Genomic DNA, 89,293 nt, shown 5'->3' with positions numbered 1-89,293 from the left:
AGTGCCTTAAGCGCTTTATCGAAATCGAAGGGCTGGGACATGTGTCATTCCTTTTTGATTGTATATTACTGGAATGACACAGAATTTCTAACACTCCCCTTTGAAGTGATTCAGAAAATATCTGCATTTATCTATCATGATATGCAGGCTATCAGCTAAGCTACGATAACGTGTTCCTAAATAGTGTGGAATAGCAGATCGCTTTGAGGGAACTCAGCCCGGATTGTGCGATCTGATCAATCACTAAACATCACCAGCCACCAGCTGGGCTGAGCGATGCCAATCATTACACCGATCGCCGAAGTCTGCTATGAACAGTTGAGAATTACTCAGAGTTGTTCATCATCTGTATCCACACCACTAAATTATTAGTTGCGGTTTTTCCCCCCCCAGTCACACATTAAATCCAGAATTGGCATTAATGATTCCCCTCGTTTTGAAAGACTGTATTCAACTTTGGGCGGTATTTGAGGATACTCCACCCTATTGATTATTCCATCTTGTTCGAGTTCTTTCAGAGTATTACTCAGAGTTTTGAAAGAAATCGTACCGATGCGGCGTTTAAGCTCGTTGTATCGCATGACTGGTTTATTTTCATTTAACCAGTACATAACTATCATTTTATATTTCCCGCTAATTAAGGAAAGAGTATAACCAAAATCGGTTTCCTCCAGGTTGATACCAGTCTGTGAGCATGTCTCAGCCATCATTTACACTCTCCTTTTGGTAAGTATATAACCTAAATTTGCGTACTTCACAAACGACAGGGCCAATCATATACTCCAGAGTAACCCAATCGCAAGTCAGTCCTGAATGAGGAAATGATGAAAAAAACGCTTATAGTTGTCGCTCATCCAAATATTGAAAATTCAGTTGTTAATCAGTGTTGGATAAATGAGTTAAAAAAGTATCCTGATCAGTTTACTGTCCATGAGCTTTATAAAGCATATCCTGACGGCAGGATCAATATCGAGACTGAGCAAAGACTGGTTGAGCAACATGAGTCGCTGGTTTTGCAGTTCCCAGTTTACTGGTTCAACTGCCCTCCCATGTTGAAACAATGGCTGGATGAAGTGTTTCTTTATGGATGGGCATACGGCTCTACAGGCGATAAGCTGAAGAATAAAAAAATAGCTTTGGCTGTAACTGCCGGTATTGAACTGGCAGACTATATGGCGAATGGCCGTTATAAATTTACCATGCAAGAAGTACTTCGCCCATTTGAAATTACGATTAAATATGTTGGTGCTGAATATGTTCCACACTTTGCCTTTTATGGTGCAGAATATAACCCTTCCAAAGAAGTGATTAAAGAAAACGCAGTAGACTATGTTAAGTACTTAACTAAATTAACTTACAGTGAGTTAGTAATAAGTAATTAATGTTAATTTGATAGCCCGTTCTCATATATTTTCGCTTATGATGCAGTAAATAATATGGTTCTGCTTGCTGCATCAATTAGTGTCTTGATTGCCTTACTTGTAATTAAGCCAAAAGAACACAGTGAAATTTAACCGAACCATTACAAACCAACTCACAAATTTCGTATTGAGTTGGTTATCGTACTGATATTTTGGCTTTGGCACTCAGGTAATTACATAACCGATGTCCACTTTGACACAAAGCTGTCTGTTATGCCCACTTACGGCCAAAGAGTAATCTAAAACATGACAAATATCACATTTCAGAACAGTTATTGCGTTTGGAGCCTTATTGAGGGCCTCACTCCAATTTTAAAAATAAAATCTTCATAAATTCAATATGATAAATCAATATCAGTATCCAGTCAGAGGAGACAAATTCCTGTTTTCAGGCTTACTTATAAATTCTTATTACCACAGATTTCAATAAGTTAGCGTGAAAATACCTCCCGATGCGCATCTGGTTTTTCCTGCGCATCCGGCGAAACTTTGGGCCATTTCAGTTCGATAATGGCGTGACCATCCTGTGTCTCTAACCAACGCACAAATCCGCAGTATCAAGCCTTCTGATAACCCCTTTAAGCTGATCGATTCTCATGGTCGGTATCTGCTTGTTAATCCGGGCTTGTGGGTCAGGCGCTCAAAGAGCGTGAAGTGCGGCGCAATGTTTTCGCCTTCCGGCGCGTTTCCTGACGTAGACGCGATTATCGGCGACAGATCTCCGGTGATGGTGATGGAGCTCGCGGCACAATAAGGCCTTAGCGGGATGCAAAATCGCCTCCCGCTAAGGCTTCATTCAGCCGCTTTTCATATCACATAAATACGCCTCTTCCACTCCTGTCCAACAGCAGGCGACAGCTCATTTCGTTAGCGAAACGGTGGCTCATTAAACGTGCGTAATTTACGTGAGTGCAAACGATCACCTTCTGCGCGTAGTAAATCAATAGCACGAATACCAATTTGCAAATGTTCTGAAATAGCCCCCTCATAAAACCGGTTTGCCTGCCCGGGCAGTTTAATTTCACCGTGTAAAGGTTTGTCAGAAACACAAAGTAGCGTGCCGTAAGGCACGCGGAAGCGATAGCCCTGGGCTGCAATCGTCGCGCTCTCCATATCAATCGCGACCGCGCGGCTAAGGTTGAATCGCAGCGCCGATGCGGAATAACGAAGCTCCCAGTTACGGTCATCCGTGGTGACGACGGTTCCCGTGCGCAGTCGCTGTTTCACCTCTTCGCCGGGCATTCCGCTAACCGCTTTGGTAGCGTCGTACAGCGCACGCTGTACTTCCGCAATGCTTGGAATCGGAATATCAGGCGGCAGAACGGCATCCAGCACATGATCATCGCGTAAGTAGGCATGGGCCAGCACATAATCGCCAATCGCCTGACTTTCTCGTAACCCTCCACAGTGCCCAATCATAAGCCAGACGTCAGGCCGCAACACGGCCAAATGGTCGCAAATCGTTTTAGCATTTGAAGGGCCGACACCGATATTTACCAGCGTAATCCCCTGCCCATCTGCCGTTACCAGGTGCCAGGCGGGCATCTGATGTTTCTTCCAGGCCAGATCGGAAATAGCCTCTTCCGGCGCTTCCGTTTCTGCCGTGATCCAAATTCCGCCGGCACAGGAAAGCGCGATATAGGGGCTGTCAGGATCAAGAATTTGGCTGCATCCCCAGCGCACAAACTCATCGACATAGCGGGTGTAGTTGGTAAACAAAACGAAGGGCTGAAAATGTTCAACCGGCGTACCGGTATAGTGCCGTAACCGGGCCAACGAGAAGTCAACACGACGCGCGTCGAAGTGCGATAACGGATAGAATTCGCCGGGGTGGAACAGACCGTCTGCTGTCTCATCGCCAATCTGTGCCAGTTCTGTGGTAGGAAAATGGCGCGTTAGCCCAGCGCTCATAGAACGATCCAGCGTCAGAGCCGAGCCATCGATCACGTAAGGATACGGGATCTCATGGTGCGAGGCCTCCACCGCAATATGCGCGCCATAATCATGGTAAACGAGGTTAAGCTGTTCCAGAAGATAAGCGCGAAATAGCGCAGGCCGCGTAACGGTAGTGGTATAACAGCCAGGATGAGTAAAGCGTCCAAAAGCGCGTGTTTTAGGCGGGTTCGGTGTCGCGCCATCCCAGCTTACAGACAGCGAAGGATAAACAAACAGTCCGTTAAGCCTGGCGTGGGGATCGGGCAGCGTGCCGTTATCAACATAGTCAGCGATGGCTTCACGGAGCGCGTTAACCGACTGCTCGTACAGCTCCTCCAGGCGATCCAGCGCCTGCTCGGGCGTCAGGTTTGTGCCTTTATTTTCCATATTATTCTCCTTAGCGTTCACAGGTGAGGCACGTCATTCGATAGTATGACAGCAAAGGAGGAAACTAAAGGGGTTAGCGTAAGGGCGGCGGCAGTAAACATGAACCTTTAAAAAAGAAAAGAGAACTATCTTAGCGCCACCATCATCGCTCAAAAAGAAGGGTACTGGTACAGCTATTTGTTAAGTTCATTACAATTAGTCATATAACCATTTCCCGGCTTTTGCTGACTCGATCAGCATGCTGATAGTGAAATCTGGGACGGGTACAGGCTCCGTTTTCTTGAACGGATGCCATGAAAAAGGGTGATTAGGAAAATAGGTTTCTATTCTGAAGTTACCTCGCTCGACATTGAGTTTCTCGAAGAATTTATTCATGAGATCTTCGGCTTCAAGTTCATCAATGCTCAGATCAGTATCAAGGTCAATCTCTGGTGTTAATTCCACTTGCTTAATGTTGAACAGATATGTGCCAGCATAAGGCCGTACAAGCTCGTAAACTTGCTGTTCAATATTGTCTACCATAACTTATCATTGCCCCGAGCAATGGTATTGTAGTCGCGTATAGTGAGATATGTTATTTGTGACACATCTGCGGCAAGGATAATTTCCCCGATCAAAGGAATGAAACGTCCAACAAACGGCGCAATGTTACGAACCATAACACGTCTGGCTGTCCACGGGGTGTAACCGCCTAACCATGTCGGAAGGAATATTCCAAAGGGAAATTTTGACTTTTTAAACACTGCACGTGCAGTCCTGGACGCGTATGATGTGCCTTTAGTCGCTCCAGCGGGTTTCGCCCTTGTCCAAAGATTATTACGACCTGATGCCAAAGCAACAACAGCCCCGAAATCTGCAACACCAATCCCAAACTGGCTTGCGGTATTCTCACAAAAAATCATAACAGAAGTTCGGCAGCAGTCAGATTGGATTTTCCTGCATAGAAGTATGTTCCATTTAGTTCTTCTACTGTATCCATTAGAAACTCTATAGTTACTATTTTGGTTTACTTATTGTACATCCTTGTTTCGAATGAAAGAAATCAATCTTTTGGGAAAGAACGGATCAAGATCACTGGAAATATCTGAAATCAGATGAAAGAGACAGTCGCGATTCCCACCAGGGGCATCACCTGGCAAGCTTGTGTGATCGCTCCGTTTGAACCGAACACATCTATATGTCAGCATACTGATACGGGTTTGATCTTGCGGATAGCGGTATCGGTTAATGCCATACGTGGGGGCTCCATTTTTCCAACGAACCGTGAAGCCTCCGATTAAGCCCCCAAAAACCATGGATGTCAAAAAACCCGGTAAACCTTCTCAGGTCAACCGGGTAAAGATAAGTTATTGTTTTTTTAAACGTCTCCGGACTCACCAGGATATCCCGAAACTAAAATCTGGCTCCTCTGACTGGACTCGAACCAGTGACATACGGATTAACAGTCCGCCGTTCTACCGACTGAACTACAGAGGAATCGTGTGAACGGGGCGAATATTAACGAGGTGCCCCTGGCTTGTCAAAGCCTGTTTTCACAAAAAAAGTTCGTTTGCTGCTTTATTCCACACTTCGGTTAAAATTCACCGTTTCCTGATGATTTTCACAGCAAAAAGCGCTTACTCCCTCTTTACGCGCGGGTATCTCCACAGCCAGCGCCCGCTTATCAGACGCCAGTAAAACAGTGCGCCACGCACGGCCCAGTCAAGAAACATCCCCAGCCAAACCCCTACAACCCCCATACCCAGCACAATACCAAGCGTATACCCTGCCACAACGCGACAGCCCCACATCCCCAGCATCGATACCCACATCGCAAATCGCACATCGCGCGCGCCTTTAAAACCCGACGGCAACACCCACGCGGCCGCCCAAATTGGCATAAAGGCAGCATTAAGCCAGAGCAGAACTTTCACTACCTCTTTTACGTCCTGCTCCTGGGTATAAAATGAGGCAAACAGACCCGCAAACGGCGCCGTCCCCCAGGCAATTGCCGTAAGTACGATAGTCGACATCCAGAATACATGGCGCAGTTGACGCTCTGCCTGACCAATTTGCCCGGTACCAAGACGCTTACCGGTGATAATAGTCGACGCCGAACCAAGGGCGTTACCCGGCAGGTTGATAAGCGCCGCCACGGAAAAGGCAATAAAGTTACCCGCAATAACGTTAGTGCCCATTCCGGCGACAAACATTTGCGTCAGTAGCTTGCCACCGTTGAACAGCACTGATTCAATGCTCGCCGGAATACCGATACCCATCACTTCCCAGATAATGCCGAAATTCAGCGGCTTCAGATAGCTTTTCAGCGGAATGCGCAGCGCCGGATTAAAACCAATCATCAGCACCCAAATAATCGCTACCGCGCCGATGTAGCGCGAAATGGTTAATCCCAGCCCCGCGCCGGCAAAACCCAGCCCTTGCCAGGAGAAAGCCCCGTAAATCAGGATGCTGCTGATAATAATATTGAGAATGTTCATCCCGCCGTTAATCATCAACGGGATTTTCGTATTCCCTGCCCCACGCAGCGCGCCGCTACCGATTAGCGCAATTGCCGCAGCCGGATAACTCAGCACCGTCAGTTCAAGGTACGTTAACGCCAGCCCCTTTACTTCTGGCGTCGCCTCGCCTGCGACAATATTAATAATTTCACTGCCGAAATAATGAATGACCACTGCCAGCACAACGGCAAATAGCGTCATAATCACCAACGACTGGCGCGCCGCCGCCCTTGCGCGTCGCCTGTCGCGCTTGCCGAGGCTAAAGGCGACCACCACCGTAGTACCAAGATCGATAGCCGCAAAAAAAGCCATAATTACCATATTAAAACTGTCGGCAAGCCCCACGCCCGCCATTGCTTCCTTGCCCAGCCAACTGACGAGAAAAGTACTGAGCACGCCCATTAGCAAAACACAGGTATTTTCCAGAAAAATAGGGATAGCAAGTGGGGTGATTTCACGCCAGAACAACACTTTGTAGCTCTTGCGTTTGGCATACCAGGGCGTACGGACGACAGCCTGGCGTAAGGCAGTGGAGACGTTCAAAATGGACCTTAAAGAAGAGAGTTGAAACCACATTTCAATAATGAGCGAGAAATCGTAAGGCTGCAAAGCTTTTTGCAGAAAAAATGTCTGCAAATGCAACAAAGTGATGAGATAACCCGCAATCGAATCTGTAAGAGGTTAAATGGGGTTTGACAAAAATTTTTCCGCCGCTAATATACGACCCCACACGATTCCTCTGTAGTTCAGTCGGTAGAACGGCGGACTGTTAATCCGTATGTCACTGGTTCGAGTCCAGTCAGAGGAGCCAGATTTTAGTTTCGGGACATCCTGGTGAGTCCGGAGACGTTCAAAAAACAAGAACTTATCTTTACCCGGTTGACCTGATAAGGTTTACCGGGTTTTTTGATACCCATAGTTTTTTGGGACTTAATCGGGGGCCTCACGGTTCGTTGAGAAAATGGAGCCCCTGCCATGACACTCACTACTAATACAGATACTCCAGCCCATGAAAACCAGCAATGTGGCGGGATATTTAAAGGCCAGACCTGCCTGCGCTAATGTTGACCGGCATTCCGGAACGGCGCTCCAGCACCTCATTAACCCGCGAAGTATCAACGTCATCCCCTTTGATAAACGTGCGCAGCACTGGCGTAACGGGCAATGGAACTTTTTTGTCTGACTCAAATTCAGCACGGTTACGAGAAAGCGGTTCGTGTACCTCCAGCCAACGACTACCATCCGGCTCTACCGAAAATTTAACGGGCCTGTCGATAATCTGAACGCGGGTTCCTACAGGAACATGGTCGAATAAATATTTAATATCGTCATTGCGTAAACGGATACAGCCCTGACTGACGCGAAGGCCAATGCCAAAGTTAGCGTTAGTGCCATGGATGGCATATAACCTGCCGATATATATTGCGTATAGCCCCATAGGGTTATCCGGCCCCGCAGGCACCATCGCGGGCAGCGTTTTTCCCTCTTTAGCATATTCCCGACGCGTATTAGCCGTTGGCACCCAAACCGGGCCATCTTGTTTGCGTTCAACCGCAGTTACCCAGTTGCGCGGCGTTTCACGGCCAGCCTGACCAATACCAATGGGTAGCACCTCAACCGTATTCGTGCCTGCGGGATAATAATAAAGGCGCATCTCGGCGACGTTTACCACAATACCTTCACGAACGGTGTCAGGCAGAATCAACTGCTGCGGCACCACCAGTGTGGAACCAGACTGAGGTAAAAACACATCCACGCCGGGATTCGCTTCAAGCATATTACTCAGCCCCTGACCGTAGCGGGCGGCAAATGACTCTAAGGGCTGAGTATTGTTCTGTGGTACGGCGACTGTGACAGGCTGTCCTACCAGACGACTGCCTTCGGGCGGCAACGGATAGCTTATAGCCAGCGAGAAATGGCTTACCAACAAGACGAAAAACGGAAAAAAAGGTGTGATACGACGCATTATATCCCTTCCTTTGTCGCGGCAGGTGTGCGTTAAGTATAGCTTTTTTCTCACATGGCTGGTGTTGTGCGCCCGGGTTATGTTGCGTTTGCGTTCCCCTCCGGCAGGACAATATTACTGGCCGCTAACTCCCCCATATTGTGGAACATGGCGCACGCGGCTTCCACGATCGGCATCGCCAGCGCCGCGCCGCTTCCTTCACCTAACCGCATCGCCATATGCAAATAGGGTTCCATAGACAAATGCGCGAGCGCGATGCGGGCACCCTTTTCCGCCGAAAAGTGCGACGAGATCAGATAAGGTCTCACCGCAGGCGCAATCTGACAGGCCGCCAGCGCTGCCGAGTAGGAAAGAAAGCCATCCAGCAATACGGGTAAGCCACACCTTGCCGCACCAAGCATCACGCCGGTCATCCCGACCAGATCGAAACCACCCACCTTCGACAACACATCAATGCCATCGCGCGGATTGGGCTGATTAATCGCAATCGCCCGCCGCACGACGTCCACTTTATTATCGATGCGGGAAGGCGGAAGATTCGCGCCAATCCCCACCACCTCTTTTGCATCACTTCCTGTAAAAACGCTGACCATCGCGGCGGCTGGCGTGGTGTTCGCCATTCCCAGCTCCCCTACGCCAAATAAGGTCACGCCGCGTTGCGCCAGGTCGCAGGTGTAGCGGGAAACCTCCAGCAAAAGCGCTTCAGCCTGCGAGCGACTCATCGCCGGGCCAACGGCAATATTTCCGCAGCCGCGCGCGACGCGCATATCAACTACGCCAGGAATAGGTTCGGCATCAATACCGACATCAATGACATGCACCTTCGCACCGGCCTGAGCGGCAAGCACACATACGCCGGTTGTTCCCCGCGTCATATTCGCCGCCTGAATCGCCGTCACGATTTTGGGCGAAACCGCTACGCCTTCATCCCAGACGCCATGGTCGGCGCACATCACCAGCACCGCCTTTTCACCTACCTGCGGCGTACCGTTAAGACCCGGCATTCCCGCGAGCTGAACGGCTAAGGTTTCCAGTCTGCCCAGGCTGCCCGGCGGTTTGAGCAGGCCGTCAATATGTTGCTGCGCACGCGCCATCGCCTCGGCGTCCGGCGCAGGAATGTCACGAAGTAAAGCGTGTAGTGTCTGCATAAGATGTCTCGTCCGTAATAATCGGCTCATAATAGAGCCAGCAGAAAGATCAATTCGCCAAGTTCGATCGCCGCGCCCAGCGTATCGCCGGTTTGACCGCCAAGCGTACGTTTAAGCAACTGGCCAAGGATGAAAATCGCCGCGCATGTGACCACCATTGCGGCCAGTCCTTGCATACCAGGCAGTAATACCGTGGCGATGATTATCGCCAATCCCAGAGTAATGCAGGTTTGCCGTCCGCTGACTTTACCGATAAATACATTGCCAAGCCCCTCTTCACGGGCGTAGCGATGACGGTACATCAATAAAACGGCGCTGCCGCGTCCGGCCGCACAGGCCGCCGCCAGCGCCGCCAACATTGGCGTTCCACGTAACGCCAGTTCGCTGACAACCAGAATTTTTGTCAGGAGCACAAAAATAAGCGCCAGCCCGCCATGGGTTCCCAGACGACTATCACGCATAATCTCCAGCATTCGCTCACGGCGGCGCGCGGAAAAAATGCCATCGCAGGTATCGGCCAGCCCATCCAGGTGAAAACCACCTGTCAGCAGCGCCAGCGCCAGAATACAGAGCAACGCCGCTAGCGGAATACCACACCAGGGTTGCAGGAGGATGAAAATCAGGCCGCTTACCCCTCCCAGAATCAACCCGATAAAGGGAAATATCACGATCCCACGCGAATACTGCTCGAAATCCAGTCCCTGCGACCAGCGTGACGGCACGGGCAAGCGGCTAATAAAAGCGAGCATGGCCCAAAACAGCTTACTCATTTAATTTTGACTCCAATACCTGAGACCACCAGCCAGACCTCATCCGCCGCTGCCGCCAGTCGTTGGTTGACCCGACCGGCAATATCACGAAAATGGCGCGCCAGACGGTTTTCCGGGACGATCCCCATTCCCACCTCATTTGTCACCAGTACCACTTTCGCCGGGCAGCGCTGGCAGGCTGCAATTAAAATCTGAATTTCATCGTCAATGGCGCGCTCCATCGCCGCATAATCCCATTGTTCGGGATCGTTTTCGCCTCCCAGCGCAAACAGCAGATTCGTCACCATGGTGGTAATACATTCCAGCAAAATCGCGTCGTCAGGGGCAAGATCCGCGGTAATCAACGTATCAAGATGCCGCCAGCATTCTGCGGTCCGCCAGTGTGCCGGCCTGCCATCTTTATGATGCTGAATTCTCGCCGCCATCTCGTCATCAAGGATCTGCGAGGTGGCGATATACAGTACCTGCGGCGCATCGCCAATTAAGGTTTCAGCATGACGGCTTTTACCACTACGCGCCCCGCCCGTCACCAGAATCATCATACCGGCTCCTGATGTTGTTGCATGATGCTATAAATTTTATCAATATCAATATGTTGCCGCATCGCTTCCGCCAGCAGATCAAATTGCCGCGCTTTATGATCCGCATAACAAAAAGTCGTTTCCCACGGCGCAAACCCTTTTCGCGCCCGTAACCCATTGACCACCGCACGGGTAAACGCATCGCTGTCAAACAGGCCATGAAGGTAAGTGCCAAACGCCAGTCCGTCGGCGGTGACCGCGCCATCCGCCATAGAGCATCCATTTTTCTGTAACGTCATGGCCGTACAGCATCCTTCCTGCAGCACCGTTTCCCCCATGTGAATTTCATAACCGCGTACCGGTAGCCCCGCCGCGGCAGCCAGCCAGCCGGGCAGCTCGCCTGACATTGTCGCGTTAACCTGCGTCGTGGTTTTATCCTGTGCAAAGCGAGTGATCGTATTAAGCAGCCCCAGGCCCGACTGCGTACCCAGCCCCGACTCCACTTCATCCACAATGGTGTCGCCCAGCATCTGGTAGCCGCCGCAAATCCCCATCACCGGCACTCCCTGCCGATGTGTCTGCAATACCGCATCCGCCATCCCGCTTTCGCGCAGCCAGGCGAGGTCGCTCAGCGTATTCTTACTGCCCGGCAGGATCACCAGATCAGCGTCAGTCAACGCTTCCGGGCGGCGAATATAGCGTATGCGCACATCCGGCTGCGCCGCCAGAGCGTTAAAATCCGTAAAGTTAGAAATATGTGGCAGTTGCACAATGGCAATAGTGATATCACGGGGGGCGTTACCGCGATATTTATCGTTTTGCAGCGCGACGCCATCTTCATCTTCCAGATCCACATCCAGCCATGGCATCACTCCCAGGACCGGGACGCCAGTAAGCGATTCGATTTGTTCGATACCGGAATAGAGTAGCGCCACGTCGCCGCGGAATTTGTTGATAATGACGCCCTTTACTCTGTCACGCTCCTGTTTATGCAGCAGCGCCAGCGTGCCATAAATAGCGGCGAATACGCCGCCCCGGTCGATATCCGCCACCAGAATAACCGGACACTGGGCCATTTCCGCCATTCCCATATTGACGATATCGCGATCGCGCAGATTGATTTCCGCCGGGCTTCCGGCGCCTTCCAGCACAATAACGTCATATTCCTGCGCCAGGCTGTTATAGACCGCAAGGATTTGCTCACGCAAACGCGGTTTATAGTCATGGTAACTAACCGCATCCATATTGGTCGCCACTTTCCCCATCAGCACGACCTGCGCCTGGCGATCGCTGGTCGGTTTGAGCAGCACCGGGTTCATACGCACATCTGGCGTGATCCCCGCGGCTTCCGCCTGAAAAATCTGCGCCCGCCCCATCTCTTTACCATCCGGCGTAATACCAGAATTAAGCGCCATATTTTGCGATTTAAACGGCGCGGTACGCAGACCATCCTGATAAAAAATGCGGCATAAACCCGCCGCCAGCACACTTTTGCCGACGTCGGATGCCGTCCCCTGCAACATAACTGCCTGCGTCATGACGCCTCCCTGAATGCGCACTTTTGCATTCGATGAAAAAACTCCGTTTCTGTTTTACACAGCGGCAGTCCCAGTTGAGTATGAAGTTTGACCAGCCAGGGCTGGGTTAGCCCCGCTTGTTCCATCGCTTCCGTACACGCGAAAACCTCGCCAGGCGCGCCATGCATCAGGATCTGGCCCTGGCGTAACACGTATACGGCATCGCTAATTTCATAAATAAGATCGATATCATGGCTGGAGATAATGACATGATTGCCCTGCGCCACAATCCGCCTGATGATAGCAATCATCTGAGTGCGCCCTGCGGGATCGAGACCAGCAGTGGGTTCATCCAGCAATAGATAGCGCGCCTGTAGCACCAGCGCTCCGGCGATAGCCACACGTTTTTTTTGCCCATGACTCAAACACTGAATGGGCTGATGGCGAAAATGTTGGGCGTCAACCAGCGTTAGCGCCTCGTCGACGCGGCGCGTGATTTCCGCCTCCGGCACCCCCAAATTACGTAAACTAAACGCAATGTCGCTATCGATATCAGTATAAAAAATCTGCTGTTCAGGGTCCTGAAAAACCGTCGCAACTTGCTGGCGCAGCGCCAGTAGTCCGCGCTTGCTGTAATCCAGCGGTTTTCCCTGCCACAACACGGCCCCTTTTTGCGGACGCAACAGGCCGCTCAGGTTCATAAAAAGCGTAGACTTCCCACAGCCGTTCGCGCCCACCAAACCGGTAACAGGCGAAAGCGAAAAATCCAGATTTAACCCTTTAAGTACCGGCTCATCCTGATAACGAAACCACAGGTCTGAAGTGGCAAGCATAATAGTCCTTACAGGTGAAAATCACCCTGATACAGTTTGATATCCAGCGTGGTAGTCATTTGCTGATAACGCATTAACACCCGCGTAAACAGGAGTCCAGCCAGCATTGCCAGAGATCGATAGCCGTTCGGCAGGCTGCAATAACCAAAACGCAGCGTTTGCGCGCGACGAATTGCCACCGCCTCATCCAGAAGAATAAAGAGAAAGCGCCACGTTAACAGGATTTGCTCGGTAAGCAGGCGTGGAATATGCGCGCGCTTAAGCAAGCTAATTAACTGCGGAAACGGTAGGTTCATCACCAGCCACAACGTCGCGGACAGCGCCGTCAGGCTACGCCAGAACGTGTCATTCGCCGTGACCACGCCCGCACGGGTAATCCCGATCCAGTACGGCCCGACAGATATGCCAGCCAGCAGCATTTGCGGCTCGCGGCTGATGCTGAAGATAATCGTTATCACGCCGACCAACAAAAATCCAAAAGGTATCGCCATCCATCGACACCAGCGCCAGAGGGATATGCGCAATAGCCAACAGCTCAATCCGGCAATGATCAGCAGCTCAATGCCCTGCCCTACAGGCGGCAGAGCAAACGCCAGTATCATCATCGCCAGCCACAGCAAAAACTTGCGCTGCGGCGCAACGTGTGCCCAGCGGCTTTGATAGCTGAGTCGATCAAGCCCGGTCATCACGGCGTTGTTTACCTTTGCAATACCCCAGGATATAAAAAATCACCGCCGCGCCAAGAGAGCCCTGAAGGGTAAACAGCAGGCTTTCAATTTCACCGCTGGCAGGTTCATATAACGGCTGAAACCAGGGTTTATACTGCGGCGCAATAGCCTGAATCTGGCTTTCCGCTTCGCCGTCTGAACCGCCATATTCACCGCCATGGTTAATAAAAAACGGCAGAATCACCAGCGCCACCACCATCGCTAACAACATCAACGTTTTTTTCATTTTAATGTCCTTGTACGGTAATCACTTGCCGTTTGGTTAACTGGTCATAAATCATGACGGTTAATAAACCCTCGGCAATGGCGACAGGAATCTGTGTGAGGCAGAAAATCCCCATAAACTTCACAACAGACCCTGTCGCTCCGGCATGGGGATCGGGAAACGCAACGCCAAGCTGGACTGAAGTCACAAAATAGGTCGCCAAATCCGCCAGCATCGCGCACAGAAAAACGGCGACATCACGGCGCAGTCCGGCACGGCAGGCCATTTTCCACACCAGATAACCGACAACCGGGCCAATCACCGCCATCGACATTCCATTTGCGCCAAGCGTCGTCAGGCCGCCGTGCGCCAGCAATAGCGCCTGAAACAACAGCACAACCGCGCCGAGAATCGCCACCACCCCGGGCCCGAACAAGATAACCGCCAGACCAACGCCGGTCGGATGTGAACAACTCCCCGTTACCGACGGAATTTTGAGCGCGGACAGGACAAAAATAAACGCGCCGCACAGCGCCAGCAGTACCTTCTGATGATTATCCTCCTGCACAATACGCCGTAAGCGCACCAGCCCATACCACAAGCAGGGTAAAAACAGTAACCACCAGGCCAGCGCCCACACTGGCGGTAAAAAGCCCTCCATGATATGCATCGCAAACGCCTGTTGCGGGACAACCATCAGCAATAGCGCTGCAGCCAGTCCACTGAAAGACAACTGTCGAAGCTGCTGTTCAAGTTTCATTCTGCATACTCCCACTGTTTATTGACCAGAATGGTCGAAAAATAGGGCAACGGTCGATCATCGTTGACCTCGTGGAGATGGCGCCAGCACTGCTCGCCGGGCAGCGTGGCCTCGGACATCATTAAGGCGCATTCCAGCAGGCCAGCCTGCGCCAGCAACGCTTTAATACGAGCGAACCGGCCATACACTTTCATCAGCACCAGGCTATCATGCTGTTGTAGCGCCTGGGCTATTTCCGCTTCCGGCGCGGTACAAGAAATAACCGCCAGCGATTGCCGTTCTATGGCGAGCGGCATTTTCGCGCGGGCGGCTATCGCGGCGAAGGACGTGACGCCGGGGACAATCTCCAGCCACTCCGGGCAGCCGATACGCTGGAGTAAAAAAATCCAGGTACTGAATAGCATCGCATCGCCCAGGGTAATAAAACCGACCTGTTTACCCGCTTTCACCTCTGCGGTAAGCGCGGCGGCAACCTCGTTCCAGACCGCTTCTTTCTCGGCGCCGTCAGCGCTCATAGGGAAATGGCAACAACGTACTTCCGTCTGCTCGCCGAGATAGTCGCGCACAATCGACAGCGCCAGACTATCGCCCCCCTTACGACCGGCGGGCGCATACAGAATGTCCAGCGAGCCAAGAATCCGCGCTGCGCGGACGGTTATCAGGTCGGGCGCGCCTGGCCCGGTGCTTAATGCGTATAATTTACCGTTCATGCCGCCTCCTCTACCGCCATGTTCAGCGCCTGGTGCAAATGCGCGACAAACATCGCCCGGATAGCCGGGTTTTCTCCCAGCCCGCTCAGCCACGGCGTCGCCGGAATGCCCGCCGCGTTAAAGCGCATTTTCCATGAGTCGCCGTCGTCTGAAGCCATATCATTAATGGCGTGATCGCCCGCCACCAGCATTAATGGCATCAAATGTACGCCGGTGACGCCTTCGTCACGCAGGCTGTCGATCAGGATGTCGACCTCCGGGTAGCTTTCTACGGCGCCGACGCGCGCCGGGAAGCGCTGCGCGGTCATCATATGATCGAGACAGGCATAGGCTGCGAATGCGTGATGGCTGGCGCCGTGGCCCATAAAAACGACTTTCTCCGTTTGTCTGAGCGATGGCATCTGTTGTCGCAACGCCTGCATTAGCTGCACATAATCGTTATGGCTGCTCAGCAGCGGCACGCCCAGCGTCAGGCGAGTGAATAACGGACGCAAGAGTTGTACCTCACGGACAATTTTTTCATATTCGTCGCCGTTAATAATGTGCAACGACTGAATCGCCACGTCCTGATATCCCTGTGCGGCAAGCTTTTGCAAAGCCTGTAATGGCGTATCGATGTCGATACCGTCACGCTGGCGAAGCTTGCGAATGATCATTCCGGAAGTGAAGGCGCGAAACAGGTCGCGATCGGGACAGGACGCCGCCAGATCACGTTCGCACGCCACAATGTTTTTTTCACAGGTGTCGTGATAGCTGGTGCCAAAACTGACTACCAGAAGCGCTTTTTTCATTTTTACTCCTTAGCTGCGGCCAGCCAGCGCGATAAACGCTGCGCAAAGGCGGCCTGGCTTTCCAGTAACTCATCACCCGTCACAAGCGGCGTCGGGCGCGCAATAACGATGCAGGGAATGCCCGCATCCAGACAGGGCTGAACTTTTTCCTGATATCCCCCCTCCGCGCCGGACGCTTTGGTAATGACTACGTCGGCCCGGCACTGGTGGTAAAACGCGGCGTTAAAATCAGCGCTGAACGGCCCACACAGTGCGAAAATTTCTCCAACGCCGAACCCCAGTTCGCTGCAGCGTTGAATCACCTCCGCCACGGGCAGTACGCGCGCCAGCAACGTTTTTTCCGCCAGCCCGGCACGCCAGACGGCCAGATCTTTACTGCCGGTCGTCAGTAACACGCGCGGACCAAAACGCCTCGCTATCTCGCAGGCATCGGCAATACTGCGCGCCGTATAGAGAAGCGGATGAGTCAGATTGCTAAGCTGCTCCGGACGCTGATAACGACTTAACAACACGCCTGCCGTTTCACAGGCGCGAAGGAGGTTATGGCTGACCATTTCTGCATAAGGATGCGATGCATCTATTACCCAGCGAGTACGGTTTTCTTTTAGCCAGGCGACCATCTGCCCGTACTCCAGACGACCACAGCGCACCTGTCCTTTAATGTCGCCCGCCAGCGCTTTTCCGGCTGGCGTCGCCACGGATAAGGTGTACGCGACGTTCGCCGCATCCAGTTGTCGGCATAACGCGCGCGCATCGCTGGTTCCGCCCATGACCAGCACTTCCCCGTAGCTCACAGCACATAGCCTCGCGGCGTGATCATCAGGCCATCCTGAACATAGGTCGTTTTATTACCGACGATGACCAGACTGGTCATATCTACCGGTTCAAAATCCATATCGCCGAGCGTAGTCAGCCATTTTTCCTCTTTCTTACGTCCGGCGGATTTCACCACGCCAACCGGCGTTTGCGCGCTTTTACTGGCGGCAAGCAGGTCAAACGCGCGCGCCAGATGCCCTTCGCGCCCGCGGCTGCGCGGGTTGTAAAAACAGATAACAAAGTCTGCCTCTCCGGCGGCAACGATGCGTTTTTCAATTACCGGCCACGGGGTCAGCAGGTCGCTGAGGCTGATATGGCAGAAGTCATGCATTAGCGGCGCGCCCAGTAAAGAGGCGGCGGCGATGCTGGCGGTCATGCCAGGAATGAGCCGCACCTCGACGTCCAGTTTCTGCTTGCTCACCAGTTCCAGCACCAGCCCCGCCATGCCGTAAATACCGGCGTCGCCGCTGCTGATGAGCGCTACGTTATGCCCGGCCTGCGCCAGTTCAATAGCCGCCTGGCAGCGTTCAATTTCCTTACACATGCCAGTCTTGATCACCTGTTTGTCGCCGGTGAATGCTTTAACCAGATGGGTATAGGTTTTGTAACCCACGACGATTTCCGCCGCCTGAAGCGCCTCAATCGCTTCCATCGTCATCATTGCCTGCGAACCAGGGCCAATTCCGATTACGCTTAACATCAGTGTGAAACTCCCAAAGTAATAGTGACGCCCTGTTCGCGCAGGGTCTCGCCTAACAATTGTCCCTGGCTTAATAACCACGCAGCCGGGCCGGATACGCTGCCAACGCCCACCGTTTTTCTGACGAAGCCAGAACCGGGAAAATGGTGTTCGAATTCGCGCAACGCTTCGGCGGTAAAGGTTTTAAAAGGCACGCGGCAGCAGGAGGCGAGCTGAATAAGCCCCGGCTCCCCTTTTTTGAGCGTGACGCTGCCAATCGCTTTTAACGCCAGCGGATCGAGTTTCTGCGCTTCAAGCTGGCGCGCCAGTAATGTCGCCAACAGGGGAAATGGCGTATCGCGGCGACAGCCAATTCCCGCCACCACGCGCTGGGGCACCAGTTTCCAGTGCGGTACGGGAAGCTCAGGGAGGTCATTACGCAAAGAGACGCAGATAAGCGCATCCAGTTCAGGCAACCGCTGCAAATCATCAACAGGGATAAAACCGCGAATATCACACTGGCCGATCTCTTCCGTTAGTTCGGCATCCCACCATAACCCTACACGTTGATGACTGACCAACATCTGGTTAACGGTTTTTACCGCCGTGCGAAGATCGGTCATGCGGGCGTTAAGCTGGAAAGCTAAGGTGTCCAACGCGGACATCTCATTGACATCCGTTGCCGTGGTAATCACCGGATCGGCGCCTAACATTCCTGCCAGGTAGCGCGTCAAGGCATTGGCCCCGCCCGCATGACCGGAAAGCAGGCTAATGACATGCTGACCACGTTCATCAATGACGACCACCGCCGGATCGCTGAACTTGTCGTTCACTAACGGCGCCAGGACACGAACGGCAATGCCGGTCGCGCCGATAAAAATAAGCGCGGTATAAGTGGTAAAAGCCTGCCGGGCGGTATTAGCGAATCCGCCATCGAAGGGAATAAATCCCTCTTCCCGCAGTTTTTCACTGGTAAAGCAGGTTAACGGCAGCATCGCGGCGAGTCTCTTTGCCAGCGCCACGCCGCCGGGCGTCAGGCAAAACAACGCAATAGATTCAGGCTTTACGGTATTCATGGCTAAAGTCCGCTGCATAAAGTCTTGAGTAGTGATACTCCTTACCCAGAAAATTCCCGACCAGGATTAGCGCCGTCTTACGGATGCCAGCATCACGTACTTTGTCGCTAATATCCGCTAACGTGCCGCGAACGGTCTGGCTTTCCGGCCAGGTAGCCTTATAGATGACTGCGACAGGCGTAGTTGCCGGATAACCGCCGGCAATGAGACGTTCCGCCACCCGATGAATACGCTGAACGGAAAGATAAATCGCCATTGACGTCTGGTGACTGGCGAACGCCTCCAGTTGTTCGCGTGCCGGTACTGGCGTGCGCCCTTCCAGACGGGTAATAATGAGACTCTGCGATACCTCCGGTACGGTATACTCCACACCCAGCTCCGCCGCAGCGCCGAGAAACGCGCTGACGCCAGGCACTACCTGCCAGTCGATACCACGGCGGGTTAACTCTTCGCCTTGCTCACGCACGGAGCCGTACAGCGAGACATCGCCCGTTTGCAACCGCACCACCGTTTTTCCCGCTTTCACGCCCGCCGCCATCAGCTCGATAATCTGCTCAAGATGCAGTTCGGCGCTGTCATAGCGTTCTGCCTGCGCGGGGCAGTAATCCAGCAGTTCGGTATTGATCAGCGAACCGGCATAGATAACTATCTGCGCCTGTTGCAGCAGGCGGTAGCCTTTAAGCGTGATCAGCTCGCGATCGCCCGGCCCGGCGCCGACGAACCATACACAGCGTGGATCAAATGTCTCTGACATGGTTTTCTTCCTTCTGACAGGCGATAACAAAAACAGGATTGTTCGGTTTGAAATAGTGTCCCGCCCCCAGCGGCGTTAACGATGAAAGCTGAAGCTGTACACAGTCCATTCGACATGCGCCGATGAGCGCAAGATGCGCCAGCGCACTATGAAGGTTTTCCTGCAAGATAAAGGTCATCACCAGACGGCCACCGGGATGCAGATGACCCATCGCCCAGTCAATCAGCGCCGTCAGATGCCCGCCGCTGCCGCCCATAAACACCGCATCGGCTTTCCCGGTTATGGTCATTGGCGCTTCGCCGGGGAGAATATCGATATTGCCGCAGGCAAAGCGCTGACGATTCTCATCAAGCAGCCGTAGCGCGGCAGGATTACGCTCGATAGCCGTCACCTGCAACGAAGGAAACTGCAGCGCCGCTTCAATTGAGACGCTTCCCGTTCCCGCCCCGACGTCAATCAGGTGACTGGCGCGGTGGAGCTCAAGTTTCGACAGTGCCAGCGCCCGTACTGCCTCTTTGGTCATTGGCACGTTCTCGCCGCGCAGAAAAAGCTCATCTTTCATCCAGGATCACCACTGCATTCATTTCATAGTCGGCGTTGACCGCACTGACGGGTAGCCAGTGGATCCGCTCATTTTCCATCGCCAGATTTTCACCAATCACCATTAAGCGATGCCCTTTACCGCGCGCGACCAGCTCCCGCGCGATTTCTCGCGGCCCGCAGCGGGCATCCGTGACCATCGCCACTTTGCGATGGTTCGCCAACTGCTCGAAGCTGACGCAACGACCGTGGCTACTGGTCAACCACATGTCATTCATATCAATTCCAGCCTGTGCGCACAGATACTGTACGGCGCTGATGCCAGGGATAATGCGAACCTGTTCGATACCAAAATGCGCCACCAGGCGTGTACCGATGCCATAAAACAGCGGATCGCCGGAGGCCAGCACCACGATCCCTTTATCCCAACGGGCGGCAATCCAGGACAACAACGCGCCAATATCCGCGCCCAGCGTAAATCGTTCGCCGCCAAACGCCGGAAACTGCGCCAAATGGCGTTTACCGCCTGCCAGCGCATCGGCGTGGTCTATCGCTTCCAGCGCCGCAGGCGTCATCAAATGCCGTCCAGCGGGCCCCATTCCCACGACCGTTAGCATTGCAGCTCCTTAGCAATCTCGTCGACGGGACGATTACTGCCGAGAATATGGTTATCAAAAGAAAACAGGATGGCGTCGCAGACAGGCGGCGTTTTGGTAAAACGCAGCATCTGCATGACTCGCAAACAAATACGCCTGGCAAGATGGTTATAGATATGCCCGAAGCCATATGCTTCAATGTGCTCCATTGCCGCTTCGGTGGTATCGCAATCGCTGACCAGGGTGAGTAACTCCAGCGGCGCGCCCAGTAAAGCTAAATGCGCGACCAGCGTTTCCATGCGCGCATCGGCAATATGGCTATGGGTATGAAAGATCCCGGCGGCGATTTTGATCAATTTTCCAGGATGACCCACCAGCACTATCTGGCAAAATCCCAGCCGTACCGCCTCTTCAATCATGTAGCCGACAAAATTGCTCATGGTGACGACCGCCTGTGTGTCGACGCCCATTTGTTCGCGAACAAACCGTTCGCCGTGGTTGCCCGGCACGAGTATCACTCGCGTTAATCCTGACGCCCGTTTGATCTCCAGTTCCAGCGATAGCGAGCGTTTCCAGCTTTCTTCCGACATCGGCGTCACAATGCCGGTAGTGCCAATAATGGAAATGCCGCCAAGAATGCCAAGCCGCGAGTTATACGTTTTTTGCGCCCGCACTTCGCCTTCCGGGGCAAAAATCTCCACATCGGCCCCACGCGCCGGGCCTATCGCTTCGCGCACCGCAGACTCAATGGTATGGCGTGGCGTACGATTGATGGCGGCGCTCCCGAGCGGTAGTCCAATCCCTTTACGCGTTACCGTACCAATACCTTCGCCGCCAGTGAGCGTAATCTCACCGCTGTCGTTGAGCGTAACGCGGGCAAAAATCAGCATTCCGTGCGTGGCATCCACGTCATCGCCACCATCTTTACGAATTGCGGCTATCGCCTGCTGGCCTTCAATGTGCGGCGACTCCACGTTCAGGCATAGCGTGACGCCCGACGGCGTGACGATGGAGACCTGATGAATCAGATGTTGACGCAATACCATCAGCGCGGCGACTTTTGCCGCCGCCGTCGCGCAGGAACCGGTGGTATATCCTTTACGTAACGCTTTACCGTGGTGCCAGACCGGCGCGTCAAAAGAAAGCTCGCCCATCAGGCCTCCCGGAGGTGATAGAGCAGCGCATTGACGATAGCGGCAGCCACGTTACTGCCGCCTTTACGCCCTAACGCGGCAACCGCGGGGAAATGGCTATGGGTGAGCGCCTCTTTGGACTCCGCCGCGCCGACAAAGCCTACCGGTACGCCCACCACGCCGCTCACCGTCACGTTATGTTCAAGCAAACGGAACAGGGCCGTCGGCGCATTACCGAAAACAAAGAGCTTGTTTTTCTCCTCCTCGGCGATAGCGATATCGACGGCGGCCATTGAGCGGGTAATCCCCTGCGTTTTTGCGGCGCGCACCACGCGCGGATCGCTGATATAACAGCGACACTCGCCGCCAAACGTCGCCAGTAATCTTTTATTAATGCCGGACAGCGCCATCGTGGTATCGGTATAAATAATGCCAGGTTGACGTAGCGCATCACAAAGCTGTTCCAGCGCATCGGCAGAGAACCACAAAATGTCCAGCCAGTCGAAATCGGCGGTGGTATGAATAACCCGCTTGATAATGGCCTCATGGAGCGGACTGGCGAAACGGTAATCAGGACGCGTTTCGCGAATAATGTCGCTAATAATGGTGAAACTATTGGCCTCAATGGTTTGGGGCTGCTGGATATAATGCATACTGTCGTCCTCAGGCCACGCCAGATAACCCGCACCGCGCCGCAATAAACAGCGCCAGCGCCAGGGTTGAAGCGACCCACATCAATCGAATCGTTCGGGAAATATCGTCCACGGAAATATCGCGCTGCGCGTCGCCGATCCAGGGCTTGTCCACACGCTCGCCAAAGTAGTTATTTGGGCCACCGAGCTGGATACCTAAGGCGCCGGCCACACACGCTTCCGACCAGGCGCAATTTGGGCTACTGTGGTTATAACGGTCACGCCAGCCAATACGCAGCGCCCGCCAACCACTCAGGCGACACAGTCCTGCCGCAATGCCCAGCAACAGCCAGCTCAGTCGGGCAGGAAGATAGTTCGCTACGTCGTCCATACGGGCGCTGACCATACCAATCGCCCGGTATTTTTCATGTTTGTAGCCCACCATTGAATCCAGGGTATTGACGGCTTTGTAGGCCATCGCCAGCGGCGCGCCGCCGAGAAAGAGGAAAAAGAGCGGCGCGATAATGCCGTCAACGGTGTTTTCTGCAACCGTTTCCACCACGGCGCGATTGATCTGCGCTGGCTGAAGTTGCGACGTATCGCGCCCGACGATCCAGGAGAGTTTTATTCGGCTTTCCGCAAGGTCGTTCTCCCGCAACGGTCGTTCAACCTCCTGCGCGGCGCGGGCCAGAGAGCGTCCGGCCAGCGTGGTAAAGATCATCCAGACTTCAACGATCCAGCCAAACCAGGGGTGAATCCGCTGCGCCAGCGCCAGTACGCCCCATGCCACGCCCCAGGTCGCCCCGACAACCACAACCCACATTACGCCGCCGCCAATCCGCAGCGCTTTATCGCCGGGACAATAGCGACGCACAATACGCTGCACAAACGTGATTAAACGACCTATCCAGCGTACCGGATGGGGCCAGTGTTGAGGGTCGCCGATGATAAAATCCAGCACCCAGGCGATACACCAGGCAAGAATCGTCATAATACGCGCCTCGCCGCCGCCAGCCAGTGCTGCAACATTTCCGGACGCTGGGCGAAATGGACGTGCAGATAGCTGGCAAACGTGTTGCCTGTCTGCCAGCCGCCAGTCCATTCCTGTAACACGCGGCCATCGCGAACCTTACGACAGGCCATAACGGCGGGTGTTTCGGGAATAAAATCTGAGTAGTGAAATTCATGGCCGCGCACTATCTCGCCAGGCACCGCCAATAGCGTTGGCTGCATAGCCTGCGCCTCACAGTAACCAAAGCGGGTAAGTCGCTTACCCATTTTGCTGTGACCGGGGATAATATTCGCCATCTGATGAATTTCCCCGCCGCTATCCTCCAGAGTGCTCCCCAAATACATCAGACCGCCACACTCCGCGTAAATCGCCACGCCGCGCTGATGCGCCGCCCGCAAATGTTTTAACATCGCCGTATTTGCCGCCAGATCCGCGGCGTATAATTCAGGATATCCACCGCCCAGCCAGATCATCTGGCAATCAGGCAATGCGCGGTCATGCAGTGGGCTAAAACGCACAATGTTAACGCCGGCACGCTCCAGCAAATCGATGTTATCGGGGTAATAAAAGTTAAAGGCCTCATCATCCGCCAGAGCAAGCGTCAGCCCTGCCCCCGCTGTGTTATCGGGGCGTTCAGGCCACATTCCCGTCGGAAGCGCTGATAACACGCTCAGCGAGAGTAGCGCATCCACATCCACTGTTTGTTCCAGCGAGGCGGCAAAATCATGCCATGATTGCTGATTGACGAGGGATTCTCTGGCGGTAATCAACCCCAGGTGGCGTTCAGGTAATGCGACGCCGTCGCAAGGAGGGACATACCCCAGTACCGGCAGTGAGCAATAATGTTCAATGGCATTTTTGAGGAGCTGATAGTGGGCGTCGCTAGTGACGCGATTCACAATCACGCCCGCGAGGTTGAGGGTCGGGTCGAAGTGCTGAAATCCCATAACGGTAGCCGCAAGCGACGTTGAAACAGCCTTGCCGTCCACCAGTAGGATGACCGGGCAACCAAGCTGTTTGGCCATCGCGGCTGTGCTGCAGTAATTGGGGTCGACGCCATAGCCGTCATACAGCCCCATGACCCCTTCAATGACAGCGATATCCGCCTGCCGCATTTGTTCGCAAAATAAGGCGTTGAGAACAGGAGGAGGAAGCATGAAACTGTCAAGATTACGGGACGCCACGCCACAGATAGCGGTATGCCAGCCGGTATCAAGGTAATCTGGCCCAACTTTAAACGGCTGTACGCGCAGCGCGCGTTTTTGCAGCAGCCTCAACAAACCAAGCGTCACCGTGGTTTTGCCGCAACCGCTTCCTGTGCCTGCAAGAATAAATGCGTGATGCCTTGCCGCCATTACCCTGATCCTGTTCAGGGTGGTAGGGGTATACAGGTACGCGCATGTTCAGTCTTTCGACTGTACGCGTCTTCGCAACCCACTTCCCACCGAAGTTGTTGGTTATCACCGACAGGCAGGTCTTCTGGCTTAGCGTCCTCCTCGCCCGTCCTTCCCAATCTTGCGATCAGTGGTCTTTACGGGGTCGTCAGCATCACAGCAGCGGGGGCTGCGGGGGATTTTCACCCCCTTCCCTACCACAAATGTGGCAAACCTGTTGGTTTACGTTATGGCTGTACGGCACACCCATAACGGCAATTAATAATGTGCTACGTTTTACATTTCTGTGAGCAATAGCCTGAGCGGTTGCTCATCTGACGTTAATCTACTCATCCTTATCGGTATATTGACGATAAAACGTATCGACAAAGCGTAATAAAACTTATCTTTCCTGACACTGTACTTCATCACAAAAATAAAAACTGGTGCAGTTTATGCCCTAAATTTTATTATTTTGTTGCGCTATGACAATTTATTGTTACACCAGATAAATTTTCTTTCTGAAATGATTAAGATACAAAAGACTATCAAAAATCGGCAATAGCAAAATATTGCTATTCATAACGATGGAGGATGAGAATTCTCATTTATCTGCTGGCGATAAGCCTGCGGCGTAACCTGATAGGTCTGGCGGAAGACTTTGCAAAAATAGCTGGTTTGCGAAAAGCCTAAATTACGCGCAATACTGGCAATACTCCAGTCACTATGGCAAAGCAATTCTCTGGCGCTAACCATTCTCTGGCGGTTTACCCACGCATTAAATCCGATTCCCTGATATTTCTTGAATAGTTTACTGAAGTAATAGGGGCTGAGATAGACATGTGAGGCGACATCCTCAAGACGAAGATCGTCGGACAAATGCGCATCAATATAGCGAAGCGCTTTTTTCATTTTACTGTCATGCGGAGTGGGGCCACGAGTGGTTTTATTTGCCTCCGATTGCTGCGGATTGTCTTTGATAACCACGAAATTGAGCTGTTTTTTCAGGCAATTCTCAACAATCAGTTTAAGAAGATCGGCGGAAGCGATAACGCGTGAATAGTCCATCTCTGGCACATTCCGAAATTCATTCAAGAGCTCAGGGTCAGCCTGCCAGCGATCGTCGACATTAAGAATGTTTACCAGCTCCACGTCATTACTTAAACGAACCTGCCCGCATAAAACAAAGCCAACTAAATGCCCTGCGATTACCAGCGGAATAGAAAAATCCGTTAGACCGGCATGACAACGATAAATACAGGGTTGATCGGACTTCGATGCCTCCAGTCCCCCGCAGCGATCGCTCATACGACAACGTGTACTATGCTGGGGATGCTGCCGCATCAACTGACAAAACGGCGTGAAATTGAATAGCTCAGATATTTCATCACCATGAATATTGACAACCACAACCGCCAGACCGGTGGCTTGTGCAAAATCCTGTGCGATTTTATTAATGAGTTCTGAGTTCAGAGCGCTCGCAGAAATCATGATAAAACCCCTCAGTTAATTTATTGTTATAAACAAAACACATTATTTACATTCACTTTTTATTAGCATTATCCTGGCCCTGATAAAAAGTACAATGACAATATCAAAAGTCTCCCATTGCTGGGAGACGTTTTGATCAGTTCGTGAAAGCAGATCACGAAATTATCTCACCTGTTTTTACGATACATCATTGCTGTGAATCTGGTTCGCATTTTCTTACAGTTCACAGCGGTTACAAGGTAAATTCTTACCAATAAAATAGCGATATATGGCTGCTCCGGCACAGGCGCCGATAACAGGCGCGACAATCGGCACGATAAAATAAGGGATCTCTCGCCCACCGCTCATCGCCATGTTCCCCCACCCCGCTAACCATGTGAACAGTTTGGGACCGAAATCACGCGCCGGGTTCATTGCAAAACCGGTAAGGGGTCCAGTAGACGCGCCGATAACGGCAACCAATATCCCAATAAGCAAAGGCGCAAGCGGCCCTTTAGGAATGCCATTGCCATCATCCGTCAATGCCATGATCATGCCCATCAGAATCGACGTAATGACCACTTCCACCAACGCAGCCTGCCATACATTTAGCGCTGCGGCCGGATAGGTACTGAAAATGCTGGCTAATTGCAAACTTTCGACGCTACCGCGCACCATATGATGCGCAGTCTCAAATTCAGTAAAAAGGCTACTATAAAGCACATATGCCAGCAGAGCGCCGCCAAAAGCGCCAGCAAACTGGGCAATAATATAAGGCAATACTTTCTGTTTGGGAAAGCAGGCAAAGAGCCACAGCGCAATCGTCACCGCAGGGTTAAGATGTCCGCCGGAGATTCCGGCCGTAAGGTAAACGGCCAGTGAAATCCCAAGCCCCCAAATAATGCAAATCTCCCATAATCCGAGGCTGGCGCCTGCGACTTTGAGCGCGCTCAAACAACCGATACCAAAAAACAAAAAGAGTCCGGTGCCTAAAAATTCCGCACCACATTGCGCCTTTAGAGAATCATTCATGTGACACCTTCTGAGCAAAGTTCGTGTCCTGGCCAGCGCAAGTTTCGGCTGGCGGTAGTGTACAGCTAACCTCACTATAAAAAGTGCCGCCTGTAAATTGTTGGCAACCTGCGGGCCTGCCTTCCGGAAAAATCGTGTTGCGATAGCAAAATTTTGCTTTTCCGATATTTTTATCAGCCCATCACACGGGAAATTTGAGCTATAAAATACGCCTGTGGAAATAATAAAATATTGCACAAGCCAACTTATCAATTTCGAATAAGCATCACATTTTGCGTCTTTCGCCATATCAAATAAAAATACTCTCGTCACTAACAAAAATGTAAAAATGAAATAATAAAAACAAAATAATCATATAGACAATAATAAATTAAATGTAATTTATCAATAAGTTAAAAAAGCAAAAGACAATTTAGTCATATTGCTTTCCCATTATTTTCTGATGCTCAATAGCAAGTCAGCCATTCTTTTTCCTCGCATCTTCTTATAGTCCCAACTATCGGAACACTCCATGCGAGGTCTTTATGCAACAAGAAGCACTAGGAATGGTAGAAACCAAAGGCTTAACCGCAGCCATAGAGGCCGCTGATGCAATGGTTAAGTCAGCCAATGTGATGTTAGTGGGCTATGAAAAGATTGGCTCCGGGCTGGTAACCGTCATCGTGCGCGGCGATGTTGGCGCGGTCAAAGCGGCCACCGATGCAGGTGCCGCAGCCGCACGCAACGTGGGTGAAGTGAAAGCCGTACACGTCATCCCACGCCCTCACACCGATGTAGAAAAAATCTTACCGAAGGGAATTAGCCAATGAGCAGCAATGAGCTGGTGGAACAGATCATGGCGCAGGTGATTGCCCGTGTGGCAACGCCGGAACAACAGGCCATCCCTGGTCAACCCCAACCTATACGAGAGACGGCTATGGCAGAAAAAAGCTGCAGTTTAACGGAATTTGTCGGGACCGCCATTGGCGATACCCTGGGCCTGGTTATCGCCAACGTCGATACCGCCCTGCTGGACGCGATGAAGCTTGAGAAGCGCTATCGTTCCATCGGCATTCTCGGCGCCCGCACCGGCGCAGGCCCGCACATTATGGCGGCGGACGAAGCGGTGAAAGCCACCAACACCGAAGTGGTCAGCATTGAGCTGCCGCGCGATACCAAAGGCGGAGCGGGCCACGGTTCGCTGATTATTTTAGGCGGTAACGATGTATCCGACGTCAAGCGCGGTATCGAAGTCGCGCTGAAAGAGCTGGACCGCACCTTCGGTGATGTTTACGGCAACGAAGCCGGGCATATCGAGCTGCAGTACACCGCTCGCGCCAGCTACGCGCTGGAAAAAGCGTTCGGCGCGCCGATTGGCCGTGCCTGCGGCGTCATCGTCGGCGCTCCGGCTTCCGTCGGCGTACTGATGGCCGATACCGCCCTGAAGTCAGCCAACGTTGAAGTCGTGGCGTACAGCTCTCCGGCGCACGGCACCAGCTTTAGTAACGAAGCCATTCTGGTGATTTCCGGCGACTCCGGCGCGGTCCGTCAGGCGGTGACCTCCGCCCGCGAAATCGGCAAAACCGTCCTTGCGACCCTCGGTTCTGAACCGAAAAACGATCGCCCGTCCTACATCTGATACCCACGAGGCTGATTCATGAGATCGAAAAGATTTGAAGCACTGGCGAAACGCCCTGTGAATCAGGACGGCTTTGTTAAGGAGTGGATCGAAGAAGGCTTTATCTCAATGGAAAGCCCGAACGACCCAAAACCGTCGATAAAAATCGTTAACGGCGCGGTAACCGAGCTGGACGGAAAACCGGTTAGCGAATTCGACCTGATCGACCACTTTATCGCCCGCTACGGCATCAACCTGAACCGCGCCGAAGAAGTGATGGCGATGGATTCGGTCAAGCTTGCCAATATGCTGTGCGATCCTAACGTCAAGCGCAGCGAAATCGTTCCGCTGACCACCGCCATGACCCCGGCGAAAATTGTTGAAGTGGTTTCGCATATGAACGTGGTTGAGATGATGATGGCGATGCAGAAAATGCGCGCCCGCCGCACGCCATCTCAGCAGGCGCACGTCACCAACGTTAAAGACAACCCGGTGCAAATTGCCGCCGATGCCGCCGAAGGCGCATGGCGCGGGTTTGACGAACAAGAAACCACGGTTGCGGTAGCGCGCTACGCGCCGTTCAACGCCATCGCGCTGTTGGTCGGTTCTCAGGTAGGTCGTCCGGGCGTACTGACGCAGTGCTCCCTGGAAGAAGCCACCGAGCTGAAGCTCGGCATGCTGGGCCACACCTGCTACGCCGAAACCATCTCCGTTTACGGCACCGAGCCGGTCTTCACCGATGGTGACGATACGCCATGGTCGAAAGGCTTCTTAGCCTCTTCCTACGCCTCTCGCGGCCTGAAAATGCGCTTCACCTCCGGTTCCGGCTCCGAAGTGCAGATGGGCTACGCCGAAGGCAAATCCATGCTGTATCTGGAAGCGCGCTGCATCTATATCACCAAAGCCGCGGGCGTTCAGGGGCTGCAAAACGGCTCCGTAAGCTGTATCGGCGTACCGTCTGCCGTGCCGTCAGGCATTCGTGCCGTGCTGGCGGAAAACCTGATCTGCTCGTCGCTGGATCTGGAATGCGCTTCCAGTAACGACCAGACCTTCACCCACTCCGATATGCGTCGTACCGCGCGCCTGCTGATGCAGTTCCTGCCGGGTACCGACTTTATCTCCTCTGGTTATTCCGCGGTGCCGAACTACGACAACATGTTCGCCGGTTCCAACGAAGATGCGGAAGACTTTGACGACTACAACGTTATCCAGCGTGACCTGAAAGTGGACGGTGGTCTGCGCCCGGTTCGCGAAGAGGACGTTATCGCCATCCGTAACAAAGCCGCCCGCGCGCTGCAGGCCGTGTTTGCCGGAATGGGACTACCGCCGATTACCGATGAAGAAGTTGAAGCCGCGACCTATGCCCACGGTTCGAAAGATATGCCGGAGCGTAACATCGTCGAAGACATCAAGTTCGCCCAGGAAATCATCAATAAAAACCGCAACGGTCTGGAAGTCGTTAAAGCGCTGGCGCAGGGCGGGTTTACCGACGTGGCCCAGGACATGCTCAACATCCAGAAAGCCAAGCTAACCGGCGACTATTTGCACACCTCCGCCATTATCGTCGGCGACGGACAAGTGCTCTCTGCGGTTAATGACGTCAATGACTATGCCGGTCCGGCAACAGGTTATCGCCTGCAGGGAGAACGCTGGGAAGAGATTAAAAACATCCCTGGCGCTCTTGATCCCAACGAGATTGATTAAGGGGTGAGAAATGGAAATTAATGAAAAATTGCTGCGCCAGATAATTGAAGACGTGCTCCGCGATATGAAGGGCAGCGATAAACCCGTCTCGTTTAATGCGCCTGCGGCATCCACAGCACCACAGACCGCTGCGCCTGCGGGCGACGGCTTTCTGACCGAAGTGGGCGAAGCGCGCCAGGGCACTCAGCAGGACGAAGTCATTATCGCCGTCGGCCCGGCATTTGGCTTGGCGCAAACCGTCAATATCGTGGGCTTACCGCATAAGAGCATTCTGCGCGAAGTCATTGCCGGTATTGAAGAAGAAGGCATCAAGGCGCGCGTGATTCGCTGCTTTAAATCTTCCGACGTGGCGTTCGTCGCCGTTGAAGGTAACCGCCTGAGCGGATCCGGCATCTCCATCGGCATCCAGTCGAAAGGTACTACGGTTATCCACCAGCAGGGGCTACCGCCGCTCTCCAACCTGGAGCTGTTCCCGCAGGCACCGCTGCTGACGCTGGAAACCTACCGTCAGATTGGTAAAAACGCCGCCCGTTATGCGAAACGCGAATCACCGCAGCCGGTCCCTACGCTGAATGACCAGATGGCACGTCCGAAGTACCAGGCAAAGTCGGCCATTTTGCACATTAAAGAGACCAAGTACGTCGTGACGGGCAAAAACCCGCAGGAACTGCGCGTGGCGCTTTGATAAAGGATAACTCCATGAATACCGACGCAATTGAATCGATGGTTCGGGACGTATTGAGCCGCATGAACAGCCTGCAGGGCGATGCGCCAGCCGCGGCTTCGGCGGCAGGCGGTACGTCCCGCAGCGCAAAGGTCAGCGACTACCCGCTGGCGAACAAACACCCGGAATGGGTGAAAACCGCCACCAATAAAACGCTGGACGACTTTACGCTGGAAAACGTGCTGAGCAATAAAGTCACCGCTCAGGATATGCGTATTACCCCGGAAACCCTGCGCTTACAGGCGTCTATCGCCAAAGATGCGGGCCGCGACCGGCTGGCGATGAACTTCGAACGCGCCGCCGAACTGACCGCGGTACCGGACGATCGCATTCTTGAAATCTACAACGCCCTTCGTCCGTATCGTTCAACGAAAGAAGAGCTGCTCGCTATCGCCGACGATCTCGAAAACCGCTATCAGGCAAAGATTTGCGCAGCTTTCGTTCGTGAAGCGGCAGGGCTGTACGTTGAGCGTAAAAAACTCAAAGGCGACGATTAGCTTTCTCTAAGTAATTCGAGATGCATTGAGGCGGCAAGTGAGTGACAAATTCGTCTGGAACGAATTTGAACAGCCATAGGCTGGCTTTAGTGAGGGACAGGGATGTCCCTCATAACCCCGATGAGCTTACTGTAGTAAGTGATTCGGGTGAAAGAACGCAGCCAACAAAAAGGCAGTTTGAAGTACGACGAGAAAAGGATATACGATGCGATATATAGCTGGCATTGACATCGGGAACTCATCAACGGAAGTCGCCCTGGCGACTCTGAATGAGGCTGGTGCGCTGACAATCACACACAGCGCGCTGGCGGAAACCACCGGGATCAAAGGCACGTTGCGTAACGTGTTCGGCATTCAGGAAGCGCTCGCCCTCGTCGCAAAGCGCGCAGGGATCAATGTCAGCGATATTTCGCTCATCCGCATTAACGAAGCCACGCCGGTGATTGGCGATGTGGCGATGGAAACCATTACCGAAACCATCATCACCGAATCGACAATGATTGGCCATAACCCAAAAACGCCGGGCGGAGTAGGCCTTGGTGTGGGTATCACGATTACGCCGGAGGAGCTGTTAACCCGCCCGGCGGACTCGTCCTATATACTGGTGGTATCGTCAGCCTTTGATTTTGCCGATATCGCCAATGTTATCAACGCCTCAATGCGCGCCGGATACCAGATTACCGGCGTCATTTTGCAGCGCGACGATGGCGTACTGGTCAGCAACCGGCTGGAAAAATCGCTACCGATTGTCGATGAAGTTCTGTACATCGACCGCATTCCGCTGGGGATGCTGGCGGCGATTGAAGTCGCCGTGCCGGGAAAGGTTATCGAAACCCTCTCCAACCCTTACGGCATCGCCACCGTATTTAATCTCAACGCCGATGAGACGAAAAACATCGTCCCGATGGCGCGCGCGCTGATTGGCAACCGTTCCGCCGTGGTGGTTAAAACGCCATCCGGCGACGTCAAAGCGCGCGCAATACCCGCCGGTAACCTGGAGCTGCAGGCTCAGGGTCGTACCGTGCGCGTGGATGTTGCCGCCGGTGCCGAAGCTATCATGAAAGCGGTGGACGGCTGCGGCAAGCTCGACAACGTCACCGGCGAGGCCGGGACCAATATCGGCGGCATGCTGGAGCACGTACGCCAGACCATGGCCGAGCTAACCAATAAGCCCAGCAGCGAGATTTTCATTCAGGATCTTCTGGCCGTTGACACCTCGGTTCCGGTGAGCGTCACCGGCGGTCTGGCCGGGGAGTTCTCGCTGGAGCAGGCCGTCGGCATCGCCTCGATGGTGAAATCAGACCGTCTGCAAATGGCGATGATTGCCCGTGAAATTGAGCAGAAGCTTAATATCGACGTGCAGATCGGCGGCGCTGAGGCTGAAGCCGCCATTCTCGGCGCGCTGACCACGCCGGGTACCACCCGACCGCTGGCGATCCTCGACCTCGGCGCGGGCTCCACCGATGCCTCCATCATCAACCCTAAAGGCGAAATCATCGCCACCCATCTCGCCGGAGCAGGCGACATGGTCACGATGATTATTGCCCGCGAACTGGGGCTGGAAGACCGCTATCTGGCGGAAGAGATCAAAAAATACCCGCTGGCGAAGGTCGAAAGCCTGTTCCACTTACGCCACGAGGACGGCAGCGTCCAGTTCTTCCCGACGCCGCTGCCTCCTGCGGTGTTCGCCCGCGTCTGCGTGGTGAAACCGGACGAACTGGTGCCGCTTCCCGGCGACTTAGCGCTGGAAAAAGTGCGCGCCATTCGCCGCAGCGCTAAAGAACGCGTCTTTGTCACCAACGCCCTGCGCGCGCTGCGTCAGGTCAGTCCAACCGGCAACATTCGCGATATTCCGTTCGTGGTGCTGGTCGGCGGCTCGTCGCTGGATTTCGAAGTTCCGCAGCTGGTTACCGATGCGCTGGCGCACTACCGCCTGGTCGCCGGGCGGGGAAATATTCGCGGCAGCGAAGGCCCAAGAAACGCGGTGGCCACCGGCCTGATTCTCTCCTGGCACAAGGAATTTGCATATGGACAGTAATCACAGCGCCCCGGCCATCGTCATTACCGTTATCAACGACTGCGCCAGCCTCTGGCACGAAGTGCTGCTGGGTATCGAAGAGGAAGGCATCCCTTTCCTGCTTCAGCATCACCCGGCTGGAGATGTCGTTGACAGCGCCTGGCAGGCGGCGCGCAGCTCGCCGCTGCTGGTCGGCATTGCCTGCGATCGACACTCGCTGGTCGTGCATTACAAGAATTTACCCGCATCGGCGCCGCTTTTTACGCTGATGCATCATCAGGACAGTCAGGCCCATCGTAATACCGGTAATAACGCGGCACGGCTGGTCAAAGGGATCCCTTTCCGGGATCTCCATGTTTAATCACAGGAGAACGGCAGTATGAATAACGCACTGGGACTGGTTGAAACAAAAGGGCTGGTCGGCGCCATTGAAGCCGCCGATGCAATGGTTAAATCCGCCAACGTACAGCTGGTGGGCTACGAAAAAATTGGTTCTGGCCTGGTTACCGTCATGGTTCGCGGCGATGTCGGCGCGGTTAAAGCAGCCGTAGATGCCGGCAGCGCGGCGGCAAGCGTCGTGGGTGAAGTGAAATCCTGCCACGTTATCCCGCGTCCGCACAGCGATGTTGAGGCCATTTTACCGAAATCAGCCTAATCGATGGCAAATAAGGAGCACCGCGTGAAGCAATCACTGGGATTACTTGAAGTTTGTGGTCTGGCACTGGCTATCAGCTGCGCCGATATCATGGCGAAATCCGCTTCTATCACGCTGCTCGCCCTCGAAAAGACCAATGGTTCAGGCTGGATGGTGATTAAAATTACCGGTGATGTGGCCTCCGTTCAGGCGGCTATCACCACCGGTGCGCATTTCGCCGAACAGCGGAGTGGCCTGGTGGCCCACAAGGTTATCGCCAGGCCCGGAGAAGGGATCCTGCTCGCAGAGACACCCCCACCCTCCGTCATTGAACCTGAGCCTGAAGAGTCAGAGATAGCTGATGTCGTTTCTGAAGCGACAGCAGAAGAGGCCCCGCAGGAATCAGAACTGGTCAGTTGCAACCTGTGTCTGGATCCAAAATGTCCTCGCCAGAAGGGCGAACCTCGCACGCTTTGCATTCATCCCGGTAAGCGAGGTGAAGCGTAATGGATAAAGAGCTTCTGCAATCAACGGTCAGTAAAGTTCTTGATGAGATGCGCCAGCGGCCTATCCCGCTGGGCGTCTCAAACCGTCATATCCACCTGTCCGCACAGGATTATGAGCGGCTGTTTCCCGGCCATCCCATCAGCGAGAAAAAAGCGCTGCTGCAGCCGGGACAATACGCCGCGGAGCAAACCGTCACCCTGGTGGGACCGAAAGGGCAGCTCAAAAATGTGCGCCTGCTCGGCCCGCTGCGCTCGGTAAGCCAGGTGGAAATTTCGCGTACCGATGCGAGAACGCTGGGGATTGCCGCGCCGCTGAGAATGTCCGGCAACCTGAAGGGGACGCCGGGCATCCGCCTGGTCAGCCCCTTTGCTGAACTGGAGCTGCCTTCCGGGGTTATCGTCGCGCAGCGGCATATCCATATGTCGCCGCTTGATGCGCTGATCCTGCGGGTTTCCCACGGCGATATGGTTTCAGTGGCGATTGAAGGCGACGATCGCGGGCTGATTTTCAACAACGTGGCGATTCGCGTTTCACCGGACATGCGCCTCGAAATGCACATTGATACCGATGAAGCCAACGCCGCTGGTGCCGATAACCCGCAGGCCTTTGCCCGGCTGGTAGGCCCGCGATGAACGGCGAAACTCTGCAGCGCATTGTCGAGGAGATTGTCTCCCGGCTGCAGCGCCGTGTCCAGAGCACGGCGACGCTGAGCGTTACGCAACTTCGCGATGCCGACTGTCCAGCACTGTTCTGTCAGCACGCGTCGCTGCGCATCCTGCTCGTCGACCTGCCGCTGCTGGGTCAGCTTGCGGATGCAGAAACCGACGATGCCGCAGCCCGAAAAATTCACGACGCGCTGGCGTTTGGCATCCGCGTACAGCTCAGCCTGCACAGCCAGTTGCTGCCAGTTATCCCGGTAAAAAAACTGGCTCGTCTGCCGCTGGTATTCACCGACGAGCACGGACTGCCGCTGGTTCTGCATGCGGGTTCGGTGCTGAGCTATCGCGATGTCGCGCTGCTAAGCCGGGGGCGTGTGGTTGTCCACCGCAAATGCATCGTGACCGCCATGGCGCGTGACGCGGCCAATGCGCGGAATATTCAATTAATTAAGCAGGAGTAAATCATGCATCTGGCACGAGTCACGGGCGCGGTTGTCTCCACGCAAAAATCACCTTCTTTGATTGGGAAAAAGCTGCTGCTGGTGCGTCGGGTCAGCGCCGATGGCGAACTCCCCGCATCGCCTACCTCCGGCGATGAAGTGGCCGTGGACTCCGTCGGCGCGGGCGTCGGCGAACTGGTTTTGCTCAGCGGCGGCTCCAGCGCCAGGCACGTTTTTTCCGGGCCAAATGAGGCCATCGACCTCGCCGTTGTCGGCATTGTAGATACGCTTTCGCGTTAAGGGGCGGTTATGGCGATTTATACCCGAACAGGTGACGCTGGCACCACATCACTGTTTACCGGCCAGCGGGTGAGCAAAACCCACCCGCGGGTTGAAGCCTACGGCACGCTGGATGAGCTGAACGCCGCGCTGAGCCTGTGCGCCTGCGCCGCTGCGGATGAAAATCACCGCACCTTACTCGAGGCCATCCAGCAGCAACTTTTTTGGTTTAGCGCAGAGCTGGCCAGCGACAGCGAGCAGCCGTCGCCCAAACAGCGCTACATCAGCAGCGAAGAGATTTCGGCTCTGGAAGCCGCTATCGATCGGGCAATGGCCCGCGTCGAACCGCTGCACAGCTTTATTTTACCCGGACGCTGCGAAGCCGCGAGCCGCTTACATTTTGCCCGCACGCTGGCGCGCCGCGCCGAACGCCGTCTGGTTGAACTGGCAACTGAAGTCAACGTACGCCAGGTGCTGATGCGCTACATCAACCGCTTATCGGACTGCCTGTACGCCCTGGCCCGCGCGGAAGATAGCGATGCGCACCAGGCCAACATCATCCGTGAAGTTAGCAAGCGCTATCTGGCTGCCAGCCAGCCGACCCGCAGCAAGGAGACAACGCCCGTGGCCCTCTCATTCCACGATCTGCACCAGCTCACCCGCGCCGCCGTTGAACGCGCGCAGCAACTGCAGGTTCCGGTAGTCGTCAGCATCGTTGACGCGCACGGCACGGAAACTGTGACCTGGCGGATGCCGGACGCCCTGCTGGTCAGCAGCGAACTGGCGCCGAAAAAGGCATGGACCGCAGTGGCAATGAAAACGGCGACCCATGAGCTGAGCGATGTTGTTCAGCCAGGCGCGGCGCTTTATGGCCTGGAAAGTCATTTACAGGGAAAAGTGGTCACCTTTGGCGGCGGTTACGCCCTGTGGCGCGACGGCATATTAATTGGGGGTCTTGGCATCAGCGGCGGCAGCGTTGAGCAGGACATGGACATAGCACAGACCGCCATCGCGGCTATTAACGTGGGAACTCATCAATGAATACTTCTGAACTCGAAACCCTGATTCGCACCATTCTTAGCGAGCAATTAACCACGCCGGCGCAAACGCCGGCCCAGCCTCAGGGCAAAGGGATTTTCCAGTCTGTGAGCGAGGCCATCGATGCCGCGCACCAGGCGTTCTTACGTTATCAGCAGTGCCCGCTAAAAACCCGCAGCGCCATTATCAGCGCGATGCGTCAGGAGCTGACGCCGCTACTGGCGACCCTGGCGGAAGAGAGTGCCAATGAAACGGGGATGGGCAACAAAGAAGATAAATTCCTCAAAAACAAGGCTGCGCTGGACAACACGCCGGGCGTAGAAGATCTCACCACCACCGCGCTGACCGGCGACGGCGGCATGGTACTCTTTGAATACTCGCCGTTTGGCGTCATCGGTTCAGTCGCCCCAAGCACCAACCCGACGGAAACCATCATCAACAACAGCATCAGCATGCTGGCGGCGGGCAACAGCGTCTACTTTAGCCCGCATCCGGGGGCGAAAAAGGTCTCTCTGAAGCTGATTAGCCTGATTGAAGAGATTGCCTTCCGCTGCTGCGGCATCCGCAATCTGGTGGTGACTGTAGCTGAACCCACCTTCGAAGCGACCCAGCAGATGATGGCCCACCCGCGAATCGCGGTACTGGCTATTACCGGTGGCCCGGGCATTGTGGCAATGGGCATGAAGAGCGGTAAGAAGGTGATTGGCGCTGGCGCGGGTAACCCGCCCTGCATCGTCGATGAAACAGCGGACCTGGTGAAAGCGGCAGAAGATATCATCAACGGCGCGTCATTCGATTATAACCTGCCCTGCATTGCCGAGAAGAGCCTGATCGTAGTGGAGAGCGTCGCCGAGCGTCTGGTGCAGCAAATGCAAACCTTCGGCGCGCTGCTGCTAAGCCCTGCCGATACCGACAAACTCCGCGCCGTCTGCCTGCCTGAAGGCCAGGCGAATAAAAAACTGGTCGGCAAGAGCCCATCGGCCATGCTGGAAGCCGCCGGGATCGCTGTCCCTGCAAAAGCGCCGCGTCTGCTGATTGCGCTGGTTAGCGCTGACGATCCGTGGGTCACCAGCGAACAGCTGATGCCGATGCTGCCGGTGGTAAAAGTCAGCGATTTCGATAGCGCGCTGGCGCTGGCCCTGAAGGTTGAAGAGGGGCTGCATCATACCGCCATTATGCACTCGCAGAACGTGTCGCGCCTGAACCTCGCGGCCCGCACCCTGCAAACCTCGATATTCGTCAAAAACGGCCCCTCTTATGCCGGGATCGGCGTCGGCGGCGAAGGCTTTACCACCTTTACTATTGCCACGCCAACCGGTGAAGGGACCACGTCAGCGCGTACTTTTGCCCGCTCCCGGCGCTGCGTACTGACCAACGGCTTTTCTATTCGCTAACCGAGGTCGCGATGAATACCTTCTCACTACAAACGCGGTTGTACAGCGGTCAGGGCAGCCTGGCGGTGCTCAAGCGCTTTACCAATAAGCACATCTGGATAATCTGCGATGGCTTTCTGGCTCGCTCTCCGCTGCTGGATACCCTGCGTAACGCGCTGCCCGCAGATAACCGCATCAGCGTCTTTAGCGAGATAACGCCGGACCCCACCATCCACACAGTGGTTCAGGGCATTGCGCAAATGCAGGCTCTGCAACCGCAGGTGGTGATCGGTTTTGGCGGCGGCTCGGCAATGGACGCGGCGAAAGCGATTGTCTGGTTTAGCCAGCAGAGCGGGATCAACATCGAAACCTGCGTGGCGATCCCGACCACCAGCGGCACCGGTTCGGAAGTGACCAGCGCCTGCGTAATTAGCGACCCGGATAAAGGCATCAAGTATCCGCTGTTCAACAATGCGCTGTATCCGGATATGGCGATCCTCGACCCGGAGCTGGTGGTCAGCGTACCGCCGCAGATTACCGCCAACACCGGCATGGACGTGCTGACCCACGCCCTGGAAGCGTGGGTTTCACCGCACGCCAGCGACTTTACCGACGCGCTGGCGGAAAAGGCCGCCAAACTGGTGTTCCAGTATCTGCCCACGGCGGTGGAAAAAGGCGACTGCGTAGCGACGCGCGGGAAAATGCACAATGCCTCAACGCTCGCCGGGATGGCATTCAGCCAGGCGGGACTGGGTCTTAACCACGCGATAGCTCACCAGCTCGGCGGACAGTTCCATCTGCCGCACGGGCTGGCCAATGCGCTGCTGCTCACGACGGTGATCCGCTTTAACGCGGGTGACCCGCGCGCCGCCAAACGCTACGCGCGGATGGCCAAAGCCTGCGGCTTTTGCCCGGCAGAAGCCAATGACGTTGCGGCGATCAATGCGCTGATTCAGCAAATCGAACTGCTTAAGCAACGCTGTGCCCTTCCCTCACTGGCCGTTGCGCTTAAAGAAGGAAGATCCGACTTTTCCGCACGCATTCCGGCGATGGTGCAGGCTGCGCTGGCTGACGTTACGCTGCGCACTAACCCGCGCCCGGCCAATGCCGAAGCCATTCGGGAACTGCTGGAGGAACTGCTATGAGTACCACCGTCAACGTCGTTGAAATGTCTTATAGCGCTGATGAAATTCGCGAGCGCGTTCGCGCAGCGGGCGTTGTCGGCGCGGGCGGCGCAGGTTTTCCCGCTCACGTCAAACTACAGGCGCAGGTAGAGATTTTTCTGGTGAACGCCGCCGAGTGTGAACCGATGCTCAAAGTTGACCAGCAACTGATGTGGCAGCAGGCCGCGCGTCTTGTTCGCGGCGTGCAGTACGCGATGACGGCAACCGGCGCGCGCGAAGGGGTGATAGCCCTGAAAGAAAAATACCGCCGGGCCATCGACGCGCTCACCCCGCAGCTGCCAGCCGGTATCCGCCTGCATATCCTGCCGGATGTTTATCCTGCGGGTGATGAGGTGCTGACTATCTGGATGGCAACCGGCCGCCGGGTCGCCCCGGCTGCGCTACCGGCCAGCGTCGGCGTGGTCGTCAATAACGTGCAAACGGTGCTGAATATTGCCCGGGCGGTCGAGCAGCAGTTTCCGGTCACTCGTCGCACGTTGACCGTGAACGGCGCGGTCGCCAGACCGTTGACCGTTACCGTTCCTATCGGCATGTCACTGCATGAAGTGCTGGCGCTGGCGGGCGACGCAACGGTCGACGACCCTGGTTTTATTAACGGCGGCCCGATGATGGGTGGCCTGATTACCTCTCTTGATAACCCGGTGACGAAAACTACCGGCGGCCTGCTGGTGCTCCCAAAAAGCCATCCGCTTATCCAGCGGAGAATGCAGGACGAGCGCACGGTGCTTTCCGTGGCGCGCACCGTCTGCGAACAGTGCCGACTGTGTACCGATCTCTGTCCGCGACACCTGATCGGCCACGAACTCTCTCCGCACCTGCTGGTGCGGGCGGTGAACTTTCACCAGGCCGCCACGCCGCCGCTGCTGCTGAGCGCCCTTACCTGCTCGGAATGCAACGTTTGTGAAAGCGTGGCCTGCCCGGTGGGGATCTCGCCGATGCGCATCAACCGCATGTTAAAACGCGAGCTGCGGGCGCAAAACCAGCGCTACAAAGGGCCGCTGAATCCGTCCGACGAAATGGCGAAATATCGCCTGGTGCCGGTGAAGCGGCTGATCGCCAAACTGGGACTAAGCCCCTGGTACCAGGAAGCACCGCTGGTTGAAGAAGAGCCGTCAGTAGAAAAAGTCACTTTGCAGCTGCGCCAGCATATTGGTGCCAGCGCAGTACCGACTGTTGCCGTCGGCGAGCGCGTGACGCGCGGGCAATGCGTTGCCGATGTCCCGGCAGGTGCATTAGGTGCGCCGATTCACGCCAGCATCGACGGCGTTGTATCGGCCATCAGCGAACAGGCCATCACGGTTGTAAGAGGTTAACCATGTCTCAGGCTATAGGAATTTTAGAACTCACCAGCATCGCCAAAGGCATGGAGCTTGGTGATGCCATGCTGAAAAGCGCCAACGTTAATCTGCTGGTCAGTAAGACCATCTGCCCAGGTAAGTTTTTACTGATGCTGGGCGGCGATATCGGCGCTATCCAGCAGGCCATTGAAACCGGTACGTCGCAGGCCGGCGAGATGCTCGTCGACAGCCTGGTGCTGGCCAATATTCATCCCAGCGTACTTCCGGCCATCAGCGGCCTGAACAGCGTCGATAAGCGCCAGGCGGTAGGTATCGTCGAAACCTGGAGCGTAGCGGCCTGCATTAGCGCCGCAGACCGGGCGGTAAAAGGCTCAAACGTCACCCTGGTGCGGGTGCATATGGCCTTCGGCATCGGCGGTAAATGCTACATGGTGGTGGCGGGCGACGTTTCTGACGTCAATAACGCCGTGACGGTTGCCAGCGAAAGCGCGGGCGAGAAAGGGTTGCTGGTTTACCGCTCGGTGATCCCGCGCCCGCATGAAGCCATGTGGCGACAGATGGTGGAGGGATAATGGAAAGACAACCGACAACGGATCGCATGATTCAGGAATACGTGCCGGGGAAACAGGTCACTCTCGCGCACCTGATTGCTAATCCAGGGAAAGATCTCTTTAAGAAGCTGGGCCTGCCGGATGCAGTGTCCGCCATTGGCATCCTTACCATCACGCCGAGCGAAGCGTCGATTATCGCCTGCGATATCGCCACCAAATCCGGCGCGGTGGAGATTGGGTTTCTTGACCGCTTTACCGGCGCGGTGGTGCTGACCGGCGACGTTTCTGCTGTGGAATATGCCCTCAAGCAGGTAACGCGCACGCTGGGCGAAATGATGCAGTTCACCACCTGCTCGATCACCCGGACGTAACGTCATGAAGCGTTTGATGTTTATCGGCCCCAGCCAGTGCGGGAAAACCTCGCTAACCCAAAGCCTGCGCGGCGAAGCGCTCCATTATAAGAAAACCCAGGCGATTGAATGGTCGCCGATGGCCATCGACACGCCGGGCGAGTACCTGGAGAACCGCTGCCTGTATAGCGCCCTGCTAACCAGCGCCTGCGAGGCCGACGTTATCGCCCTGGTGCTGAACGCCGACGCCCAGTGGTCGCCCTTTTCTCCGGGGTTTACCGCCCCGATGAACCGCCCGACGATTGGCCTGGTCACCAAGGCCAATCTCGCCGAGCCGCAGCGTATTTCGCTGGTTGCGGAATGGCTTACGCAGGCTGGCGCCCGGCAGATTTTTATTACCAGCGCGTTGAATAATTCGGGTCTCGACGCCGTGCTGGATTTTCTGAATTCGAAGGAACCTTTATGTCTTACAAAATAATGGCCATTAACGCCGGCAGCTCATCGTTAAAATTCCAGCTGCTGGAGATGCCGCAGGGCGACATGCTCTGTCAGGGGCTGATTGAGCGTATCGGTATGGCGGATGCGCAGGTGACAATTAAGACGCACAGCCAAAAATGGCTGGAAACCGTCCCCGTTGCCGATCATCGCGATGCGGTAACGCTGCTTCTGGAAAAGCTGCTGGGTTATCAAATCATTAACAGTCTGCGGGACATTGACGGGGTGGGCCATCGTGTGGCGCACGGCGGTGAATTTTTTAAAGACTCGACGCTGGTCACGGATGAAACGTTAGCGCAAATCGAACGTCTTGCTGAACTGGCCCCGCTTCACAACCCGGTAAACGCGTTGGGTATTCACGTTTTTCGTCAACTGTTGCCTGATGCCCCTTCCGTAGCCGTGTTTGATACGGCATTTCACCAGACGCTGGATGAACCCGCCTATATTTACCCGCTTCCCTGGCATTATTACGCGGAACTGGGGATTCGCCGTTATGGCTTTCATGGCACCAGCCATAAGTATGTCAGCGGCGTTCTGGCGGAAAAGCTGGGCGTACCACTCAGCGCATTACGGGTGATTTGTTGTCATCTTGGAAACGGTAGCAGCATCTGCGCCATCAAGAACGGGCGTTCGGTCAATACGTCGATGGGCTTTACGCCGCAGTCAGGCGTGATGATGGGCACCCGTAGCGGAGATATTGATCCCTCTATTCTGCCGTGGATAGCCCAGCGCGAAAGCAAAACGCCGCAACAGTTGAATCAGTTATTAAATAATGAGTCAGGCTTGCTGGGCGTTTCTGGCGTGTCGTCTGATTACCGCGATGTCGAACAGGCAGCCAATACCGGTAACCGGCAGGCTAAACTCGCTCTCACTCTGTTTGCCGAACGCATTCGCGCCACCATTGGCAGCTATATTATGCAAATGGGAGGACTGGATGCGCTGGTATTCACTGGGGGCATTGGCGAGAACTCAGCGCGCGCCAGATCGGCGGTTTGCCATAATTTGCAATTTTTGGGCTTAGCCGTTGATGAAGAGAAAAATCAGCGTAATGCGACATTTATCCAGACGGAGAACGCCCTGGTGAAAGTCGCCGTCATCAACACCAACGAAGAGTTAATGATCGCACAAGACGTTATGCGCATTGCGCTACCGGCCACGGAAGGGCTTTGTGTACCAGCCTGAGAGGGTTAAACGACGCATTGCGGCAAGTCATGGTAATAATGCTTTTACCATGACACTATGCGCGCACACTATTCGTACCTGAAAGGTGATAACGTGGCTGTTGCGCAATGCCCCGCCTCATGCGGGGAACTTATCCAGGGATGGATTCTGGGCAGTGAGAAACTGGTCTCCTGCCCCGTTGACTGGTACAGCACCGTAGCAGTCACGGCTGCGCCGCCGTTGGTAAACGAACGCCCATTGTCGCGGGCGATGGTGGAGCGCGTTCTGGCGCACTGGCAGTATCCTGCGCACTGGAGTAACGAGATTCGCGTCGATGTGCGTTCGTCAATTCCCGTTGCCAAAGGCATGGCCAGCAGCACCGCAGATATTGCCGCTACGGCGGTGGCAACGGCGCATCATCTTGGCCATTCGCTGGATGAAACCACCCTTGCACAGCTTTGCGTCTCAATCGAACCCACCGATAGCACCGTTTTTCATCAGTTAACGCTGTTTGATCATAATAATGCGGCCACGCAAATCGCCTGCGAGCCACCGCCGCCAATCGATTTGCTGGTACTGGAAGGTCCGGTCACACTGCGCACGCAAGATTACCACCGTCTCCCTCGCCAGCAGAAATTAATAGCAAGTTCAGCAACCTTGCAGCAGGCCTGGAATCTGGTGCAGGAAGCCTGTATAACGCAAAATCCGCTCCGACTGGGTGAGGCGGCTACGCTTAGCGCTATCGCCAGCCAGACGCTGTTACCTAAGCCGGGCTTTACCGCCCTGCTGTCGCTGGTCGAAGAGTATGATTTATACGGATTGAACGTGGCGCATAGCGGTAGCGTGGTGGGTCTGATGCTGGACCGGAAACGTCATGACATTGCGCGCCTGAAAGGTAAGCTGGCAGAGAAAAAACTTACCCGACACTGGCCAAAACAACATTTACTCAAGATGGTCACAGGCGGGGTCAAACTGCAGTGAGAGCCTGATATACGCTCCCACTGCCGTAGCGCATTATTCGGCTTTTACATCGGCGTGTTTCATTTCGCCCATCGCTTTCAGCTTTTTGGAAATGTCGCGACGCTCTTTGGAGATTTCGGCATTTTTAATGATGTAGTCATCAACGCGATCTTCATAGTCGCTTTTCATACTGGCGATGATACCCTGAATCGCCTCAACGCTCATACCTGGCTTGATGTAGTCGCTCAGGTTGTCCAGCAGCAGCACACGCTTCTGGTTGTCACGGATCTTCTTCTCAATGTCCTGAATTTCACGCTGCAGTTTATTTTTACGACGGAACAGACGAACAAACTCCAGCACGTCCTGGAAAGAAGGCTTGGTTGTTTCCATTTTTACACCCCTGATAATGTGAGATTCGGATTCGTTAAGCAACTGCTAGTGGATAAACATTACGTTTATCCCCGTCATACTTCAAGCCGCCAGAGGAAACACCGTTACGTCGCCGTCTGGGGAAACCTGAAGGTTCGGGGATAAAATCGTTGCCAGTAGCACTCATTTTATCCTTATATTAGTATCATACTCTTAATCTTTGCTGAATCGAAGCAGCAACAAATTCATTCGCCCCATCTGCTTTTTATTTGCGCAAAGCCCGGCAGATCAAGTGTGAAAGCAGTTCCAACTGTCGGGCCGTTTCCATACTTAGCCAAACATAGCCGTGGATGGGGGTTTCAGCCACCGCGTCGCCCTGCTGCTCGTTCATTAGCTGCCGCAACTCGGCAGCAATATCATTCAGTTTACCGGTGTTTGCCAGTACCGGCTGCGGGTTGCCTTCAAACAACGCGTGGGCGATCGTTAGCAAGGTTTGCTGCGTCATCTGCTGGGTTTCACGCAATGTGTGCGCGTTAAGCATCACAAAATGGCTGGCGCGCGTCGCCCAGTGGGCATTGATTTGTAATTCAAGCATACAAACCAGGTTGCGGTTGATGGTCTGAATGGTCTCGAAAATAGATTTTTGTATCCGGGTTTCTTTACTGGCAGGCGTTATCAGCCCGCGCATTTTGACGACATCGTTCAGCAACCGTTGCAAATGTTTATCCAACCGGGGGCGCTCCAGCAAATTCGGCGACAGCGCTGCCTGATACACCCGATTATACGCCGTGACGCAATGAGCCAGTTGGATGCGCCAGTGCAAAAAGGCGCGCTGGGGCCAGATGCCGGTAAACAACATTGCCAGTAGCGACCCCAAAATCACATCCCCGCCACGCCATAATGCCGTATTCATATCACCAGCGGGAGCGCCGACAACAACGGCGAGCGTTATGCCTATCAGTAGCGCCTGATACGGTTTTTTCCCTAAGGCCAGCCAGCCGCACAAAAACATCGCTATCGCACACCACACCAGCATCAGCGGTAAGGAAAAGAGCTCCAGGCGTAGCGCCACCAGCCCTAACGCCGCGCCCAGGATCGTACCGCCTATGCGCTCAAAAGCACGAGGCACTACATTTCCCCAGAATGAGATGGGCCCCATAATCACCACTAACGTGATGAGCGGCCATGTGCCCTCGGGAATAGAAAACAAACGAACCAGCAGAAAGGTAAGAATGAACGCCAGGGCGATACGTATGCCATGCACGATGCGATAATGACGGTACAACCGTATTTCAAAAGGGCTTAATGACTTATCGGCACGCACGCTTGCGCTCCTTACGGGAATGGCAAAAAATGCATTGTACCTACTTTATAGCAAAAATAGCGCACTGGCGGACGGAACACATTATCCGTCCGCTCTTTTCAGCCAGGAAACCAGTCGATCACTTCCGCTGTACCGGAATATACATTTCAATATCCCAGTATCCATCTTCCATGCCGTTATTCAGATAGGTTTCAAAACAGGGCGCAGAGGCTATCTGATAAGCGCTATCCTGCTCCAGGACGTCAAAAAACCGTTCCCACGGCTTCGCAAAGTCACGGTCTTCCACTCGCGCGACAGCAGTGGCATATTCGCCGCCTTCAATGGCGGTCACGATTACGCCTTCGCTATTGTCCGGCAGGATGAAATTCTCTGCCACGGACACCACGGTATCGCAGCGGAGTTTTTCTGCAGGTACGACATCTGGATTGTCGTAATAGACGGCAATCCATTCAACTGGCACGATCCGCTGTCGATCCACCCACGTCATCAGTTGTTCAAAACCCTGCTTCACGGTGTGTTCCCATGGACCGACCATGTGGAAACCGGCTATCTTGCGTTTTTGTTCCTGCCTGATTTCGTAATCCATGCTGCCTCCGTCACTTTACTATACTGTATTAATGTACAGTATAATTACAGCCTTTTACGGTCACAAGGACAGCGTGATCATTTTGTGAGCAACCTCGCAATCCCGCCCTTTTGACACCTCAGATGACGGTGAACGGTGTGTGACAACGGCTTACGCTTTATGCTGAAAATAGTCGCTCAGACGAGAGAACATACCGCCTTTACCCACCGATTCCAGAGTGACCAGCGGCCACTGAGCGATCAGTTTATCCCGATCGTAGAGCTCTATTTCACCTACCCGTTGATGGGCGGCGATTGGCGCCTCCAGCTCTTTTCTATCCAGCACATATTTTGCTTTGATATGCGGAATTTCCGCTTTGGGCAGCGCCATCCAGAAATCCTGTTCCGTACCCAGCGCAATCTTTTCTTTGTCTCCATACCAGATTCGCTCGCTGCCCACTTTTTTACCGCTGTGCAAAATCTGCACCGTCGCAAAGTTTTGCTGGCCCCACTGCAACAGTTTTCGCGCCTGTTCCTCACGACCTTTCGAACTTTTCGCTCCCATCACGACGGCGATAAGTCGGCGCTGCCCGTCCACCGCCGATGCGATAAGATTAAATCCCGCCCCCGATGTGTGTCCGGTTTTAAGCCCATCGATATGCATGGTCTTATCCCATAACAAGCCGTTGCGGTTCTGCTGCGTGATGCCGTTCCAGGTCAGGCTTTTCTCGCTGTACATGTGATAAAATTCAGGTTCGCCGTGAATAATCGCCCGGGAGAGTACGGCCAGATCATACGCGGAGCTATGTTGTCCCGGCGCATCCAGACCGTGGACGGTTTCAAAATGGGTATCCTGTAAATTGAGTTTTTTCACATAGCTGTTCATCATCGCCACAAACTGCGGCTGCCCGCCCGCGATATAATCCGCCAGCGCCACACAGGCATCGTTACCGGAATCCACAATTAAGCCACGGCTTAAATCGCGTACCGACACGCGATCCCCTTCTTTTAAAAACATCAACGAGGAGCCGACAAACACCGGATTATCCTTCGCCCAGGCGTCGCGCCCAACGGTGACGATATCGTCAGGGCTGATACGATGACTATCGATGGCGCGATCGACGACGTAGCCCGTCATTAGCTTGGTAAGGCTGGCGGGATTACGTTGCTGGTGTTCATTACCGGCGGTAAGAACCTGTCCCGTAGTGTAATCCATCAACACCCAGGCGCCTGCATCAATGGCTGGCGGTTGGGGAGCAAAACTTACGGCATCGGCCGCAAGCGCAGGAGAAAGGTGCATCGCGAATAAAGAAGCGGCAATAAACAAACGGCGTTTCAACAGCATGTCCTCAGGATGGTCTCTATTTGCCGTTCTTTTTACGGAAGTTCAGTTAAACAAACATGGATAAATTGCAAGAAAATGTGACACAAGGCACATTTTCTTGCTGACATTATTTTATGGATACGCTCAGACGGCGGACTTATCCCCGCGCGGCGCGGTACGATGACGATGATAGCCGTCAACCATGCTACGGAAAATTTGTCCCGGCGTGTCGCCAAGAGTACACAGATAGAGATGCGCGCAAATAAACAGTAAGCCGATGATAGCAAGCGCCATATGCAGCACCAGCATCACAGGGCCCAGACCCGCAACCTGCGGATAGAGACACAGCAAACCGGTGATGATTAACAGCGGTACCAGCGCGTACATAATCGCCAGATATGCCAGTTGTTGCAGTGGATTGAACTTATTCTGCTCTGTTGCCGCGAACGGATGCGCTTCCCCTTTCATAATGCCAAAAAGGTAAAAACGCGTCTGGCGTATGCAGCGCGTTACCAGTCCGGAAAAATTTACCCGATAGTGACGCCCGTTACCTGTGGTGAGATTGATCAGCACAAACCCGACCCAGAAAGCCAGTAAGGCAAAACCACACCAGGTATGCACTTGTACCATTAGCGCTACAGGGCCGAGAGAAAAATGACCAAATAAACCGCTTAACAGTAATAAAACAAACAGTAACGCATTTCCCCAATGCCAACGGCGAATCGCCAGCGAGTAGAGATAGTCACGATGCTCTTCACCACCCGCCGTTTTTGGCGCCAGCATCCGGCGCAATAACGCATGGATAACCAGCCCAACAAGCATGAGCAGCACCACGACGCCTGCGTAAATTAACCACAGCGGCCAATAATCTGGCGCATAGTGTAGTTCCGCTCCCCAGATAGTATTCATGCTTTACCCTCCTGATGGACTTCTTTACGACGGTACAGACTGACCGCGCCGCTACGCGCTTCCTGCTGGCGATAGACCTCTTTCTGACCGACCCAGCGCTGGATCTCGCTCTCATCCAGTCTGCCGAATTTCAGCGCGTCCGTTGGGCAAACGGATACGCACGCCGGAGACTGGCCAGCCGCCAACCGCGTATCGGCACAGAAGTTACACTTGTCGGCGACACCGGTTTGCGGATTCAAATAGCGCACATGGAAAGGACACGCGGCAACACAATAATCGCAGCCAATACAGCGCGATTTATCCACCTGCACGATCCCGTTTTCATCACGATATGACGCTCCGGTAGGACAAACGCTGACACATGGCGCATTTTCACAGTGCTGACAGGAGACGCGGACAAATTGAAAATGGGTTAGTGCGTTGGATGACTGTTCAGGGGCGCGAATTTGTACCTGTACGCGGCTAAATCCCTCCGGTACGTCATTAAGCACTTTGCAGGCAACGGTACACGCCTGGCAGCCGATACAACGTTTTTCATCATGCAGCATGACGTACTGATTCGTTAAATGATTCATGGTTCCCTCCTCCCTCATGCCCGGCTCAGCGTCACGCCTGCGGTATGCACTACCGTACCGGATACCGGACTCGTCACGTGCGGCAGTAAATTGCCACAGTGGATACCGTGTGTCGTCGCCGCCGTTTTGGCCCCAGCTTTAGCGCCAAATCCCATATAGACAAAAAGCGTGTCCGGACGGATACCGGGCGTCACCAGCGCCTTACCTTTCTCTTTACCCGTAGCATTTTCCAGCCAGATCTCATCGCCGGTCTTAATACCTTTTTCTTGCGCCGTTTGCGGATGGACCCAGACCGCGTTATCCCACATTAGCTCGCTGAGTAAAGGTACGTACTGCGTCGCGCCATTGGTATGCACGGCCACCTTGCCCTGAATGAAGTAAAGCTCATTCTCTTTTTTAAGCGCAAAGTCACGAACGCGTGGAACGCCGTAGCCTGGGAGCAATTCCTCCAGGGTTGCGGAATAAAGTTCGATTTTGCCGGAGGGCGATTTGAAGCGAAGCTGTTCGCCATAGGTGTTGTCGCTGTCCGTCGCGATAGCGCCGGGGTAACGCGCCGTAAACTGGCGAACGGATTCTGGTTCGCGTAATAGCAGCGGAACGCCCCATTCGAGATACCCTTTCTGTCGCAGTTCCTTCGCTAAGGCATGGTCGCCGTTCAACTGATAGAGTTGGCGCGTCTGCATATCCTGCCACGGATAGTACTGTCCTAATCCCAACTGCTCGCCCAGCTCTTTCCAGATTTGCCAACTTGGACGCGCCTCGCCAATCGGCTCTACGACCTGTTGGCGCAGAGCGTAAGCCGGGTGCAGTCCCGACATATCCGATACCTCTTCGTCCCGTTCGAGATAGGTGCATTCCGGCAGCAGATAGTCGGCATACGCCGCGCTCTCGCTCAAATAGACATCGCAACTGACCACCAGATCCAGTTGCTCAACGGTTTTTACCAGGTCCGAACGACAGGTGACGGTCTGGAAAGGATTATGCCGCGACATAATCCACGCCTTTATCGGGTAAGGCTTCTCGGTTAACACCGCGTCAATAATGCTTTGCACCACGCCACCGCCAGCGGCGATATATTTAAACTGCGGTGCGACCAAATCGATGCGTTGCGCCGTCGGTTTCGGCATATTTTTAATGTTGAGTTTCGCCAGCGTTGGCGCGACCTTTTCTCCGGCCAGTTTATTGTAAACAGACGCGTTTTTTTTCTGATATAGCCCGCCTTCGCGCTCAATATTACCGAGCAGCACATTAAGCGTAAAAATCATACGCCGCATATCGATCTCTTCCTGCGAGAACGTCGCGCGATGACCAGGACTGACAATAGCGTGAGGCGCGCAGGCGGCCAGTTCGCGTGTCACCCGGACAATAACGTCGGCTGGGACATCGGCCTGCGCGGCGGCCCATTCCGGCGTCGTCTCTTTTACCGCCTGTGCTAACTGTTCAAATCCGCTGGTATAACGCTCAACAAAAGACGCATCGTAGAGTTGTTCATCAATCATGACGTGGCACATCGCCAGCAGAACCGCTAAATCCCCCCCGGGACGAATAGCGTGCCACTCATCCGCCTTGCTGGAAAATATCGACAAACGCGGATCGAAGCTCACCATTTTGGCCCCCTTCTCCTGCGCGGTCATTAACTCATGGGTATCGGCAACTTCAATCCCTTCATACAAATTGTGGCCAAACGAAACCAGATAGCGCGTGTTAGCGATATCCATCGCCAGATCGCCGCCCATCATCACTTTTGCCGCAATGGCTTTCCCGGCAGGGCATGTTGAGGCGTGAGTAAAGGTATTAGGCGAACCAAAGGCCGTAGCCAGATGGAAAAGATGGCTGGAGAGCGAGCCCGATTTGGAAGAGAAAGCCACGGTCTCGGGGCCATGCTGCGCTTTGATGGCATTCATTTTCGCCGCGATTTCCTGGTAAGCCTGTTGCCAGCTAATCACCTGCCATTCACCGTCGCCGCGTGGCCCGGTGCGTTTCATAGGTTTTACAATCCGTTGCGGGTCATTGACCAGGCTGACGCCGCTCCCGCCCCTGGCGCATATGCGCGTCCCCTGCTGCGGCGCAGAAGGATTGCCCTGGATAAAAACGGTCTTGTTATTGACTACCTGCGCCTGAATAGGGCAACGAAAGGAACACATTTCGCACAAACTTGGCGTTAGCGTGGTTTTACCGTTAATGCCGGCAATCGGGTTGCGCGCCAGCGCCCCGGGCGGAAAAGCGCCCAGCGCGCAGGCAGAGCAGCCGATGCCTACCCCCTGCAAAAAAGAACGACGACTAATGCTCATATAACCTCCTGTTATTAGATATAGCTGAAGATTATATTTAATTTGTATTATGAAATGTCGGCTTCAATCACAATTTGAAATAGTTGTTAAAATGAGCATGTCAACACGATAAAACCTTTTATTTTATAAATATTTTACATTTCCTGAACACGCACATGGACTGTCATTGAATAATCAGCAGAATTACCAAACAACCCGCTGTTAATTATAAAAATGATACAATTCCAATAACACGTAATAATATTTAAAAGAAAACGATTATTTCCTGAAAAGCGATTTCACGCGCTTTACGCAGTTCTTTCTCATACGCGCCGGAACGTCCGCCGACGATATCCCGAATGCCGGTGAAAAACGCTGGTTGCGCATCGAAGCGGGTTTACTTTTGCGTGCACACGGGCTTCGTTACCCGACCCGCTCCCTTATGCCTTGATTTTTCCGCAGATACGTCAGCGTCCCACAATACGGTGACATGATGACAGGATGGACACTTTCTGAAAGAAACCTGCCAGATAACATGGTGAATTGTGATCTCCATCGCCATACCGACATATGAAGCTTACTTTTAAGGCGTTAAAAATCCAGACCGTTTTTCCATAATGATGTTGATAAGGAATTCTAATGAAGATATCATCAGGCGCAATTAATTTTTCTACTATTCCTAACCAGGTTAAAAAATTAATTACCTCTATTCGTGAGCATACGAAAAACGGGCTCGCCTCAAAAATAACCAGTGTTAAAAACACGCATACATCTTTAAATGAAAAATTTAAAACAGGAAAGGACTCACCGATTGAGTTCGCGTTACCACAAAAAATAAAAGACTTCTTTCAGCCGAAAGATAAAAACACCTTAAACAAAACATTGATTACTGTTAAAAATATTAAAGATACAAATAATGCAGGCAAGAAAAATATTTCAGCAGAAGATGTCTCAAAAATGAATGCAGCATTCATGCGTAAGCATATTGCAAATCAAACATGTGATTATAATTACAGAATGACAGGTGCGGCCCCGCTCCCCGGTGGAGTCTCTGTATCAGCCAATAACAGGCCCACGGTTTCTGAAGGTAGAACACCACCAGTATCCCCCTCCCTCTCACTTCAGGCTACGTCTTCCCCGTCATCACCTGCCGACTGGGCTAAGAAACTCACGGATGCAGTTTTACGACAGAAAGCCGGAGAAACCCTTACGGCCGCAGATCGCGATTTTTCAAACGCAGATTTCCGTAATATTACATTCAGCAAAATATTGCCCCCCAGCTTCATGGAGCGAGACGGCGATATTATTAAGGGGTTCAACTTTTCAAATTCAAAATTTACTTATTCTGATATATCTCATTTACATTTTGACGAATGCCGATTCACTTATTCGACACTGAGTGATGTAGTCTGCAGTAATACGAAATTTAGTAATTCAGACATGAATGAAGTGTTTTTACAGTATTCAATTACTACACAACAACAGCCCTCTTTTATTGATACAACATTAAAAAATACGCTTATACGTCACAAAGCCAACCTCTCTGGCGTTATTTTAAATGAACCGGATAATTCATCACCTCCGTCAGTGTCAGGGGGCGGAAATTTTATTCGTCTAGGTGATATCTGGCTGCAAATGCCACTCCTTTGGACTGAGAACGCTGTGGATGGATTTTTAAATCATGAGCACAATAATGGTAAAAGTATTCTGATGACCATTGACAGCCTGCCCGATAAATACAGTCAGGAAAAAGTCCAGGCAATGGAAGACCTGGTTAAGTCATTGCGGGGTGGCCGCTTAACAGAGGCATGTATCCGGCCAGTTGAAAGTTCGCTGGTAAGCGTACTGGCCCACCCCCCCTATACGCAAAGTGCGCTTATCAGCGAGTGGCTCGGGCCTGTTCAGGAACGTTTTTTTGCCCACCAGTGCCAGACCTATAATGACGTTCCCCTGCCGGCTCCTGACACATATTATCAGCAGCGCATACTGCCTGTGTTGCTGGATTCGTTTGACAGGAACAGCGCCGCCATGACCACTCACAGCGGACTCTTTAATCAGGTGATTTTACACTGTATGACAGGCGTGGACTGCACTGATGGCACCCGCCAGAAAGCTGCAGCGCTTTATGAACAGTATCTTGCTCACCCGGCGGTGTCTCCCCACATCCATAATGGGCTCTTCGGCAATTATGATGGCAGCCCGGACTGGACAACCCGCGCTGCAGATAATTTCCTGCTGCTTTCCTCCCAGGATTCAGACACGGCGATGATGCTCTCCACTGACACGCTGTTAACAATGCTAAACCCCACTCCTGACACTGCATGGGACAACTTTTACCTGCTGCGAGCCGGAGAGAACGTTTCCACCGCGCAAATCTCTCCGGTAGAGTTATTCCGTCATGACTTTCCGGTGTTTCTCGCCGCATTTAATCAGCAGGCCACGCAGCGACGCTTTGGGGAGCTGATTGATATCATCCTCAGCACTGAAGAGCACGGGGAGCTGAACCAGCAGTTTATTGCCGCCACGAACCAGAAACATTCCACCGTGAAGTTGATTGATGATGCCTCAGTGTCGCGTCTGGCCACCATTTTTGACCCCTTGCTTCCTGAAGGCAAACTCAGCCCGCCACACTACCAGCACATCCTCAGTGCTTATCACCTGACGGACGCCACCCCACAGAAGCAGGCGGAAACCCTGTTCTGTCTCAGTACCGCATTCGCACGCTATTCCTCCAGCGCCATTTTCGGCACTGAGCATGACTCTCCGCCGGCCCTGAGAGGCTATGCGGAGGCGCTGATGCAGAAAGCCTGGGAGCTGTCTCCGGCGATATTCCCATCCAGCGAACAGTTTACCGAGTGGTCCGACCGTTTTCACGGCCTCCATGGCGCCTTTACCTGTACCAGCGTTGTGGCGGATAGTATGCAACGTCATGCCAGAAAATATTTCCCGAGTGTTCTGTCATCCATCCTGCCACTGGCCTGGGCCTAGTCCAGCCTCAACCCGCATGGAATTAAGGGACACAGCGTTGTGTCCCTCTGTAAATAGACCCGTTTTAGTCCATGCATTTTTGAGATCCCGGCCAGATTGACCCTGGCCTAAATTCCATACAGTACTAAATCAGAATCAGTAATTTCAGATGGGCCGGAATATGGTTTACCATAGAGGGAGCGTAGCTTAGTGTCGCTGATGGTCATTTTAGTATTTTGTACTCAATGATTTTAATGTTTATGTACTCACCATCGCATGTACGAACATTAGCAACAATATCAATTGGTGTACAAATACAATCAATCAACGACAAAATAAAAGAATAAAATATTTCATATACAGATAACATCAGGCGTGTACATCAAGTGACAGTTAAAAACGACAGCATACAGAGCACATTCCTCTTCCACGATTACGAAACCTTCGGTACGCATCCGGCCCTCGACAGACCTGCGCAATTCGCCGCGCTCCGTACGGATAACGACTTCAACGTTATTGGCGAGCCGGAGGTGTTTTATTGCAAACCCGCCGATGATTATCTACCGCAGCCCGGCGCGGTGCTGATTACCGGCATCACGCCGCAGGAAGCGCGTGAGAAAGGAGAAAACGAAGCCGCCTTCGCCAGACGCATTCATGCGCTGTTTACCGTTCCTAAAACCTGCGTTGTAGGCTACAACAATGTGCGCTTTGATGATGAAGTCACTCGCAATATTTTTTATCGCAACTTTTACGATCCCTACGCCTGGAGCTGGCAGCATGATAATTCACGTTGGGATCTATTGGATGTCATGCGCGCCTGTTATGCGCTGCGCCCGGAGGGAATTAACTGGCCGGAAAACGACGACGGCCTGCCCAGCTTTCGTCTGGAACATTTAACCCAGGCGAACGGGATCGAACACAGCAACGCGCATGATGCGATGGCGGATGTCTACGCCACTATTGCGATGGCGCAACTGGTGAAAACACGCCAGCCGCGGCTGTTTGATTATCTTTATAGCCACCGCAGTAAACATAAACTGGCGGCGCTGATTGACGTCCCGCAAATGAAGCCGCTGGTGCATGTCTCCGGCATGTTTGGCGCGTGGCGCGGTAATACAAGCTGGGTCGCGCCGCTGGCGTGGCATCCTGAAAACCGTAACGCGGTGATCATGGTCGATTTAGCAGGCGATATTTCTCCTCTTCTTGAGCTGGACAGCGACACCCTTCGAGAGCGGCTTTATACGGCCAAAGCCGATCTTGGCGATCACGTCGCAGTGCCGGTAAAGCTGGTGCATATCAATAAATGTCCGGTACTGGCGCAGGCGAATACCTTGCGCCCGGAGGATGCCGACCGGCTGGGAATTAACCGCCAGCACTGCCTGGATAACCTGAAAGTGTTGCGTGAAAACCCGCAGGTCCGCGACAAAGTGGTGGCGATTTTTGCCGAAGCCGAACCTTTTGCCGCCTCGGATAACGTTGATGCCCAGCTCTATGATGGTTTTTTCAGCGATGCCGATCGCGCAGCCATGAAAATCGTACTCGAAACCGAGCCGCGTAACCTGCCCGCGCTGGATATTACCTTTGTCGATAAGCGCATTGAGAAGCTGCTGTTTAATTACCGCGCACGCAATTTTCCCGGTACGCTGGATGACGCAGAGCAGCAGCGCTGGCTGGAGCATCGCCGTCAGGTGCTGACGCCGGAGTTTTTACAACAGTATGCCAATGAATTGCAGATGCTTTCTCAGCAGTATGCGGAAGATAAAACGAAGCTGGGGTTGCTGAAATCACTGTGGCAGTACGCAACTGAGATTGTGTAATTGACCAATGCCTGACGGGCATTGTTAATTCAGAGCGGATAAATAGTGACGCCGCCATCCGGCAAACGTGCTGGATGACAGACAAAAAACCGGAGGCACTGCCTCCGGTTTTACTATTGCCGATAATACGCGCGATTACGCGACGTCCTCGTACTGTGGAACCGGGTTGCGGAAGCTTTTAGTTACGCACGCCAGATAAATCAGCCCGATACCCGCCCAGATCAGGCCCAGTACCATTGAGCTTTCTTCCAGGTTAACCCACAACGCACCAACCGTGAGCGCGCCGCACATCGGCAGGAACAGATACTGGAAGTGATCTTTCAACGTTTTATTACGCTTCTCACGGATCCAGAACTGCGAAATCACCGACAGGTTAACAAAGGTAAACGCGACCAGCGCGCCAAAGTTAATCAGCGCCGTCGCCATCACCAGGTCAAAATTAATCGCCAGCAGCGCGATCGCCCCGACCAGGATGATGTTCATCGCTGGCGTACGCCATTTCGGATGAACGTAACCGAAGAAGCTTTTCGGGAATACGCCGTCGCGCCCCATCACGTACATCAGGCGCGCTACGCCTGCATGCGCCGCCATACCGGAAGCCAGTACGGTGATAGTAGAGAAGATCAGCGCGCCAACCTGGAAGGTTTTACCCGCCACGTACAGCATGATTTCCGGCTGAGACGCATCCGGATCTTTAAAGCGAGAGATATCCGGGAAGTACAATTGCAGGAAATAGGTTGCAAAGATGAAGATCAGGCCGCCAATCAGCGCGGTCAGGAAAATCGCACGCGGGATCACGCGCTCAGCATCTTTGGTCTCTTCCGACAGGTTACTGATGCCGTCAAAGCCGGTAAAGGAGAAGCACAGGATCGTCGCTCCCGTAATCATCGGGATAACGTGCGCATCGCCGGACCAGAACGGACGGGTGCTCGCCAGCGTACCGGCGCCTTCGCCTTCAAATACGCCATAAACCACCATGCCCAGAATGACCGCAATCAGCACCACCTGTAGCACTACAATCACGGTGTTGAAGTTAGCGACCGATTTGAGGCTGCGCAGGTTAAAGGCCGTCATAAAGGCCACCAGCGCCACGACAAACACCCATGACGGAATGGAGGGCACCAGCGCTTCAAAATAAATTTTCGCCAACAGAATGTTGATCATCGGCGCGAACAGATAATCGAGCAGAGAAGACCAACCCACCATAAAGCCAACGGTCGGGCTGATGGATTTCTGGGCATAGGTATACGCCGAACCCGCGGAAGGGTAGCGACGCACCAGTTTCCCGTAGCTCAACGCCGTAAACAGAATCGCGATTAACGCGAATGCATACGCCGTCGGTACGTGACCGTCAGTGAGGCCTGAAACGATACCAAATGTATCGAACAGCGTCATCGGCTGCATATAGGCAAGACCCATCATTACAACCGGAACTAACGTAAGCGTTTTACGTAATTCCACGCGAGAGGTGTTTGGAGTAACGTTATGCGACATGGTCATTCTCCTTTACGGCGAATGCCGTCGCGTAAGCAAAAAATTGCCCCATTTTCTGGATTCCTCAGCGACAACAACTGTCGATTTTTAAGTAAGTATCTATCCGGTACGAAGCCCGGCCTCTTGGTATTGAATGATGTGTTTGAAGCAAAAAAATAACCGACGCGTATTAAAACGTCGGTTAGTGTCATTTTTTGCAAGCGGCGTATTCTGCCCTAAATTGAAGTGAAATGACAAGAGAATGCGAGCGCGTTCAAAAAATTATTTTTCATAAGCGATTGATTTTTAAACCGGCGATTTTGCATACACCCCAGCAATAGCATTATTTGCTAAAATTTCATCCCGCCACCAGCCGCTGGCCAGCCCGGCGGTCTGTTCATTCCAGCCAACCCACACCGGTTCATAGACGATTTGCGCCACAACTTTCTTCTCTATAAGCGCGCCGCTTTCCAAAAATCGCTGCGCCAGATAACGCGGTAAATAGCCGCATCCCAGGCCACTAATTTGCAGCTCCAGCTTGGTTTTAAAATCAAACACGGTAATCGCTTCCTGAGCGTCGAGCAGTTCAGACCCTATTGATCGCGAGGAATGGACACTATCGCCAACCACAATCGCGCGAAAACGTTTGATCGTCTGGCGGCTAAGCGGTTCCTCTTCATGAACCAGCGGATGATGCGGAGCGACAGCAAACACCAGTTCAAGATCGCCCAGTCTTGCAAAGCCAAAGCCGGTGTCAGGCGGCGGCGCGCGCATGGCGCCAACAATAATATCCGCCCTTCCCTGCGTCAGCGTCTCCCATGAACCGCCGAGAACGCCATTGACAAATTTAAGGCGCGTCACGCTGTGGCGTTGATAAAAAGCGTCGATAAGCGGGGCCAGAAGAGAAAAGGGAAAGGTATCATCCACACCGATGACCAGTTCGTTCTCCCAGCCTTCATGCAGTTTAATCGCCTGCTTTTCCAGCTCGCGAACGGTGTGCAGCACTTCACGGCCTTTTTCCAGTAGCATTTTACCGGTTCGCGTAAATCGCGCGCGATGCCCGCTACGGTCGAGCAGTTGGATATTAAGATCGTTTTCCAGCTTATGAACGGTATAACTGAGGGCGGACGGCGTTTTAAATAATTTTGCCGACGCCGCCGCGAAGCTGCCTTCTTTTTCTAACGCATCAAGAATAATCAGAACGTCCAGCAGTGGTTTCATACTCGTCCCCTTGCGCTATATGGCGACCACCTGCTGGACAGCGACTCACTCCATCGGCATCACCAGCGGATCGGGATATTGATATTCAAATCCCAGCTCATTACAAATCCGGCTACCGTCGATAATCTTCCCTTTGCCGTTGTCCGGTGCGTCACGAAAATGCGGCGGCGCCATTCCCAGCAAGCGCGTCATTTGCGGATAAAACACGTTGCGGGCTGGATGCGCCGGCGCACATATATTATAGATGTGCCCCCCTTTTGGCGCCTGTAGCAAGAGGGTAATTGCGCCAACCACGTCTTCAAGATGCACCAGATTGACCCCGTGTTGACCATCCGGCGCGGTTTTTCCGGCAAAGAAACGTCCGGGATGGCGTCCAGGCCCGACCAACCCCGCCAGCCGCAGAATATCTACTGACGTGCCCGGCAGATTATGCAGCCAATCTTCCAGTTCCTTCAGGGTACGCCCGCTGGCCGTGACCGGATTACGCGGCGTATTCTCTTTCACCACGCCTTGCGCATCGCCGTAAACAGACGTCGAACTGGTAAAAATAATACGCGGGATACGATAAGCCAGCGCGCTGTCGACCAGCTCCTGCATCGCCTGCAGATAAAAATCCTCTCCTGGACCGCTACGGCGCGCGGGCAGTGTTATCACCAGCGCATCGACATCCAGCAGAGCGTCAAGATCGTCCGCCTCACAGACCAGCTCCGGCTCCAGACGCAGAGGATAGCTTTCAATTCCACTCATACGGGCCGCTTCCACCCCGTCAAGGGTGGTTTTGCTGCCGGTAACCTGCCAGCCTCTCGCTGCCAGCGACATTGCCAGCGGCATGCCTAACCAACCTAAACCGACAATTGCGACCTTTTTCATCCATTTTCTCCTGACTTTAACGCCTTATACATAAGGCTACGCCAGCCCGCCGTGACTGACAATTCATACTATAAATGCGAAATGAAAAAAGCGCTTGCTTTAAGGCGTAAAAGTGGTTTAGGTTAAAGGTATCAAATGAATAAGCATTCATCGGAATTTTTATGACACGCGTTCAATTTAAACACCACCATCATCACCATCATCCTGACTAGTCTTTCAGGCGATGTGTGCTGGAAGACATTCAGATCTTCCAGTGGTGCATGAACGCATGAGAAAGCCCCCGGAAGATCATCTTCCGGGGGCTTTTTTTTGGCGCGCGATACAGACCGGTTCAGACAGGATAAAGAGGAACGCAGAATGTTAGACAACACCCGCTTACGCATAGCTATTCAGAAATCAGGCCGTTTAAGCGATGATTCACGAGAATTGCTGGCCCGCTGCGGCATAAAAATTAATTTACACACTCAGCGCCTGATTGCGATGGCGGAAAACATGCCGATTGATATCCTGCGCGTGCGTGATGATGACATTCCGGGTCTGGTGATGGATGGCGTGGTCGATCTCGGCATTATCGGCGAGAACGTGCTGGAAGAAGAGCTACTCAATCGCCGCGCGCAGGGCGAAGATCCGCGCTATTTTACCCTGCGCCGTCTTGACTTCGGCGGCTGCCGTTTATCGCTGGCAACGCCGGTTGACGAAGCCTGGGACGGCCCGGCCGCGCTGGACGGTAAACGTATCGCTACCTCTTATCCGCACCTCCTCAAACGCTACCTCGACCAGAAAGGCGTCTCTTTTAAGTCGTGTCTGTTAAATGGTTCTGTCGAAGTCGCGCCGCGCGCGGGGCTGGCCGACGCTATCTGCGATTTGGTCTCTACCGGCGCGACGCTTGAAGCTAACGGCCTGCGTGAAGTCGAAGTTATCTACCGCTCTAAAGCCTGTCTGATTCAGCGCGACGGTGAAATGGCACAGAGCAAGCAACAGCTGATCGATAAATTGCTGACCCGTATTCAGGGCGTGATTCAGGCGCGCGAATCGAAATACATCATGATGCACGCGCCAAGTGAACGCCTGGAAGAGGTTATCGCCCTGCTGCCAGGTGCCGAAAGGCCGACAATTCTGCCGCTGGCGGGCGAGCAACAGCGCGTGGCGATGCACATGGTCAGCAGCGAAACGTTGTTCTGGGAAACCATGGAGAAACTGAAAGCGCTTGGCGCCAGCTCGATTCTGGTACTGCCGATCGAGAAGATGATGGAGTGATCTGACGCCTGATGGCGCTGCGCTTATCAGGCCTACGTAATGCGTTGATATTTTGGGTTCAGTAGGCCGGATAAGGCGGAACCCTGTGATGGAGTAAAGACCATGAGCTTCAATACCCTGATTGACTGGAACAGCTGTAGCCCTGAACAGCAGCGTGCGCTGCTGACGCGTCCGGCGATTTCCGCCTCTGACAGTATTACCCGGACGGTCAGCGATATTCTGGATAATGTAAAAACACGCGGTGACGATGCCCTGCGTGAATACAGCGCTAAATTTGATAAAACAGAAGTGACAGCGCTACGCGTCACCCCTGAAGAGATCGCCGCCGCCGGCGCGCGTCTGAGCGACGAATTAAAACAGGCGATGGCCGCTGCCGTCAAAAATATTGAAACGTTCCATTCCGCGCAGACGCTACCGCCTGTAGATGTGGAAACCCAGCCAGGCGTACGTTGTCAGCAGGTTACGCGTCCCGTCGCGTCTGTCGGTCTGTATATTCCCGGCGGCTCGGCTCCGCTCTTCTCAACGGTGCTGATGCTGGCGACGCCGGCGCGTATTGCGGGATGTCAGAACGTGGTTCTGTGCTCGCCGCCGCCCATCGCTGATGAAATCCTCTATGCGGCACAACTGTGTGGCGTGCAGGAAATCTTTAACGTCGGCGGCGCGCAGGCGATTGCCGCTCTGGCCTTCGGCAGCGAGTCCGTACCGAAAGTGGATAAAATTTTTGGCCCCGGCAACGCCTTTGTAACCGAAGCCAAGCGTCAGGTCAGCCAGCGTCTCGACGGCGCGGCTATCGATATGCCAGCCGGGCCGTCTGAAGTACTGGTGATCGCCGACAGCGGCGCAACACCGGATTTCGTCGCTTCTGACCTGCTCTCCCAGGCTGAGCACGGCCCGGATTCCCAGGTGATCCTGCTGACGCCTGATGCTGACATTGCCCGCAAGGTGGCGGAGGCGGTAGAACGTCAACTGGCGGAACTGCCGCGCGCGGACACCGCCCGGCAGGCCCTGAGCGCCAGTCGTCTGATTGTGACCAAAGATTTAGCGCAGTGCGTCGCCATCTCTAATCAGTATGGGCCGGAACACTTAATCATCCAGACGCGCAATGCGCGCGATTTGGTGGATGCGATTACCAGCGCAGGCTCGGTATTTCTCGGCGACTGGTCGCCGGAATCCGCCGGTGATTACGCTTCCGGAACCAACCATGTTTTACCGACCTATGGCTATACTGCTACCTGTTCCAGCCTTGGGTTAGCGGATTTCCAGAAACGGATGACCGTTCAGGAACTGTCGAAAGCGGGCTTTTCCGCTCTGGCATCAACCATTGAAACATTGGCGGCGGCAGAACGTCTGACCGCCCATAAAAATGCCGTGACCCTGCGCGTAAACGCCCTCAAGGAGCAAGCATGAGCACTGAAAACACTCTCAGCGTCGCTGACTTAGCCCGTGAAAATGTCCGCAACCTGGTACCGTATCAGTCTGCCCGCCGTCTGGGCGGTAACGGCGATGTCTGGCTGAACGCGAATGAATTCCCGACAGCGGTGGAGTTTCAGCTCACCCAACAAACGCTTAACCGTTACCCGGAATGCCAGCCAAAGGCCGTGATTGAAAACTACGCGCAATATGCTGGCGTAAAGCCGGAGCAGGTGCTGGTCAGCCGCGGCGCGGATGAAGGGATCGAGCTGGTGATCCGCGCCTTCTGCGAACCGGGGAAAGACGCCATTCTCTACTGTCCGCCCACTTACGGTATGTACAGCGTCAGCGCCGAAACCATTGGCGTAGAGCGCCGGACGGTTCCCGCGCTTGAAAACTGGCAGCTGGATCTACAGGGGATTTCCGACAACCTTGACGGCACAAAAGTGGTGTTCGTTTGTAGCCCTAATAACCCCACCGGGCAACTTATCAACCCGCAGGATCTGCGCACGCTGCTGGAGTTGACACGCGGTAAAGCGATAGTCGTCGCCGACGAAGCTTATATTGAGTTTTGCCCGCAGGCCACGCTGACAGGCTGGCTGGTTGAATATCCTCATCTGGTTATCCTGCGCACATTGTCGAAAGCTTTTGCGCTGGCGGGTCTGCGCTGCGGCTTTACGCTGGCTAATGAAGAGGTGATCAACCTGCTGTTAAAAGTGATCGCCCCTTATCCGCTTTCTACGCCAGTGGCGGATATCGCCGCCCAGGCGCTGAGTCCGCAGGGAATAAACGCAATGCGCGATCGCGTGGCGCAGACAGTGCAGGAACGTCAGTATCTGGTGAATGCCCTGCAACAGACCGCCTGCGTAGAACACGTCTTTGACTCTGAAACCAACTATATTCTGGCGCGGTTTACCGCCTCCAGCAGCGTGTTTAAATCCTTATGGGATCAGGGCATTATCTTACGCGATCAGAATAAACAACCTTCTTTAAGCGGCTGCCTGCGGATTACGGTCGGCACCCGCCAGGAAAACCAGCGCGTCATTGACGCCTTACGTGCGGAGCCAGTATGAGTCAGAAGTATCTTTTCATCGACCGGGACGGAACCTTAATTTCCGAACCGCCAAGCGATTTTCAGGTAGACCGCTTTGATAAACTGGCCTTTGAGCCAGAGGTGATTCCCGTATTGCTGAAGCTGCAAAAAGCCGGTTTTAAGCTGGTGATGATCACTAACCAGGATGGACTTGGCACGCAAAGCTTCCCGCAGGCGGACTTCGACGGACCGCACAACCTGATGATGCAGATTTTCACCTCTCAGGGCGTACGCTTTGATGAGGTGCTGATCTGCCCTCACCTGCCCGCAGACGATTGCGACTGCCGCAAGCCCAAAGTGAAGCTGGTGGAGCGTTATCTTGCGGAACAAGCGATGGATAGCGCCAACAGCTATGTGATTGGCGATCGTGCGACCGATATCCAGCTCGCTGATAACATGGGCATTACTGGTTTACGCTATCACCGTGAAACGCTGAACTGGACGATGATTGGCGAACAGCTAACGAAACGCGATCGCTATGCGCATGTGGTCCGCAACACCAAAGAGACACAGATTGATGTCAGCGTCTGGCTGGATCGCGAAGGCAACAGCAAGATTAATACCGGCGTCGGCTTCTTTGACCATATGCTCGATCAAATCGCCACCCACGGCGGCTTTCGCATGGAGATTACCGTTAAGGGCGATCTCTATATCGACGATCACCACACGGTAGAAGATACCGGACTGGCGCTCGGTGAGGCATTAAAACTGGCACTCGGCGACAAGCGCGGTATCTGTCGTTTTGGCTTTGTCCTGCCGATGGATGAATGTCTGGCGCGCTGCGCGCTGGATATTTCCGGTCGTCCGCATCTGGAATATAAAGCTGAATTTACCTACCAGCGTGTGGGCGATTTGAGCACAGAGATGATTGAACACTTTTTCCGCTCACTCTCTTACACGATGGGCGTCACTCTGCATCTCAAGACTAAGGGTAAGAACGATCACCACCGTGTCGAAAGTTTGTTTAAAGCCTTTGGTCGGACGCTACGCCAGGCTATTCGCGTGGAGGGCGATACATTACCGTCCTCGAAAGGAGTGCTGTGATGAACGTCGTCATCCTTGACACCGGCTGCGCCAATTTAAGCTCGGTAAAATCCGCCGTGGCGCGCCACGGTTACACCCCGGTGGTCAGCCGCGAAGCGGAAATCGTATTACGCGCTGACAAACTCTTTCTGCCCGGCGTCGGTACGGCGCAGGCCGCTATGGATCAACTGCGCGAACGTGAACTGATCGACTTAATTAAAGCGTGTACTCAGCCGGTACTGGGTATCTGCTTAGGGATGCAACTGCTGGGTCGTCGCAGCGAAGAGACGCGCGGCGTGGATCTGCTGAACATTATCGAACAAGACGTGCCGAAAATGACCGACTTTGGTCTGCCGCTGCCGCACATGGGCTGGAATCGCGTGTATCCGCAGGCGGGCAACCGGCTGTTTCAGGGCATTGAAGATGGCGCCTATTTTTACTTTGTTCACAGCTACGCGATGCCGGTCAACCCGTGGACTATCGCCCAGTGCAATTACGGCGAGCCGTTTACCGCGGCGGTACAGAAAGATAATTTCTTCGGCGTACAGTTCCATCCGGAACGTTCGGGCGCGGCGGGCGCACAGTTGCTGAAAAACTTCCTGGAGATGTAATGATTATTCCGGCATTAGATTTAATTGACGGCACCGTGGTGCGTCTCCACCAGGGCGACTACGCCCGGCAGCGGGATTACGGTAACGATCCCCTGCCCCGTTTGCAGGATTACGCCGCCCAGGGCGCCGGGGTGCTGCATCTGGTAGATCTGACCGGCGCTAAAGATCCGGCTAAGCGACAGATACCGCTGATTAAAACCCTGGTCGCGGGCGTGAACGTGCCTGTTCAGGTCGGCGGCGGCGTGCGTACCGAAGAAGACGTTGCGGCATTACTGAAAGCTGGCGTTGCCCGTGTGGTCATCGGTTCAACGGCGGTGAAATCCCCTGACGTGGTGAAAGGCTGGTTTGAACGTTTTGGCGCGCAGGCGCTGGTGCTGGCGCTGGACGTTCGCATAGACGAACACGGCAACAAGCAGGTGGCGGTTAGCGGCTGGCAGGAAAATTCCGGCGTCTCGCTGGAACAACTGGTGGAGACCTATCTCCCCGTCGGCCTGAAACATGTACTGTGTACCGATATTTCTCGCGACGGCACGCTGGCGGGCTCTAACGTTTCGCTGTACGAAGAGGTATGCGCCAGATATCCGCAGATCGCCTTTCAATCCTCCGGCGGTATTGGCGATATCGATGATATTGCCGCCCTGCGCGGCACCGGCGTGCGCGGCGTGATTGTCGGACGCGCTCTGCTGGAAGGGAAATTTACCGTTAAGGAGGCCATCCAATGCTGGCAAAACGTATAATTCCGTGTCTGGATGTTCGTGATGGTCAGGTGGTGAAAGGCGTACAGTTTCGCAACCATGAGATCATTGGCGATATCGTTCCGCTGGCCAAACGCTATGCCGACGAAGGCGCGGACGAACTGGTGTTCTATGACATTACCGCCTCCAGCGATGGTCGCGTAGTCGATAAAAGCTGGGTGGCGCGCGTTGCCGAGGTGATCGACATTCCGTTTTGTGTAGCGGGCGGTATCCGGTCAATTGACGACGCCGCCAAAATTCTTTCTTTCGGGGCGGATAAGATCTCTATCAACTCCCCGGCGCTGGCTGACCCAACGCTGATTACCCGTCTGGCTGACCGTTTTGGCGTACAGTGCATTGTCGTCGGGATTGATACCTGGTTTGACGACGCCACGGGGAAATATCATGTTAACCAGTATACCGGCGATGAAAACCGTACCCGCGTGACGCAGTGGGAGACGCTGGATTGGGTGCAAGAGGTACAACAGCGCGGCGCGGGGGAAATCGTCCTGAATATGATGAACCAGGACGGCGTGCGTAACGGTTATGATCTGACGCAGTTGAAAAAAGTCCGTGACGTTTGCCGCGTGCCGCTGATCGCCTCCGGCGGCGCGGGCACGATGGAACACTTTCTTGAGGCATTCCGTGATGCCGATGTCGACGGCGCGCTTGCCGCCTCCGTTTTTCACAAGCAAATCATCAATATTGGCGAATTAAAAGCGTACCTGGCAGGCCAGGGCGTGGAGATCAGGATATGTTAACAGAGCAACAACGCCGCGAGCTGGACTGGGAAAAAACCGATGGCCTGATGCCAGCCATCGTGCAACATGCGGTATCCGGCGAAGTATTGATGCTGGGCTATATGAACCCACAAGCGCTGGACAAAACCATTGAATCCGGCCATGTCACGTTCTTCTCACGCACGAAACAGCGTTTATGGACCAAAGGCGAAACCTCAGGCCATGTACTGAATGTCGTCAGCATTGCGCCGGATTGCGACAACGATACACTGCTGGTGCTGGCAAATCCTGTCGGGCCGACCTGCCACAAAGGTACCAGCAGCTGCTTTGGCGACGCCAGCCATCAGTGGTTATTCCTGTATCAACTGGAGCAGCTACTGGCAGAGCGCAAAACCGCCGATCCGGCCAGCTCTTACACGGCGAAACTGTACGCCAGCGGTACTAAACGTATTGCGCAAAAAGTTGGCGAAGAAGGTGTAGAAACCGCGCTGGCGGCCACCGTCAATGATCGTTTTGAATTAACCAATGAAGCGTCTGATTTGATGTACCACCTGCTGGTGCTGTTGCAGGATCAGGATCTCAACCTCACCACCGTGATCGACAATCTTCGTAAGCGTCATCAATAAGCGTAAAAAAACCGGGCAATGCCCGGTTTTTTAATGAGAAATTTTACCTGTCGTAGCCGACCACCATCCGGCAAAGAAGCTTACAAGGCTTTTGGCTTATAGCTACGTAGCGCATTGCGTCCCAGCACAATCCCGGCACCGATCATCCCGCCCAGCAACACAGCCAGCACGAGGGTAATGGCTTTTTTCGGGCTATCGCGACGGACCGGCAGCGTCGGCTTCATCACATAACGATAGACGTGCACCGTATCGGCAGTCACTTTCAGATTTTTAATGTCCAGCAGTGTCTGCTTCGTCTGGTAATAGGCCGGAGAAAAGACCAGTGGACGCGTCGCTTCGTTCTGTATCATCGATTTTAGCGCATCGCTCCCCAACAGGAACATCGTGTCCTGGGTAACATCCTGGGTTTGCTGAATCTGCGGCTGCGTGATTTTGGCCTCATCCGCATAGCGCAACGCTTCTTCGATTTGCTTAATACGCAGATCTTTTTGTTCCTGCGCCACAACTTCCTGCGTCTCAAGGGACTCCTGCAACGTTTTGGTTTGCAGCGTGATGTTATCTTTCAGGTCAACTTCCAGTTCCTTAGCGACCTCTTCATCCACCTGTTGGATATATTCCGCCAGCCGACGCTGCGCTCCTTCAGCGGTAGTACTCACATAAGAAACCGAGAGCGGCAGCGGCTGCCCCTTTACCGACTGTTCAATGGTGAGCTTTTCCGGCTCTTTCTGATTATCCAGCGCTTCCGATAATGCAGAAAACGCAGAGCTAAAGCGGCTTATAAAATTCGCCTGCACTTCAGAGATTTTGGGGGCATTCCCGCCATACAAAACGTTGAGCGCGTTGGTATAGGTGGCAACCTGCGCGGCATCAGGTTGGGTAATAATCGCCGTGGATGTCCATTTTTCTTTGGCTATCATCAGGTAGCCTACGGCCAGCAAAATGGCGATAATAACGGCTACAATAATGGTCATCTTCCCACGCCATAACTGTAGCAATAACTCAATCAAATCAATCTGTTCCGGATCGTTCCCACGCCCGGAAGACATATTACTATCCACTGTCATAGATACCCTAACTAAAAAAAGGATGAAGCTGGAGACAGTGTAGTCATAAAGCAAATATATGCCATAGGATTAATGATAAAAATCAGACATTATTTCCATATGGTCAATAAATCATCGGGACTCATCAGCCCCGATTGCCTTATTAATCACTACCGAAAAGATCGCGGGTATACACTTTTTCAGCGACATCCAAAAGCTCTGCCGCCATCCTGTTGGAAATAATGACATCCGCCTGCTGTTTAAAGCAGTGCAAATCACGTTCAAGACGTGAGTTAAAGAAAGTATCTTCTTCCATTACCGGCTCATAGATGATGACCTCTACGCCTTTCGCTTTAATGCGCTTCATAATCCCCTGAATCGATGAGGCGCGGAAGTTATCGGAGCCACTCTTCATAATCAGGCGATAAATGCCCACCACTTCAGGCTTTCTGGCGAGGATAGCGTCGGCAATAAAATCTTTACGCGTACGGTTTGCTTCAACGATAGCGGAGATAATATTATTAGGCACCGACTGATAATTAGCCAGCAACTGTTTGGTATCTTTTGGCAAACAATATCCGCCATAACCAAAAGAGGGATTATTATAATGATTGCCAATACGCGGGTCGAGGCACACCCCTTCAATAATTTGTCGGGTATTTAATCCTAACGTTTCAGCATAGCTGTCTAATTCATTAAAATAAGCGACTCGCATAGCGAGATAAGTATTGGCGAAAAGTTTAATGGCTTCCGCTTCAGTGGAGTCCGTAAACAGCGTCGGAATCTCCTGTTTAATAGCGCCTTCCTGGAGTAATGCGGCAAATTCTCTGGCGCGCTCAGACTGTTCCCCAATCACGATACGGGAGGGATAAAGGTTATCGTAAAGGGCTTTACCTTCACGTAAAAACTCCGGAGAGAAAATGATATTTTCTGTCGCAAACTTCTGACGCATTGCCGTCGTGAAGCCAACCGGCACCGTAGACTTAATAATCATCACGGCTGCGGGGTTGATGCTGATCACATCCTGAATGACCGATTCCACACTGGACGTATTAAAATAGTTGGTTTTGGGATCGTAATCCGTAGGCGTAGCAATAATGACGTAATCTGCATTCTGGTACGCATCAAACTTATCCAGCGTTGCTCTGAATCTGATGTTATCTTCCTTCAAAAATTGCTGAATTTCTTTATCAACAATCGGAGATATCCGATCATTTAACAGTTCAACACGGGAAGGAACAATGTCTAACGCCACCACATCATGATGTTGTGCAATAAGCAAACCATTAGACAAGCCAACATAACCCGTCCCGGATATCGTGATTTTCATTATTCGCTCTCAGAATTAACTTAATTATGAATCATGATGTATTTCGCATCCTGATAAGATATTAAAGTTTTAACGCCTGAGTATATAAAGTGCAACGCAGACGAAAACAATTCAGATTATCTTCATTACGATAAACACAGATTATTAAGTTAATATTAAGCAAAAGCGATAAATCAATAAGAATAGAGATAAAAAAAAGCCCGGTATTAAACCGGGCTTAAACATTTTTGCAGAAATTATTCCAACCATTCGGTATGGAAAACACCTTCTTTATCAGTACGTTTATAGGTGTGCGCACCAAAGTAGTCACGCTGCGCCTGAATTAAGTTAGCTGGCAGTACTGCGGCGCGATAGCTGTCATAGTAGGCCACTGCCGCAGAGAATGTCGGCACCGGAATACCGTTCTGCACCGCGTAAGCCACAACATCACGCAGCGCCTGCTGGTACTCATCAGCAATTTTCTTGAAGTAAGGCGCTAACAGCAAATTGGCAATACCAGCGTTTTCTGCGTAAGCATCAGTGATCTTCTGCAGAAACTGAGCGCGAATGATACAACCCGCACGGAAAATCTTAGCAATCTCGCCGTAGTTGAGATCCCAGTGATATTCATCAGACGCGGCGCGTAGCTGCGAGAAGCCCTGCGCATAGGAGACGATCTTGCCAAGATACAGCGCGCGACGCACTTTCTCGATAAATTCCGCTTTGTCGCCTGCCGGTTGCGCTTTCGGCCCGGAGAGCACTTTAGATGCGGCAACACGTTGCGCTTTCAACGAAGAGATGTAACGCGCAAAGACGGATTCGGTAATCAGCGACAGCGGTTCGCCCAGATCCAGCGCGCTCTGGCTGGTCCATTTACCGGTCCCTTTGTTGGCGGCTTCATCAAGAATGACATCCACCAGGTAGTTTCCGTCTTCATCTTTTTTAGTGAAGATGTCTTTAGTGATGTCGATCAGATAGCTGCTCAGCTCGCCGTTATTCCACTCAGTAAAAGTGTTCGCCAACTCTTCATTGCTGAGGTTCAGGCCGCCTTTCAGCAAGGAGTAAGCTTCAGCGATAAGCTGCATATCGCCATATTCAATACCATTATGGACCATCTTGACGTAGTGACCAGCACCATCGGCGCCGATATAGGTCACGCACGGTTCGCCATCTTCTGCCACAGCAGCAATCTTCGTCAGGATCGGCGCCACCAGTTCATAGGCATCTTTCTGACCGCCAGGCATGATAGATGGCCCTTTCAGCGCGCCCTCTTCACCACCGGAAACACCGGTACCGATAAAGTTAAAACCTTCCGCAGACAGCTCGCGATTGCGACGGATTGTGTCCTGGAAGAAGGTGTTACCGCCATCAATAATGATATCGCCTTTTTCCAGATACGGTTTCAGCGAATCGATAGCTGCATCAGTACCTGCGCCCGCTTTCACCATTAACAGGATACGACGAGGCGTTTCGAGGGATTCAACAAACTCTTTCACCGTGTAATAAGGCACCAGCTTTTTGCCGGGATTCTCGGCAATCACTTCTTCGGTCTTTTCACGGGAGCGGTTGAAAACGGAGACGGTATAACCACGGCTTTCGATGTTGAGCGCGAGGTTGCGCCCCATCACTGCCATACCGACGACGCCGATCTGTTGCTTGGACATTACATACTCCTGTCAGGTGTGGTTACTCATAGGAACTATATCCAATGAGATGAAGTGAATAATATGATAACCCAGACTTAAGGCCCGAAGAAACAATCATTAATTACCTATTTCTACCTACGACACACCGGAATCCTTATCTGGGAACGCATCGGTAGACTAAATAAAAATTTCCTGAGTAACCAGTTGCGTGATATTTTTCCAATAATTAATACTTAAACATTAGGCCGCATTAAAGCTAAAATTAACTTTTAATTGATTGTAAAACCCCACTTAATTTCATCTTCCCTATTACTTTCTGTTTCAGAATACTAAAAATTAGAGGCAGTAGCAAACCTAATGCAATGTAGACAGGAATGGACCATTTAGTGATAAAGTGATTATCATATACATCTGTTCCCGATAGGCTATAATCGCCTAAAATCGAAGCAATTATGTCTAAAATTACATATACCAGTAAATGATATGCCATAATAGTTCTTGAATTTTGACCTATCATTTTTAGCAACTTAATTTCTTTTATTCCCCTTGTAATTAATAGAGAGATAAAAAACACAGCATAAATACCTATCAGCGCATTAATAACAGACATTATTAACCCATCCGGATAATAACTCCATGACATAATTGTCTGCGTAGAGAAACCATAACTTTTCGAAACATATAATATTACAGTTAATAAAATAAAAACATAAAAATTTAATAAGCTATATATCTGATTTCTTATCACGTATCCAAAAATATAAAACGACATACCGGTTAACACTTGGCATATAAAATTCAGCTTATAGTCTTTCACCAGAATATATTGAGGGGATAAATATGTTATTGAGACGGTTATTAATAATACACTAATCGCCACCAACACCGATAATAATAAAGCATTGCTAACAACGACCCGTTTTATGCTTTTTATTATAATTACCGACAAAATGCTCACAAATATATAAGCAAACAGAAACCAACCTGTTAGAAACATTTTATTGTTATGAAAATTTGATTTTATGGCAAGTTTAACCGTTTCATATAGTCCTGTCGAAAAAGCATCACCTGTGTGTATTCCATAACGTACATTAATTAATAATGCAATAGAACCAATAATCAAATAAGTTATTATAAGATAAGGTAACTGTTTTTTTATAACATGCGCTGTAAAATTTGTTATACACCGTGTATCTTTATATAAAACCCCACCAATAAAGAAAAATAATGGCATATGGAAAAGATAGGCATAATAAACATTAAATATGTCATTATTTATATGCCCAACCAATACGAAAATCATACCAAAAGCTTTAACATAATCCATAGTTAAGGAATGTTCGTGGCTTATGGAAAAAGAGTTTTTTTCCGTCATAACTCCGATGATGTCTCCATAACAATAATGTTTCTCAATATATATACTGGACGTTTTTCATATAAAAACATGAAAATAATTGCACATGATTTACAATATAAGATAATTAGTACATAAATTACCTCAAACTGAACATGACAATTATACTAACACTCTGCCAAATATAATATAAAATTAATACGCACCGTTGCGGTGAAAAACAACTTTTACCGTTTTAAACAGAATGGCAATATCATTCCAAAGCGTCCAGTTTTTAACATACCAGGAATCAAAATAAACACGGGTGTCATAATCAACATCATTACGCCCACTCACTTGCCATAGACCTGTCATGCCCGGCTTTGCCATCAAATAATAATCAACATCATCACAATAACGCTCCAGTTCATCCGAAACGATAGGTCGTGGTCCAACCAGGCTCATATCACCTTTTAGTACATTAAAAAGTTGTGGCAACTCATCAAGGCTAGTTTTACGTATAAATCGACCTACAGCTGTGATTCGAGGATCATTTTTCAGTTTAAAATCTTTTTCCCATTCAGCCCTGGCAATAGGATCGTTAGCCAAAAGTTCTTTTAGTACCTCTTGAGAATTCATAACCATAGAACGAAATTTGTAGCATGGAAAAAGTTTTCCATGCCGACCTACTCGCTGGTGACCATAAATAGCCGGACCACCATCTCGAGTAACTTTATACCACAGATAAATCATAAGTGGTGATGCAATTATAAGAATCATTATTGAACAAACAATATCAAATGTCCGTTTGAGAAAACGGGACGACCTTTTAGCCAAGTTATTTTGTATCCTTAATAACATAACTTCATGGCTAAAGATAAAAGACATATCAGTATTATATAATGGTAATCCTCTAAACGAGGGGACTACAGTAACAGAACGACAATGATGTTTTGAAAGTTCACGTAGCCAAAAATGTGTTTTCTCCAACTCGGTGTATTCATAAGCAAGAATATAATGGACATCACCTGTACGATTTAAATCCCAAATAGTCTCAGTATCCTTTATCACCGGTAACATATTTATTTCAGCATCTGACGCATCCGTATCAAAAAAAGCGATAACATCAAACCCCATCATCTCCTCACTTTGCAGCGCAGAATATGCACCACGAGCATTCTGTCCGCTCCCCAGGATGATAGTTTTTTTCTTCCAGATACCTAGCTTGTTCAATAAATGCTTTGTAAGTGCGCGAAAAAAAGGCACCAGGATTATGGCAAAAGTCCAACAAAACACCCAGACATAGCGTGAAAACTGCCATTTTGTAAACGCTATCAGCGCCAAATCAAATATAGCAAAAATAACGATCGTACGAAAAATTTCTTTTAACTCATACCAAAATGGCTTGCGGTATGTATAATGTCGCAAACGAATCCAAAACCAACCGACACATACTACTGACAAAATAAAATGTGTAATAACTCTTGTATCTAATTGGTCTTGAGGAATAAATCGCTGTACTTGATCAAAAATAAAATAGACACATCCTAATGAAAACCATAAGGCTAAATTAAAAAAAATCAAATCCGATATAGCCAAAAAAATTTTACATAGCTGTGGATTATACTTATTATCAATATTATCCATTTAATCCTCACCCTCTGACCGTGCATAATGTAAATAAAATAGGCATATTAAGTTAATAACATTCAATTCTTTTACAGCAAGCATCGTTTTTTAATATTAGCAAGCGTTGTATTTACAAGTTCCTGAGCTCTATTTAATAAATTAGCTTCTGCATAGCAGCGTAACTCAGGTGCATTACCAGAAGCGCGCAAATGCACAATACATCCATCACGTAAGGTAATTCGCATACCATCTGTCATATCTGTAGAAATTGCACCTTCATTCTCCAAGCCAATATAGCTTAAGAGGTTGCTCAGATTTTCTCTGCCCATACTAATTAAGGATTGACTTTTATCAGTCGTAATCCCCTGCAATCTGTCAGAATGGGTATAACGAGTTGGGAGTTCATTGACTAAAGCGCTAATGCTGGTATTCCTACTTTTGTAAAGCAGCATTATTGCTGGTAATACAGCATCACGAGTTGGTAAGGCATGAAGATTCTGCTCGTTAATACAGATGTCGCTTCCTAATAAAAAACCGCCATTGGCTTCAAAGCCGACAATACGACTATAACTCCGCGATAATTCATTAAAAGCTTCGATAACATAAGGTGAGCCAATTTTCGTAAGCTTAACATGTTTAAAAAAGCGGCCAGAAGAAATTATGCTATTACAACTAACAGGAATAGCGACGGCTTCTGCATCCAATGCAAGTGAACATAATAGACCTAATATATCGCCTCTCAACCACTCGCCTGCCTCATCAGCAATAAGAGGGCGATCACCATCCCCATCTGTTGAGAATATGGCATCTAAATCGAACTCTTTAGCCCATGAGCGTGCTTTTTCCCGATCCTCTTTGCTTACAGCCTCTGTATCTATAGGTACAAAGTTATCGCTTCTACCCAAGCTAATGACTTCAGCCCCCAATGCAATAAATAAAGGCTTATAAAGATCACGCCCAGCGCTTGAATGTTCGTAAATACCAATACGCTTATTTTTCAGGAATGGAGTAGAAAATAAAGATGTATAACGAGATATATAATTAACAGCAGCCATTTCTGAAACTATGAGTTCTTTAAGCTCTAAATGGCTACACGTATCTTCAACACTAAGGATCGCAGCCTCATCATGTTTCGTGATTTCACTATCGGGACGATAGAACTTGAGGCCGTTCCGCTCGAATGGAATATGACTTCCCGTAACCATTATCGCAGGCATATTGTCAGACATAGACTGAAAGGCCAAAGCTGGGGTTGGTACCACTCCATAAAAAATACAGTTAACGCCTTTATCCGCCAATGCAGCAGCACACGCCTGAGCCATCCCATAACTACTTGGACGATTATCTATTGCCAATGCTACGGTATCAAAGGAAAAATGTTCCTGCATAACGGCAACAAATGAAACCGTAAAAGCAGCACATACCTGAGGTGTAAAATCTTTTACAAGACCGCGAGCCCCACTCGTTCCAAACACAATACCTGATGAATGAATAACATCACGGCTATTATTAACTACGTTCATTAGTCCACTCCTTCGAAAATCCAGAACGTTGTTCTAAACGAATAATATCATCCTCACCAAGATAGGTACCTGATTGAATCTCAATTAACTTCAGGGGGATCATTCCGGGATTTTCCAGCGCGTGAATAGTATCCGGAGGAATAAATGTTGATTCATTTTCAGAAACCATATAAATCTGCTCTCCCTTTGTAACACGAGCAGTCCCGGATAATACTATCCAATGCTCAGCCCGGTGGTGATGCATCTGCGCCACAAATTTCTCACCCGGCTTAACAGTGATACATCTAACGAGGTAATTTTTGCCGCTATCAATCACATTATATTTTCCCCAGGGGCGGAAAACTTCTTGATGTTGTTTATATTCGTTCCTATCATTTCGTTTTAAATAATCAACAATTTTTTTAACATCTTGTACTGTATCTTTATTAGCCACCAGTAAAGCGTCTGTTGTTTGAACAATGACAAGATTGCTTACACCAATCGCACTTATAAACATATCTTCGGAATAAATGTAATTATCATTACAAGCATGTGCGAAGATATCTCCTTTTAAAACATTTCTCTGATGATCTTTATTCGATATATCCCATAGTGAGGACCAAGATCCCACATCCGACCAGCCAGCGCTCATTGGTATCACCACGGCATGCTGTGTGTGCTCCATAACTGCATAATCGATAGAATCACTCGGGCATGACATAAACTCTTCTTTATCAATACGAATAAAATCAAGATCGGGATTTATATGTCCTACCGCCTTTTCACAAGCTTTGTAAATTTCAGGTGATAAGTACTTCAATTCGTTTAAATAAGAGCTTGCACGAAATAAAAACATACCGCTATTCCAGTAATATTTCCCTGATTTGAAATAGTCACCGGCGGTATCGATATCCGGTTTCTCCACAAATTCAGCCACTGCATAAGCGTCATTTCCTATCAACTCACCACGACGAATATATCCATAACCCGTTTCAGCATGCGTTGGAACAATACCAAAAGTTACAAGCTTACCATTTGCGGCGTATTCTTCAGCATGTCTGACAGCTTTCGTAAAAGCTATTTCATCCTGGATCACATGATCTGCAGCAAGTACCAACAAAAGAGGATCAGCATTATCAGCATTCTGGAGCGCACAAAACGCGGCAAGAGCGATCGCTGGTGCAGTATTACGGCCTACTGGTTCGAGAATAATATTATTTGCTAACTTGTCAATTTCACGGAGTTGTTCAGCGACTAAGAAACGGTGTCTGTCATTGCAAATGACAACGGGTTCTTCTGTAGAAAGTGAAGCTAATCGCTTTATAGTATTTTGCAGCATTGATAGTTTACCTTCAACGCTTAGAAACTGCTTCGGATGATATTCGCGTGAAAGCGGCCATAAACGGCTACCTGTGCCGCCAGCCATAATTACGGGAAGAAAAGACATTTATTTTATCTCTTTTGACGAAGAATATTGGATATTATTCCAATAACTCTTGTACATGCTAAAATAGCGACATGTAGACAACGGTAAAGATTGCCAATGCTTGCCTAATTTGTAACCCAGAAATTTAGCAAAGGTTGTTAATAAAGCTCTTGGAATCCAGAACGGTGCATTTTTAAGCAGAAATTGAATCTCTGATTTTACGAAGCGGAAACCCTCACCACCGGCTCCGCCAAAGTCACGCTGAATCCAAGGGTTACAGGCATGAAATACCCCTGTATCAAAATACCGTTGGAACTCTTGTTTTGGCGTATAATTATGCGAATGCCTTACGCTGGCTTCTGCGCAATAAGCAATTTTATACCCCGCCTGGATCATTCTCGCAGCCATAAACATATCTTCAGCGAGGATAGTATGTTCAGGAAACCCCCCAAGTGCTTCAAAAACAGACCGCCGATAAGCTGCAAAAGAATTTGACATAAACACGGTTTTAATGCCGAGATTTTTTATATCATTTTTACTTTTAATTAGAGTTTCAGTACCATAATTAAAATTTCTTGCGTGTATAGCAAGAGGATTAGCATCATGATGAGGAAGCTGTCTGCCACATACTGCAGCGACATTTTTGTCATTAAATAATGATAATATTTCTTCCAGGGCATTTTTGTTTTCAAATATAGCATCTTGGGTTAAAAAAACAACAAAATCACTTTCTTCGGCAGAAGCTAATGCTTTATTTCTCGTCCCTCCGTGATTAAATTCACTTGATGATATAACTATAATATTGTTGGTATAAGTGCTTGCAATATTTCTAGTGTCATCTGTCGATGATGAATCAATGATTATCAATTGTGATGGCTGATTAGTTTGTTTTTGAAAAGCGTGAAACCACTCATTCCATCTAGCAGTACCAGCATTATATGTAGGAACAATTAAAGTAAAGGAGGGCATTTTTTAGTCCAAAAGCTCAAGTATTTTTTTACCAAATTGTGTTTTATTAACAATGTGAAGCTTTTTATGGCTTTCAATACCTTCAGCCCCAACCTCAGTAGCAACAACCGTTGCACCCGCCTCAAGCATCTGTAACACCTTTATTTTTACTCCAGCTCCATATAGTAAAGGTGCAACACTTAAATCGGCCTTTTGAAAAGCCAAGGTAGGATCTGATACAGCACCAGCGACATGTACGTTAGATATACACTTGCCGATCAACTTCAGTAAAGGTCTGGGAGCCAAGCCTAAAATCCAAAGATGGATATGTGGATTTTGTTTTCTTATTTTAAGAAAAACAAAAAATATAAACCATATTATAGACCAGTGGTTTTCCGCACGCTTCATGTAACCAAAAAAAATTAAATTTTTTCTATCCTTAAATTTATCTACAACCTCTTCAATCGGAATACAATTTAATACCTCACCAACTTTTTGTACTCCAAGATCAGCAACCTCTATAACTCCCTTATAATTCATTTGCTCAAGTAACAATTTATCTTTATGAGACATTGCCACAATTTTTTTCAACTTACAGAATAAGTTTGCCTCAACTTTTGCAATCTCTTTATTGATAGGTTTCTTTGTAAGAGAACGACTTGTGCGCTGTGATACAACATCATGGGCAAAATAATGAATATTTGGATGTAAAATATGTTTTACCACTCCTAAAACTGATGGAAAATCAAGCCATACTAAGTCGTAATTCGTGTGAGAGATCTTATTATTTATCCGTTTAATTAAGCTTTTATTTACTCTAGTAAAAAACCATGGCGCAATAAAAGATTTATATTTAGCATTGAAAAGTATCCCTTTAAGATAATCTTTCTTACTAACGTTGATTACTTCATAAGAATGGCATAGTGCTTTAATTTCTGGATTTTCATATTGTGTTGCAGGAGATATAACAATAACATCGACTTGACTGCCATTATTTACATGTTTTTTTAAATTATCACCACAAATGGCCTCACCAGCACCGATCGAACCTCTCGCCCCAGGATGAAAGGCACTAATAAAAAGAACTTTATGCATTTTTAATTCAGCCATTATTTTTAAGTGGGAGTAACTTATAGATGAAATAAAAAATCATCATAAATATGAATAAAAGAGAAATATATTTAACACCATAGGTAAGGTCTTTTCTCATTGCAACAAATATGAGGGAAATAATTGGAAAATGATAAATTATGAGCCTGCTTTTCTTGGCTACACGATAAAATACTATTAGCATTACACCCAAGATTAAACCATGCAGGAATACTCCGACATAACCAAGTGAATGAAAAGCCTCTGTGAATATAAACTGCCCACCTTTATCCTCATAAAAACGCATCTCATTATTCTCGAACAAAGATTGTTTATCTAAACCAAAAATGCCATATATAAAAGCAGGGATAATAAATAATATGGGAGAAAATAAATCTAATACTCCCCCATAAGGTAAATTATTATATAAATGCGTTCTCACTTCATTAGCCAAAGTCGCTAAAGAAAAATGTGTTTCATACATCACGGCAAAAGGTATAGCTGTAAAAATACTTCCTCCTGAAGTTGAAGTGCTTTCACGCAAATATAAACCTAATCCAGCAATGAAAAACATTATTATACAAATAATGCTTACTTTGATAATACGTTTAAAATTAATTTTATAATTTAGCATATAGAATGACACGAAACATAATATTAGCAAAATTAAATTTTCTCTTCGTCCCTGAATAAATATAGAAACAAGTATTAATAGCGATACTGCTATGACAACTTTATTAGTTATTGATATTTCTTTAAAGTTGACACGAATGCTAGTTAATAGTGCATAGTTAGCAAGCAATCCCGATGAAGATATGAGAATATCTCTGGTTTGATTTTCTGCACTACCTTCATAGATTGCTATATAAGGCGTATGTAGAAATGCTATGTAACCACCATATGCAGCGACGCCTAAGGCGAAAATTAGAAACGCTGAAATAATAAAGCATACTGAACAAAAATTTATAAAACACGAATTATTAAAATCTTTTATTCCTACTAACTTGATTTTAGAAAATGCAAAATAGCCGAGAAAAACTCCCACTACCCCCGTGGATACGACCATGATTACATCGCCCACTGTATCAGTATATGCAAGGGCCCCTAGTGGTGATAATTGAGGAAATTGAAGATAAAGAATTCCACATATTATATATATCCCAATAGCAATAAACCAAGCTAAAAATACCATAACACATCTCATATTATTAAGCGATAAGGAATAAGATAATACTTTATTACATATATTTATCTTGTTTAGATTTATACCTTATTTTCAATAGCCAAATAGTCGCTTTTGCGTACACCACTACACTTAATATATATCGGTTTCATTATCAAACTATCAAGGCAACGATCTTTTTCTCCAATTTTAGAGAATCAATTTTCCCTATACTTTTTTTTAAACATAACAAACATGAATTTCCGAACGTTGCTATCAAAGACGCTGTATATCATTATCAATAACAATAAAGGAGTAATGCTACTCATACACACTTGTATAAAGAAATCTAGCCATTCATTGCTGACTATAACTTTTGCCCTTGTAATAAAGAAGATGGAAAGCAAGAATATGCTTATAAAGAACCATGTTCTTATAAGCTCATGAATAATAAATGCATTATCCGATTTAAGGGCATTTTTGTATAAAAATACTGGTTTCAAGATCATGACAACGATGATATTACTAACGATAGTTCCAATAACTATCCCATTTAAACCTAAATAATGTACTAAAACTAATGAAACGATAATATTAATTATGGCTTCCAGTAGGGGTAATTCAATATCTGACATATAACCAAGGCCTACTTTTGCAACATCAAAAGAGATCCTTGCAATCAATACGAAGCAATTAACAGAAAGTAACAAAACTAATTGTTGGCTAAGTACAATTTCTTTTCCCATCCATAAGGATACAAATGTACTTGAAGATATATAAAACATGTACGCGCAAAAAATACCTAGCATAAAAAAAAGTGAATTATAAAGTGATATAATCCTGATAACTTTTTCCTTATTATCAGAATATAGCTTTGCTCCTATATAAGCACCCAGTGGGGAAGCTATTGCTGATATCAGAAAACCCAATGCTTGAATTAACATCATATAGGAAGAAAAAGATGTGATAACCGTTATACCTAGAAAGACAGATATAATTAAATAATCTGTATTAAATACAACAACACCGGCAATTTTATGTACAAACGTATATTTTATCTCTCTTTTTATTTTAGATTTTACACTTATTATATTTTCTTTATTGATAGTATCAGTAATATCCAACTTTACTAATTGCGGATATTTTTTTAATGTTAGTCTGTTAAAAAGAATAAGTTGTATTACATTAGAAAGTAATTCAATAGCGCACACAATCCAAAAGGAGACGCCGCAAATCATTAGAAATATTTGCAATATATATGCTAAACTTCTAGTTAACCCAGTAATTAATTTAACCAAATAGACATTCTGGTCTGCTGTTAAAATGACAGATTGAGCAGAGTATAAATATGATAATGATGTACTTATAACAAACACCCCCCATGTTATATATAGATTTTCAGGGGATATACTTGCATTTACTATAGAATTTAATAACAAAAAGAAAAGTAGTCCAATAACTAATATGCCCAATGCTATAAAATGGTATATTTTCTTTATTATAAAATATAATTGTCTTAACTCACTATTTTCTTTTCTATGCAGTGGTTTAAATAGGATATATGTTAAGGCTGTACTTATACCTAGCTCAGCAAGATTTAATACTCCCATCAACTGTACTACTAATAAATAATACCCGGTTAAATCAGCACCATATACTTTAACAAAGTAACTTCTTAAAAAAAAGTTTGTTACTAATATAAGAACTGAAGTAAACAATCCTATCTGAGACCCAAGAGCAACTTTATTTCTAAACATATTAGGATAAAACTCGAATCATCTGTATTTTGTTAGCTAAAAAGGAATGTTGAATGATAGATTCTAATATCATATTTTTATTTTCTTGAACTGACTTTACTTATTCCAAATAAATATCTGTCTGATATTTTTGAAATCTATCTAATTTGGTTATTTTGTCTAAAAAACCCATATTCACACATCGTTCATACAACAGATGAATAGACTAAGCTCTTTAAAATATCTCTATAACTCTCTAAATTTTAATTACAATGCAATAAATAGGATTAGAAAATTTTAATAACACCTATAAAACGCTTATAGGTGTTGAACAATATCTATTCAATTATAAATAATGGCAATTGTGTTACTTTACTAAACCTTTATGAATCTTATCTTTTAATGAAAGAATTGGACTATCTATTCCCCATGTAATATTAATATCAGGATCATTCCAAATAATACCTCTTTCATGTTCGCCCGAGTAATAGTTTGATGTCTTATAAACAAATTCAGCTTCTTCACTTAATACTAAGAACCCATGAGCAAAACCTTCAGGTATCCACAACTGCCTTTTGTTTTCAGAAGAAATATTGACACCAACCCATTTACCAAACGTTTCGGAATCTTTGCGAATATCTACAGCAACATCAAAAACTTCTCCCGCTATACAGCGTACAAGCTTCCCTTGAGCATAAGGTTCAACTTGATAATGTAAACCACGTAACACACCTTTAGTTGATTTTGAATGATTATCCTGAACAAATTCAATCTTTCGACCAACCGCTTCCTCAAATACTTTCTGATTAAAACTTTCCATAAAGAACCCACGTTCATCACTAAACACTTTAGGTTCAAAAATTAATACATCAGGAATTTCTGTTTTAATAACGTTCATTTTATTAATAACCTTTAATCATGTTCAGGAGATACTGCCCATAAGCATTCTTCGACAACGGTTTAGCCAGATTTTTAATCTGCTCCGCATCAATAAACCCTTTTCTATAAGCGATCTCTTCCGGGCAGGACACTTTTAGTCCCTGGCGTTCTTCGATGGTTGCAATAAAATTACTGGCCTCTATCAAACTCTGATGCGTTCCCGTATCCAGCCAGGCATAACCGCGCCCCATCATAGCGACAGACAATCTTCCCTGCTCCATATAGATACGGTTAATATCCGTGATTTCTAACTCACCGCGAGCGGAAGGCTTAAGATTTTTCGCCATCTCCACCACGCTATTATCATAAAAATACAGCCCCGTTACCGCGTAATTACTCTTCGGTTGTAATGGTTTTTCTTCCAGACTAACGGCTGTGCCCTTTTGGTCAAACTCAACCACACCGTAGCGCTCTGGATCGTTTACATGATAAGCAAAGACGGTAGCACCACTTTCTTTATTAACGGCAGCTTCCATTAACTTTGGTAAATCATGACCATAGAAGATATTGTCACCCAGTACTAATGCACAATCATCATTACCAATGAACTCTTCACCAATAATAAACGCCTGTGCTAAGCCATCCGGGCTTGGCTGTACTTTATATTGAAGATTCAGCCCCCACTGGCTGCCGTCTCCCAGCAGTTGTTGAAAACGCGGCGTGTCCTGTGGCGTACTGATGATCAGGATATCCCGAATGCCTGCCAGCATAAGCGTGGAAAGGGGATAGTAAATCATCGGTTTATCATAAATTGGTAGCAATTGCTTACTTACCGCCATGGTCACCGGATAAAGACGGGTGCCAGAGCCCCCCGCTAAAATAATGCCCTTACGCGTTTTCATTTCCATTTCTCATTCATAGAAAATGCCCTGATGGGCATTTAAATTTATCAGATGGTTGTCGTCGTAAACATTTCAGTCAGCATGCGCTTAACTCCTAATTCCCATTGCGGCAGAATAAGGCCAAAATTACGCTGAAACTTTTCAGTATTGAGACGCGAATTGCCTGGTCTGCTCGCCGGTGTCGGGTAGGCGCTGGTCGGCACAGCATTAAGCTCAGTCAGCGCAAGCGTTATCCCTGCTTTGCGCGCCTCGTCAAAGACTAAGGCCGCGTAGTCATGCCAGGTTGTGGTTCCCCCGGCAACCAGATGGTAAAGACCTGCGACTTCTGGTTTATTTAACGCCACACGGATCGCATGGGCCGTGCAGTCAGCCAGTAATTCCGCACCGGTTGGCGCACCGAACTGATCGTTAATGACTGAAAGTGTCTGACGCTCTTTCGCCAGACGAAGCATCGTCTTTGCGAAATTATTGCCCTTACCTGCATAAACCCAACTGGTGCGGAAGATAAGGTGCTTAGGGCAGTTATCCTGCAGGGCCTTTTCTCCCGCCAGTTTGGTTTTGCCATAGACATTCAGCGGCGACGTAGCGTCCGTTTCCTGCCATGGGATATCGCCGGTACCAGGAAATACATAATCGGTTGAATAATGCACTACCCATGCGCCAGTTTCGTTGGCTGCTTTAGCGATGGCTTCCACACTGGTGGCGTTAAGTAACTGCGCCAGTTCTGGTTCAGACTCTGCTTTATCTACTGCAGTATGGGCTGCTGCGTTAACAATCACATCGGGACGAAGCTTACGAACGGTTTCGGCAACGCCTTTCGGATTGCTAAAATCACCGCAAAACTCTTTTGAATGGACATCCAGGGCAATCAGATTCCCCACTGGTGCCAGAGAACGTTGCAACTCCCAGCCTACTTGCCCTGTCTTACCAAAAAGTAAGATATTCATTACTGGCGTCCTTCATAGTTCTGTTCTATCCAACTCTGATACGCCCCACTTTTAACATTGTTTACCCATTGAGTATTTGCAAGGTACCATTCCACTGTTTTACGAATACCGCTTTCAAAGGTCTCCAGCGGTTTCCAGCCTAATTCGCGGCTAATTTTACCTGCATCAATGGCATAACGACGATCATGGCCCGGACGATCGGCGACATAAGTGATTTGTTCACGATAAGAAGTCGCTTTGGGTACAATTTCATCCAGCAGATCACAGATGGTAAATACCACATCGAGATTTTTCTTCTCATTGTGGCCACCAATGTTATAAGTCTCCCCTGCCTTGCCTTCAGTCACTACCATATGAAGCGCGCGAGCATGATCTTCTACATATAGCCAATCGCGAATCTGATCCCCTTTGCCATAAATTGGCAAAGGCTTTCCTTCCAGCGCATTCAAAATGACCAGTGGAATCAGTTTTTCAGGGAAGTGATAAGGGCCATAGTTATTAGAACAATTGGTAACGATCGTTGGTAGACCATAGGTACGCCGCCAGGCACGGACTAAATGATCGCTGGATGCTTTTGACGCAGAATAGGGGCTACTTGGCGCATATGCCGTCGTTTCAGTAAATAACGGCAGCGTAACGCTGTTTTCAACTTCATCAGGATGCGGTAAATCGCCGTAAACTTCATCAGTGGAAATATGATGAAAACGAAAATTATTTTTTTTATCTTCGCCAAGCGCAGACCAGTATTTACGCGCAACTTCAAGAAGTACATAGGTGCCGACGATATTGGTTTCAATAAATGCTGCTGGCCCGGTAATCGAACGGTCCACATGACTTTCCGCAGCCAAATGCATCACCGCGTCCGGCTGGTACTGCTCAAAAATACGCGTTATTTCAGCGGAATCACAAATATCCGCGTGTTCAAAATTGTAGCGATTACTTTCAGAAATATCAGAAAGGGATTCAAGATTACCGGCGTAGGTTAATTTATCAATATTAACTACAGTGTCCTGTGTATTCTTAATAATATGGCGGACAACAGCTGATCCAATAAAACCTGCCCCGCCAGTAATAAGTATCTTCACTTTTCTATTCCATAAGGCGTATTTAATGTGGTATTTAATTTGCCAATAAAAATTAATTGCTCAAGTCGTTACACACGCTACCGCCCCTGGCTCATCAGCTACCAGTGCACTGCATACATATCGACTTGTTACAAACCTCGCCCAGCAGGGCAAAGCTCACTAAAACTTAAACGCTAATTGTCTTATTAATTGCATCCGGAAACAAGGATTAATCTTATAAAATCAGCATTAAAATGCTCCAGATAACCCCTTGTTACTTAAGCCCTTTATACAAAACTAAAACGGCAGTCAACACTCGTTTCAGCCAACTTGCCGCTTCGAATGTTCACTGCCGTTATTATGTTTATCACCAACCATTTATCACGGTTGTTAATACTTATTCATGCAGAAGCTGCTCTATGCTCTTACGGAACTTCGCTCCTTCTTTCAGGTTGCGCAGCCCGTACTTCACAAATGCCTGCATGTAGCCCATTTTTTTACCGCAGTCATAGCTGTCACCCGTCATTAGCATCGCGTCAACCGACTGTTTTTTCGCCAGTTCAGCAATAGCATCGGTGAGCTGGATGCGGCCCCAGGCGCCCGGTTCGGTTCTTTCCAGTTCCGCCCAGATGTCGGCTGAAAGCACATAACGGCCTACCGCCATCAAATCGGAATCCAGCGTCTGCGGCTGATCCGGTTTTTCGATAAACTCCACAATCCGGCTGACTTTGCCTTCATTATCCAGAGGTTCTTTCGTCTGGATAACGGAATACTCCGATAAATCACCTTTCATGCGCTTCGCCAGCACCTGGCTGCGACCCGTTTCATTGAAACGTGCCACCATCGCCGCAAGGTTATAGCGCAGCGGATCGGCGGTAGCATCATCGATAATAATATCCGGGAGTACCACAATGAAAGGGTTATCGCCCACGACCGGACGCGCGCACAGAATAGAGTGCCCCAGCCCTAACGGCTGCGCCTGGCGAACGTTCATAATCGTTACGCCCGGTGGGCAGATAGATTGCACTTCCGCCAAAAGCTGACGCTTAACGCGCTGTTCAAGAAGTGATTCAAGTTCATAAGAGGTGTCGAAGTGGTTCTCAACGGCGTTTTTAGACGCGTGAGTCACCAGTACGATTTCTTTGATCCCTGCAGCCACAATCTCATCGACAATGTACTGAATCATTGGCTTGTCGACGATCGGTAGCATCTCTTTTGGGATTGCCTTGGTGGCAGGCAACATATGCATACCCAAACCCGCTACCGGTATAACTGCTTTCAAATTCATCATTGTTTCTTCCACCTGTAAAATGGTTGCTGAATTATAGCTCTTTAGCTTGTTTTCGCCAGCATGAATTACTCTGCTGCCAGGGATAATGATGGCACGCTCTACATTACGTCTTAGTCGGCACCATAACATTAAGTATGAACAACTTTTTCCCAGGAATTTTCGTAAAAATAGCGGTACTTACCCTCCCCGCTTCGGCAGCGAAAAATTCACTGCTTCGACATTCACGGTTTGGTGATTAATCCTGTCGATATCCACGGAACTCTGCCCGTTTTCATTGATGGCATGAACATTAGCGAGGGAAAGCAGCGTGTCCTGGCGGGCCATAAATTGACCACGGACATCTTTACGCAAATCGAAATGCATTTTTAATGCCGGGCCAATCGCTGAAGTTTGCATCACGTTGATATTGCGCAGAAAGAGGTGCTGCGGTTGATTATGCAGTTCCAGCGTAGCACGCGTCATCCGTACGTTGGTGATAGCGACAAACGAAGGAGCGTTGCCGGAGGAAATTTGAATGCCGCGTAATTTATAAGCAACCTGGCGATTATCCAACCGAATAGCGTTTAATTTAAAGTTTTGCGGAATTGACAGGTATTTTCCTTTAACAACGCCATAGCCGATAAGCATCCCGGCACTATTCGTCATGTCAATATTATCAATGACGAAATTATCACAGCCATAAATTGCGATCGTTGCGTTATCAATACCCGCATTTTTACTGAAATCGGGCGTGATGTTTTTGGCTTTGACATTGCGAATGACGAAATGTTTGCCATTTTCTACGTGCACCAGCTGTCGGCAATCAGATCCGGTAATATTGGCCACCACAAAGTTTTTTACTGCCTGGTCTTCAGGATAACTATTGTCATAGGTGCTACCCGCCAGCCCGATGCCGATCCCCCAGTTGATTTTGCCATTGGTACAATCAATGCGTTCGATGACATGATCGGAAATCAGGATGTCGCGGTCGTGAATCGCGACATTCCACTCAATGGCGTCCCCCTGTAAATCGCTAAAGCGGCTATGCGTAATCCGCGCGCCGTCCATTTGGTTATGAAATCCCTGGCGGAGAATGGCGTAGTTGGCGTGGGTAACGGTGATGTCATCGATAATGAGATTACGCATCACCTGCGGTTCCTTACCGCCGATGAAAATTTGCGCGACGGGGCCAAAGCCGCTCATCGCCACGCCTTTAATCACACAGTCCGACCCGCGAACATCCAGCGTCACATTGTGCAGACTGCCGCCCTGCTCCCCCACCACCTGACACCCGTCCTGCAAAATAAACCGTCCCCGGCCATTCCCACGCACCGCGCCCTGTACCCGCAGCGTTTTTCCCGCCGGAATCGTTATCGCCGCATTGATATTTTCACACACCCATCCTGGCGGTACGACCACGGTCTGTCCGTCGGCGAAGGCCTGTTTGAACGAGGCGATAC

89 protein-coding genes, 2 tRNA genes, 4 pseudogenes, 1 riboswitch and 1 other annotated feature (1 of these 97 running past the window's edge) are annotated in these 89,293 nt (G+C 50.6%); of the genes and pseudogenes, 36 read left to right on the top strand and 59 right to left on the bottom strand.

All coding sequences use genetic code 11. The features are described from left to right. Positions 1-368: 368 nt before the first annotated feature. Entirely contained in the window at positions 369-710 is a 342-nt protein-coding gene (locus ACLJR2_RS14215; protein ID WP_000967787.1) for a winged helix-turn-helix transcriptional regulator, read from the bottom strand. Positions 711-824: 114 nt separating this feature from the next. Between ACLJR2_RS14215 and ACLJR2_RS14210 the strand changes: the two genes are divergently transcribed. Beyond that, a complete protein-coding gene (locus ACLJR2_RS14210; protein WP_000751883.1) occupies positions 825-1,382 on the top strand; it encodes an NAD(P)H-dependent oxidoreductase in 558 nt (185 codons plus the stop codon). A gap of 565 nt (positions 1,383-1,947) precedes the next feature. Next, positions 1,948-2,175: a DUF4102 domain-containing protein gene (locus tag ACLJR2_RS14205; protein WP_001535094.1), complete on the top strand. Its 228-nt coding sequence runs from the start codon at positions 1,948-1,950 to the stop codon at positions 2,173-2,175. 113 nt (positions 2,176-2,288) lie between these two features. Here ACLJR2_RS14205 and ACLJR2_RS14200 read toward each other — a convergent pair whose 3' ends face one another. After that, a complete protein-coding gene (locus ACLJR2_RS14200) occupies positions 2,289-3,743 on the bottom strand; it encodes an AMP nucleosidase (RefSeq protein ID WP_000428191.1) in 1,455 nt (484 codons plus the stop codon). 45 nt (positions 3,744-3,788) lie between these two features. Here ACLJR2_RS14200 and ACLJR2_RS14195 point away from each other — a divergent pair. Then, positions 3,789-3,950 (top strand): annotated as a pseudogene (locus tag ACLJR2_RS14195) (cytoplasmic protein). Here ACLJR2_RS14195 and ACLJR2_RS14190 read toward each other — a convergent pair. The 4 genes and pseudogenes from ACLJR2_RS14190 to ACLJR2_RS14175 all read right to left on the bottom strand — a co-directional run bounded on the left by ACLJR2_RS14190 (position 3,939) and on the right by ACLJR2_RS14175 (position 6,817). Further along, a complete protein-coding gene (locus tag ACLJR2_RS14190; RefSeq protein ID WP_000228159.1) occupies positions 3,939-4,265 on the bottom strand; it encodes a DUF1493 family protein in 327 nt (108 codons plus the stop codon). The pseudogene ACLJR2_RS14195 and the gene ACLJR2_RS14190 overlap by 12 nt on opposite strands. Beyond that, positions 4,259-4,722: pseudogene (locus ACLJR2_RS14185) on the bottom strand (STM2901 family protein). The gene ACLJR2_RS14190 and the pseudogene ACLJR2_RS14185 overlap by 7 nt, the downstream one beginning before the upstream one ends. 421 nt (positions 4,723-5,143) lie before the next feature. Next, positions 5,144-5,219 (bottom strand) — tRNA-Asn (locus ACLJR2_RS14180). A gap of 140 nt (positions 5,220-5,359) precedes the next feature. Beyond that, positions 5,360-6,817 (bottom strand): EmmdR/YeeO family multidrug/toxin efflux MATE transporter, encoded by a 1,458-nt coding sequence (locus ACLJR2_RS14175; RefSeq protein ID WP_001669456.1) that lies wholly within the window; start codon positions 6,815-6,817, stop codon positions 5,360-5,362. A 159-nt stretch (positions 6,818-6,976) separates the two neighbouring features. On the opposite strand from ACLJR2_RS14175, the gene ACLJR2_RS14170 reads away from it, so the two are divergent. Further along, a tRNA-Asn gene (locus ACLJR2_RS14170) sits at positions 6,977-7,052 on the top strand. A 225-nt stretch (positions 7,053-7,277) separates the two neighbouring features. On the opposite strand, the gene ldtA is transcribed toward ACLJR2_RS14170, so the two are convergent. The 23 genes from ldtA to pduF form a co-directional block, all read right to left on the bottom strand. After that, positions 7,278-8,207 (bottom strand): L,D-transpeptidase, encoded by a 930-nt coding sequence (gene ldtA / locus ACLJR2_RS14165; protein ID WP_001252828.1) that lies wholly within the window; start codon positions 8,205-8,207, stop codon positions 7,278-7,280. A 77-nt stretch (positions 8,208-8,284) separates the two neighbouring features. Beyond that, positions 8,285-9,355 (bottom strand): nicotinate-nucleotide--dimethylbenzimidazole phosphoribosyltransferase, encoded by a 1,071-nt coding sequence (gene cobT, locus ACLJR2_RS14160; protein WP_001193978.1) that lies wholly within the window; start codon positions 9,353-9,355, stop codon positions 8,285-8,287. A 26-nt stretch (positions 9,356-9,381) separates the two neighbouring features. After that, a complete protein-coding gene (gene cobS / locus ACLJR2_RS14155) occupies positions 9,382-10,125 on the bottom strand; it encodes an adenosylcobinamide-GDP ribazoletransferase (protein ID WP_000039984.1) in 744 nt (247 codons plus the stop codon). After that, positions 10,122-10,667 carry a bifunctional adenosylcobinamide kinase/adenosylcobinamide-phosphate guanylyltransferase gene (cobU, locus tag ACLJR2_RS14150; protein ID WP_000973193.1) on the bottom strand — a complete coding sequence of 182 codons (546 nt, stop codon included), beginning with the start codon at positions 10,665-10,667 and terminating at the stop codon, positions 10,122-10,124. Before cobU ends, cobS begins: the two co-directional genes overlap by 4 nt. Continuing rightward, positions 10,664-12,184 (bottom strand): cobyric acid synthase, encoded by a 1,521-nt coding sequence (locus ACLJR2_RS14145; protein WP_000189657.1) that lies wholly within the window; start codon positions 12,182-12,184, stop codon positions 10,664-10,666. Before ACLJR2_RS14145 ends, cobU begins: the two co-directional genes overlap by 4 nt. Continuing rightward, positions 12,181-12,996 (bottom strand): energy-coupling factor ABC transporter ATP-binding protein, encoded by an 816-nt coding sequence (locus ACLJR2_RS14140; RefSeq protein ID WP_000881536.1) that lies wholly within the window; start codon positions 12,994-12,996, stop codon positions 12,181-12,183. Before ACLJR2_RS14140 ends, ACLJR2_RS14145 begins: the two co-directional genes overlap by 4 nt. Before the next feature lie 8 nt (positions 12,997-13,004). Next, positions 13,005-13,682 (bottom strand): energy-coupling factor ABC transporter transmembrane protein, encoded by a 678-nt coding sequence (locus tag ACLJR2_RS14135; RefSeq protein ID WP_001533721.1) that lies wholly within the window; start codon positions 13,680-13,682, stop codon positions 13,005-13,007. Continuing rightward, on the bottom strand, positions 13,669-13,950 hold the full coding sequence (locus ACLJR2_RS14130; RefSeq protein ID WP_000753212.1) for an energy-coupling factor ABC transporter substrate-binding protein: 282 nt from the start codon (positions 13,948-13,950) through the stop codon (positions 13,669-13,671). The genes ACLJR2_RS14135 and ACLJR2_RS14130 overlap by 14 nt, the downstream gene beginning before the upstream one ends. 1 nt (position 13,951) lies before the next feature. Further along, the gene (gene cbiM / locus ACLJR2_RS14125; RefSeq protein WP_000764336.1) at positions 13,952-14,689 is read right to left on the bottom strand and encodes a cobalt ECF transporter S component CbiM; all 738 of its coding nucleotides are present in this window, start codon (positions 14,687-14,689) and stop codon (positions 13,952-13,954) included. Further along, the gene (locus ACLJR2_RS14120; protein WP_001013558.1) at positions 14,686-15,399 is read right to left on the bottom strand and encodes a cobalt-factor II C(20)-methyltransferase; all 714 of its coding nucleotides are present in this window, start codon (positions 15,397-15,399) and stop codon (positions 14,686-14,688) included. Before ACLJR2_RS14120 ends, cbiM begins: the two co-directional genes overlap by 4 nt. Further along, the gene (gene cbiK / locus ACLJR2_RS14115; RefSeq protein WP_000709784.1) at positions 15,396-16,190 is read right to left on the bottom strand and encodes a sirohydrochlorin cobaltochelatase; all 795 of its coding nucleotides are present in this window, start codon (positions 16,188-16,190) and stop codon (positions 15,396-15,398) included. The genes ACLJR2_RS14120 and cbiK overlap by 4 nt, the downstream gene beginning before the upstream one ends. A 2-nt stretch (positions 16,191-16,192) precedes the next feature. Beyond that, a complete protein-coding gene (locus ACLJR2_RS14110; protein ID WP_000120171.1) occupies positions 16,193-16,984 on the bottom strand; it encodes a cobalt-precorrin-6A reductase in 792 nt (263 codons plus the stop codon). Then, positions 16,981-17,706: a precorrin-3B C(17)-methyltransferase gene (locus tag ACLJR2_RS14105; protein ID WP_000953644.1), complete on the bottom strand. Its 726-nt coding sequence runs from the start codon at positions 17,704-17,706 to the stop codon at positions 16,981-16,983. Before ACLJR2_RS14105 ends, ACLJR2_RS14110 begins: the two co-directional genes overlap by 4 nt. Then, entirely contained in the window at positions 17,706-18,761 is a 1,056-nt protein-coding gene (cbiG, locus tag ACLJR2_RS14100) for a cobalt-precorrin 5A hydrolase (RefSeq protein ID WP_001533797.1), read from the bottom strand. The genes ACLJR2_RS14105 and cbiG overlap by 1 nt, the downstream gene beginning before the upstream one ends. Then, complete coding sequence (locus tag ACLJR2_RS14095; protein WP_000004859.1) at positions 18,742-19,515, bottom strand: cobalt-precorrin-4 methyltransferase; 774 nt, start codon at positions 19,513-19,515, stop codon at positions 18,742-18,744. Before ACLJR2_RS14095 ends, cbiG begins: the two co-directional genes overlap by 20 nt. Further along, positions 19,499-20,077, bottom strand: coding sequence for a decarboxylating cobalt-precorrin-6B (C(15))-methyltransferase (locus ACLJR2_RS14090; RefSeq protein ID WP_000650989.1), 579 nt, complete (start codon positions 20,075-20,077; stop codon positions 19,499-19,501). The genes ACLJR2_RS14095 and ACLJR2_RS14090 overlap by 17 nt, the downstream gene beginning before the upstream one ends. Beyond that, positions 20,067-20,672: a cobalt-precorrin-7 (C(5))-methyltransferase gene (locus ACLJR2_RS14085; protein WP_000958841.1), complete on the bottom strand. Its 606-nt coding sequence runs from the start codon at positions 20,670-20,672 to the stop codon at positions 20,067-20,069. The genes ACLJR2_RS14090 and ACLJR2_RS14085 overlap by 11 nt, the downstream gene beginning before the upstream one ends. Continuing rightward, on the bottom strand, positions 20,666-21,805 hold the full coding sequence (gene cbiD / locus ACLJR2_RS14080; RefSeq protein ID WP_000504294.1) for a cobalt-precorrin-5B (C(1))-methyltransferase CbiD: 1,140 nt from the start codon (positions 21,803-21,805) through the stop codon (positions 20,666-20,668). Before cbiD ends, ACLJR2_RS14085 begins: the two co-directional genes overlap by 7 nt. Next, positions 21,805-22,437: a cobalt-precorrin-8 methylmutase gene (locus ACLJR2_RS14075; protein ID WP_000558995.1), complete on the bottom strand. Its 633-nt coding sequence runs from the start codon at positions 22,435-22,437 to the stop codon at positions 21,805-21,807. The genes cbiD and ACLJR2_RS14075 overlap by 1 nt, the downstream gene beginning before the upstream one ends. A 10-nt stretch (positions 22,438-22,447) precedes the next feature. Further along, positions 22,448-23,407 carry an adenosylcobinamide-phosphate synthase CbiB gene (gene cbiB, locus ACLJR2_RS14070; RefSeq protein WP_000153644.1) on the bottom strand — a complete coding sequence of 320 codons (960 nt, stop codon included), beginning with the start codon at positions 23,405-23,407 and terminating at the stop codon, positions 22,448-22,450. Beyond that, on the bottom strand, positions 23,404-24,783 hold the full coding sequence (locus ACLJR2_RS14065; protein ID WP_000741257.1) for a cobyrinate a,c-diamide synthase: 1,380 nt from the start codon (positions 24,781-24,783) through the stop codon (positions 23,404-23,406). Before ACLJR2_RS14065 ends, cbiB begins: the two co-directional genes overlap by 4 nt. 96 nt (positions 24,784-24,879) lie before the next feature. Continuing rightward, a riboswitch (cobalamin riboswitch) is annotated at positions 24,880-25,055 on the bottom strand. 325 nt (positions 25,056-25,380) lie between these two features. Next, positions 25,381-26,292: a transcriptional regulator PocR gene (gene pocR / locus ACLJR2_RS14060; RefSeq protein ID WP_000622326.1), complete on the bottom strand. Its 912-nt coding sequence runs from the start codon at positions 26,290-26,292 to the stop codon at positions 25,381-25,383. A 216-nt stretch (positions 26,293-26,508) separates the two neighbouring features. Next, on the bottom strand, positions 26,509-27,303 hold the full coding sequence (gene pduF / locus ACLJR2_RS14055; RefSeq protein WP_001000023.1) for a propanediol diffusion facilitator PduF: 795 nt from the start codon (positions 27,301-27,303) through the stop codon (positions 26,509-26,511). Between the two features lie 524 nt (positions 27,304-27,827). Between pduF and pduA the strand changes: the two genes are divergently transcribed. From pduA to pduX, 21 genes are all read left to right on the top strand, one after another. Further along, complete coding sequence (gene pduA, locus ACLJR2_RS14050) at positions 27,828-28,112, top strand: propanediol utilization microcompartment protein PduA (RefSeq protein ID WP_001183618.1); 285 nt, start codon at positions 27,828-27,830, stop codon at positions 28,110-28,112. After that, positions 28,109-28,921: a propanediol utilization microcompartment protein PduB gene (gene pduB, locus ACLJR2_RS14045; RefSeq protein ID WP_000097500.1), complete on the top strand. Its 813-nt coding sequence runs from the start codon at positions 28,109-28,111 to the stop codon at positions 28,919-28,921. Before pduA ends, pduB begins: the two co-directional genes overlap by 4 nt. A gap of 18 nt (positions 28,922-28,939) precedes the next feature. Further along, positions 28,940-30,604: a propanediol dehydratase large subunit PduC gene (pduC, locus tag ACLJR2_RS14040; protein WP_001256920.1), complete on the top strand. Its 1,665-nt coding sequence runs from the start codon at positions 28,940-28,942 to the stop codon at positions 30,602-30,604. Between the two features lie 10 nt (positions 30,605-30,614). Then, on the top strand, positions 30,615-31,289 hold the full coding sequence (pduD, locus tag ACLJR2_RS14035) for a propanediol dehydratase medium subunit PduD (RefSeq protein ID WP_000405048.1): 675 nt from the start codon (positions 30,615-30,617) through the stop codon (positions 31,287-31,289). 14 nt (positions 31,290-31,303) lie between these two features. After that, complete coding sequence (pduE, locus tag ACLJR2_RS14030) at positions 31,304-31,825, top strand: propanediol dehydratase small subunit PduE (protein WP_001090602.1); 522 nt, start codon at positions 31,304-31,306, stop codon at positions 31,823-31,825. 205 nt (positions 31,826-32,030) lie between these two features. Continuing rightward, entirely contained in the window at positions 32,031-33,863 is a 1,833-nt protein-coding gene (pduG, locus tag ACLJR2_RS14025; protein WP_001268899.1) for a propanediol dehydratase reactivase alpha subunit PduG, read from the top strand. Continuing rightward, the gene (pduH, locus tag ACLJR2_RS14020) at positions 33,853-34,203 is read left to right on the top strand and encodes a propanediol dehydratase reactivase beta subunit PduH (RefSeq protein WP_000377966.1); all 351 of its coding nucleotides are present in this window, start codon (positions 33,853-33,855) and stop codon (positions 34,201-34,203) included. Before pduG ends, pduH begins: the two co-directional genes overlap by 11 nt. A gap of 18 nt (positions 34,204-34,221) precedes the next feature. After that, positions 34,222-34,497, top strand: a complete 276-nt coding sequence (pduJ, locus tag ACLJR2_RS14015; protein ID WP_001057755.1) for a propanediol utilization microcompartment protein PduJ — start codon at positions 34,222-34,224, stop codon at positions 34,495-34,497. A gap of 3 nt (positions 34,498-34,500) precedes the next feature. Beyond that, positions 34,501-34,983 (top strand): propanediol utilization microcompartment protein PduK, encoded by a 483-nt coding sequence (pduK, locus tag ACLJR2_RS14010; protein ID WP_001284389.1) that lies wholly within the window; start codon positions 34,501-34,503, stop codon positions 34,981-34,983. Beyond that, on the top strand, positions 34,983-35,615 hold the full coding sequence (locus ACLJR2_RS14005; RefSeq protein WP_000356733.1) for a phosphate propanoyltransferase: 633 nt from the start codon (positions 34,983-34,985) through the stop codon (positions 35,613-35,615). Before pduK ends, ACLJR2_RS14005 begins: the two co-directional genes overlap by 1 nt. Further along, a complete protein-coding gene (pduM, locus tag ACLJR2_RS14000; RefSeq protein ID WP_001012975.1) occupies positions 35,612-36,103 on the top strand; it encodes a propanediol utilization microcompartment protein PduM in 492 nt (163 codons plus the stop codon). Before ACLJR2_RS14005 ends, pduM begins: the two co-directional genes overlap by 4 nt. Positions 36,104-36,106: 3 nt before the next feature. Beyond that, entirely contained in the window at positions 36,107-36,382 is a 276-nt protein-coding gene (pduN, locus tag ACLJR2_RS13995; protein ID WP_000549825.1) for a propanediol utilization microcompartment protein PduN, read from the top strand. 9 nt (positions 36,383-36,391) lie between these two features. Continuing rightward, positions 36,392-37,402, top strand: coding sequence for a two-domain cob(I)yrinic acid a,c-diamide adenosyltransferase PduO (pduO, locus tag ACLJR2_RS13990; protein ID WP_001029486.1), 1,011 nt, complete (start codon positions 36,392-36,394; stop codon positions 37,400-37,402). After that, positions 37,399-38,793 (top strand): CoA-acylating propionaldehyde dehydrogenase PduP, encoded by a 1,395-nt coding sequence (pduP, locus tag ACLJR2_RS13985; protein ID WP_001097678.1) that lies wholly within the window; start codon positions 37,399-37,401, stop codon positions 38,791-38,793. The genes pduO and pduP overlap by 4 nt, the downstream gene beginning before the upstream one ends. Positions 38,794-38,804: 11 nt before the next feature. Beyond that, positions 38,805-39,917, top strand: coding sequence for a 1-propanol dehydrogenase PduQ (pduQ, locus tag ACLJR2_RS13980; RefSeq protein WP_001091455.1), 1,113 nt, complete (start codon positions 38,805-38,807; stop codon positions 39,915-39,917). After that, positions 39,914-41,269: a cobalamin reductase PduS gene (gene pduS, locus ACLJR2_RS13975; protein WP_000108590.1), complete on the top strand. Its 1,356-nt coding sequence runs from the start codon at positions 39,914-39,916 to the stop codon at positions 41,267-41,269. Before pduQ ends, pduS begins: the two co-directional genes overlap by 4 nt. A 2-nt stretch (positions 41,270-41,271) precedes the next feature. Then, a complete protein-coding gene (gene pduT / locus ACLJR2_RS13970) occupies positions 41,272-41,826 on the top strand; it encodes a propanediol utilization microcompartment protein PduT (protein ID WP_000075777.1) in 555 nt (184 codons plus the stop codon). Beyond that, on the top strand, positions 41,826-42,176 hold the full coding sequence (pduU, locus tag ACLJR2_RS13965) for a propanediol utilization microcompartment protein PduU (protein WP_000441100.1): 351 nt from the start codon (positions 41,826-41,828) through the stop codon (positions 42,174-42,176). Before pduT ends, pduU begins: the two co-directional genes overlap by 1 nt. Before the next feature lie 4 nt (positions 42,177-42,180). Next, positions 42,181-42,633: a propanediol utilization protein PduV gene (gene pduV, locus ACLJR2_RS13960; RefSeq protein ID WP_000826279.1), complete on the top strand. Its 453-nt coding sequence runs from the start codon at positions 42,181-42,183 to the stop codon at positions 42,631-42,633. Then, complete coding sequence (gene pduW, locus ACLJR2_RS13955; RefSeq protein WP_001533725.1) at positions 42,618-43,832, top strand: propanediol utilization propionate kinase PduW; 1,215 nt, start codon at positions 42,618-42,620, stop codon at positions 43,830-43,832. Before pduV ends, pduW begins: the two co-directional genes overlap by 16 nt. A gap of 93 nt (positions 43,833-43,925) precedes the next feature. Further along, positions 43,926-44,792 (top strand): L-threonine kinase PduX, encoded by an 867-nt coding sequence (gene pduX, locus ACLJR2_RS13950; RefSeq protein ID WP_015632997.1) that lies wholly within the window; start codon positions 43,926-43,928, stop codon positions 44,790-44,792. 33 nt (positions 44,793-44,825) lie between these two features. Here the strand turns inward: pduX and ACLJR2_RS13945 are convergent, their stop codons facing one another. From ACLJR2_RS13945 to ACLJR2_RS13910, 8 genes and pseudogenes are all read right to left on the bottom strand, one after another. Then, positions 44,826-45,161, bottom strand: coding sequence for a DUF496 family protein (locus ACLJR2_RS13945; RefSeq protein WP_000450405.1), 336 nt, complete (start codon positions 45,159-45,161; stop codon positions 44,826-44,828). Positions 45,162-45,405: 244 nt separating this feature from the next. Further along, entirely contained in the window at positions 45,406-46,464 is a 1,059-nt protein-coding gene (locus ACLJR2_RS13940) for an FUSC family protein (RefSeq protein ID WP_001200859.1), read from the bottom strand. 118 nt (positions 46,465-46,582) lie between these two features. Next, entirely contained in the window at positions 46,583-47,050 is a 468-nt protein-coding gene (gene sbmC, locus ACLJR2_RS13935; protein WP_000384326.1) for a DNA gyrase inhibitor SbmC, read from the bottom strand. Positions 47,051-47,200: 150 nt separating this feature from the next. After that, complete coding sequence (gene dacD, locus ACLJR2_RS13930; protein WP_000925044.1) at positions 47,201-48,373, bottom strand: serine-type D-Ala-D-Ala carboxypeptidase DacD; 1,173 nt, start codon at positions 48,371-48,373, stop codon at positions 47,201-47,203. A gap of 123 nt (positions 48,374-48,496) precedes the next feature. Beyond that, positions 48,497-49,261 (bottom strand): thiosulfate reductase cytochrome B subunit, encoded by a 765-nt coding sequence (gene phsC / locus ACLJR2_RS13925; protein WP_001092553.1) that lies wholly within the window; start codon positions 49,259-49,261, stop codon positions 48,497-48,499. Then, positions 49,258-49,836 (bottom strand): thiosulfate reductase electron transport protein PhsB, encoded by a 579-nt coding sequence (gene phsB, locus ACLJR2_RS13920; RefSeq protein ID WP_001016242.1) that lies wholly within the window; start codon positions 49,834-49,836, stop codon positions 49,258-49,260. Before phsB ends, phsC begins: the two co-directional genes overlap by 4 nt. 14 nt (positions 49,837-49,850) lie before the next feature. After that, a complete protein-coding gene (gene phsA, locus ACLJR2_RS13915; RefSeq protein WP_000028233.1) occupies positions 49,851-52,127 on the bottom strand; it encodes a thiosulfate reductase PhsA in 2,277 nt (758 codons plus the stop codon). 259 nt (positions 52,128-52,386) lie between these two features. Beyond that, positions 52,387-52,479 (bottom strand): annotated as a pseudogene (locus ACLJR2_RS13910) (heavy metal-binding domain-containing protein); the annotation flags it as partial. A gap of 266 nt (positions 52,480-52,745) precedes the next feature. On the opposite strand from ACLJR2_RS13910, the gene sopA reads away from it, so the two are divergent. Then, a complete protein-coding gene (gene sopA, locus ACLJR2_RS13905; RefSeq protein ID WP_001533751.1) occupies positions 52,746-55,094 on the top strand; it encodes an SPI-1 type III secretion system effector HECT-type E3 ubiquitin transferase SopA in 2,349 nt (782 codons plus the stop codon). Positions 55,095-55,222: 128 nt separating this feature from the next. On the opposite strand, the pseudogene ACLJR2_RS13900 reads toward sopA, so the two are convergent. Beyond that, positions 55,223-55,300 (bottom strand): annotated as a pseudogene (locus tag ACLJR2_RS13900) (hypothetical protein); the annotation flags it as partial. 159 nt (positions 55,301-55,459) lie between these two features. Between ACLJR2_RS13900 and sbcB the strand changes: the two are divergent. Further along, positions 55,460-56,890 (top strand): exodeoxyribonuclease I, encoded by a 1,431-nt coding sequence (gene sbcB, locus ACLJR2_RS13895; protein ID WP_000216702.1) that lies wholly within the window; start codon positions 55,460-55,462, stop codon positions 56,888-56,890. A 135-nt stretch (positions 56,891-57,025) separates the two neighbouring features. Here the strand turns inward: sbcB and plaP are convergent, their stop codons facing one another. From plaP to ACLJR2_RS13875, 4 genes are all read right to left on the bottom strand, one after another. After that, on the bottom strand, positions 57,026-58,384 hold the full coding sequence (plaP, locus tag ACLJR2_RS13890; protein ID WP_001519005.1) for a putrescine/proton symporter PlaP: 1,359 nt from the start codon (positions 58,382-58,384) through the stop codon (positions 57,026-57,028). Further along, the gene (gene yoeI / locus ACLJR2_RS13885) at positions 58,374-58,436 is read right to left on the bottom strand and encodes a membrane protein YoeI (RefSeq protein WP_096335044.1); all 63 of its coding nucleotides are present in this window, start codon (positions 58,434-58,436) and stop codon (positions 58,374-58,376) included. Before yoeI ends, plaP begins: the two co-directional genes overlap by 11 nt. Before the next feature lie 233 nt (positions 58,437-58,669). Next, on the bottom strand, positions 58,670-59,584 hold the full coding sequence (locus ACLJR2_RS13880; RefSeq protein ID WP_000803316.1) for a LysR family transcriptional regulator: 915 nt from the start codon (positions 59,582-59,584) through the stop codon (positions 58,670-58,672). Positions 59,585-59,629: 45 nt separating this feature from the next. Then, complete coding sequence (locus tag ACLJR2_RS13875) at positions 59,630-60,454, bottom strand: SDR family oxidoreductase (protein WP_000754712.1); 825 nt, start codon at positions 60,452-60,454, stop codon at positions 59,630-59,632. A 161-nt stretch (positions 60,455-60,615) separates the two neighbouring features. On the opposite strand from ACLJR2_RS13875, the gene hisL reads away from it, so the two are divergent. The 9 genes from hisL to hisIE all read left to right on the top strand — a co-directional run bounded on the left by hisL (position 60,616) and on the right by hisIE (position 67,948). Further along, complete coding sequence (gene hisL, locus ACLJR2_RS13870) at positions 60,616-60,666, top strand: his operon leader peptide (protein ID WP_001364200.1); 51 nt, start codon at positions 60,616-60,618, stop codon at positions 60,664-60,666. Further along, positions 60,642-60,765: a sequence feature (His leader region), on the top strand. It overlaps the preceding gene by 25 nt. Before the next feature lie 46 nt (positions 60,766-60,811). After that, positions 60,812-61,711 carry an ATP phosphoribosyltransferase gene (hisG, locus tag ACLJR2_RS13865; protein ID WP_000886600.1) on the top strand — a complete coding sequence of 300 codons (900 nt, stop codon included), beginning with the start codon at positions 60,812-60,814 and terminating at the stop codon, positions 61,709-61,711. Between the two features lie 102 nt (positions 61,712-61,813). After that, positions 61,814-63,118 carry a histidinol dehydrogenase gene (hisD, locus tag ACLJR2_RS13860; RefSeq protein ID WP_000009622.1) on the top strand — a complete coding sequence of 435 codons (1,305 nt, stop codon included), beginning with the start codon at positions 61,814-61,816 and terminating at the stop codon, positions 63,116-63,118. After that, positions 63,115-64,194: a histidinol-phosphate transaminase gene (hisC, locus tag ACLJR2_RS13855; RefSeq protein ID WP_000102715.1), complete on the top strand. Its 1,080-nt coding sequence runs from the start codon at positions 63,115-63,117 to the stop codon at positions 64,192-64,194. Before hisD ends, hisC begins: the two co-directional genes overlap by 4 nt. After that, positions 64,191-65,258, top strand: coding sequence for a bifunctional histidinol-phosphatase/imidazoleglycerol-phosphate dehydratase HisB (hisB, locus tag ACLJR2_RS13850; RefSeq protein WP_000080050.1), 1,068 nt, complete (start codon positions 64,191-64,193; stop codon positions 65,256-65,258). Before hisC ends, hisB begins: the two co-directional genes overlap by 4 nt. After that, entirely contained in the window at positions 65,258-65,848 is a 591-nt protein-coding gene (hisH, locus tag ACLJR2_RS13845) for an imidazole glycerol phosphate synthase subunit HisH (RefSeq protein WP_001103591.1), read from the top strand. The genes hisB and hisH overlap by 1 nt, the downstream gene beginning before the upstream one ends. Continuing rightward, the gene (hisA, locus tag ACLJR2_RS13840) at positions 65,848-66,585 is read left to right on the top strand and encodes a 1-(5-phosphoribosyl)-5-[(5-phosphoribosylamino)methylideneamino]imidazole-4-carboxamide isomerase (protein ID WP_000586406.1); all 738 of its coding nucleotides are present in this window, start codon (positions 65,848-65,850) and stop codon (positions 66,583-66,585) included. Before hisH ends, hisA begins: the two co-directional genes overlap by 1 nt. Continuing rightward, positions 66,567-67,343 (top strand): imidazole glycerol phosphate synthase subunit HisF, encoded by a 777-nt coding sequence (gene hisF / locus ACLJR2_RS13835; protein WP_000880125.1) that lies wholly within the window; start codon positions 66,567-66,569, stop codon positions 67,341-67,343. Before hisA ends, hisF begins: the two co-directional genes overlap by 19 nt. Beyond that, positions 67,337-67,948 carry a bifunctional phosphoribosyl-AMP cyclohydrolase/phosphoribosyl-ATP diphosphatase HisIE gene (hisIE, locus tag ACLJR2_RS13830; protein WP_000954846.1) on the top strand — a complete coding sequence of 204 codons (612 nt, stop codon included), beginning with the start codon at positions 67,337-67,339 and terminating at the stop codon, positions 67,946-67,948. Before hisF ends, hisIE begins: the two co-directional genes overlap by 7 nt. A gap of 80 nt (positions 67,949-68,028) precedes the next feature. On the opposite strand, the gene wzzB is transcribed toward hisIE, so the two are convergent. The 17 genes from wzzB to wcaM form a co-directional block, all read right to left on the bottom strand. Next, positions 68,029-69,012: an LPS O-antigen chain length determinant protein WzzB gene (gene wzzB, locus ACLJR2_RS13825; RefSeq protein ID WP_000215244.1), complete on the bottom strand. Its 984-nt coding sequence runs from the start codon at positions 69,010-69,012 to the stop codon at positions 68,029-68,031. A gap of 142 nt (positions 69,013-69,154) precedes the next feature. Then, positions 69,155-70,321, bottom strand: coding sequence for a UDP-glucose 6-dehydrogenase (gene ugd, locus ACLJR2_RS13820; protein WP_000704828.1), 1,167 nt, complete (start codon positions 70,319-70,321; stop codon positions 69,155-69,157). A gap of 236 nt (positions 70,322-70,557) precedes the next feature. After that, positions 70,558-71,964, bottom strand: coding sequence for an NADP-dependent phosphogluconate dehydrogenase (gene gndA, locus ACLJR2_RS13815; RefSeq protein ID WP_000043533.1), 1,407 nt, complete (start codon positions 71,962-71,964; stop codon positions 70,558-70,560). Positions 71,965-72,208: 244 nt separating this feature from the next. Beyond that, positions 72,209-73,321, bottom strand: a complete 1,113-nt coding sequence (locus tag ACLJR2_RS13810) for an acyltransferase family protein (protein WP_000136911.1) — start codon at positions 73,319-73,321, stop codon at positions 72,209-72,211. Positions 73,322-73,495: 174 nt separating this feature from the next. After that, a complete protein-coding gene (locus tag ACLJR2_RS13805; RefSeq protein WP_000368705.1) occupies positions 73,496-74,926 on the bottom strand; it encodes an undecaprenyl-phosphate galactose phosphotransferase in 1,431 nt (476 codons plus the stop codon). Between the two features lie 71 nt (positions 74,927-74,997). Beyond that, positions 74,998-76,431, bottom strand: coding sequence for an O-antigen biosynthesis phosphomannomutase RfbK (gene rfbK / locus ACLJR2_RS13800; RefSeq protein ID WP_001103640.1), 1,434 nt, complete (start codon positions 76,429-76,431; stop codon positions 74,998-75,000). Continuing rightward, positions 76,418-77,857: a mannose-1-phosphate guanylyltransferase/mannose-6-phosphate isomerase gene (locus ACLJR2_RS13795; RefSeq protein ID WP_001533691.1), complete on the bottom strand. Its 1,440-nt coding sequence runs from the start codon at positions 77,855-77,857 to the stop codon at positions 76,418-76,420. Before ACLJR2_RS13795 ends, rfbK begins: the two co-directional genes overlap by 14 nt. Next, entirely contained in the window at positions 77,858-78,805 is a 948-nt protein-coding gene (locus tag ACLJR2_RS13790; protein WP_001138993.1) for a glycosyltransferase family 2 protein, read from the bottom strand. A gap of 3 nt (positions 78,806-78,808) precedes the next feature. Then, positions 78,809-79,894: a glycosyltransferase gene (locus tag ACLJR2_RS13785; RefSeq protein WP_015633002.1), complete on the bottom strand. Its 1,086-nt coding sequence runs from the start codon at positions 79,892-79,894 to the stop codon at positions 78,809-78,811. Beyond that, on the bottom strand, positions 79,887-81,065 hold the full coding sequence (locus tag ACLJR2_RS13780; protein WP_000231472.1) for an O-antigen polymerase: 1,179 nt from the start codon (positions 81,063-81,065) through the stop codon (positions 79,887-79,889). The genes ACLJR2_RS13785 and ACLJR2_RS13780 overlap by 8 nt, the downstream gene beginning before the upstream one ends. A 188-nt stretch (positions 81,066-81,253) precedes the next feature. Then, on the bottom strand, positions 81,254-82,792 hold the full coding sequence (locus ACLJR2_RS13775; RefSeq protein ID WP_000489516.1) for a lipopolysaccharide biosynthesis protein: 1,539 nt from the start codon (positions 82,790-82,792) through the stop codon (positions 81,254-81,256). A gap of 346 nt (positions 82,793-83,138) precedes the next feature. Further along, a complete protein-coding gene (gene rfbC, locus ACLJR2_RS13770; protein ID WP_001100807.1) occupies positions 83,139-83,669 on the bottom strand; it encodes a dTDP-4-dehydrorhamnose 3,5-epimerase in 531 nt (176 codons plus the stop codon). A 4-nt stretch (positions 83,670-83,673) separates the two neighbouring features. After that, positions 83,674-84,552 (bottom strand): glucose-1-phosphate thymidylyltransferase RfbA, encoded by an 879-nt coding sequence (rfbA, locus tag ACLJR2_RS13765; RefSeq protein WP_000857532.1) that lies wholly within the window; start codon positions 84,550-84,552, stop codon positions 83,674-83,676. Positions 84,553-84,599: 47 nt separating this feature from the next. Then, entirely contained in the window at positions 84,600-85,499 is a 900-nt protein-coding gene (gene rfbD / locus ACLJR2_RS13760) for a dTDP-4-dehydrorhamnose reductase (RefSeq protein WP_001023657.1), read from the bottom strand. Next, positions 85,499-86,584: a dTDP-glucose 4,6-dehydratase gene (gene rfbB, locus ACLJR2_RS13755; protein ID WP_000697846.1), complete on the bottom strand. Its 1,086-nt coding sequence runs from the start codon at positions 86,582-86,584 to the stop codon at positions 85,499-85,501. Before rfbB ends, rfbD begins: the two co-directional genes overlap by 1 nt. A 376-nt stretch (positions 86,585-86,960) precedes the next feature. Beyond that, entirely contained in the window at positions 86,961-87,854 is an 894-nt protein-coding gene (gene galF, locus ACLJR2_RS13750; RefSeq protein ID WP_000981469.1) for a GalU regulator GalF, read from the bottom strand. A 177-nt stretch (positions 87,855-88,031) separates the two neighbouring features. After that, positions 88,032-89,293, bottom strand: partial view of a colanic acid biosynthesis protein WcaM gene (gene wcaM, locus ACLJR2_RS13745; protein ID WP_001111837.1) — the 3' portion only. 142 nt of this gene lie beyond the right edge of the window; the window shows 1,262 of its 1,404 coding nt (coding positions 143-1,404); its start codon lies off the right edge, out of view; the stop codon is at positions 88,032-88,034.

Source organism: Salmonella sp. SAL03688, from assembly GCF_046551895.1.
Taxonomy (GTDB): domain Bacteria; phylum Pseudomonadota; class Gammaproteobacteria; order Enterobacterales; family Enterobacteriaceae; genus Salmonella; species Salmonella enterica.
The sequence above is the reverse complement of the archived record's forward strand: the minus strand, read 5'-3'. Positions and strand labels throughout refer to the sequence as shown.

What these genes read in the sequence shown, in the direction of transcription:
- cbiG (WP_001533797.1), bottom strand. Translation starts at nt 18,761, where the DNA reads ATGAATACCGTAAAGCCTGAATCTATTGCGTTGTTTTGCCTGACGCCC.
- pocR (WP_000622326.1), bottom strand. Translation starts at nt 26,292, where the DNA reads ATGATTTCTGCGAGCGCTCTGAACTCAGAACTCATTAATAAAATCGCA.
- ACLJR2_RS14005 (WP_000356733.1), top strand. Translation starts at nt 34,983, where the DNA reads ATGGATAAAGAGCTTCTGCAATCAACGGTCAGTAAAGTTCTTGATGAG.
- ACLJR2_RS14085 (WP_000958841.1), bottom strand. Translation starts at nt 20,672, where the DNA reads ATGCTAACGGTCGTGGGAATGGGGCCCGCTGGACGGCATTTGATGACG.
- ACLJR2_RS14090 (WP_000650989.1), bottom strand. Translation starts at nt 20,077, where the DNA reads ATGAAAGATGAGCTTTTTCTGCGCGGCGAGAACGTGCCAATGACCAAA.
- ACLJR2_RS13795 (WP_001533691.1), bottom strand. Translation starts at nt 77,857, where the DNA reads ATGTCTTTTCTTCCCGTAATTATGGCTGGCGGCACAGGTAGCCGTTTA.
- cbiK (WP_000709784.1), bottom strand. Translation starts at nt 16,190, where the DNA reads ATGAAAAAAGCGCTTCTGGTAGTCAGTTTTGGCACCAGCTATCACGAC.
- pduF (WP_001000023.1), bottom strand. Translation starts at nt 27,303, where the DNA reads ATGAATGATTCTCTAAAGGCGCAATGTGGTGCGGAATTTTTAGGCACC.
- sopA (WP_001533751.1), top strand. Translation starts at nt 52,746, where the DNA reads ATGAAGATATCATCAGGCGCAATTAATTTTTCTACTATTCCTAACCAG.
- ACLJR2_RS14130 (WP_000753212.1), bottom strand. Translation starts at nt 13,950, where the DNA reads ATGAAAAAAACGTTGATGTTGTTAGCGATGGTGGTGGCGCTGGTGATT.
- ACLJR2_RS14065 (WP_000741257.1), bottom strand. Translation starts at nt 24,783, where the DNA reads ATGGCGGCAAGGCATCACGCATTTATTCTTGCAGGCACAGGAAGCGGT.
- ACLJR2_RS13805 (WP_000368705.1), bottom strand. Translation starts at nt 74,926, where the DNA reads ATGGATAATATTGATAATAAGTATAATCCACAGCTATGTAAAATTTTT.
- ugd (WP_000704828.1), bottom strand. Translation starts at nt 70,321, where the DNA reads ATGAAAATCACGATATCCGGGACGGGTTATGTTGGCTTGTCTAATGGT.
- hisG (WP_000886600.1), top strand. Translation starts at nt 60,812, where the DNA reads ATGTTAGACAACACCCGCTTACGCATAGCTATTCAGAAATCAGGCCGT.
- pduN (WP_000549825.1), top strand. Translation starts at nt 36,107, where the DNA reads ATGCATCTGGCACGAGTCACGGGCGCGGTTGTCTCCACGCAAAAATCA.
- ACLJR2_RS13945 (WP_000450405.1), bottom strand. Translation starts at nt 45,161, where the DNA reads ATGGAAACAACCAAGCCTTCTTTCCAGGACGTGCTGGAGTTTGTTCGT.
- ACLJR2_RS14190 (WP_000228159.1), bottom strand. Translation starts at nt 4,265, where the DNA reads ATGGTAGACAATATTGAACAGCAAGTTTACGAGCTTGTACGGCCTTAT.
- phsA (WP_000028233.1), bottom strand. Translation starts at nt 52,127, where the DNA reads ATGAGCATTAGTCGTCGTTCTTTTTTGCAGGGGGTAGGCATCGGCTGC.
- pduB (WP_000097500.1), top strand. Translation starts at nt 28,109, where the DNA reads ATGAGCAGCAATGAGCTGGTGGAACAGATCATGGCGCAGGTGATTGCC.
- pduG (WP_001268899.1), top strand. Translation starts at nt 32,031, where the DNA reads ATGCGATATATAGCTGGCATTGACATCGGGAACTCATCAACGGAAGTC.
- hisC (WP_000102715.1), top strand. Translation starts at nt 63,115, where the DNA reads ATGAGCACTGAAAACACTCTCAGCGTCGCTGACTTAGCCCGTGAAAAT.
- rfbC (WP_001100807.1), bottom strand. Translation starts at nt 83,669, where the DNA reads ATGAACGTTATTAAAACAGAAATTCCTGATGTATTAATTTTTGAACCT.
- pduT (WP_000075777.1), top strand. Translation starts at nt 41,272, where the DNA reads ATGTCTCAGGCTATAGGAATTTTAGAACTCACCAGCATCGCCAAAGGC.
- ACLJR2_RS14215 (WP_000967787.1), bottom strand. Translation starts at nt 710, where the DNA reads ATGATGGCTGAGACATGCTCACAGACTGGTATCAACCTGGAGGAAACC.
- ACLJR2_RS14145 (WP_000189657.1), bottom strand. Translation starts at nt 12,184, where the DNA reads ATGACGCAGGCAGTTATGTTGCAGGGGACGGCATCCGACGTCGGCAAA.
- hisD (WP_000009622.1), top strand. Translation starts at nt 61,814, where the DNA reads ATGAGCTTCAATACCCTGATTGACTGGAACAGCTGTAGCCCTGAACAG.
- pduD (WP_000405048.1), top strand. Translation starts at nt 30,615, where the DNA reads ATGGAAATTAATGAAAAATTGCTGCGCCAGATAATTGAAGACGTGCTC.
- gndA (WP_000043533.1), bottom strand. Translation starts at nt 71,964, where the DNA reads ATGTCCAAGCAACAGATCGGCGTCGTCGGTATGGCAGTGATGGGGCGC.
- pduC (WP_001256920.1), top strand. Translation starts at nt 28,940, where the DNA reads ATGAGATCGAAAAGATTTGAAGCACTGGCGAAACGCCCTGTGAATCAG.
- ACLJR2_RS14105 (WP_000953644.1), bottom strand. Translation starts at nt 17,706, where the DNA reads ATGTTAAGCGTAATCGGAATTGGCCCTGGTTCGCAGGCAATGATGACG.
- dacD (WP_000925044.1), bottom strand. Translation starts at nt 48,373, where the DNA reads ATGCTGTTGAAACGCCGTTTGTTTATTGCCGCTTCTTTATTCGCGATG.
- rfbK (WP_001103640.1), bottom strand. Translation starts at nt 76,431, where the DNA reads ATGAACGTAGTTAATAATAGCCGTGATGTTATTCATTCATCAGGTATT.
- ACLJR2_RS13790 (WP_001138993.1), bottom strand. Translation starts at nt 78,805, where the DNA reads ATGCCCTCCTTTACTTTAATTGTTCCTACATATAATGCTGGTACTGCT.
- ACLJR2_RS13810 (WP_000136911.1), bottom strand. Translation starts at nt 73,321, where the DNA reads ATGACGGAAAAAAACTCTTTTTCCATAAGCCACGAACATTCCTTAACT.
- pduV (WP_000826279.1), top strand. Translation starts at nt 42,181, where the DNA reads ATGAAGCGTTTGATGTTTATCGGCCCCAGCCAGTGCGGGAAAACCTCG.
- phsB (WP_001016242.1), bottom strand. Translation starts at nt 49,836, where the DNA reads ATGAATCATTTAACGAATCAGTACGTCATGCTGCATGATGAAAAACGT.
- ACLJR2_RS14075 (WP_000558995.1), bottom strand. Translation starts at nt 22,437, where the DNA reads ATGCATTATATCCAGCAGCCCCAAACCATTGAGGCCAATAGTTTCACC.
- wzzB (WP_000215244.1), bottom strand. Translation starts at nt 69,012, where the DNA reads ATGACAGTGGATAGTAATATGTCTTCCGGGCGTGGGAACGATCCGGAA.
- ACLJR2_RS14095 (WP_000004859.1), bottom strand. Translation starts at nt 19,515, where the DNA reads ATGTCAGAGACATTTGATCCACGCTGTGTATGGTTCGTCGGCGCCGGG.
- ldtA (WP_001252828.1), bottom strand. Translation starts at nt 8,207, where the DNA reads ATGCGTCGTATCACACCTTTTTTTCCGTTTTTCGTCTTGTTGGTAAGC.
- galF (WP_000981469.1), bottom strand. Translation starts at nt 87,854, where the DNA reads ATGATGAATTTGAAAGCAGTTATACCGGTAGCGGGTTTGGGTATGCAT.
- hisH (WP_001103591.1), top strand. Translation starts at nt 65,258, where the DNA reads ATGAACGTCGTCATCCTTGACACCGGCTGCGCCAATTTAAGCTCGGTA.
- pduJ (WP_001057755.1), top strand. Translation starts at nt 34,222, where the DNA reads ATGAATAACGCACTGGGACTGGTTGAAACAAAAGGGCTGGTCGGCGCC.
- pduS (WP_000108590.1), top strand. Translation starts at nt 39,914, where the DNA reads ATGAGTACCACCGTCAACGTCGTTGAAATGTCTTATAGCGCTGATGAA.
- pduH (WP_000377966.1), top strand. Translation starts at nt 33,853, where the DNA reads ATGGACAGTAATCACAGCGCCCCGGCCATCGTCATTACCGTTATCAAC.
- sbmC (WP_000384326.1), bottom strand. Translation starts at nt 47,050, where the DNA reads ATGGATTACGAAATCAGGCAGGAACAAAAACGCAAGATAGCCGGTTTC.
- pduE (WP_001090602.1), top strand. Translation starts at nt 31,304, where the DNA reads ATGAATACCGACGCAATTGAATCGATGGTTCGGGACGTATTGAGCCGC.
- phsC (WP_001092553.1), bottom strand. Translation starts at nt 49,261, where the DNA reads ATGAATACTATCTGGGGAGCGGAACTACACTATGCGCCAGATTATTGG.
- plaP (WP_001519005.1), bottom strand. Translation starts at nt 58,384, where the DNA reads ATGTCGCATAACGTTACTCCAAACACCTCTCGCGTGGAATTACGTAAA.
- pduP (WP_001097678.1), top strand. Translation starts at nt 37,399, where the DNA reads ATGAATACTTCTGAACTCGAAACCCTGATTCGCACCATTCTTAGCGAG.
- ACLJR2_RS14175 (WP_001669456.1), bottom strand. Translation starts at nt 6,817, where the DNA reads ATGTGGTTTCAACTCTCTTCTTTAAGGTCCATTTTGAACGTCTCCACT.
- hisF (WP_000880125.1), top strand. Translation starts at nt 66,567, where the DNA reads ATGCTGGCAAAACGTATAATTCCGTGTCTGGATGTTCGTGATGGTCAG.
- cbiD (WP_000504294.1), bottom strand. Translation starts at nt 21,805, where the DNA reads ATGGGCGAGCTTTCTTTTGACGCGCCGGTCTGGCACCACGGTAAAGCG.
- pduO (WP_001029486.1), top strand. Translation starts at nt 36,392, where the DNA reads ATGGCGATTTATACCCGAACAGGTGACGCTGGCACCACATCACTGTTT.
- hisIE (WP_000954846.1), top strand. Translation starts at nt 67,337, where the DNA reads ATGTTAACAGAGCAACAACGCCGCGAGCTGGACTGGGAAAAAACCGAT.
- pduQ (WP_001091455.1), top strand. Translation starts at nt 38,805, where the DNA reads ATGAATACCTTCTCACTACAAACGCGGTTGTACAGCGGTCAGGGCAGC.
- rfbD (WP_001023657.1), bottom strand. Translation starts at nt 85,499, where the DNA reads ATGAATATCTTACTTTTTGGTAAGACAGGGCAAGTAGGCTGGGAGTTG.
- pduU (WP_000441100.1), top strand. Translation starts at nt 41,826, where the DNA reads ATGGAAAGACAACCGACAACGGATCGCATGATTCAGGAATACGTGCCG.
- cbiB (WP_000153644.1), bottom strand. Translation starts at nt 23,407, where the DNA reads ATGACGATTCTTGCCTGGTGTATCGCCTGGGTGCTGGATTTTATCATC.
- ACLJR2_RS13780 (WP_000231472.1), bottom strand. Translation starts at nt 81,065, where the DNA reads ATGGTATTTTTAGCTTGGTTTATTGCTATTGGGATATATATAATATGT.
- pduM (WP_001012975.1), top strand. Translation starts at nt 35,612, where the DNA reads ATGAACGGCGAAACTCTGCAGCGCATTGTCGAGGAGATTGTCTCCCGG.
- ACLJR2_RS14200 (WP_000428191.1), bottom strand. Translation starts at nt 3,743, where the DNA reads ATGGAAAATAAAGGCACAAACCTGACGCCCGAGCAGGCGCTGGATCGC.
- hisB (WP_000080050.1), top strand. Translation starts at nt 64,191, where the DNA reads ATGAGTCAGAAGTATCTTTTCATCGACCGGGACGGAACCTTAATTTCC.
- ACLJR2_RS14135 (WP_001533721.1), bottom strand. Translation starts at nt 13,682, where the DNA reads ATGACCGGGCTTGATCGACTCAGCTATCAAAGCCGCTGGGCACACGTT.
- ACLJR2_RS14120 (WP_001013558.1), bottom strand. Translation starts at nt 15,399, where the DNA reads ATGAACGGTAAATTATACGCATTAAGCACCGGGCCAGGCGCGCCCGAC.
- ACLJR2_RS13880 (WP_000803316.1), bottom strand. Translation starts at nt 59,584, where the DNA reads ATGAAACCACTGCTGGACGTTCTGATTATTCTTGATGCGTTAGAAAAA.
- pduA (WP_001183618.1), top strand. Translation starts at nt 27,828, where the DNA reads ATGCAACAAGAAGCACTAGGAATGGTAGAAACCAAAGGCTTAACCGCA.
- cobU (WP_000973193.1), bottom strand. Translation starts at nt 10,667, where the DNA reads ATGATGATTCTGGTGACGGGCGGGGCGCGTAGTGGTAAAAGCCGTCAT.
- cobT (WP_001193978.1), bottom strand. Translation starts at nt 9,355, where the DNA reads ATGCAGACACTACACGCTTTACTTCGTGACATTCCTGCGCCGGACGCC.
- rfbA (WP_000857532.1), bottom strand. Translation starts at nt 84,552, where the DNA reads ATGAAAACGCGTAAGGGCATTATTTTAGCGGGGGGCTCTGGCACCCGT.
- pduW (WP_001533725.1), top strand. Translation starts at nt 42,618, where the DNA reads ATGTCTTACAAAATAATGGCCATTAACGCCGGCAGCTCATCGTTAAAA.
- cbiM (WP_000764336.1), bottom strand. Translation starts at nt 14,689, where the DNA reads ATGAAACTTGAACAGCAGCTTCGACAGTTGTCTTTCAGTGGACTGGCT.
- ACLJR2_RS14140 (WP_000881536.1), bottom strand. Translation starts at nt 12,996, where the DNA reads ATGCTTGCCACTTCAGACCTGTGGTTTCGTTATCAGGATGAGCCGGTA.
- ACLJR2_RS14210 (WP_000751883.1), top strand. Translation starts at nt 825, where the DNA reads ATGAAAAAAACGCTTATAGTTGTCGCTCATCCAAATATTGAAAATTCA.
- pduK (WP_001284389.1), top strand. Translation starts at nt 34,501, where the DNA reads ATGGCAAATAAGGAGCACCGCGTGAAGCAATCACTGGGATTACTTGAA.
- ACLJR2_RS13775 (WP_000489516.1), bottom strand. Translation starts at nt 82,792, where the DNA reads ATGTTTAGAAATAAAGTTGCTCTTGGGTCTCAGATAGGATTGTTTACT.
- hisA (WP_000586406.1), top strand. Translation starts at nt 65,848, where the DNA reads ATGATTATTCCGGCATTAGATTTAATTGACGGCACCGTGGTGCGTCTC.
- cobS (WP_000039984.1), bottom strand. Translation starts at nt 10,125, where the DNA reads ATGAGTAAGCTGTTTTGGGCCATGCTCGCTTTTATTAGCCGCTTGCCC.
- ACLJR2_RS13875 (WP_000754712.1), bottom strand. Translation starts at nt 60,454, where the DNA reads ATGAAAAAGGTCGCAATTGTCGGTTTAGGTTGGTTAGGCATGCCGCTG.
- ACLJR2_RS13785 (WP_015633002.1), bottom strand. Translation starts at nt 79,894, where the DNA reads ATGGCTGAATTAAAAATGCATAAAGTTCTTTTTATTAGTGCCTTTCAT.